Below are 115,343 nucleotides of genomic sequence, written 5' to 3'. Positions count from 1 at the left end.
GGGGCGTTGGTGTGCACGAACGGCAGCGCCACGAACTCGGTGAACCCGCCGGTCCGGTCCTGCACGCCGGCCAGCACCCGGAAGTGCGCAAGCCACTGCCCGGGGTGGTCGACGTGGCCGTACATCATCGTGGAGCTGGACCGGATGCCCAGCTCGTGTGCCGTGCTGACGACGTCGACCCAGGCGGCGGCCGGCAGTTTGCCCTTGGTCAGCACCCAGCGCACGTCGTCGTCGAGGATCTCGGCGGCGGTGCCGGGGATGGTGTCCAGCCCGGCCTCGCGCAGCTGCGTCAACCACTCGCGGACCGGCACGCCCGCCTTCGCGGCGGCGGTGACGATCTCCATGGGTGAGAACGCGTGCACGTGCATCTCGGGCACCCGGGCCTTGATCGCGCGCACGATGTCGGCGTACCCGGTGACCGGCATCTTCGGGTCGATGCCGCCCTGGAGGCACACCTCGCTGGCACCGGCCGCCCAGGCCTCCTCGGCCCGGTCGGCGACCTGGTCGACGGAGAGCCGGTACGCGTCGGCGTCCCGCTCCCGCTGGGCGAACGCGCAGAACCGGCAACCCACGTAGCAGACGTTGCTGAAGTTGATGTTGCGGTTGACCACGTAGGTGACGTCGTCGCCGACCACGTCGCGGCGTACGTCGTCGGCGAGCCGGCACAGCTCGTCCAGCGCCGGCCCGTCCGCCCCGAACAACGCAAGCGCCGCGTCGGTGTGGGAGGGGTCGAGCAGCGCCGCCGGGTCGTCGGCGGCGAGCCGCAGCCCGGCCGCCAGGTCACGGTCCGCGCCGCTGCCGGTCGACTCCGGGGGTACGCCCGCACGCCGCGCCGCCGCCTCGGGAGTGACCTTGCCGGCGACCTCGGACCAGTCGCCGTAGACGCTGTCGAAGTCACCGCGCCGGTCGTCGGTGCGGCCGGTGGTGTCGATGGTGGAGTGCAGGTCGGTACGCCCGCCGAACACCTCCTCCGGCTCCTGCCAGGGACGCCCCTGTGGGAGGGCCGACTCGACGGCCAGGCCGGTGGCCGGGTCGGCGAGGGCGCTGACGTGCGGCAGCAGCCTCGGGTCGAGCCACGGGTCACCCGCGCGCACGTACTCGGGGTAGATCGTCAACCGCTCCCGCAGCGTGAACCCGGCCAGCTCGGTGTGCCGGGCCAACTCGTCGATCTGCGGCCACGGACGTTCCGGGTTGACGTGGTCGGGGGTGAGCGGCGAGACGCCACCCCAGTCGTCGATGCCGGCGCTCAGCAACAGGTCGTACTCGCCGGCGATCAGGTTCGGCGGGGCCTGGATCCGGGCCTTCGGGCCGAGCAGCAGCCGGGCCACCGCCACGGTGGCGGCCAGGTCGTGCAGCTCCGCGTCGGGCATGCCGCGCATCGCGGTGTCCGGCTTGGCGCGGAAGTTCTGCACGATCACCTCCTGGAGGTGGCCGTACTCCCGGTGGGCGCGGCGGATCGCGAACAGCGCGTCCACCCGCTCGGCCGGTGTCTCCCCGATGCCGATCAGGATGCCGGTGGTGAACGGCACCCCCACCCGCCCCGCGTCGTCGAGCACCCGCAGCCGGACCGCGGGCTCCTTGTCCGGTGAGCCGTAGTGCGGGCCGCCTGGCTCGGACCACAGCCGGGTCGCTGTGGTCTCCAGCATCATCCCCATGCTCGGGGCCACCGGCTTGAGCCGTTGCAGCTCCGACCAGGACAGCACGCCAGGGTTGAGGTGCGGCAGCAGCCCGGTCTCCTCAAGCACGGCCACCGCGCAGGCCCGCAGGTAGTCCAGTGTGGAGTCGTAGCCGCGCTCGTCGAGCCAACTCCGGGCCGCCGGCCAGCGCTCCTCGGGACGGTCACCGAGCGTGAAGAGGGCCTCCTTGCAGCCCTGCTCGGCACCGGCCCGCGCGATGGCCAGCACCTCGTCGCGGTCCAGGAACGGCGCCGGCAGCCGGTGCGGCACTGTAGCGAAGGTGCAGTAGTGGCAGCGGTCCCGGCACAGCCGGGTCAACGGGATGAAAACCTTCTTCGAGTACGTGACCACGCCCGGCCGCCCGGCGTCCCGCAGCCCGGCATCGCGGATCCCACCGGCCACCTGGAGCAGCTCGTCGAGCGCGTCACCGCGAGCGGACAGCAGCGCGGCTGCCTCGTCGACATCAAGTGCCCGCCCGGTAGCGGCCCGGCCCAGCGCCCGCCGCACACTAGCGTCACTCGGGCCAGTTTGGGTGCGATCAACCATCCGCTCAGCCTATGCGCAGCGCGAGCCCACCTGACCAGACCCGGGGCCGCACAGTGAAAAATGGCCCACCTGGCTCGCACCGAAGCTGGTGCCCGCCCCGGCGACCTCGCGCCCGGCGCCCCGCTCGTGCGGCCGCACGGTGATCACATCATGATGAGTAGTTGCCAGGTGCGCTGGGGAACTACTCATCATGATGTGATCATGGAGTCACCTCGCCGGCCGACTCAGCGGGGCTGGTCGGGGTGTTCGCCGGGCTTGATGTGCTGGGTGCGGTCGTCGTCTGGGTCGGCGGGGCGAGGGATCGCCTGCGTCGGATCGGCAGCGGCCCGGTCGGCGGGGCGAGGGATCGCCTGCGTCGGATCGGCAGCGGCCCGGTCGACGGGGCGGGGAATCGCCTGCGTCGGATCGGCCGAAGACGGCTGCCCGAACGGTGGCGCGGCCGGGGACGGCGGCGCGGAGTTGACCGGCGGCGCGGACTGCGGGAACGGCGGCGCGGACTGCGGGGCGGACTGGAACGGCGGCGCGGACTGCGGGTGCGGTGGGGCCGACTGCGGGGCCTGGAACGGCGGCGACGGCTGGGCGTACTGGCCGGCGAACTGATCGGGCTGGCCGGGAGCGGCCCACCCGCCCTGCGGCTGACCACCGGGCTGCCCCGGGGTCGGCCAGCCACCCTGCTGTTGCGGCCAGCCTGGCTGCGGCTGACCGTAGACACCGGGCTGAGGCTTGGGTCGTGGCACGTAGTAGTGCGCACGCCAGATGGTGTAGACGACCCAGGCGGCCACCGCGAAGATGACCATCCAGGCGAACCGGGTGAGCACACCGAGGAGCGCGTCGAGCACCTCGCCGTCGGCCAACCTGCCGACCGTCCAGATCAGCAGGGTGAGCGTGCCGAACAGCGCGCTGACCCCGTACTCACCGACGGCCACCTGCGTGATCAGCTTGGCCTTCGGCAGCACCGGCGAGATGTGCGTGGCCAGCAGCACGGCCAGCAGCGGCAGGACCACCGCCGTCACCCCGACGAACGTGTCGAAGGCGGCACCGGCCCGACCGGTGACGGAGTCGTCCGGGCCGATCAGCCGGAGCAGTCCCACGAAGAGAAACACGGCGTTGGCGCCGAGCAACGCGAGCGCGGCGAGTTCGCGTAGTGGCTTGGTCAGCTGGCGGGCCTGCGCCGCGTCGGCGGACGCGGGCTCGGCGGGGCTGGTCACGAGCTCCCCCTCGGGGCTGAACGGACAGGGCGCACGTGAGCCTAGTCTCCAGGGCCACAGGCGGACCGCAGGCGTCACGTGCGCGAGGATGGTCGTCATGCACATCGTGGTTCTGGCCGGCGGCATCGGCGGCGCCCGGTTCCTGCTCGGCGTCCGGGCGTACGCCCGCGAAGTCGGCGCGGAGGTGACCGCCGTGGTCAACGTCGGCGACGACCTGTGGTTGCACGGGTTGAAGATCTGTCCCGACCTGGACAGCGTGATGTACACGCTCGGCGGGGGCGCGGACCCGGAGCGGGGCTGGGGTCGGGTCGGTGAGAGCTGGACGGTCAAGGGCGAGCTGGCCGCGTACGGGGCGCAGCCGGACTGGTTCGGCCTCGGCGACAAGGACATCGCCACCCACCTGGTGCGCACCACCATGCTCAATGGCGGTTACCCGTTGAGCGCGGTCACCGAGGCGCTGTCCACCCGCTGGCAGCCGGGGGTGCGTTTGCTGCCGGCGACCGACGACCGCCTGGAGACCCATGCGGTGGTGGAGGACGAGCAGGGGCAGCGGGCGATCCACTTCCAGGAGTGGTGGGTCCGGCACCGGGCCGACATCCCCACCCACCGCTTCGTCTTCGTCGGTGCGGAGACGGCGAAGCCGGCACCCGGGGTGCTGGACGCGATCGGCTCGGCCGACCTGGTGCTCGTCGCCCCCAGCAACCCGGTGGTGAGCGTCGCGCCGGTGCTGGCCGTACCGGGGCTGAGGGAGGCGGTGGCGGACGGCCCGGCGCCGGTGGTGGGCGTCGCGCCGATCATCGGCGGCGCTCCGGTGCGGGGGATGGCCGACCGCTGTCTCGCCGTGCTGGATGTCGAGTGCAGCGCCGCCGGGGTGGGCCGTCTCTACGGGGGCCGGTCGGACGGTGGCCTGCTGGACGGCTGGTTGGTGGCCGACGAGGACGCTGGCACTGTGGTGCCGGGAGTGACCGTCCGCGCGATGCCGCTGCGGATGACCGACGAGGCGGCGACGGTGGCCATGGTCCGCGCCGCAGTGGAGTTGACGTGAGGCTGGAGATCCTGCCGGTGCTGGGCATCGGCCACGTGACCGAGGGTGACGACCTGGCGGCGATGATCGCCACCGCGGCGCCGTGGCTGCGGAACGGGGACGTGCTCGTGGTGACCAGCAAGATCGTCTCCAAGTCGGAGGGGCGACTTGTCGACGTGCCGGCGGACGGGCCCGAGCGGCTGGCCGCACGGGACGAGGTCCTGGCCGGTGAGACGGCACGGGTGGTCGCCAGCCGGGGGCCGACCCGGATCGTGCAGACCCACCACGGCTTCGTGATGGCCTCCGCCGGTATCGACGCGTCGAACGTGGACAAGACCCAGCTGGTGTTGCTGCCGGTCGACCCGGACGCCTCGGCACGGGCGCTCCGCGACGCGCTGCGCGAACGCTACGAGCTGGACGTGGCCGTGATCGTCAGCGACACCATGGGCCGGCCCTGGCGCAACGGGCTCACCGACGTGGCGCTGGGCGTGGCCGGCATGCCGGCGATCCGCGACCACCGGGGCGAGGTCGACCCGTACGGCAACGAGCTTCAGCTGACCCAGATGGCGGTGGTGGACGAGCTGGCCGCCGCCGGTGAGCTGATCAAGGGCAAGTGTGATCAGGTCCCCGTCGCGGTCGTGCGGGGTTACCTGTCCGCCACCACCCCGGACGACGCCGGTGGCGCGCGGGCGCTGATCCGCGACGGGGCACAGGACCTCTTCGCGCTCGGCACCGCCGAAGCCCGCGCCGCGGGGCTGGCCGACGCCGCCACCCTGGCCGACGGTCCCGGTCCCACGCCGGCCGACCTGACCGCGGTGCGACGGGCGATCGACGCTGTTGCCGAGGTGGTCACCCCCGGCACGGTCTTCACCCTGGTCGACGAGGCCGAGGTACGCGCCGGACTGGTCGCCGAGATGCCCGGCTGGCCGGAGGGGGCAACCCTGCTGCTCGGCTCGCCCCCGACCCCGGTCGACCCGATCGGCCTGGTTCGCTTCGGTGCCGACCTGCACCGACTGCGCGTCGCCCTGGCCGCCCAGGGCGTCGGGTCGACGCTGTTGCCACCGCCGCCCGGCAGCCCGGCCAGCGCCGCGCTCGCGCTCTGAGAGACGGCCGGGCCGTCCGTCCAACCGGCCCGGCCAGCGCCGCGCTTACCGCGGTGAGACACGGCCGAGCGATCCGTCCCACCGGCCGGGCGAGCACGGCGAGAGACGGCCAGGCGATCCGCCCAACCGGCCGGGGCCAGCGCCGCGCTCGCGTGGTGGGAGACGGCCGGGCGATCCGTCCCAGCGGCCCGGCGGACGCCGCGCTCACGCGGTAGGAGACGGCCGGCCCGGTCAGCGCCAACGCTCGCGCGGTGGCCGGGTCAGGCGTCCAGCATGGCCCGGCCGAGCGGGGTCAACGTGTGCAGCACGCTGTTGCGGTCCCGGTGGCTGACCAGCAGACCGGCGTTGCGCAGCACCGTGGCGTGTTGGCTCGCCGCCGCCGGTGAGATGTTGAGCCGGCGGGCAACCTCGCCGGTGGTGCAGCCCTCGTCGCTGGCCTGCAACACCGCCGCCCTGGTGCGGCCGAGCAGCGCGGCAAGTGAGTCGCGTCCGGCAGCGGACCGGGCTGCGCCGGTGCCGTCGGCCGACGCCAGCCCGCCCAGCCGGTCCACCCGGTAGACAAGCACCGGCGGCAGGGCCGGGTCCAGCAGGGCGACAGGCGTGTCCGCACAGAAGAACGACGGGACCAGCAGCAGCCCTCGACCGTCCAGGTGCAGCTCCCGGCTGTGTGGGTAGTTGCGGACCTCAAGCACCCCACCGCCCCAGCGCATGGCCGGCCGGAGGCTGGTGAGCAACCCCTCGACACCACCGTCGAGCAGCGCCCTGGCCCGGTGCGCCCGGTCCGCCGCGACCGCCGACTGAATCCGGCTCCAGTACGGGTTGATCGCCAACGACCGGTACTGGACCATCGAATCGGCGAGGTGGTGCAGCACCGCCACCTCTCCCCGGGCCAGCGCGGCGGCCGAGGGCGGCAACTGGTTCTCGGCCGCGAGCACGCTCAGGTCTCGCTGCAGCATTCCGGTCGGGGTGCTGCGGAGCGCCTCCAGCCCGGCCTCGAAGCCGTCGACGCTTGCGTACGGGGTGAGGAAGTCCGGGAAGTAGCCGCGCGGCGGGCTCAACGCGAAGAGCAACCGGAGTTGTTCGGAGCCGACGTCCTGGCGCAGCCCTTGGGACACGGTGCGCCGCCAGTTCGCCGTCAACGGATCGCGGTTGCGGCTTCGCAGTGCGTGCAGGCTGAGGACCAACTCCCAGACCGGGTCCGCCGCCGGCGCCACCCGGGTCCGGAGGATGTCCTCCCCGGAAAAGTGGATCTTCAGCATGGAGTGCTCCAGTGTCGCCGGCAGGGGGATGCCGGGCGACCGTTCGACTCTACCTGGACGGCACTAATCTCCATCTTTAAGCCTGGGCTGAAAAAGCTCGACGGCGCCGGAGGGGTTCGAGATGCTTCCAGTGCCCGAACACCGTGCCGGTGCGTCCTCGACGCTCCGGGACCAGGGCACCGGGTCTGGGGAGGCCCCGGTGATCGGGCGGCACCACGAGGGTCTGCGGCCCTTGCTCCGCAGAGGTGCCGTCCGGTCATCCAGCCTCACCCCGTCACCCACTCGACTCAACCAACCCAGAGTGCGACCCGGTGATCCTCGTCCGTGACGTAGAACGGTCGCCCGTCCAGCTCGGCCAGTCCCTCCACGTGGTGAAACGGTGCCAGGTCCCGCACCGGCTCCCCGACGAGCCGACACACCTCGGCCGACCCGTCGGCCGGGAGTCGGAAGCGGACGTGCCGGGACGTGACCTCACCGCCGCGCGGATGGTCGTCCAACAGCACCGACCCCTTGCCCAGCGCGTCGATCGAGCCGATCACGGCCGCGTACCCGCCGTCCGGGGTCGGGGTGATCGCCCGGAAGCCGGTCAGCTTCCCCGGCGGGGTCACCCCGGTCACCACGTACGCGCGCAACACCTCGGGCCACGCCGGCTCCGCCGCGAACATGCCCGGCACACCGGCGACCTCCACCAGGATCGGCTCACCGGCAGCCGTGACCGGGAACCGCAGCCCGAGCAGCACCGTCCCGGCCGGAGTGAACGCCGCCGCCTCCACGTTCAACGGCAGGTCGTCCGGGGCCAGCCGACTCACCCAGCGCTTCTCCCGGGCGGTCCCCCGCGCCAGCGTCTCCACGATGAACCGGGCCCGCACCCGCGCCCCGGGTGACAGCAGGGTCAACGGCGACCCGGCGAGGGCATCGTTCACCGCCCGGTGCAGCCGGAACGAGTTGCGCACCACCTGCACCGGCACCGGCCCGGCCGCCGCGTCGTCCTCCCGGAAACGGGCCACGAAGGCACGCCGGGGCCGCAGCGGACCAGCCTTCGAACCGAAGTGGGAGCCGAAGACGTACACCCAGCCGTCGTGCTGGGCGAGCGCCTCGCCATCCTCGGTCCGCCCGTTCTGCACACCGGCGTCCGCCAGCACGTGCCGGGCCGTCCACTCGCCGTCATCCCGCTCCAGCAGCAATGCCAGGCAGCGCTCCACCGGCCCCTCGTCCAGCACCGTCCAGAAGCCCCGCCGGGCCCCGTACGCACGCAGCAACGCCGCCGAGCGCACCGGCAGCAGATCGCTCGCCTCGTTGCCGGCCACCACGAATTCGACGAGTCGCAGGGTCACCGAGTCAGCGTACGGAGGGGCCGCTCGTACAGTGACGGGGTGCCCGACACCCCGATCACCGCCCAGCCGACCGACCCCCAGGTGTACGCGCCGCTGCACGCCGACGCGACCGCGCTGCTCGAAGGCTGGCAGCCGACCAGCCCGGCCGCCGCCACCGCGCGGGACCGGACCCTCGCCCTGCTCGGGGCTGGGCCGATCGCGATGAGCCGGCAGCACCGCCCCGGGCACATCACCGCGAGCGCGCTGGTGCTGGACGCCACCGCCACGCGGGTGCTGCTCTGCCTGCACGTGAAGTTCGGTAGGTGGGTGCAGCTCGGCGGGCACTGTGAGCCGGTCGACCAGACCCTGGTGGCCGCCGCGCTGCGCGAGGCCACCGAGGAGTCCGGGATCGCCGGCCTGCGCATCGACCCGGTGCCGATCGACGTCGACGTGCACGAGGTGCTCTGTCAGGGCGGCTCCCGCCACCACGACGTCCGGTTCGCGGTGGTCGCCCCGCCCGGCGCGGTGGAGCAGATCAGCGACGAGGCCGAGGAGTTGGGCTGGTTTCCGCCGGACCAACTACCCGAGCCGCTGGCCGGCGGGACCGTACAACTGATCGCGCCCGCCCTGGCAGCTTTCAGACGTAGCCCTCTTCGCCGCGCGCCTTGAGCTCGTCGACCAGGGCCTTGACGCCCTGGGCCTGGTCACGCGGGCAGACCAGCACCGCGTCCGGGGTGTCCACCACGATCAGGTCGCGCAGCCCGAGCACCGCCACCAACCGGCCGGACTGCGGCACCACCACCAGGTTGGCGCTGTCCCGCAGGAGCACCCCGGGCTTGGCGTCGGTGCCGAGTACCACGTTGCCCGCGTCGTCGGCCGGCAGCACCTCACCCAGGGTGTGGAAGTCGCCGACGTCGTTCCAACCGAAGTCGCCCGGTACCGTCGCGACCCGTCCCGCGGTGGCCGCGCCCTCCATCACCGCGTAGTCGACGGAGATCTTCGGCAGGGTCGGCCAGATCGCGCCGAGCACCTCGTCCTGCTCGGGGGTGCCCCAGGCGGCGGCGATCGCGGTGACACCAGCGTGCAACGCCGGCTGCTGGCGGGCCAGTTCGGCGAGGAAGACATCCACCCGCCACACGAACATGCTCGCGTTCCACAGGTGCCGGCCGGAACGGACGTACGCCTCGGCGACCTCCGCGCCCGGCTTCTCCTTGAACTCGGCCACCGGCCGCCACGGAACGCCGTCGGTCTCCTCGCCGGTCTCCAGGTAGCCGTAGCCGGTCTCCGGGCGGGTCGGGGTGATCCCGACCGTCATCAGCATCCCCTGCTCGGCCCCCCGGACCGCCTCCTGGACCGTGCGTACCCAACTGCCCGGGTCGCCGATCAGGTGGTCGGCAGCGAAGCTGCCCATCACCGCCTCCGGGTCGCGCACCGCGATCACCGCGGCGGCCAGCGCGATCGCCGCGCACGAATCCCGCGGGGAGGGCTCGACCAGGATGTTCTCCTCCGGCAGACCGGTCAGCTGCCGAGCCACCGCCGCGACGTGCGCGGCGCCGGTGACCACCAGGGTCCGCTCCGGTGTGGTCAGCGGCGCGAGCCGCTCCACCGTCGCCTGGAGCAGCGAGGAACTGGTGCCGGTCAACGGATGGAGGAACTTGGGGTGGCCGGCGCGGGACAACGGCCACAACCTCGTGCCGCTGCCACCTGCCGGAATAACCGCATAAAGCATCCGCACATCATGCCCGACGCAGCCGCCGGCAGTGGCACGGGTCACCACCAGGGCCCCCGGGGATCAGGAACGGGCGCGACTCCAGGCGGCGATGTGCACCTCGGCGCTGGACTCCCAGGTGAACTCCTTGGCCCGGTCGAAGCCCGCCTTCGCCAGCGACAACCGCCGCTGCTCGTCGTCGAGCAGCGCGGCCAGGTCGGTGCCGATCTGCTCCGGGTCCTCGGAGGTGTACGCGACAGCGTCCCCACCCACCTCGGGCAGCGATAGCCGGGGCGTGGTCAGCACCGGGGCGGCGCACGCCATGGCCTCCAGGATCGGCAGCCCGAACCCCTCGCCGTAGGACGGATAGGCGGCCACGAGTGCCCCACCGAGGAAACCGGGCAGGTCGGCGTAGCGCAGGTAGCCCGGGCGCAGCAGGCGTAGGTGCGACGGGACCTCGGCCACCGCCCGGTCGATGTCGTCGTCGTGCCCCTGCCCACCGGCGATCACCAGGGCCGGTGGCTCGGCCCGGTCGGACACCGCACGCGCCCAACCACGGATCAGGTTCGGCACGTTCTTCCGCGGCTCCTTGGCGCCGAGGAAGGCCACGTAGCTGCTGTTGCCCAGCCCCAGCCGGGCGCGGACCCGAGCCTTCTCCTCCTCGGTCGGGGCGTGGAAGGCCGCCTGGTCGACGCCGTGGTAGGCCACGTCGATCCGGGTGGGGTCGGCGTCGAGCAGCCGGATCAGCTCGTCGCGGGTGGCCTTGCTGGGCACGATCACCCGGTTGGCACGCCGCATCGAGGTCTTGATGGCACTGCGGAAGAACGTGCGGCGGGACTTGTCGTAGTGCTCCGGCTCGGTGAAGAACGTCGCGTCGTGCACGGTGACCGTGACCGGGCAACCGGCCCGCAGCGGGCAGGTGTAGAACGGCGAGTGCAGCACGTCGGCGCTCACCTGCTGGGCGAGCAGCGGCAGGCCGGTCTGCTCCCAGGCGAGCCGGGCCGGGCGGTGCGCCACGGCCGCCGGCGCTGGGATGATCTCCGCGCCGGGCAGCATCCGGGTGTAACGCTCCAGGTCGGTGCGGAGGCTGACCACCGCCAACTCCACCCCCGACCCGCACACCTTGCCGAGGGCACCGAGCAGGCCGTCGACGTATCGACCGACGCCACCACGGTCGGCGGGGACACTCGTGGCGTCGATGAGCACGCGGGGCGGGCGACCGGCGGTCACGTGGCGACTCCTTGCACTGGCGGGTCTGTGGGGAAGAACACTCCGGGGGTCAAGCCTACGCCGGAGCGCGGGGCCGACGCTGACTGCGACCCGACGGTACGCCGACTTGTCATCGTCATCGAGTACGGGCGGGAGAGGCGTATCGTTCGCCCCGATGGCCGACAACATTGCCCGGGTGTTCGCCGACGCGATCGCGACCGACCCGACCCGACCGCTGCTCACCTGGTACGACGACTCCACGGGCGACCGCACCGAACTCTCCGGCGCGACAGTGGCGAACTGGGTGGCGAAGACCGCCAACCTTCTCGTCGACGAGGTCGGCCTCGCCCCGGGCACCCCGGCCGGCGTGCTGCTCCCCCCGCACTGGCAGACCGCCGCCGTCCTGCTGGGCTGCTGGTCGGCCAAGGTGACCGTCATCGACACACCGGGCGAGGTCGACGTGCTCTTCGCCGCCGCCGACCGGCTCGACGAGGCACAGTCCTGGTCCGCCGACGAGCGGTACGCCCTGGGCCTCGCCCCGCTCGCCGCCCCGCTGCGGCAGGTGCCGCCCGGCTTCGTCGACTACGTGGTCGAGGTACGCGGGCACGGCGACCACTTCACCCCGCAGCCCGGCCCTGGCCAGGCGGACGCGCATCTGCTGGCCCGCGCCGAGGCGCGCGCCGCGGAGCTGGGCATCGAGCAAGGCGCAAGGGTCCTCGTCGACGCCGACCGCTACCCCGACCCGGTCGACTGGCTGCTGGCGCCGCTGACCCGGGCCGCGACTGTGGTCCTGTGCGCCAACCCGGACCCGACCCGCCTGGCCACCCGGCTGACCAGCGAAAAAGTCACCCACCCCCTCCCCTAACCCCGCACCCCCCTGACCCCCCGGCCCTCCCGCCCCCGCCCGCGTCGATCATGGAGTCATGGTGGGCGAATGGCGGCGAAATGCACCTTTTATGGGGCACCACCACTCCATGATCGACGCCAGGGAGGGTGGGGCGCGGGGGGGGGTTGGGGTTGGGGTTGGGGTTAGGGGCGGGGGCGGGACTGGGCCAGGGCGGCGAACGCGTTGAGCGAATCCGGGTTCACCAGCGCGCCCTTGGCCGCTGCCTGGTCGACCGGGGTGCCGGTGAGGATCTTCTTGACCGGCACCTCGAGCTTCTTCGCCGAGAGGGTGCGGGGCACGGCGCGTACCTGGTGGATCTCGTCGGGCACGTGCCGGGGTGAGAGCGCGGTGCGCAGCTCGCGGCAGATCTTCTTGCGCAGCCCGTCGTCAAGAGTCAGGCCGTCGGCCAGGACCACGAAGAGCAGCAGTTCACCCGCGCCACCCTCGTCGTCCTCCAGGTGCACCACCACCGAGTCGACGACCTCGTCGAGGCCCTCGACCACCGAGTAGAACTCTGCGGTGCCGAGCCGGACCCCGCCACGGTTGAGGGTGGCGTCGGAGCGCCCGGTGATCACGCAGCCGCCCCGGGAGTTGATGGTGATCCAGTCACCGTGCCGCCAGACGCCCGGGTAGACGGAGAAGTACGCCTCGGCGTAACGGGTGCCGTCCGGGTCGTTCCAGAAGCCCACCGGCATGCTCGGCATCGGCTCGGTGATCACCAGCTCGCCCAACTCGCCGAGCACCGGGGTGCCGTCTGCCGAGCGGGCCTCCACCTTGGCGCCCAACGCGCGGCAGGCGATCTCGCCGGCGTACACCGGCAGCAGCGGCACCCCGCCGACGAAGCCCGTGCACACGTCGGTGCCGCCCGAGAGCGACTGGAGCTGCACCTGGTCGCTGACGGTCTCGTACACCCATCCGAAGCCCTCGGCGGGCAGCGGCGCACCTGTGGAACCGACGCCGCGCAGCGCAGACAGGTCGGCGACCTCGCGGGGCACCACGCCGGCCTTGCGGCAGGCCAGCAGGAACGGGGCGGAGGTGCCGAAGTACGTGGTGCCGGTCTCGGCCGCCAGCCGCCACAGCGCGCCGAGGTCGGGCTCGGCCGGCCGGCCGGGCTCCGCCCGGACCCCCGGGTTTCCGTCGAAGAGCACGATGGCCGCGCCCACCGCCGGCCCGGAGACCAGGAAGTTCCACATCATCCAGCCGGTGGTGGTGAACCAGAAGAACCGGTCGGCCGGGCCGAGGTCGTGGTGCAGGGCGAGCATCTTCAGGTGTTCCAGCAGGATGCCGCCGTGGCCGTGCACGATCGGCTTCGGCAGGCCTGTGGTGCCCGAGGAGTAGAGCACGTACAGCGGATGGTCGAACGGCACCGGCGTGAACGTCGACGGCTCGTCGGTGGGCGCGGCCAGCTCCGCCCAGCCCAGCGCGCCCTCGGGCGCGCGGCCCGCCGGGTCGAGGTAGCCGATGCTCACCGTGTGGCGCAGCGACGGCAGGGCCGCCCGGATCGCGGCGACCTCGGCGCGGCGGTCCACCGGCTTGTCGCCGTAGCGGTAGCCGTCCACGGCGACCAGCACTGTCGGTTCGATCTGCTGCCACCGGTCGGTGACGCTGCGGGTGCCGAACTCGGGCGCGCAGGACGAGAAGATGGCCCCCAGGCTGGCGGTGGCCAGCAGCAGGACGTACGTCTCGGGAATGTTGGGCGCGTACGCCGCCACCCGGTCCCCGGCGGTGACGCCGAGCCGGCGCAGACCGGCCGACACCCGGCGGACCTGCTCGCGCAACTCCCCGGCGGTGAGGGTGACCGGCTCCCGGGTCTGACCGTGCGCGATGACCACGGGGTCCTCGTCGGCGCGGCCCGGCATCCGCAGCACGTTCTCGGCGTAGTTGAGGGTGGCGCCCGGGAACCAGCCCGCCCCGGGCATCCCCCGCTCGGTCAGGGTGACGGTCGGCGGGGTGTGCGCGATCACCTCGAAGTGGTCCCAGATCGAGCGCCAGAACGCGTCCAGGTCGGTGACCGACCACCGCCACAGCGCGTCGTAGTCGGCGAAGTCCAGCCCGCGGTGCTCTCGCAGCCAGCGCAGGTAGTCGCCGATCCGGGACCGCTCCAGCACGTCCGCCGGCGGCGCCCACAGCACGTCACCCACTGCTCCACCCTCCCCTGGCCCCGCACGACACTGTGAATGGGCCGTGGCGCCATCTTGCCCTACCCCAAAGCGCCATTCTGCGCACCGGGTACGCCTGTCGACGCGTGCCCGGCCCACACTCCAGCCCACCCAGCCATGTGGTTCAGCCCGCCCGGTGCGCCTGGATGGCCCGCCGACGGGCCAGTCGGTGCGCACGGCGGATCTCCGCCTCCTTGAACCGACGCTCGTCCTCCGGCGTCTCCGGCAGCACCGGACGCACAGTGCGCGGCGCACCGCCGACGTCCACCCCGACGAAGACCAGGTACGCCGTGGCCACCCGTACCGGCGCGTCCTCGGCCGAGTCCCACCGCTCCGCGACCACCCGCACGCCCACCTCCATCGACGTCTGCCCGGTCCAGTTCACCTGGGCGTGCGCGTGCACCAGGTCACCGACCCGGACGGCCTCGGAGAAGACGATCTCGTCGATCGCCGCGGTTACCGCCGTGCCGCCGCTGTGCCGGGCGGCGGCGGCGCCCGCCACGTCGTCGACGAACTTCATCAGGACCCCGCCGTGGACGGTTCCGTAGAGGTTCACGTCCACCGCAGTCATGATCTTGCTGAGGGTGACGCGGGAGTACGACGTCGGCTTGCCGGTCGGAGCGGCGGAGAGGTGCTCGGTCATGCCGGAAACGGTACGGTGCGCGGATGCGACATCTCTGGAGCTTCCTCGCCGGGTTGGTGGTGGCACCCATCACGTGGGCGCTTGTCACACTCGGGCAGGACGGGTCGAGCCGGACGGTCGACCGCTGGGTGGAGATCGGCACCTTCAACACCGCCAACCTGATCGAACCGGCCGTGTACCTCGGCGTCGGCGGTGTCCTGCTCGGGCTTCTCGGCACACTGCGCTTCTCACCGGCCGGCCCGGTGGTGGCCGGGTTACTGCTTGTCACACCGTACGTCGGGATGTTCGTGGCGCCGTTCGAGGTGCGCGACGCGATCCCGCACGACTGGAAGGTGTTCGGTGACCCACTGCCGCTGCGGCTGCCGGTGGAGAACGGCACGCTCTTCCTGATCGGCCTGCTGCTGCTCATGGCGACGTTCAGCGGTCAACGCTGGCGGCAGTGGCCGCAGGCCGCGACCGCGCCGGCCGTGACACCGGCGTCGGCGGACGGCCCGCGCGGCGACGACTTCACCCTCACCGACTGGCCGTCCCCCGCGCCGGCGGAGCGCGACACCGCACCGCTCACTCTCGGTTACCCGGCCGAGCCAACACCTACCGATCCGTTGCCGCGCCGGGTGGGCGGCGAATCGCCGTGGTCCGCCCCGCCGCGCGGCCAGTCCCGCCCCGAGGACACCACCGAAATCCGTTGATCGTCGGGCGGGCCGGGCAACCGGCCCGCCCGACCAGACCCACTGCGCGAGTCGCGCTGGTCACGGTGGCGGCTCAGGAACCGCCAACGAGGAGCAGCGCCCGCCCGTCCACGTTCGCCACCTGCCCGGCTCCGAGCCGGGACAGGGGCTGGTTCCAGTGCACATGGCCACAGACCGTCAGGGCCGGTGGGCGCCGTTCCAGCAGGCGCCGCACCGCAGCGTTCCCCAACTGTCCGGGCTCGTCGCCGGATGGCCCCTCGTGCAGGACGAGGACGTCCACGGGCGGCGTCCCGGTCAACTCGGCGATCGCGGCGAGGAATGCCCGCTCGCTCCGTCGCCCCGGCCGGTCCGGCCCGCCGGTCACCCCGCCGACCCCGCCGAACAGCACTCCGCCCGCGGTGAACCGGTCGCCGTCCAGCAGTCGGACCGCAGGCCCCATGCCGGCCACCTCGGCGGCGTCGATCTCGTCGTGGTTGCCCGCCACCCCGACGACAAAGGGGCACCCGGCGGCGGCGAAGGCGAGCCAGACGTCGGTGACGTCCCCGGAGACCCCCCGGCGGTCCGCGCCCGGCGCCGAGTAGAGGTCACCGGCCAGCAGCACACCGACCTCGGTCGGCGGCGGCAGCAGGCCCACCTCCGCCCACACCGTCAGATAGTCGGCCAGGGCCACCCCGAGCAGCACCGGGTCACCCCCGAAGGGCGGACTGGCGACCCCCTGGAGGTCGCCGGCCACCAGCACCGCACGACAGCCGGCGGGCAGCCGGTCGACGGTGATCCGGTCGACAGGCAGTTGGGCAGCCTCGATCCCCCCGCCCGCCCTGGCCTGGCGGTACGCCACCGAGGTGAGGCGTTCCGGCCGGCTGCTCAGTCCATACACGTCGTACACGCCTGCCATGATGGCCTCCTCCCACTGTGCCGCGTCGGCCAGAACCACACTCGAATGCAGTGCGCCGGCGCATCTCGGAGCGGTGGCGGCAGTGGCCGCGCCCGGGGCCACCGAGCTGGCCACGGCACCGGCGTCCGGGCCGGGCAACCGGCCCGCCCGCCACTTTTCTAGTGCAGGGCGACCGCTAGGTCCGGGTCTACCGCGAGGCCGGCGCGGGGCACGACGAGGAGCATGACGATCAGCGCGGCGGCCATGCCACCCGCGATGACGATCGCCATCGGTACGCTCCCGGTGCCGAACAGGCCCGCCAGTGGTGCCGAGAGCGCGCCGACCCCGAACTGCACTGCGCCGAGCAGCGCCGCGGCGGTGCCAGCGGCCGCACTGTGCCGGCTCATGGCCAGCGCCGGAGCGTTCGGCAGGGCCAGGCCCGCCGCGGCCAGGACCAGCCACAGTGACGCGAGCAGGGTGCCCAGGCCACCGAAGCTGGTCGCCGCGAACATGACAAGCAGCAGCCCGGCCGCCGTTCCCGCGATGAGCGCGCTGACCAGGATCTGCTGCGGGGTGTAGCGGCGCAACAGCCGGACGTTGAACTGGGTGGCCCCGATCAGGCCGACGGCACCGGCCCCGAAGGCCAGACCGAACTGCTGCTCGTCGAGGCCGTACTCCCGTTGCAGCACGAACGACGACCCCGCGACGTACGCGAACAGGGCCGCCATCGCCAGCCCGGCAACCAGCACCAGCCCGACGAACGCCCGGTCGTTGAGCAGCCCCCGGTAGTCGCGCACTGTGGCACCGACCCCGCCGTGCCGCCGACGCGCGACCGGGAGGGTCTCCGGGAGCCGGAGCGCGGCCACGACGATCAGCAACGCGCCCAACACCGCAAGCGCCGCGAAGACGCCCCGCCAGTCGGTCCAGCTCAGCAGGGCGCTGCCCAGGGTGGGCGCGAGAATGGGCGCCAGGCCCATGACGAGCATCAACCGAGAGAAGATCCGGGCGAACGAGGCGCCACTGAACAGGTCGCGCACGACGGCGGTGGCGACCACTGTGGCGGCCGCGACACCCAGCCCCTGGAGGACCCGCAGCACACCGAGCACTTCGATGTTCGGCGCGAAGACGCACAGCACGGATGCCACGATGTGCGCGGCCAGCCCGGCCAGCAGCGGCACCCGCCGTCCGACCACATCGGAGAGCGGGCCGATGAGCAACTGGCCCAGCGCGAGGCCGACGAGGGTGCCGGTCAGTGTCAACTGCACCGCGGTTTCGGTGGTCTGCATCCCTGCCGTGATGGCGGGCAGCGCCGGCAGGTACATGTCGATGGTCAACGGCCCGATGGCGATCAGCGCACCCAGCACGAGGACGAGTTGCACCCGCTGACGGTTGGTCATCAGGTCACCGGGCAGCACCTCCCCGGACGGGCCCGGGCCTGCCGTGCGGGTGCCCGGTCCGGTCTGGTCCACCAACTGCTTCATCATCTCGATCTCTCTGCGGAAGCTCGTGCGTCGTCACGGGGTCGGCGGGGCGTGCCCGGTGCCCGACGTGGGGCAACCAGAGCGTGACGAGGCAGGGGTCGTGGTGAGGGCTGGTCGGGGCGATCACCCGATGGTGATCCTGTCGCTCGCCAACACCCGGAACCCGTAAGTCGTTCCCGCTGTGGGAGGCGTCACGCCGCGCCGGCTCGCTCCGGACGTGGCGGGCGGCCGGCAGCCCGCCCGCCCACGCCCGACGGGCGTACGGCAATGCCGGTGTGCGGGGTGAGCCCCGCCCACGTCTGCTGGGACGAGCACCTGTGACCGGGTCAGCCGGCCCGCTGGTTCTCCAACTCGAGGACGGCGTGCAGGTGACTGCGGCCGGGCACACCGAGCTTGCGGTACGCCTGGGTGAGGTGCTGCTCGACAGTGCTTATCGTCACGAAGAGCTCGTTGGCGATGAGCCGGTTGGTGCGACCGAGTGCCGCGAGCCGCACGACCCGACGCTCGGCGTCGCTGAGCCGCCCGATCGGGTACAGCATGTCGCAGTCCGGGTGCGACTCCGCGGTGCGTTGCTGCGGGATGAGGCCGGCCAGGTTCTCGCCGCCGGGCGCCGCCGGCCCTCGGGCGTCGCCCAGGTCCAGTGCGGCGGCCAGTTCATGGGCCGCCTGGAAGTCGGAGAGCGCCTCCTGCCGGCGCCCGGTGGCCAGGCAGAACCGGCCGCGGGCGGAAAGGTAGCGCCAGCCGAGGGTCGACCGGAGCATCGCCGTCGGCACCGGGATGCCGACGAACTCGGCGGCGTCCTCGGGCCAGCGCGACTCGAGCGCGACGTTGATGAGCGTGGTGAGCGGTGCCCCGATCGCCACGCCCCAGGCGCGCGGTGGCATCAGCACGAGCGCGTTCTGCGCGTGCAGCCGCGCCTCGGCCGGAGCGCCCATCCGGAACGCGACCTCGGCCCGGATCGCGGCGGCCACCGCCCGCCAGGTTGGTGCCTGGATGAGCCAGTCTCCCTTCTCGATCACCTCGTGCACGGCGTCGAGCGGGCCGCTGGAGATGAACAACGCGCCGAGGGCGCCCAGCGTCCGGCCCATCAGGTGGTTGTCGAGGCGTTGGGCGAGCAGGAATTCGCGCAGGCCCGAGATCGTCTCCTCGCCGGCGGGCGAGGAGACCGGGACCGGGTCGATCGTTCCCGAGCCCAGCCGCGCGGCCAGGCTGGGGAAGACGCGCTGAACCGAGCCGGAGAGGTTCTGCAGCGCACGGGCCAGTTGCTCGTCGGAGTTGTCGGCGAGCTGCAGCCCCTCCATCAGGGTGATCGTGTCGTCGGTGCGGCCCTGCCAGAGCAGATGGTCGGCGACCTTGACGCCCTCGCGCCAGCCCAACTGCCCGGCACGGGCGGCGGCCAGCACCTCGTCGAGGTGGCGGGCGGCGACCGCCGGGTTGATCCACCACTCGGTGGACATCAGCGCGAACTGGGTGGTGGCCCGTTGGCCGACGTCGTCGCAGCGGTCGAACGCGAGGTGCAGGTAGTTCTGTGCGAGTTCGAGATCCTCGTCGGCCAGCGCCTGCTCGGCTGCCTCGTGCATGAGTGGGATGGCCCAGGAGTCGTACATCTGGTCGGCCGAGGCGAGGTGGGGTGCGACGACGGCGGCAGCCGCGGAGTGCTGGTGCAGCAGGGTGGCTGCCCTGCTGTGCAGCTCGCAGCGAACCTCCCGGCTCAGGCTGCTGAGCACCGCGGTGCGCGCCTGCGGGTGGCGGAACCGGAGCCGGTGCACGACGCCGGCGTTCTCCAGTGTGCCGAGGGCCCGGCCGACGACGTCGTTGGGGCAGCCGAGCAGTCGGGGCAGGATCGCCTCGCTGTCGGGATTGTCGAGCAGCGCGACCGCGTGGGCCACCTGGATGGTTTCGGCGTCGAGGCGACACAGGCAGCCGAGCACCGCCCGGGCGAACTCGTCGGCGGCGTACAACTCGTACGGCCGGGAGGGGCCGGAACGGCAGTCCTCGATGAGGGCGTTGACCAGCAGCGGGTTGCCTCCGGTAGCGGCCCGCACCGCGCAGGCGAGGCTGGGCGCGACCGGGCCGTCGAGCCGCTCGGCCAACAGTTCGCCCACCTCCAGCAGGGAGAGCATCTGAATGACGATCCGCTCGCCACTGCCGCGAAGCACGTCGGCATGGATGAGCGGGTGCAGGGGCTGCAGGCCGCGACAGTTGGTCATCACCAGCAGGATCTGGGCGGCGGTGAGCCGGCGTGTGAGGTAGGCCAGGCAGCGCAGCGAGGCGAAGTCCGCATGGTGGACATCGTCGATGAGGATGACGACCGGCTTGCTCTCGGCGGTCCGGAACAGGACGCGGCCGACGCCTTCGATGGCGGCGCCCACCCGGGCGTCGGAGACGAGCCGGTCGTCCGGCCCGTCGGGCCGGGCAGCGCCGGCCAGACCGGCCTCATCAAGCAGACGCGCGAACTCGGCCCGCCGCCGTGGCACCCGCAGAACGTCCGCGAGCTGGCGGAACACTCCCAGTGGCACACCCCCCTGGGCCCGGGAGGCGACCGCTCGCAGCACTGTCGCGCCACGGTCGCGGGCATGCGCAGCGAGAGCGTCGAGGAGTGCCGTCTTACCGCTGCCGACGTCCCCCTCGACGACGACCGCCGCTCCGGCCTCCCTGGTGCCGTCATACACCGCGATCAGCTTTTCCAGACACGCAACATTGACTTTCACATCACTCAACTGTTCGCCCCCGTACGGACTGATGTGGGTCTTCTGTTATACGAGTTTATGGAGTTGTGTCTCCATTCAATTCAAGCAATGCTGATAGTCGCGACGTAATTACTCTCCGCATTAACGGCACCACCATACCACGGGGGCAGATCCAAGACAAGCCGCTTGCCACAGCTGCGCGAACGAGTGAAATGCCTGGTGAGGAAAGGCCAACTAACGTACTAAATTCGCCCCAATCAATTCCGAAATTTGTGGTTAGTTCCCGCTACGGGCCGGGCCGGGGACGGATATCAGACAAGTTTTCTTCCAGAATGTGGAAGTCCCTGCGGTACCAGACCAGCGGCTTCCCAGGACCGGACATACGCACCTCGGTCGGCGTACCGACCAGCAGGTCGTGGTCACCCACCGGCACCAGATGGGTGGGCCGGCAGCGCAGCAGAAGGTGGGCGTCGGCCAGGCACGGCAGCATCGAGCCGGGCCAGCGGACGAAGCCGCCCTCGGCGAACCGGTCCAGGCCCCGGGCGGCGAAACGGGTGGCCACCGCCCGGTGCCGATCGGAGAGCACGTTGACGACGAACTCCGGCGCCACCGCGAGGGCGCGGTAGCAACTGGAGGCGTGCGCGACACCGACCGTGATCAATGGGGGATCGAGAGAGACGGACGTCACAGAACTGGCGGTGAAGCCCCAGCGGCGGCCGGTGTGGTCGCTGAAGGTAACGACCGTGATCGGGGCGGCCAGCAGGGCCATCGCGTCGCGGAACGTCTGGCCGTCCACAGACGGTGCGACCAACTGCTCCGCGACGCCCTCGGCTGACATGAGTGCTCCCTTCAGCTGACCGGCGCGGCCTTGGCGGCCTCGCGCCCCTGGGCGGAAAAGTCGTCCCGGTTGGTAGCCAACCACTGCTGGGAGGCCTGCAGACCGCTCAGCGCACCGGTGAAGTGCGGCGCCACGTAGCGGGCGAACAGGTCGAAGCTGTGCAGCACCTGCTCCCGTGACGCCCAGTCGTGGGTGTTGATCAACAGCGTGCCGAAGCCACCGGTCTCCGCGTAGAGATGGTGGATGCCCTCGATGACGTCGTCGACCGAGCCGATGATGACGGTCTTCTGATCCTGACACTCGTCGACCTCGCAGCCCATGGTGAGCACGGCCGGAGCGCCGATCGTCTCCCGCACGTACTCCTGGTACCAGCGGGTCATGCCCGGACGAACCTGGTTCAGCGCCTCCTCCCGGGTCTCCGCGACGTGCACGCAGATGGCAACCCGCCAGTTGGCGCGGTCCACTGTCTTGTTGTACTTGGTCGCCTCGTCCTCGGTGGCCAGCCAGAGGCCGTCGAGCGGGGCGTCCGGCACCCCGGGGCGGCCGGCGAAGGTGAGCGCGCCGACGCCGTAGCGACCGGCCAGCCGCATCCCCCGCTCTGAACCCGGGCTGGCCACGGCGATGTCCAGAGCCGGCCGGCGGTACGGGCGGAGCTGGATGGCCGCGTCGCGCAGCTCGAACCAGTCGGTCTTGCAGTTGACCGGCTCGGTGCCCTCGAGCAGTTGGACGACGGCCTGCAACGACTCGGCCATCATCCGCCGCTGGTCCCCCGCGGCGATGCCCATCATGTACGCGTCGGCCGGGTTGATGCCGGCGCCCACCCCGAGCATCGCCCGACCCCGGCTCAGGTGGTCCAGCAGCATGATCCGCTCGGCAACCATCAGCGGGTGGTGGTAGGGCAGGCTCACCACGCCGGTGCCGAGCTTGATCTGGCGGGTCCGGGCCGCCGCGTTGGCCAGGAAGAGCTCGGGCGACGAGATCGGCGACCAGCCCCCGGAGTGGTGCTCGCCCACCCAGATCTCTTCGTAGCCCAGGGTGTCGAGCCACTCCACGAGTTCCATGTCGCGGCTCAGTGCGCCGGTCGGGTCCTCACCGAGCCGGTGGAAGGGTGCCATGAACGCGCCGAACTTGAGTTGCATGAGAGTTCCTCTCGTTGTGGCGGTTGACGGACTGGTCAACCGCGCGTCAGGGCCGGGCACAGGTGGGTAGCGAGAACCTCAAGGTGAGGTGTCTGCATCACGGAGTAGTGGTCGCCCGGGAGATCCGTGAGCGTGGAACCGGGCGAACAGAGGTCGAGCCACCGGCCGGCGGTCTCGACCGTCGCGCCGCCGGCCGCCCGCAGGAACAACACCGGGCCGTCGTACGGACGGGGTGAGTGCTCGATCAGCGCCCGCGAGTTGCGCCGGAACCGATCGGCGATCTGGCCGAGCGCGTCGCGGTCGACGTCGTCCTCCAGCACGCCCGCCGCCCGTCCGGCGGTGAGCAGCGTGCCCAGCGGGTCGGCGGTTTCGAAGAGGTCGGCGTCGGGCGTCCAGTCGGTGCCGGCGAGCCCGGCCAGATCGCGGGCGAGCCAGGCGTACAGGTCGGCCTCGGCCACCGTCTCGGCGGCGGGACCGGGCGGCTCGATCAGGTCGATGACCGCGACCAGGCCGACCGTACGTCCGGCCTCCCGCAGCAGGGCCGCCACCTCGAGCGCGAGCACGCCGCCCATCGACCACCCTCCGATATGGACGGGACCCTCGGGAACCGCCTGCCGGACCACGTCGGCGTAGTGCGCGGCAAGCGCGGGCACCGACGACAGCGGTGACGGCACGTCCGGGACCTGCAGCCCGAACAACGGCTGGTCGTCCGGGAGCAGCCGGGCCAGGTCGGCGTAGCAGAGCACGTCGCCGCCCACCGGGTGGATCAGGAACAGGGGTGTACGCGCCCCGCCCTGCCGGATCGGCACCAACGCGATCCGCTCCGCGTCCCCCTCCGTCTCGCGCAGCACCCGGGCCAGGTCACGGATCGTCGGGTGCGCGAACAGGGCCGAAAGCGGCAACCGCCGGCCGAGTCGGCTGCGCACCTGGGCCATCATCCGGACCGCGAGCAGCGAGTTGCCGCCCAGGTCGAAGAAGCCGGCCAGGACGCTGATCTCGGGCACGTCGAAGAACCCGCGCCAGATCTCCGCCAGGCACGCCTCCAGGTCGTCGGCCGGCGCCACGACCTGGCCCTCGAACCCGGCCTCGTCCGGTGCCGGCAACGCGGACCGGTCGACCTTGCCGTTGGCGCTCAACGGCAGGTCGTCCAGGACGAGGATGCGTGGCGGCACCATGTACCCGGGCAGGCTCTCCCGCAGCACCGCTTGCAGATGCTCCTCGTCGAGCCCGGCACCGGCTGGCACCACGTACCCGATCAGTCGCTTGTTCTCCCGCTCGCCGGCGGCGGTGACCGCCGCCGCGGCGACCTCCGGCAGCCGCAGCAACGCCGCCTCGATCTCGCCGAGCTCGATCCGGTAGCCCTGCACCTTTACCTGGAAGTCCTCCCGGCCGAGGAATTCGATGTCGCCGCTCGGCAGGTAGCGGCCCAGGTCACCGGTGCGGTACAGCCGCTCGCCGGTGGCCGGGTGCCGGCGGAAGCTCGCCCGGGTCTTCGACTCGTCGTTCAGGTAGCCGCGGGCCAGGCCGGCGCCGGCGATGTAGAGCTGCCCGGCGACAAGTGTCGGGCACGGCTGCATCGCCTCGTTCAGCACGTGGAAGCGCTGGTTGCGCATCGGCTTGCCGTACGGGACCGACGTCCAGGACGGGTCGACCTCGTCGATCGGATAGAGGATCGACCAGATCGCCGCCTCGGTCGCCCCGCCCAGGCTCCACACCTGCGCCTCGGGCAGCAGCTCGCGGATCCGCTCCGGCAGGGTCACCGGGATCCAGTCACCACTCATCATCACCACCCGCAGCGGCCAGTCGGCCCCGCTGCCGGCGGCGAACTCGGTGAACATCTGCATGAGGGTGGGCACGCTGTTCCAGATGGTCACCCGGTGCGTGGTCACCAACTCGGCCCACCGCGCCGGCTCCCGGTGCGCCGACGGCTCCGGCAGCACTATCGCGCCACCGACCGCCAGCAGGCCGAAGATGTCGTAGACGGAGAGGTCGAAGTTGAGCGCGGACAACGCGAGAACCCGGTCGTCGCCGGTCACCGCATACCGCTCGTTGATGTCCGCGATGGTGTTCAGCGCGGCGGCGTGCTCGATCATCACGCCCTTGGGCAGGCCGGTCGAGCCCGAGGTGAAGATGACGTAGGCGAGATCGTCGGGAGCGGTCGCCGGCGACGGTGCCTCGGCCGGGAAGTCGGCCACCCGGGCACCGTCCACCGCCAGCACCGTGACCCCGTCCGGCCACCGCGCCTCGGCCTCGACCCAGGACTGGGTCAGCACGCAGTCGATGCCGGCCGACTCGATGAGCAGCCGCAGCCGCTCCGCCGGGACACCCGCGTCGATCGGCACGTAGGCGGCCCCCGCCTGCAACGTGCCGAGCACCGCCGCGACCTGTTCCCAGCCCTTCTCCATGACGACGCCGACCAGGCGACCCGCGCCGGCGCCGGCGCCCTGCGCACGCAGCCAGTTCGCCAGACGGTTCGCCAGCTCACCCAGCTCGCCGTAGGTGAACTCACGTCCGGCGGTGATGACCGCGGTGCGTCCGGGCGCGGTGCGCACCTGCTCGAGGAAACCGTCCTGGAGGAGACCGACCGGCCGCGGTCCGGCGGTGTCGTTCGCCAGCCGCTGCACCTCCAGGTCCGTCTCCGGCGTCAGCACGGCCGCCGGGCGACGCCAGGCGACGTCGTCCGCAGCCAGCTCGCGCACCAGTCCGAGGTACGCGGCGAACATCGCGTCGATCAGGCCGGGTGGGAAGAGCGCGTCGACCGAGTCCCAGTTGAGGACCACACCGCCGGCTTCCTCGATGACCTGGTGGTCGAGCCAGACCTGTGGGGTACGCACCGACGTCCAGCGCTCGACGCCGTCCTCGCCCATCTGCATGATCGGGTGGGTGAGGCCGGTGGCCGCCCCCGGATTCTCCCGCGCACCGAAGTTGACGGTGCTGGCGAAGACGACAGGGAAGGTCACCGGGTGTGCGCCACCACGGGCGCGGTGGAGTTCCCGCAGGACCCGGACGCCGCTCACGTGGCTGTGCTCGAGGTCGCTCCAGAGCTGCTTCTGCAACCTGTCGACCCGCGCCTCGAAACTGTCGGTCGCTGTCGCGTCGACTTCGAGCAGCGTCGTCGAGGTGAAGTTGCCGACCACCTTGGACACGTCCGGGTGCAACGGAACCCGGTTGAAGAAGAGCACGTTGAGGGTGAACCGGCTGGACTTGCTCCACCCGGCGAGGACCTGGGCGTACGCGTTGCACAGGGCGGCGGAGGGGGTGACGCCCGCCGCCGCGGCGTACTCCTTGAAACGCGCCCATTCCGCGGCGGTGAGGCCACCGGAGCGGTGGGTGAACTCGGGCCGTTCGATGGCGTCGGGTGCGACGGCGAGCGGCAGCTCCGGAGCCGGTGGCAGGGTCGGCACCCGGTCCAGCCAGTAGTCGAGCGAGTCACGGAACTGCGGGCCGTCCTCCAGGGCCCGTGCCGCCAGGACGTAGTCGCGGAATCGCACGCCGATCGGCGGCAGCGCCTCGACCCCGTCCCGGTACGCGGTCGCCCACTCGGAGAACACCACCGAGGTGCTCCAGGCGTCCGCGATCAGTGCGTCCATCCCCAGGTGCAGGCGGATCCGGTCGGGGGCGAGCACTGTCGCCCGGATGTCGAACATGGGCCAGGTCCCGGCGTCGAGCACCTGGTACTTCATCGCGTCGTGCACCTCGGCCAGGTGGGCCGTGCGCGTCCGCTCGTCGGCGCCGGCCAGGTCGGTGATCGCGATCCGGTAGGTCGGGACATCGGCCAGCACCCGCTGCCAGCCCTCCGGCGTGACGACCGCGCGGAGCATGTCGTGCCGCGCGATCATCGCGTTCCAGGCGTCCTCGATCCGGGCCAGGTCGGTGCCGGTCAGGTCGACCTCCAGGTAGAAGTACGTGGAGATCCGCCCCAGCGCGAAGGCGTCGGAGCGACCGACCAGGTACGCCTGTTGCAGGTCGGTGAGCGGAAACGCGTCGTACCGGGCCTCGTCGTCGGCGACCAGCGCGGGCAGTTGGGCCGACGGCGCGGGCTGGTCCGTGGTCGTGACCGGCTCGCCGAGCATGGGCAGCACGAGGTCGCCCAGCTTGGCGATGCTGCTGCCGTCGAGGAACGCGACGAGCGGAAGGGCGAGGCCCAGCTCCGCCGAGAGCGACTCCTTGACCTCCAGCGCCATCAGCGAGTCGAGGCCCAGCTGGGACAGCGGCTCGTGGACGTCGAGATCGTCGGGGACGGCGCGCAGGGCACCGGCCACGGACCGGCGCAGGATCGACAGCAGCACGGCCGGCCGGTCCGCCGGGGCGGCGGTCGCGAACTCGGCGGCGCCGGTGCGGGCCGGCACGGGAGCCGCGCGGTGCGGCTCGGCCGCCGGACGATGAGCCCCCTCGCGCAGCATGGCACCACGCCCGGCTCGCTTGGCCAGTACGCCGCTCGCGTCGACAACTATCCGCCCGGCCGCGTCCTCCAGTCGGACCCGGGCCACCAGTGTCGACTCGGGGTCCGTCTCCGGCAGCAGGGTGGCGCGACAGTAGAGCGGCCCGGCGGCCCCGCCGTGGAATTCGAACCGGTCGATGCCGACCAGGGCGTACGCCGCGTCGGCCGGCGCCTCCGCCGGCAGGCAGGCGAACAGCACCTGGAACATGGCGTCGACCAGACCCGGGTGCAGCAGGTAGGCATCCGCCTCGCCGTCCCGGGGGGCGCGCATCTGGGCGATGGCCTCGGATCCGCCGTGCCAGATCCGCTCGATCCAGCGGGCGGACGGGCCGAGGTAGAGCTTGCGTCGCCACAGCCGCTGGTAGAAGTCGTCGCCGGACAGTTCGCCGCCGAGCCCCGACCGTACGTCCTCCCGGTACGCCTCGCCGTCGGCCGGGCTCGCCAGGGTCTCGTCGGCACGGACCCGCCCCTGCGCGTGCAGCACCCACGACGAGCCGTCAGCGGCGTAGTAGCGGTACCCGCCGTCGCGCTCCAGCAGCAGTTGGGTGGCGGTCGGGGTGTCGTGATCGAGGACGAGGCCCTGCAGGACGAGCGTTCCCTCCGCGACAAGCGCCCCGGCACCCCCGCCGGTCTGCCGGACGGCGGCGAAGGCGCTCTCCAGGTAGACGCCGATGTTGACCACCGGGAGGCCGTCCATCACGCAGTCGCCGAGGCAGCTGTGGTCGGCGATGGCGAGCCGCCCGGCGAACTGGGCGACGTCCAGCGGCGACGGCACGCGCGGCCCCAGCAGCCCGGTGCCGGGCTGACCGCTGCCCAGCGGTGGAGTCCCGGCGGGTGTCGCACTGCGCGAGAACCAGTAGCGGGTCCGCTGGAACGGATAGGTCGGCAGGGTGACCTTGCGGCGCCCCCGCCCGGCGTCGAAGGACGCCCAGTCGATGTCGCAACCCGCGACGAAGAGGCCGGCCAGGCTCTCGGTAAGCACCGCCCAGTCGTCGTGGCGCGGACGCAGTGACGGCAGCAGCCGGACCTGTCGATCCATCGTCATCCGGCGGGTGAGCCCGAGCAGCGTCGGTGCCGGGCCGATCTCGACGAAGGTGTCGTAGCCGTCGTCGAGCAGTGCGGTGATCCCCGCGGCGAACTCCACCGGGCGACGGATGTGGTCACGCCAGTAGGCCGCGTCGATCTGCTCCACCGGCCGACCGGTCACGTTGGAGACCAGTGTCAACCGGGGGTGGGCGTACCCGACAGTGGCCGCCTCCTCCTCGAACCGGTCGAGGACCGGGTCCATCAGCGGCGAGTGGAAGGCCCGACCGGTGTTCAGCGGCCGGGTCCGTACGCCCTGCTCGGCGAGCGCGGTGAGCAGCTCAGCAAGCGCCGGCCCACTGCCGGAGACCACGAAGTTCTCCGGACCGTTCACCGCTGCCACGCAGAGTCGGTCGGCGTACGGCGCGAGGGCGGCGTCGACGACCTCGCGCGCGGCGAAGACCGCGGCCATCGCGCCGGGCTCGGTCAGCTCCGCCATGAAGGCACCCCGACGCACCGCCAGCCGCAGGCCGTCGGCAAGCGGCAGAACCCCTGCCACACAGGCCGCTACCAGCTCACCCAGGCTGTGCCCGAGCACCGCCGAGGGACGTACACCCCAGGACGTCCAGAGCTGGGCGAGGCCGTACTCGACGGCGAACAGCAGCGGCTGGGCGTACTCGGTCTGGTGCACCAACTCCTCGTCGGCAAGCAGTTCGTCGAGCGGCCGGCCGAGCAGCGGACGCAGAATCTCGTCGCACTCGTCGAGGCTGGCCCGGAAGACCGGCTCGGTGCGGGACAGCTCAGCGGCCATCGCCGCGTACTGGGAGCCCTGGCCGGTGAAGAGGAACGCGACACGTGGGCGGGTGCCGGACGGGACGTGCCCGTCGACGCGGCGGGGGTCGCGCAGCCGCCGGCTGATCTCGCCCGGCGTGCTGCCGCTGACCGCGGCCCGGTACGGCAGCCGGGCACGTCCGTTCGCCGCCGTGTGGCAGAGGTCGGCCAGTTCCTGCGGTGCGGCGTCGGCCAGCCGGGCGGTGTACGCCTCGGTCAGCTCGGCCAGGGCCGCCGGCGTCTTGGCCGAGAGCACGAGCACGTGCGAGCCGCGGTCCGGCCCGGCCGGCTCGACTGTCACCGGTGGCGCCTCCTCGATGACGACGTGCGCGTTGGTGCCGCTGGCGCCGAAGGAACTGACACCGCCGACCCGGGGACGCGGCCCGGCCGGCCACGCGGTCACCTCGGTCGGGATGGTCACGCCCAGCTCGTCGAGGTCGATCTCCGGGTTGACCTCGGACAGGTTCAGGTGCGGCGGGATCTCGGCGTGGCGCAGCGCGAGCACCACCTTCATCAGGCCGGCGATGCCCGCGGCCGGCTCCAGGTGACCGATGTTGGTCTTGAGGGAGCCGACCTGCAGCGGACCGGCCGCGCCCCGATCGCCGAGCACTGCGGAGAGCGCGCGCAGCTCGATCGGGTCGCCGAGCGGAGTGCCGGTGCCGTGCGCCTCGACATAGCCGATCTGGCTCGGCTCGACACCGGCCGACCGCACGGCCCGCCGGATGACGTCCTGCTGCGCCTTCGGGTTGGGCACCGTCGGGCCGCTGCTACGGCCGTCCTGGTTGACCGCTGAGCCACGGATCACAGCCTTGATCGGGTCGCCGGCGGCGAGCGCGTCGCTCAGCCGCTTCAGCACGATGACGCCGCAGCCCTCGCCGCGCGCGTACCCGTTGGCCTTCTTGTCGAAGGTCTTGCACACCCCGTCCGGCGCGAGCGCGCCGGTCTTGCTGAGCACCACGAAAACCTCTGGTGACAGCAGCACGTTGACGCCGCCGGCCAGCGCCATCGAGCACTCCCCCGACCGCAGCGCCTGCACGGCCAGGTGCACGCCGACGAGCGAGGAGGAGCACGAGGTGTCGACCGACAGGCTCGGCCCGTTCAACCCGAGCCAGTACGAGATCCGCCCGGCCGCGAACGTCGAGGCGTTGCTCGTCGCGTAGTGCGCCTCCAGCTCGGCCGGCGCGACCTGCTGCATCTCGACCTGACAGTAGTCGTAGTTGGTGATGCCCAGGTAGACGCCGGTCTCCGTGCCGGCGAGCCGGTCCGGAGCCTGGCCGGCGTCCTCGAAAGCGGACCAGCTGACCTCCAGGAGCAGGCGCTGCTGCGGGTCGAGCCACGGCGCCTCGCGCGGGGAGACCCCGAAGAACGCGGCGTCGAAGGACGCGACGTCGTCCAGGAAGGCGCCGCGCCGGGTGTAGCTGGTCCCCGGGCGCCGACCGGTCGGGTCGTGGAAGGCGTCGACGTCCCACCGGTCGTCCGGCACGTCTCTGACGCCGTCGCCGCCGCTGCGCAGGAACTGCCAGAACTGCTCCGGATCGCGCACGTCGGACGGCATCCGGCAGGCCATCCCGATGATGGCGATCGGCTCGGTGGCGGCCTGCCGGGCGGACTCCAGCTCGGCCCGCAGTCGGCGGATCTCCCGTACCGAGCGGCCCAGAACCTGGTGCCGTTCGTCGGTCACATCGGTCATCACTCGCTCCCTCTGGCCTGCTGCGCGGTGCGGATCTCGTCACCGAGGAGCTCGATGAGCTCACGCTCGGTCATCTCGTCGATGGCCTGCTCGCTGGCGTCGTCCGGCGGCGACACGTGCACGGGGGCGCCGACGGTCGGTTCGCCGAGCAGGCCGGTGAGGTGGTCGGTGAGGGCATCGACTGTGGGGTGCTCGAACATCACCGGGGTCCCGAGGCGCAGCCGGAAGCGCGCCTCCAACTGCCGTCGCACCTTGATCGCCATCAGCGAGTCCATGCCGAGCTGGAAGAACCCGGCCTCGCCGTCGATGCGCCCCGGGTCGAACGCCAGGACCTCGGCGACCGCCTCGACCACCGCCCGCCGGACGACCTCGTGGCGCTCGAACGGATCGGTGGGCAGGTCCGCCGCCGGCTGGTGGTCCGGCTCCGGCTTCGACGGCCCCGCTTCGACAACGGCGGCGCCGTCCTCGACGGGACCGGTGAAGAACATCGCTGTCACGTCGCGCAGTGGGAACCGTTCACGCTGCCAGGCGTACGCCGGCAGCGGCACCGACCGCGCGTCGGGTGCGACAGGCAGCGCGATCGACGAACCCCGGGCGAACATCGTGGCCAGGCCGAGCGGCACGGACTCCGCCTCGGGCACCTCGCGGTGCATCGAGGCGATGCCGGACCCCACCCGCCCGGCCTCCTCGAATGCCTGCTCGACAGCGTTCAGCAGCATCGGGTGCGGGCTGATCTCGACGACCGTGTCGTGCCCGGCGGCGACCAGACCGTTCAGGGCGTCCCAGAAGAGCACCGGCTCGCGCAGGTTGCGGTACCAGTAGTCGACGTCGAGGTCGGTGCCGTCGCCGACCTTGCCGGTGACAGTGGAGTAGATCGGGATCCGGGCCGCCCGGGGCCGCACCCCGGCGAGCCGCTCCAGGAATTCGGCACGCAGCGGCTCGACCCGGGGGCCGTGACCGGCGACCGAGTTGGGCATCGCCCGGCAGAAGACGTTGCGGGCGCGCAGCTCGTCGGCGATCTGCTCGAGCACCGGCGTCTCGCCGGACAGCACCGTCGAGCGCGGACTGTTGCTGACGGCCACGCCGACCCGGTCGCGGCGCCCGTCCAGCAGTGCGTCCGCCTCGTCGATCGACAGGCCGACGACAAGCAGCGAACCAGCCCCGCGCAGCCGGTCGAGCAGTTCGGCCCGGACGCAGATGATCCGGGCCGCGTCGGTGAGCGACAGGGCACCGGCGACGTACGCCGCGGTGATCTCCCCGGTGCTGTGTCCGAGCATCACCCCCGGTTCGACGCCGTGGGCCCTCCACCGCGCGGCCAGGGCGACGCCGAGGGCGAACAACGCCGGCTGGATCACTGTGACGTCGTCGGGCAGCTCCCGGAGGTCGGGGCGGTGGACCTCGGCGAGCACCGACCTGCCGAGCATCGACGCGAGCACCTCGTCGCACTCGGTGGCGGCGGCCCGGAAGTCCGGGCAGTCGCGCATCAGGTCGCGACCCATGCCGGGCCGCTGCGTGCCGTGACCGGCGAACGCGAACACCGGTCCGAGTGGAGCCTGGGCACTGGCCCGGCCGGTCACCACACCCGGGGCCTGCCCGGCGTCGAGCCACTCCGTCAGCCGGTCGGCGGCCTGCTCACGGCTCCCCGCCACCACCGCGAGCCGGTGCGGGTGCCGGGTCCGCCGGGTGGCCGCGGTGTACGCCACGTCACCGAACCGCCGGTCATCCGTCCACGGCGCGGTCAGCGCGTCCCGGTAGGCGGTGGTGAGCGCGGTGAGCGCCTCGGGGGTGTGCGCGGAGATCGGCAGCACCATCGGCCGTTCCTCGGGTGCCCGCGCCGGCCGGGACTCGGCGGGCGGCACCGGCCCGAGGATGACGTGGGCGTTGGTGCCACCCGCGCCGAACGCGCTGACCGCGGCGTACCTGTGGTCGTCGGCGACCTCCCAAGGCTGCGGCTCGGTCGGGATGAAGAACCGACTGCCGTTCAGGTCGATGTGGGGATTGAGGACCTGCAGGTGCAGGTTCGGCGCGACTGCCCGGCCGTGGATGCTCAGCACCGCCTTGAGCACACCGGCCAGGCCGGCCCCGGCCTCCACGTGGCCGATGTTCGACTTGATCGAGCCCAGTGCGCACGGCGGCCCGTCCCGGTCGCCGTACACCTCGCGCAGCGCCTCGGTCTCGATCGGGTCGCCGAGCGCCGTGCCGGTGCCGTGCGCCTCGATCAACGTCACCCGGGCCGGGTCGAGCCGGGCGTTACGCAACGCCTGCGTGATGACCTCACGCTGACTCTTACCGTTCGGCGCGGTGATCCCGTTGGTGAGGCCGTCCTGGTTGACAGCGCTGCCCCGCAGCACCGCCCAGATCCGGTCGCCCGCCGCGAGCGCGTCGGACACCCGCTTGACCACCAGGACTGTCACGCCCTCGCTGCGCACGTACCCGTCGGCGCGGGAGTCGAAGGTCTTGCACCGGCCGTCCTGGGCGAGCGCGCCGAGTTTGGCGAAGCCGAGCGTGGTGGTCGGCGAGAACATCAGGTTCAGACCGCCGACCACTGCGGAGTCACACTCCCCGGCCCGCAGCGACTGGGCCGCCAGATGCAACGCGACCAGGGCCGACGAGCAGGCGGTGTCCACCGTCATGCTGGGTCCGCGCAGGTCGTACAGGTAGGAGAGCCGGTTCGGGATGAGCGAGTTGGCGCCGCCGGCCGAGGTGTAGGTGCTGATCTGCGCCGGGTCCCGCAGCTGGAGCTGGAGGAAGTCGCCGGCGTTGGCCCCGACGAACACGCCGGTCGGGCTGCCCCGGAGCTGGTCGCGGGTGATGCCGGCGTCTTCGATTGCCTCCCAGGCGACCTCGAGGAAGAGCCGCTGCTGCGGATCCATGTCCTGCACCTCGCGGGGCGAGATGCCGAAGAAGTACGGGTCGAACTCGTCCACCCGGGACAGGAAGCCGCCGTGTCGTGCGGTCATCCGCCCCGGCGTCTTCGGGTCCGGGTCGTAGAACGCGTCGGTGCTCCAGCGCGAGGCGGGCACCTCGGTGACCGCGTCCACCTTCGAGTTGAGCAGGTGCCAGAGGGCTTCCGGCGAGTCGACGTCCCCGGGCAGCCGGCAGGACATGCCGACAATGGCGATCTCCTCACGCCGGGACCGCTCCAGGTCGTCGATCTTCCGGCGCAGGTCGCGCAACGTGGTCAGGGCGGCCTTGAGTTGCTCGTCGGAGCTCATCTCAGATGTTCTCCATTCGCTCGGTCAGCTCGGCGATCTCGCGAGCGAGCTGCCCAGCCGGGTCGTCGTCGACGTCGACGTACAGCTCGTCGAGGGTCACGGTGGGCGCGACGGGCGGTTCCGGCTCGGCGGACAGCCCGAGCTTGGACGCCAGGAACGGCGCCATCTCGCGGATCGTCGGGTGGTTCCAGATCAACGTGGCGGACAGTTGGATGCCGAACTCCCGCTCAAGGCGGGTGCGTAGCTCCAGGGACATCACCGAGTCGATGCCGAGGCTGCGAAGCGGCTGATCGTTCTCGATCCGCTCGGTGGTCAGCTTGACGACCCGGGCCACGTTCTCCCGGATGATCCCCTCGATCGCGGCGATCTGGGCGTCCGGTCCGTCCAGAGCACGCAGCCGGGCGGACACCCCGTCGGACTCGGGGGCCGCAGCGGCCACGGCGTTCGGGAGCCGGACCACTGCCATGTCCCGTATCTCGATGAGCACCGTGCCGTCCGGCGAGACCACAGTGATGTCGGCGAGGAAACGGTCGGCGACAGCGCCGGCCGGCCGCACCACGGCGTGGGACCAGCACTCCGTACCGAGCCGGCCGGCGATGCGGACCGACCCGATCGCGGCGGTCAGGAAGGCGTGCGACGCGACGCGTCCCCAGTCCGGGCCGAGCAGCGGCACCACCGCCGCCTGCAACGCGGCGTCGAGCTGTGCGGGATCGACGCGGTGAGCCGGGCGGGCGGCCGGCAGACGCAGCCGGGCCAACGCCTCGTCGCCCCTTCGCCAGACCCGCTCGACACCCTGGTAGGCGGGGCCGTAGCCGATGCCGACCGCCGCCAGACGCTGGTAGAAGTCACCGCCGGCCAGTTCCTCGGCCATCCGGTCGCGCACCGCGTCCAGGTCGAACGGCGCGGACGGCCCGGCTGCCGGGACCGGGCGTACGACGCCCTCGGCCACCAACGCCGGTGCCTGGCCGTCCGGCGCGTACACCCGCATCCGGTACCCGTCACCGGCCCGCGACACCTCGGTCTGCACCGACCGCGACTCGTCGTCCGGGATCCGCAGCGCCTCGGGGAAGGTGAGGTCGAGCAGCTCGTGGTCCGGGTCGGCGCCCAGCTCGTCGGCGACGGTTCGCGCCATGTCGACGTAGGCGGCGGCCGGCACGAGCGCGTGGCCGCCGATCCGGTGCTCGCGGACGGTGGCGGTCGCACCGTCGAAATCGCGCTGCCAGTAGTGCGTACCCGGCGCGGAGACCGGGTCGAACCGGTTGCCGAGCAACGTCGCCCCCGCCGTACGGACCGGCCGGCCGTCGGTCGACGGCCAGAACCGTTCGCGCTGCCACGGGTAGTGCGGCAGTTTCAGGGTGCCGCGCGGACCGGCCAGGGCGGGGCTCTGCGCCACCGGCACGCCGAGGGTGAAGAGACGGCCGAGGGACCGCAGCAGCGCGGCGCGCTCGGGCTCGTGGCGGCGCAGCGAGGGCAGCGCCTCCGCCGGCGTGCCGTCCGGCCCGGTGATCTGCTCGACCGCGGGCAGCAGCACGGGGTGCGGGCTCATCTCGACGAAGACCCGCACGCCGTCGGCGAGCAGCCGCGCCACCTGGTCGGCGAAGAGCACCGGACGGCGCAGGTTGTCCACCCAGTACGCCGCGGTCAGCTCGGGTCCTTCGAGCGTCGTCTCGGTGACCGTCGACCAGAACGCGACATTTGCCGGGCCGGGCGTGACGCCGTCGAGGGCGGCGAGGAGGTCGTCGCGCAGCGGGTCCACCTGCGGGCTGTGCGAGGCCACGTCCACCTTGACCCAGCGGCAGAACACCCCGTCGCCGTCGAGCTGGTCCCGGAGCCCGGCCAGGACGTCCTTGTCGCCGGAGAGCACGGTTGAGCGTGGGCTGTTGCTGACCGCCACCGACACCGCGTCCTCGTGCCCGACGATCAGGCGCTCGGCGTCGGCCAACGACAACTCCACGTTGAGCATCGCGCCCTGGCCGCTGACGCGGCGCAGCAGCACGCTGCGACGGCAGATTGTCCGCATCGCGTCGCGCAGCGGCAGTGCGCCGGCGACGTACGCGGCGGCGATCTCCCCCATGCTGTGCCCGATCACGGCGTCCGGGTGTACGCCCCACGAGCGCCAGAGCGCCGCGAGCGCGATCTCGACGGTGCAGAGGACGGGTTGCACGACGTCGATCCGGTCCAGCCGCGAGTCCTCCGCGCCGGCCGCCAGCTCGTCGGCGACCGACCAGTCCTTGAATTCGGCGGCAGCCGCGTCGCAGGCCCGCACGGCCTCGGCGAAGACCGGCTCGGTCGCCATCAGCTCCTGGGCCATGCCGAGCCACTGGGAGCCCTGGCCGGGGAAGACGAAGGCGATCCTCGGAGCGGCCTCGGCGTACCCCCGGGCGGCGTCGCCGTCGTCGTCGGCGAGGGCGGCGCGGAGCTGCTCCATCGAGTCACCGGTGACGGCCAGGCGGTGGTTGAACTCGCCCCGGCGCACGGCCGCGGCGACCAGATCGGCGGGCGTGAGCGAGTCGCCGGCCTCGTCGATCTGTCGGACCACCCGGGCGGCCGTGTCGCGAAGCGCACCCGCGCTCTTCGCGGAGAGCGTGAGCAGGTACGCGGGCTTCGCGGCGGGGACCGGGCGTGGCACCGGCGGGGGGCCTTCGAGGACCAGATGCACGTTGGTGCCGCCCCAGCCGAACGCGCTGACGCCGGCCAGCAGGGGCCGGTCGGCCGGCCAGGACTCACGCTCACGCGGCACCCGCAGCCGGAGCCCGTCGAAGTCGATGTGCGGGCTCGGCACGTCGAAGTGCAGGCTGGCCGGGATCTCCTTGTCGCGCAGCACCAGCACCGTCTTGAGCAGGCCGGCGATGCCGGCCGCGGCTTCGAGATGACCGATGTTGGACTTGACCGACCCGATGACCAACGGACTCGCGTCGGCTGCCCGTCCCCTGGTCAGGACCGCGCCGAGGGAGGACGCCTCGATCGGGTCGCCCAGTGCGGTGCCAGTGCCGTGCGCCTCGACGTAGTGCACGTCACCGGGGTCGACCCCGGCCCGCCGGTACGCCTCCCGCAGCACGTCCTCCTGGGCCTCCGAACTCGGGGCGGTCAACCCGTTGCTGAGCCCGTCGTTGTTCGCCGCCGAACCGCGGATGACGCACCAGACGTCGTCCCCGTCGGCGAGCGCCCGGGAGAGCGGCTTGAGCACCACCACCCCGCAGCCCTCACCGCGCCCGAATCCATCGGCCCGAGCGTCGAAGGACTTGCAGCGGCCGTCCGGTGCCAGGCCGCCGAACTTGGTGAGAGCGACCATGCTCTCCGGGTTGAGCAGCAGGTTCACTCCGCCGGCGATCGCCACCTCGGACTCCCCCGACCAGAGGCTCTGACAGGCGAGGTGCACGGCGAGCAGGGACGACGAGCAGGCGCTGTCGACCACCATGCTCGGACCGCGCAGGCCGAGCACGTACGAGAGCCGGTTGGCAACCATGTTGAGGGCGCCGCCGGTCGCCGAGTGTGCCGTCTGCGGGCCGGTCCGTCCGGTGGTGAGTTCGGCGAAGTCGTGCCAGATGGCGCTGGCGAAGACCCCGGTCCGGCTCCCGGCCAGCCGGTCGTTGGCGAGCCCGGAGTCCTCCAGCGCCTCCCAGGCGACCTCGAGGAACAGCCGCTGCTGCGGATCCATCTCGATCGCCTCACGCGGCGAGATACCGAAGAACAGCGGGTCGAACTCGTCGATCGCGCCGGTCAGGAAGCCGGCCTCGACCGGGACGGTCAGCTCCGGGTCGGCGTACGCCGCCGCGTCCCAGCGTGACGCCGGCACCGGCCGGACCCCGTCCTGGCCCTCGCGCAGCAGGCGGCGTAGTCCGTCCACGTCGTCGGCCGAGGGCAGCCGGCAGGCGATGCCGATGACGGCAAGTGGCTCGCGCGCCGCCGCCGAGGCAATCGGCACCGGTGCGACGCGCGCCGTGCTGGCATCGTCGGTCTGTCCGACCTCGCCGGTCTCACTGGCTCCGTTGGTCTCGCTGGTCTCGCTGGTCTCGCTGGTCTCGCTGGTCTCGCTGGTCTCGCCGACCAGCAGGGTACGGAGTTTGCGGGCCAGCGCGTTCGGTGTCGGGTCGTCGAAGAGCAGCGTGATGGGCAGGCGCAGGCCGGTCGCCGCGCCGAGCCGGTTACGTAGCTCCACAGTGGCCAGTGAGTCGAATCCGAGGTCCTTGAACGCCTGCGTGGCACCGATGGCCTGCGCGTCGCCCTGGCGCAGGACCACCCCCGCGTGTGAGCGGATCAGCTCCAGCAGCGTCCGCAGTTGCTCGGCGCCGGAGAGGCGGCTGAGCTGCTCGGCGAGCGACTCGGATGCGGCCGGTCCGGTGTCGGCCGCGGTGACCGGCACCCGGACCAGGTGGCGCAGCATCGGTGGCGTGGACTGGGACGGGCTGAGGTCGAGGCGGGCCGGTACGAGCACCGCGCGCGGCCGGTCCAGCGCCGCGCTGAAGAGCGCGAGCGCCTCGTCGGTCTCCAGCGGAAGGCTGCCGCCCCGGGCGAAGCGGGCGATGTCCGCCTTACTCAGATGCGCGGTCATCGCGCTGCGCGCGGCCCAGATGCCCCAGGCGAGGCTTGTCGCGGGGCGCCCGGTCGCCTGCCGGTGCTGGGCCAGCGCGTCGAGGAAGGCGTTCGCCGCTGCGTAGTTCGCCTGCCCCTGCGTGCCGAGTACGCCGACCACCGAGGAGAACATCACGAACGCGCTGAGGTCGTGCCCCTCGGTGAGCTGGTGCAGGTGCCACGCCGCGTCAGCCTTGGGACGCAACACCCGTTCGAGGTGGCGCGGGGTCAGCGAGGTGACGGTGGCGTCGTCGAGCGTGCCCGCCAGGTGCATGACCGCGGTGAGGGGGTGCCCGGCCGGGATCCCGGCCAGCAGGTCGGCCAGCTCGTCCCGGTCGGCGGCGTCACAGGCGGCGACTGTCACCTCGGCTCCCGCGGCGACCAGCTCGTCGCGCAGCGACCCGGCGTCGGGCGAGGCCGGGCCCTGGCGGCTGGTGAGCAGCAGGTGCCGCACATTGTGCACGGCGACGAGGTGACGGGCCAGGGCCGCGCCGAGCACACCGGTGCCGCCCGTGATCAGCACTGTGCCCTCGGGGTCCAGCGGCGTCGGGACGGTCAGCACCACCTTGCCGATCTGTTGGGCCTGGCTGACGAAGCGCAGCGCCTGCGGGGCGGTGCGCACGTCCCAGGTGCGTACCGGCAGCGGCCGCAACGCACACTGCTCGAACAGGACGAGCAGCTCGGCGAACATCGCCGCGATCCGCTCCGGGCCCAGGGTCAGCAGGTCGAAGCTCCGGTACGTGACGCCGGGGTGGTCGGCGCCGACGAGTTGGGGGTCGCGGATGTCGGTCTTGCCCATGTCGACGAACCGGCCGCCCTCGCCGAGCAGCCGCAGCGACGCGTCGGTGAACTCACGGGCGAGCGAATGGAGCACCACGTCCAGATCGGCCCCACCGGTGGTCGTCCGGAACGCGGCCTCGAAGCCGAGGTCGCGGGAGGACGCGATGTGGTCGGCCGGGATGCCCTGCGCGGCCAGGACCGGCCACTTCCCGGCGCTCGCCGTCGCGAAGACCTCGGCGCCGCGGTGTCGGGCGAGTTGAAGTGCGGCCAGACCGACGCCACCGGTGGCGGTGTGCACCAGCAGCCGCTCGCCGGCTCGCAGGCCGGCCAGCTCGACCAGCCCGTGGTACGCGGTCAGGAACACCACAGGCACTCCCGCGGCCTGGGCGAACGACCAGCTCTGCGGGATCCGGGAAAGGTAGCGACCGTCGGTCGTGGCAACGGATCCGATGCCGTCGATGAACAGGCCCATCACCCGGTCGCCGGCCGTGAGCCCGGTGACCTCCGGACCCACCTCGAGCACCACGCCGGCGCCCTCGGCACCGAGGTTGGCCGCGCCGGGATACATCTTGAGCGCGACCATCACGTCGCGGAAGTTCACGCCGATGGCGCGGATCGCCACGCGGACCTGGTGACCGGTCAGCGGCTGCCGGTCGGGTGCCTCGGCGAGGACGAGATTGTCGATGCTGCCGCGTTCGGTCAGCTCCAGACGCCAGTCCCGCCCACCGGCCGGCGTGCTCAGCTCACCGGCACCGCGGTAGCGCTCGAGCCGGGCCGCCAGCAGCTGGTCACCGCGCACCGCGACCTGCGGCTCCCCGGCCGCCAGTGCCGCAGTGAGTCGGGCTGCCCCCTGGTCGCCGAGGTCGACCAGCCCGATCCGGTCGGGCACCTCGGACTGGGCGCTGCGCAGCAGACCCCACAGCGCCGCCCCGGGCAGGTCGGTCACGTCTTCGCCGGGCAGGCAGGACACCGCACCTCGGGTCACCAGGACGAGCCGGCAGGCCGAGAGCACCTCGTCGGCGAGCCAGTCCTGCACGGTCTCGAGCAACTCGGCGGTGACGTCGTGGATCACCTCGCTGACGTCCGAGCCGGCGCGGCGGGTGGAGTGGTGCAGCACCACGGCGTCCGGGGTGGCCGCCCCCTTGGCGATCGCCACCCGCAGCGCGGCGAGGGTGCGGTAGGACGTCAGCCCGAGGGAGCCGGACGGACCGACGACCACCGCGCCGGGGCTCCCGTCCGGCGTTGCCGGCTCCGGCACGGGCTCCCAGTCCACCTCGAACAGCCGATCGCGGCGGGTCGACGACGCGGCGGCCAGGCCGTCCCGCCGTTCCCGCAGAGTCAGCGCGGTGATCGAGGCGATCGGCGTACCGGCCGGATCGGCCAGCTCGACGGCGTACGTGTCGTCGCCGGTGGCTCGGATCCGCACCCGCAGCCGGCTCGCGCCCACCGCCCGCAGCCGGATACCCGAGAAGGAGAACGGCAGCCGGATGCCGGAGCCGCTCGGGGCGTCCAGGACCACCGGGTGTAGCACCGCGTCGAACAGGGCGGGGTGCAGCACGTACCCGGTGCCGGTGAGATTCTCGTCGAGTGCGACCTCGGCGAGGATGTCGTCGCCCGCACGCCACAGCGTGCGCAGGTTGCGGAACGCCGGACCGTACTCGTAGCCGAGCGCGTACAGCCGTCCGTACGCCTCATCGATGTCCATGGCGGCCGCACCGGCCGGTGGCCAGGCCGCGGCCCAGGCGGCCGGTGCGGGGCCGGCCGAGCCGGCGGCCACAGTGCCGTTCGCGTGCTGGACCCACTCGTGGTCGTCGCCGGGCCGCGCGTGCAGTGTCACCCGCCGGCGCCCGTCCGTCCCGGCCGCGCCGAGCACGATCTGCACCTGGGTGGTGCCGTGGCCGTCGAGCACCAGTGGCGCTACGACGAGCAGTTCCTCAAGCACGTCGCAGCCGGCCGTGGCGGCCGCGTGCAGCACAAGGTCGGCGAAGCCGGTAGCGGGCAGCAGCGTCGTGCCCCGCACGACGTGGTCGGCGAGCCAGGGATGGATACGCGTGGAGAGCCGGCCGGTGAGCACCCGGCCGCCGTCGGCCAGCTCGACCACCGCGCCGAGCAGCGGGTGTCCGGCATCCGCCAGACCCGCCTCGGCCAGACCTGTGGAACGCTCGTCGGGCCGGGTCCAGTAGCGCCCGTGCTGGAACGGGTAGGTGGGCAGGTCGAGGACCCGCGGGGTCGGCGGGACCGGCCAGTCGACAGTGCCGCCGCGTACGTGCAGCTCGGCCACCGAGGTCAGGAAGCGGGCCGGCCCGGGCACGTTACGGCGAAGCGTGCCGACCGCTACCTCGTCGGTGAGCATCTCCTCGATGCCCTGTAGCAGCACCGGGTGCGGGCTCACCTCGACGAAGGTGTCGTGCCCGTCAGCCTTCAGGGCCTCGACGGCGTCCGCGAAGCGGACGGTCTCACGAAGGCTGCGGAACCAGTACTCGGCGGTCAGCTCGGCGGTGTCGGCGAGCAGGGCGCCGTGGAGAGTGGAGTAGAACGGCAGTGAGTCGGACGACGGTGCCGTGTCGGCGAGCAGGTCCAGCAGTTCGTCTCGCAGTGACTCCACATACTCCGAGTGCGAGGCGTAGTCCACAGGTATCTGCTTGGCGCGGACACCCTCGCGTTCGCAGACGGCGAGCAGCTCGGCCACCGCGTCGGGGTCACCGGACACCACGGTGATCATCGGGCCGTTGACAGTGGCGACGCTGATCCGGCCCCCGATGTCGGCGAGTCGCGCACGGACCTTGTCCTCGGGCTCCGACACCGAGGCCATGGCGCCGGTGCCAGCCAGCCGGATCAGGCTGCGGCTGCGCAGCGCGACCACCCGGGCGCCGTCGAGCAGCGAGAGCGCCCCGGACACCGTCGCCGCGGCGATCTCGCCCTGGCTGTGCCCGACCACCGCGTCCGGCCGTACGCCGCGAGCCCGCCAGGACTCGGCGAGCGAGACCATTACCGCCCAGAGCGCGGGCTGCACCACGTCGACCCGGTCCAGCGCGGGCGCGCCCTCCACCTGGCGCAGCACGTCCAGCAGCGACCAGTCGACGAAGGATGAGAGGGCCTCGGCGCACTCACCGAGCCGGGTGGCGAACGCCGGGTCGTGGGCGATCAGGTCGACCGCCATGCTGGCCCACTGCGAGCCCTGTCCGGGGAAGACGAAGACGGTACGGCCACGAGGAGCGGCCACGCCTGTGACGACAGTCGCCGACTCCTCGCCGGTGGCCAGGGCTGCCAGGTCGCTGAGCAGCCCTTGGCGGTCCTCGGCCACCACGACGGCACGGTCCGGGTGCGCGGTGCGGCCGGTGAGCAGCGCCTGACTGAGTTCGGCCGGCGTCAGGTCGGGCCGGGTGGCGAGGTGGCCGCGCAACCTGTCGGCGGCGGCGCGCAGCGCCGGTAGGCCGCGGGCAGACAGCAGGATCGGGTACGGACCTTCGGTGGCGGGGACCGCTGCCGGTTCGGTCTCCTCCGGGGCCTGTTCGAGGATCACGTGGGCGTTGGTGCCGCTGATGCCGAACGACGAGACCGCCGCCCGGCGCGGGCGGTCCACGGTGGGCCAGGGCCGGGGCTCGGTCAGCAGGGCCACCGCGCCGGCCGACCAGTCCACGACAGTGGACGGCGTGTCGACGTGCAGCGTGCGAGGCAGCGCGCCCGCCCGCATCGCCATCACCATCTTGATCACGCCGCCGACTCCGGCGGCGGCCTGGCTGTGCCCGATGTTCGACTTCAACGAACCCAGCCAGAGTGGCGTCGACCGGTCCTGGCCGTACGTGGCCAGCACGGCCTGGGCCTCGATCGGGTCACCCAGTCGGGTGCCGGTGCCGTGGGCCTCGACCACGTCGACGTCCACGGCGGACAGTCGCGCGTCAGCGAGCGCCTCGCGGATCACCCGCTGCTGGGCGAGGCCGCTCGGCGCGGTCAGCCCGTTGGAAGCGCCGTCCTGGTTCACCGCGGAGCCGCGCAGCACGGCCAGCACCCGGCGCCCGTCGCGGACCGCGTCAGCGAGTCGCTGCACCACGAGCACACCCACGCCCTCGGCCCAGGCCGTGCCGTCGGCGGCCTCGGCGAAGGCCTTGCAGCGGCCGTCCGGGGCCAGCCCACGCTGCCGGCTGAACTCCACGAACATGCCCGGGTTGGCCATCACCGTGACGCCGCCGGCCAACGCGATCGAACAGCGGCTGTCGCGCAGCGCCTCGGCGGCCAGGTGCAGCGCCACAAGCGAGGAGGAACAGGCCGTGTCCACTGTCAGCGCCGCCCCCTCCAGCCCGAGCGTGTAGGCGATGCGGCCGGAGGCGACACTTGTCGTGGTGCCGGTGAGCGCGTACCCGTCGCCGTCACCGGTCGGCTCGTGCAGCCGGGGGCCGTAGTCCTGGGCCATGGCGCCGACGAAGACGCCGGTCCGGCTACCGCGCAGCGTGGCCGGGTCGATGCCGGCCCGTTCAAGCGCCTCCCAGGAGACCTCCAGGAGTTGCCGCTGTTGCGGATCCATCGCCTGCGCCTCGCGCGGCGAGATGCCGAAGAAGGCCGGGTCGAACATCGGCGCGTCGTGCAGGAAGCCACCCGCACCGACGTATGAGGTCCCGGCCCGCTCGCCGGCCGGGTCGACCACGTCGTCCACCGGCCAGCCCCGGTCGAGGGGGAACTCCGTGATGGCGTCCACCCCGTCGTCGACAAGCCGCCACAGGTCCTCCGGTGAGGCGACACCACCCGGGTAGCGACAGGCCATCCCGATGATCGCGATCGGCTCGGTGTCCCGCACCCCGGCGGGCGCCGGATCGGCCGCCGACTGCGCGGTCACCCCGTCGGTGTCGGATCCATCGAGGTACGCGGTGAGCGCCGCCACTGTCGGGTGGTCGTAGAGCACCGTGGTGGGCCACGAGACGCCGGTCGCCATGGTGAGCCGGTTGCGCAGCTCGACGAGCATTACCGAGTCGAAGCCGAGATCCTTGAACGTGTGCCGGTGCTGTTCGGCGGTGAGCGCGGCACGCCCCGACACGGCGGCGACGTACCCGCTTACCAACTCCCGATGATCGGCACCGGTGGCCGGCTCGTCGACCGGCACGGGCACCGGCGTCGGAGTCGGAGTCGGAGTCGACGTCGGGGCGGGCCCGGCGCCCGGGGCGATCTCCGGCAACCAGTAGGACTGCCGCTGGAACGAGTACGTCGGCAGGACGACCCGGTGCCGCACGACGCCGGAGACGGGCGCGGTCCAGTCCACCGACACACCGCGCACGTACGCCTCGGCCAGCGCCGTGGCGAATCGGATCGGGCCGCCCTGGTCGCGGCGCAGCGTCGCCAACGCCACCGCGTCGACGCCCTCCTGCTCGAACGTCCCCTGCGCGCCGACGGTGAGGACGGGGTGCGGCCCGATCTCGAGGAAGATCCGATATCCGTCGGCCGCCATCGTCCGCACCGCGCCGGCGAAGTCGACAGGCTCCCGCGCGTTGCCGTACCAGTAGTCGAGGTCGAGCCCGGCTCCGTCGGCCGGCCGGCCGGTCACCGTCGAGTAGAACGGCACGTCGGTGGCTGCCGGCACCGGCGGGTCGACCCGCTCGTAGAAGGCGTCGCGGATGTCGTCGACGTCGGGGCAGTGCAGCGCGACCGTCGACGGCACGACCCGGGCGGCGATGCCGTCGGCCACCAGCGAGTCGATGAACTCGGCCAAGGCGTCCGCCGCCCCGGCCACTGTTGTCGCCTGCGGACCGTTGTATCCGGCGACCGCCAGCCGGTCGCGCCACCGACCCAGGCGCTCTTCCACCTGCTCGCGGGGCAGCGCCACCGAGGCGATGTGCCCCCTGCCCGCCATCTGCTCGCCGAGTAGCGCGCTGCGCTGCACGACCAGCCGACATGCTTCGGCCAGGGACAGCGCTCCACTCACGTAGGCCGCCGCGAACTCACCCTGGGAGGCGCCGACGACGGCGGCCGGCTCGACCCCGCAGGCCCGCCACAGCCGGGCCAGGGACACCATCACCGCGAAGAGCACCGGCTGGAGGACCTCGATCCGGGCGAGGAACTCGGCACCCTCCGGGTTCCGGGAGGCACGCAGCACGTCGGCGGTGGTCCAGCCGGCCAACTCGACGATGTGCTCGTCACACTCGGCGAGCGCGGCCGCGAAGACCGGCGAGGCGTCCAGCAGGTCCACAGCCATTCCGGCCCACTGGGTGCCCTGGCCGGGGAAGACGAAGACGACCCGGTCGGCGCCGGCCGTCACGCTGCCCGCCACGACAGTGGCCGCCGGTGCCCCGTCGGCCACCGCCGACGTGCCGGCCAGCAGTGACGCGCGGTCGGTGCCGAGGATCACGGCGCGACGGGCGAAGGTTTCGCGGGTACGGGTGAGGGCCGCACCGATCTCGGCGGGTGACGCCACCGTCTCGGTCTCGGCGAACTCCGCGAGCCGGCGGGCCTGCCCCCGCAGTGCCGCCTCGGAGCGACCGGACACCGGCCAGGCGACGATGCCGTCGCCGAGCACCGCGGGCCCGGGTGACGGGTCGGGCTCCGCGCCGCGGTGGGCCGCGAGGACCACGTGACAGTTGGTGCCACCGACGCCGAACGAGCTGACCCCGGCCACCACACCGGCCTCACCCGCCGGCAGCGACCGGGCGGTGGTGTTCACGCGCAGCCGCCACCCGTCGAGGTCGATCTCCGGGTTCGGGGTGGCGTAGTTGAGACTCGGCGGCAGCACGCCTCGGTGGATCGCGAGGACCGTCTTGATCACACCCGCGATGCCGGCCGCGCCCTCGAGGTGGCCGATGTTGGTCTTGACCGAGCCGACGAGCAGCGGATCGTCGTCGGCACGTCCGGCGGCGAAGACAGCGCCCAACGCCGCCGCCTCGATCGGGTCGCCCACCCGGGTGCCGGTGCCGTGCAACTCCACGTATCCCACCCGGGTCGGGTCGACGCCCGCCGTCGCGTACGCCTCCCGCAGCACGGCCTCCTGGGCCTCCCGGTGCGGCACGCTCAGCGCTCGGCCGCCGCCGTCGTTGTTGAGCGCGCTGCCCCGCAGCACGCAGTAGACGACGTCGCCGTCGGCCAACGCCGCGCGCAACGGCTTGAGCACGACGACGCCGCCGCCCTCGCCCCGGACGTAGCCGTTGGCCCGGGCGTCGAAGGTGTGACAGCGACCGTCGGGTGAGAGCCCGCCGAACTCCTGGGACACCGAGAGCGGGCCCCCCGCGAGGTTGAGCTGCACGCCGGAGACGATCGCCAGGTCGGACTCACCGGCCAGCAGGCTCAGCCGGGCCAGGTGCAGCGCCGCCAGCGAGGACGACTGTCCGGTGTCGACTGTCATGCTCGGGCCGCGCAGACCCAGGGTGTAGGACAACCGGTTCGCGATCAGGCTGCGGTGCAGGCCGGTGAGGGAGTGCGGGGTGGCGGTGCCGGCCGCGGTCACCAGCTCGGCGTAGTCGCCGGCGATCGCGCCGACGAACACGCCGGTGCGGCTTCCGCGCAGCGCAGAGGCACGGATCCCGGCGTGCTCGAGCGCCTCCCAGCCAAGCTCGAGCATCAGGCGCTGCTGCGGGTCCATCGCCGCGGCCTCGCGGGGCGAGATGCCGAAGAACTCGGGATCGAACAGATCCACCCCGTCCACGAAGCCACCGCGGGTCATCCCGGCGCCACGCCCCTGCGGCGCGGTGTCCGAGATCGCCGAACGTCCACCGGCCAGCAGGTCCCAGAATTCGTCCAGGCCGGCTGCGGCAGGAAATCGACAGGACATCCCGACGATCGCTATCGCACTGTCTTGAGTGGATGCGTCAATGTCGTCGGGGGATAACGGCGGAACGTGCGTGGAAGCAGAAGAACGCATCGGATTCCCTTCGGTCATCGAAAACGACGATACGAATGGGAAGACAACCCGATAACCCCTATCACGATCCGGCATTGTCGGACGCGCGACGGGCCACCCCTACGAGACCCCTATCTTGCCCGGCTCCCGGTGTCGCGGCCCGAACGCGCCGTGCAACGCTCGGCTCACTGTCTGAGCCCAACGGCCCGCGAACCGACGTGGGCAGCGCTCCGGGGTGACCTCTACCGCCCGCCGAAGGGGACGACCGAGATGGATGAACTCTCCGCCGCCGTGGTCGCCGGCGCCGCGCCCGACCAGCTCGCGGCGCTTCCGGTACCAGCCACGTACGTGGCCGCCCACACGCGTGTCGAGGATGTCGGGATGTTCAACGGGACCGCCGACAAGGACGTCCGCAAGTCCCTGCGGGTCGGGCCGGTGGACATGCCCCGGATCGCGCCCGACGAGGTTCTGGTCGCCGTGATGGCGAGCTGCGTCAACTACAACACCGTGTGGTCGGCGACCTTCGAGCCACTGCCCACCTTCGACTTCCTGCGGAACCTGGCGAAGCAGGGCGGGTGGGAGCGCCGACACGACCAGCCGTTCCACGCGCTCGGCTCGGACGGCGCCGGCGTCATCGTGCGCGTCGGCGAGGCGGTACGGCGGTGGAAGGTCGGCGACCGCGTGGTGCTCAGCCCGGTGCAGGCCGACGACCAGGAACCGGCGACGCACGCGGACGGCATGCTCGGGGTGGAGCAGCGCGCTTGGGGTTATGAGACCAACTTCGGTGGCCTCGCACACTACGCCGTCGTACGGGCCACCCAGCTGATCCCCAAGCCCACGCACCTGACCTGGGAGGAGGCGGCAAGCATCCCGGCGTGCGCGGGCACCGCGTACCGGATGTTGATCAGTGACCGCGGCGCCCGGATGAAGCAGGGCGACGTGGTGTTGATCTGGGGTGCCACCGGCGGTCTCGGGGTCCACGCGGTCCAACTCGTCCGCAGCGGCGGCGGCATCGCGGTCGGTGTGGTCGGCTCCGAGGAGAAGGCCGAGGTGCTGCGCCGACTCGGCTGCGACGTCGTGATCAACCGAAACGAGCTGGGGATCGGCCGCGACCTGGACGACCCGGCGACGGTGGTGCAGGCGGGCAAGCGCCTTGGCGCGATCATCCGTCGCGAGACCGGCGAGGACCCGCACATCGTCTTCGAGTACGTGGGCCGGGCCACGTTCGGCATCTCGATGTTCGTCACCCGCCGAGGCGGCACGGTGGTCACCTGCGGTTCCAGTTCGGGCTACCGGCACCAGTACGACAACCGCTACCTGTGGATGAAGCTGAAGCGCATCGTCGGCAGTCACGGCGCCAACATCCAGGAGATGTGGGAGACCAACCGGCTGGTCAACCTGGGCCGGATCAAGCCCGTGCTCTCCGCCCTGCACCCCTTGACCGAGGTGGCCGAGGCGACTCGCACGGTGCAGACCAACAGCCACTTCGGCAAGGTGGGCGTGCTGTGCCTGGCACCGGAAGCCGGCCTCGGAATCACCGATCCCGCGCTCCGGGACGAGTTGGGTACGGGGCGCGCCAACCCGTTTGGAGCAGGGATTTGAGTTCTCTCAGAAACGGCACCGGAATTCTTGGGACCGGCTCCTACCTGCCCCGCAAGGAATTGACGAACGACGAGATCGCGGAACGGTTCGACGTCACCGAGGAATGGATCCTCCGCAAGACCCGGATTCGGTCCCGACGGTACGCCTCGCCCAGCGAGGCGGTCTCCGACCTGGCGGTCAAGGCGGGGCGGCAGGCGCTGCGGGCGGCCGGGATCACCGCCGACCAGATCGACTATCTGATCGTGACCACCGGCACCGGCGACCACCCCTTCCCGCCCACCTCCTGCCTGGTACAGGCGATGCTCGGCGCCGAGCGGGCCGCCTGCTTCGACGTGAACATCGGGTGCAGCGGCTTCGTCTACGGTGTCGCCATCGCCCGCGGCCTGAGCACGTTCAAGCCGGACGCGTACTCGCTTGTCATATCGGCCGACCTCTACTCCCGGTTCGTCGACCCGGACGATCTCGGCGTGGTGGTGCTGCTCGCCGACGGTGCGGGCGCGGCAGTACTCGGCCCCGTCGCCGAATCGGCCGGCATCCTCGACGTCGAGCTGCGGGGCCGTGGCGACCGGAGTGAGTTGTTGAAGATCGAGGCCGGTGGCAGCCGCCGTCCGGCGTCGCTGAGCACGCTCGCGGAGGGCGGCCACTACCTGCGGATGATGGGCCGTGAGGTGACCTCGTTCGTGATGGAGACCGTGCCCGGCTCGGTGAGCGTCCTGCTCGACCGGGCCGGCGTCGACCCGTCCGACGTCGACCATTTCGTGCCCCACCAGGCCAACGGCGTCATCCTCGAACGGCTCGCCGACCTCCTCGAGCTGAAGAAGGCCCAGATCCACCGCACCATCGAGCGCTACGGCAACATGGGCAGCGCGTCGTTGGCGGTGACCCTGGACGAGGCCAACCGGGCCGGCCACCTGCACGACGGCGACCTGGTGATGCTCTCCGGGTTCGGCGGCGGGATGGCGCTCGGCAACTGTCTGCTGCGTTGGGCCGCCTGATGCCGGTCGAGGAGATCGCGAAGGTCGGCGTGGTGGGCTGCGGTGTCATGGGCGCTGGCCTGGTCGAGCTGTGCGCGCGGGCCGGTCTTCCGGTACGCGTCGCCGCGTCCAGCCGGCAGTCGGCCGAACGCGGACGGCGACGGCTGGCGTCCTGCTACACGGCGGCTGTCGAACGTGGCCGGATGTCGCTTGCCGAACGCGCCCGGGCCGAGGAACTGACGTCGTTCTCGGCCGACCTGGCCGACCTCGCCGACTGCGATCTGGTGATCGAGTCGGTCACCGAGGTCGAGGAACTGAAGGTCACGATCTTCAAAGGTCTGAGCACAGTCGTACCCTCCGGCACGGTGCTCGCGTCGAACACCTCGTCGATCCCACTTGACGCCCTGGTCGCTGCGGCCGGCGGGGTTCCGGTGCTGGGTCTGCACTTCTTCAACCCCGTACCGGTGATGCCGCTGGTGGAGCTTGCCCGGCCGGCGTCGACCGACGAGTCGGTGGCGAAGCGGGTGAGCGTCTTTCTCGCCGAGCGGCTCGGCAAGGAGGTGATCCGGTCCGCCAACCGGCCGGGCCTGATCGTCAACGCCCTGCTCGTGCCCTACCTGCTCGACGCGATCCGGATGGTCGAATCGGGCCACGCCACCGCCGACGACATCGACCGTGGGATGGTCGCCGGGTGCGGCTATCCGATGGGGCCGCTACGCCTCGCCGACATGGTCGGGCTGGACACGCTCGTCGAGGTGGCGGAGCGGCTCTTCCTGGAGCTCGCGAACCCCTCCTACAAGGCGCCCGCACTGTTGTTCGCGATGGTCGCCGAGGGGCGGCTGGGCCGCAAGTCCGGGCACGGCTTCTACCGGTACTGATCGCACGCCGCGACGGCCCGCCCGGCTTCCGGGCGGGCCGTCGCGTGTCGGTCGGGAACTCCGCTCACCAGAGGGGCCGCAGCGGCGGGATCACGTCACCCGCGCAGTTGCGGATCAGCCGGGCCAGCTGCGTCTGGAGCATCGCGAGCCGGTCCGGGCCGAGCTGGTGGGCGATCTGGCTCTCCAACTCGTGCAGGGTGCGGCCGGCGATCGCCAGGTGCGTCATCGCCTTGTCGGTCATCACGATGAGCCGCCGGCGGCCGCCCTGCGGGTGCGGTTTACGGGTCACATAGCCGCGTTCGGCCAGGAAGTCGACGATCTGGCCGATGGCCTGCTTGGTGACCCCCAGCTTCTCGGCTAGCTCGGTGCTGGTCGCGCCCTGCAGCCCGAGGGACTGGAAGAGCATGCCGTGCACCGGCCGCAGCTCGTGGTAGCCGAGGTCGTTCATCCGCAGCACGAATTCGCCGTGCACCAGCTGGAACGCCATGCCCAGCAGGAAGGTCAGCTCGGCATTGGCCAGCGGATCGGTGGAATTCGTGTCGGGCTGCACAGGTGCCGCACCAGCTGTGGCATCCGGAGTGGACAGTGCCCGAAGCCCTGCTGGATCCGTGTTGTCGGTCACGTGACGTCCCTCCTTCCACCGCCGTAGGCGGGTGCTGATCGTGTCGCCGCCGAGCCTTGATCGACCCGGGGTAAGCCTTGGCTCAGTTTAGCTTTGTCGCAGGTGAGACCCGACGGGAGCGCCCCTTACCGTCAAGTCTGGGGTTCCGGTAGGGGGTCGCACCGGGTTCTCCCGAGGAGATGCCGAACCTAGGCTGGCACCCACCGGGAAGGGAGCCCCCACATGTCCATCGGCACCGAACGATCGGGCGGCGCGGCGCCCCGGGCTGCCGATTCTTGGCTGCGTACCTTCCAGCCGGCACCGCAGGCCACCGTCCGGTTGATCTGCTTCCCGCACGCCGGCGGCTCGGCCACCTACTACCTGGCGACCGCCCGGGCACTCGCGCCCGAGATCGAGGTGGTGGCCGTGCAGTATCCCGGCCGCCAGGACCGGCTCGCCGAGCCGTGCATCGAAGCGATGCCCGACCTTGCCGAAGCGATCTTCGACGCGATCGGTGCCGTTTCCGGGCCGATCGCGCTCTTCGGCCACAGCATGGGTGCCACGCTGGCCTTCGAGGTGGCGCACCGCCTGGAAGCGGCCGGCCGCATCCCGGTCTGTCTGATCGCATCGGGCCGCCGTGCCCCGTCGCGGCACACCAACAGCGGGTTGCACCTGCTCGACGACGACGCGCTGCTCGCCGACCTGCGCCGGCTGAGCGGGACCAGCGCCGGCATCCTCGCGGACGCCGAGCTGATCCGGCTCTACCTGCCCGTCATCCGCTCCGACTACCGGGCCATCGAAACCTGCCCGCCCCGCGCTGACGTGAAGCTGCGCTGCCCGATCGTCGCCATCGGCGGCGACCGCGACCCACAGGCAAGCATCGACGACGTCCGCGCCTGGGCCGACCACGCCGGCGGGGGCTTCTCGTTCCGCGCCTTCAGCGGTGGTCACTTCTTCCTCGACAACCACGCTTCCGCCATCCTTGATCTGGTCCGGGCCGCCGTGCGGCGGTCTGCTCGACCGGTCGGCCCGGAGGCGTCGGCGCTCGGGGATTGAGCGTCCGGGGACCGAGCAGCGACTGGCTGAGGCGCGGCTCAGGTCTTCGGACTCACTCGGGGTCGGGTGGCGGCTGAGAAACCGCCACCCGGCCCCGAGATCCTGTCGGCAACACCGCCTTGACCCAGGGATTACGGCCGTCGGTCGGGACGGGCGGTGAGGGATCATCGACTGCTCAGGCTCCCGGGGCCGACCCTGGCCGGCCGGCGGGCTCCGGCTCGGCCGGGACGGCCGGCGAGACCGGGGCCGCGGCGACGGGCGGGGCCGGGGGCCGGCCGGGGAGGCGCAGGGCGACCAGCACCGCGAGCAGGGCGAACCCGGCGCAGATCAGCAGCCCCACCTGCATACCGGAGTGGTAGGCGTCGAAGACCTGGCCCCGCAGGCCGCCGACATCGCCGTCTCCGAGCACGTTCAGCGCACCGCCGATCGAGCCGGTTGCCTCGTCGCGCGAGCCGGCGGGCAACACGTCGGCCGCGTTGCCGAGCGAGTCGCGGTAGACAACGCCCAGGATGCTGCCGATCACCGCGACACCGAGTGCGCCAGCGACCTGCCGCACGGTGTTGGCCACGGCCTGACCCGCGCCGGCCTTGGCCATCGGGACCACTGACATCAGCGCCGCGGTTGCCGGCGCCAACACCACACCCCAGCCGAGGCCGAGCAGCACCTGCGCGGCGACGAGGACCACCGTGGGGGTGTCCCGCACGGCCAAGCTGAAGATCACCAGCGACGCGGTCATGCCGAGGGTGCCGGCGGCCACGACGCCACGGATACCGAAGCGCTTGATCAGCCGGGGGATCACGAACGAGACAGCGAATGCCGCAGCACCCATGGGGAGCATGAGCAGACCTGCCTGAGCCGGCTCGAGTCCGCGGACCGCCTGGAAGTAGACAGCGGTGACGAAGATGCCGCCGAGCAGGGCGAAGAATGCCAACGCGATGACGCTGGTGCCGGCCGCGAACCGCGTGTTGCCAAGCAGTACGACGTCGAGGGCGGGCGTCGCCATCCGGCGCTCGGTAAGCACCAGCACGAGGAGCAGGACGAGCCCGGCGGCAATCGGGCCGATCGAGTCGCCCGCCAGCCAGTCGTTGTCCTCGCCGCCGCGGACGATGCCGAAGGTCAACGAGCCGACGCCGAGCAGCGACAGCAGCACGCCGAGCGGGTCGAACTTCGCGTACTGCGGGTTGCGGGACTCCGGCACCAACCAGATGATCATAACCAGGCTGACCAGGATCAGGGGCACGTTGATCATGAAGATCGAGCCCCACCAGAACTTTTCGAGAAGTAGACCGCCGACGACCGGCCCGAAGGCGGTGCCGATGCCCGCCGCGCCGGCCCAGCCGGCGATCGCCTTGGGCCGCTCGGCCGGCGGGAAGACGTTGATCAGAATTGCCAGCGTGACGGTGGGCAGCGCGGCCGCACCAACACCCATCAACGCCCGCCAGACGATCAGCTGGTCGATCGAGCCGGACTGCGCCGCGAACAGCGACGTGATGCCGAAGATCAGCAGGCAGGCGATGAGCACTCTCTTGCGACCAAACCGGTCGGCGAGGACGCCCATGGTGAAGATGAAGGCCGCGAAGGTGATCAGGTACGAGTCGAGAGACCACTGAAGGTCGGCGTTGGACGCGTCGAGCTCGCGCTGGATCGTGGTCAGCGCGACGTTGAGGATCGTCAGATCCATAATCACGACCAGGACCGTCAACGCGAGCACCCACAAGATCAAGGGGCGCTTGCGCGCGTCGACTTCAGGAGTTTCCATCGTTAATCCTTCGATGTCGTGACACCGGGCTCCACACCGCGGTCGGGAAACTAAGTAAACTCGCTTTCCTCATGTGGGTCAAGCAGCTTTCCTTACCACCCCTACCGGGTATCGTCTGGGGTTGACAATGTCAAAGTCAAGAAGGTTTACTCGCCCAGTACCTCAAGTCTCAGCCCAGGAGTTGCCATGCCTGTCATCAGCGAAACCGAAGACCGCATCACCAGGAACCCCGCCGGCCTCGCGGCGGCACTCGCCGGCCCGAGCCAGGGCAGCAACCAGGTCAGCACGTGGCGGGTCGAGATGGCCGCCGGCACCGACGCCCCGGTCCACATGATCACCAAGGACCAGGTGTGGATGCCGATCAGCGGCGCTTTCGAGTTCGTCGTGGACGACGAGACCCTGCTGGTTCAGTCCGGCCAGGCCATCGTCATCCCGGCAGATGTCAAGCGCACGTTCCACGCCGTGGACGGCAAGGCCGAGGCGCTGGTTGCCATGGCCGTCGGAGGCGAGGCCTACGTGCCGGGCAGTGACGCCCGTCAGCAGCTGCCCTGGGCCAACTGAGGCCAGCGACATCATCGGTCCGTTCGGGAGGCACCTCGCACCCGAAACGGACCAGCTCGTCGGCAACAGCTAGGAGATGTGACCGCCCGCCCGGATCGCCGGCATGGGCAGGGCGGTCACATCTTCCTTCATTGCACCGGTCATCAACGGGAGGAAAATCATGACCGAAGCACAGGTCAAGGTGAGTTTTCCGATGGAAAGGAAATGCCCTTTCCAGCCGCCGGCGGAGTATGCCGAACTGCGCGAGAGCGAGCCGATCGCACTTGTCGACCGCGCGGCCGGCGGCACGACCTGGGTCGCCACCAAGCATGAGTACGTCCGTAAGCTCCTCGCCGATCCGCGGGTCAGCTCCGACCGCTCCCGGCCCAACAACCCCAGCCTGGTGCCGATCCCCCCGCAGTTCCTCCAACCCATCAACCGGCCATTGGTCATCCTCGACCCTCCCGAGCACACCCGGCACCGTCGTCTGATCATCAACGAGTTCACGATGAAGCGGGTGCAGAACCTGCGCCCCAACATCCAGCGCATCGTTGACACCTGCATCGACGACATCCTCGCCGGCGAGAATCCGACCGACCTGGTGGAAAATCTGGCTCGGCCGGTGCCCACCCTGGTGATCTGCGAGCTGCTCGGCATCTCGTACGAGGAGCGCAAGATCTTCTGGGATGCCAGCTCCCGGGTCTTCCGCGAGACAAGCACCCCGCAGGAGATCGGCGCGGCCTTCCAGGAGCTACGCGGCTTCCTCGACGCCCAGATCGCGGCGAAGGAGGCCAACCCGGGCGACGACCTGCTCAGCCGCCTGGTGGTCCGCTACCAGGAGGAGGGCATCTACGAGCGGGCGCGCATCATCAGCACGGCGCTCGGCCTGCTGGTGGCGGGTCACGAGACCACGGCAAACATGATCGGGTTGGGTGCCGCGGCGCTGCTGAGCCACCCAGATCAGCTCGCCGAGTTCCGGGCCGACCCCGCGCTTGCCGCACAGACGGTCGAGGAGCTGTTGCGCTACTGCAGCATCACCGACGTGATCACCGCCCGGACGGTCACCGAGGACATCGAGATCGGCGGGGTGACGCTGCAGGCCGGCGACGGCGTGGTGGCGCTCGGCGGTGCGGCCAACCGCGACCCCGAGGTCTTCCCCGAACCGGACACGTTCGACATCCACCGCACCAGCCGTCAGCACGTCGCCTTCGGCTACGGCCCGCACCAGTGCCTCGGTGCCAACCTGGCCCGGGTCGAGCTTGAGATCGTCTACACCACGCTCTTCAAGCGCATCCCCACGCTGCGCCTGACCGTGCCGCTCGAAGAACTCCCGTTCAAGAACCTGGCCCCTGTCTACGGCCTGCGTTCCCTGCCGGCAGCCTGGTGAGGGCGCCGGCCATGGCCCGAGTGACAATCGAGCGCGGCCGTTGCACAGGGGCGGCGACCTGCGTGTCCATGAGCCCGGACATCTTCGACCAGGACCAGGACGACGGCATGGTGCTGTTGCTCATCGACGAGGTCGGCCCGGACCGCGTCGAGGAACTCCGCGACGTGGTGGCCGCCTGCCCCACCCGCACCATCACCCTCCACGGGGCCTGACCGCCGATCGAGGCGGACTGGTCCACGGGCACGACGGCGAACCGCCCAGGCACCCGCCACCGACTGCCGCAGCGTCCACAAGTTCGGCGTTCGGCAGCTCGGGGCGGGCGCATGTCGCACCTGACCCGGGCACACCGCGAGGTGTACCCGGAGCACGCCGCCGTGCGCCAGAGCGTGCGGCCGGGAAGCGCACCCCGCCACCCCCGAGGGGCGTGCACCCCGGCCGCACGCGGGGCCAGCATCCTGAGCGGTAAACAATGTTGGCGAATCGCCCGGTTGGAATGATCCGTCAAGTAACCGACGCAGTGGGCACCTATTAGTCGATGGTATTGGCGCGAGCGGACCGCCGGCCGCACCGACGAGCCCCTGGCCCGGAATTGATCAGGAGCCTACCGATGATTGTGGGCAATGGGTCGAAAAGTACTGTCTCGCCCATTCGGCTCGAATCAATCGACTTAGACGATCACCAGTGCGCAGGAGACGGCCCCGTCCACTCCCATCGACGTCACCAGAGCTGGTCTGCCCAATTTTCGATCACCGTGAGCGGCGGCGAGCAGGGTCGCCACCTGGAATGCACCCAATGCGCTAAAACTGTTACCGATCTTCCGGCTGGGGGTCAACAGCAGCGGACGAGCCGACCCGAGCGCCCGCTCCACGGCGAGGCTCTCCGCGCGGTCCGCGTCGCCGTCCCCACTCTGCCCGAGGCTGACCGCCCAGAGGTCGGCCGGGTCGACGCCGGCTCGGCGCAGCAGGGTGCCGATCGCCTCGGCGAGCGCCTGCGCACCGTCGGCGAGCGGTGCCGTGCCGGCCTCGAAACCGGCGAGCCGGGCCACCGGAGGCGCGGTCTGGGAGCCCTCCGCGCGGGCACGTTCGACGAGGAACAGAACGCAGCCCTCACCCATCGGCACCCGCTCGCCAGCGGGCCCGGCCGCGCTCCGCATGTGGTGCGCCGCCCAGGCGATCGGGGGCGAGAGCTCCTCGACGGCACCGACCAGCAACCGCTCGGCGTACCCACGGCGGATCATCCGGCTGGCGTACCGCAGAGCGGCGATTCCGGTGCTGTGACCTGCGGAAATGGTGCTGTTCAGCCCGCGCAGGCTATGCCAGATGGCGGTACGACCGGCGGCCCCGTTCATCACCGTGTTGGGGAAGTGCGCGGGGTTGACGAAGTACGGCTTGTCCTGGACGAAGGTGTCGCGCAGGAAGGTGGTGATGCTGTCGATGCTGCCGGCGCTGGTGCCGAGGACCAGGCCGGTGTCGGGCACCGCGGCCGCTGGTTGCTCGTCCAACAGCATGGTGCTCGTGGCGAGGACCATCATCGTCATCCGGTCCAACGTGCGGGTGCCCTTGCCACGCACCAGACCGGCCAGGTTGTCGGCGTCGATCAGATAACCGGGCGGCGGACCACCGTCGCCAACCACCGGCCCCGAGCGCCCCGGACGATCGGAGCGGAAGCCCTCCAGGAAGGACTCGCGGCCGACGCCCCAGGGCGAGAGAGTAGACCATCCGACGATGCACGGCGCCGTCGTAAACACCACACCTCCCCGTTTACCGCCTGATTCGGACCGAATTTTGAACGGTGACAAGCGGCTTTTCAAACACTACACTCACTCACGAAGCTTTTGAAGCCACGGGGGGCCTGAGAGCGGGCGTCCGATCGCGTGGTTATCGCACAAGATCATGTGAGGTCGACGCATGTCTGTATTGAGCGAAACGAATCGGAAGCGCATCACCGACATCGTTTCCGAAATCCTCGAGATCGACCCCGACGAAATGTCCGAAACGAGTCTCTTCAAAGAAGATCACGACGCCGACTCACTGCGCGCCATCGAGATTTTGGCGGCCCTGGAGCGTGAGTTCAAGGTTGAGATCGACCAGGCCGAGCTGGCCCGGATGGTCAACCTGGCCGGCATCTACCAGGTGGTCGACGAGGCCGCCTCGGCCAAGGGCTGAGCGCTGATGCCGATGGTGGCCACTCCCGACGCGGAGCGGGTGGTGGTGACCGGGCTCGGCCCGGTCACCAGCATCGGCGTGGGGCTCGACGCCTTCGCCGCCGGGCTGGCCGCCGGGCGCAGCGGTGTGCGGCCGATCTCGGTCTTCGACACCGCCGGGTTCGGCCACGCCAACGGGTGCGAGGTGACCGACTTCAAGCCCGACTTCGACAACGTGCCGGCCGAGCGGCTCGGTCGAGCGTCCCGGTTCTCGGTCGCCGCCGCCGGGCTGGCGCTCCGCGACGCCGGGGTCCGGCCGGCCGACCTGGCCGGCAGGCCCGGCCTGGTCACCGTCGGCACGACCGACGGCGAGTCCGCCGACATCGACGCGCTCACCGAGCTCGCCGTTCGCAGCGGTCCCGAACATCTGCCCGCGGACGTGGTCGGGCGGGTCGCGGCCAGTTGGCTGTCCACCTCGGTGGCCCGGGAGTACGACCTGCGCGGCGCGGAGACGGCCACCCTGGCCACCGCCTGCGCGGCCGGTAACTACGCAATCGGGTACGCGTACGACACCCTGCGTCTCGGTGAGGCGGAGTACGCCCTGTGCGGGGGCGCGGACGCGATGTGCCGCAAGACCTTCGCCGGCTTCTACCGGCTGGGCACTATCGCGCCGACGGTGTGCCAGCCGTTCGACGCCGACCGCTCCGGCATCCTGACCGGCGAGGGCTCCGGCATGCTCTTCCTGGAGACGCTGGCGAGCGCGAAACGCCGCGGCGCCCGGGTCCACGCCGAGATCCTGGGGTACGGCATGACCTGCGACGCCAGCCATCCGGTCGCGCCCGACGGCGTCAGCATCGCGGCCTGCATCAGCAACGCGCACCGCAACGCGGGCATCGAACCGGGGCAGGTCGATCTGATCTCGGCGCACGGCACCGGCACCAGGGCCAACGACCTCACCGAGGCGGCCGCGATCCGCGCGGTGTTCGGCGAGACACCGCCGCCGACAGTGTCGATGAAGTCGATGATCGGCCACACCATGGGCGCGGCGAGCGCACTGGCCGCGATCGGCTGTGCGATCGCCATCGAGCGGGGGTTCATCCCGCCCACCATCAACCACCGGCGCACCGACCCGCAGATCGGTCTCGACTGTGTGCCGAACGAGGCGCGTCCCGCCGAGCTGCGCGTGGTACAGAACAACGGGTTCGCGTTCGGCGGCAACAACGCGATCCTGGTGCTGGCCCGGCCCGGCGGTGCGCGATGAACCTCGTCATCACTGGCCTGGGCATGGTCAGCGCGCTGGGCGGGGACGTGCGCTCGTCGTTCGACGCCTTCGTCGCCGGGCACACCGCCCGACGCCCGCTGCAGCAGTTCGACCCGACGCTGTACCGGGTGCGCCACGCATACCAGATCGACGGGCCCGACGAGCCCGGCCGGCCCGGCCGATGGCTCGCCGCCGCCGTCGAGGAGGCGCTGAGCCAGGCCGGCCTGCCCGCCGGCGTCCAACCGCCGGCCCTGGTCGGCACCGGTTTGGCCGAGCAACGCTCGATGGAGCTCTGGCACACCGCCGGCGCCACCGTGACCCTGGACGACCTGCACTTCGCCGGGGCGCTCGCCAACTCGACCGGCCTGTCGAGCGTTGTCACCTTCGTCAACGCGTGCGCGGCCAGCCTCAGCGCACTGGCCGCCGCGTCCGACCTCCTGGCGCTCGGCGAGGCCGAGGCGGTGGTGGTCGCCGGCACCGACGGGCTTTCCGAGAGCATGTTCGGCCTGCTGGACCGGGTGAACCCGAGGCCACCGGCCGAGGTCCGACCGTTCGACGCCGGCCGGGTGGGCGTCATCCTCGGCGAGGGCGCGGCAGCCGTGGTGCTCGAGCGTGCCGACCGCGCCGCCGCCCGGGGGGCCGTCGCCCTCGCGACCCTACGGGGCGTGGCCGCCACCTGCGACGCCTACCACGTGACAGCCCCGCTGCGCAGCGGGATCGGGCGCGCGTTCACCGACGCGTACCAGCGGGCAGGTGTGCGGCCCGAGGACGTCGACCTGGTGTTCGCGCACGGCACGGGCACGGTGCTCAACGATGCGACCGAGGCCGAGGCGCTCGGCGACGCGTACGCCGCAGCCCCCAGCCGCCCGGCGGTGACCGCACTGAAGTCCCTGATCGGGCACACGAGCGGCGCCTCTGGTCTGATGAGCCTGATCACCGCGGTGTGCGCGATGGCCGACGGCCAGGTGCCGCCGACCCGTAACCACACCGACCCGATCGAGCCGATCCGGCCGTTCCCGGTGGTGACCGGCGCGGCCCGGCACGCCGCGGTCGGGACGGCCCAGGTCGACGCGTTCGGTTTCGGCGGGGTGAACGCGGTGGCCGTGCTGGAACGCCCGTCCCCGACACCGCCGACGGGCGCAGGTCCGGCCGCGGCTGATGTGGTGATCACCGGGACCGGCGTCGAGGTGCGCGGCATCGCCAACGCCGCCGGGCTGTCCGGAGCGACGCCGTCCGGAGCCGACTTCGACCCCGTGCCGCTGTTGGGCCGCCGCGGTCTGCGCTACAAGGACCGGGCCACTCTTCTCGCCCTCTGCGCCGCGACGAAAGCGCTGACAGCAGCCGGGCTGAGCCGCCCGGCCGGACCGGCGCGACACTCCACCGACCCGCCCGACGACCAGTTCGGCGTGGTGGTCAGCACCGACCTCGCTCTGCTCGACACGGTCTGTCGCGTGGTCGACGAGTTGCACGCCGGCGGGGTTGTCGGCACCAGCCCGATGGACCTGCCCAACGTCTCCGGCAACGTGGCCGCCTCGCAGTTGGCGATCTGGTTCGGGCTCGGCGGGGTCAACCTGACCGTCTCGGCGGGTGCCACCTCGGGGCTGGAAGCGCTACGGCACGCTGCGGCCGCCATCCGTGCCGGCCGGGTACGCCGGATGCTCGTCGTCGGGGTGGAGCCGGACGGCCCGGCCGTGCGACGGCTGCTCGCCGACACGGCGAAGCGGCACGGCGGCCCGGTGCCGGCCGCGTTCGACGGCGCGGCCGCGGTGGTGCTCGAGGCCGCCGACCCGGAGCGCCGGCCGATGGCCACCCTGCGCGGGTACGACCGGTCCGGCGCGCCGACAGCGCCCGGCAGCGGGTTGTGGGGCCCGCCCTGCGCGGCACACGGCTCCCCCCGTCCTCCGGCCGGTGTCGACACGCTCGACCTGAGTGGGCTCGGCGAGGCGCGCGGGGCGTACGGGGTGTTGCAGGTCGCCGCCGCGGCGGACCTGCTCGCGGCTGGCTCGGCTACGCACTCGCTGCTCACCGCGGGCGGCTGTTGGGGCGCACCGTACGCGTCACTGACGTTGAAGGGCCCACGATGCTGAACGAGGTCGTGAGCGCTCGGCTGGTGCGTCCCGCGACCAGCACCCCGTCGACGATCACCGGGCTTCTGCACGGGCTGGGTTCGGGCACGAGTGTCTGGGAGGGGCTGCTTCCGCTGCTTCCACCTCAGCTCGAGGTGTGGGCCTACCAACTGCCGTGGGACACCGCCGGCGGCAGCGGCTGGGCCGAGCACCGGGACAGCCGGGTGTGGCTGGAGCGGGCGTTCGACAGCGCACCGGTGCGACCCGAACTCGTCGTGGCGCACTCGTTCGGAGCCAACGTCCTGCTCGACGCCATCTGTGCCGGTGCGGCGAGGCTGGGACGCGGCCTGGTCCTGATCTCGCCCTTCTATCGGCCGGCGCCACGGGCCTTCGACTGGGCCGCGATGAGCCACTACATGAACGACTTCGACGAGCTGATCCGCTCCGGCATCAAGGCCCGGCGCGGGCCGCGACTGGGCACCGCGTTCACCTCGGCCGGCGAGGACGACCTGCTGGAGGCCATGGTGGCGAAGGTCCGCGAGCGCATCGGACCGTACGGCTGGCTGCGGTTCTTCGACCTGTTCACCCAGACACCGTTCCTCGACCTGTCCGCCGTCGACGTGCCGTGCCTGGTCTTGGGCGGCGGTCGGGACACCGCCGCCTACCCGGCCGACGTACGCAGCCTCGGCGGCGCGTTGCCGGACGCCCAAACGCACATCCTGCCGGATTCCGGCCACTTCTCGATGATCGACGACACCGCTGGAGTCGCCGCGCTTGCCGGGCCATTCCTCGGTGGGCTGAGCACCGGCGTCATGAACCGCCAAGAGGGGAGCAGGACCTGATGGCCACCACGATGCCGGCGGCGCGCACCGAAGTGTTCGGTCGCCCGCGCTTCGAGGGATCGAACATCTGCACCTGGATCGGCTTCAAACACGTCATGTACCTGATCGAGGAGGCGGTGCTGGGCCACCTCCGGGAGGTCGGTTCGGTGCCCCGCCAGCTCTACGAGGAGCAGGGTCTGGGCGTGGAGATCGTGGAGAGCGACGCCCGGATCGCTTCGGCGTTGCACATGGACGACGAGGTCCGCACCGAGGTGACGGCCGGGGCACCGGAAGCCGACGGGACGCTTCTGCTCCGTACCCGATCGTTCGTCGACCGTCCCAAGGGCACCGTTCGCGCGGTGACCGCAACGGTTCGGGTCGCCATCCGTGAGCCTGGTCCGGCGGTGGCGTTGCCACCGGCACCGGCGAATCTTTTCGGACGCGGCAGCCTGGCCCCGGACCCGGACGTGGCGAAGCTGATCGAGGGAACCAACGCGGTGGCCTGGCGTTGGCGGATCCCCTACTTCTACTGCCACTTCTCCCGGCACATCCAACACTCCGGCTACCTACGGGTGATGGAAGAGGTCGTCGACCTGTTCCTGGCCGAGCGGGGCATCTCCATCCGGTCCTACCTGGACGGGCGGGCGTGGATCCCGGTGGTGCCGCGCGCCTCGGTGCGCATCCTCGAAGACGCGCTCATGGAAGAGGAGCTGCACACCGTCTACTCGGTCGAGGAGATCTACAAGGACTTCACCTACACATCCCGGATGGACTGCTACGTCAAGCGCGACGGGCGCCTGATCCCCACCGCGACCGGTCGCATCACCCACGGCTACGCGAAGGTGCTCAACCGCGCCGACTGGGAGCTGGTCCCCTTCGACGCGCGGACGTTGACCGCGCTGAGCGGGGGTGCGCGATGACCGGCACCACGCTCAACCTGCAGGCGGCCAAGCTCGCGATCGAGCTGTTCCACTCCGGCAAGGTCGAGCTGATGCGACAGATGCTCGCCGAGGATGTCGTGTGGAAGGTTCCGCACGTCAACCCGCTGGCCGCCGACATCATCGGGGTCGACGAGGTTCTCGAGTTCTTCCGGCGGGTGCAGACCGAAACCGCTGGCACGTTCGGTGCCGAGGTCCTGGAGATCGCTGCCAACCAGAACGCCGTCTTCTGCCTGATGCGGGTCCATGGCAAGCGCAACGGCAAGACCCTCGACCAGAAAGTCATAAACGTCTGGAAGCTCCGCGAATCGGACGGCAAGGTGACCGAACGCGAGCTGTTCATGGAGGACCAGCCTGCCTCAGACGAGTTCTGGGCCTACTGAAAATTGTCTGTTCAACCACGGAAGGGACACATCACATGACCGCGGGCACCACTGAGAAGACGGCGGCGGACAACCGCTTCATCCGGCTCCTGACCATCGGGCACGCCCGGTTCTACACGGCCCACCTCGAGCGCCTCAGCGAGGGGATCGACGAGAACGTCGTGTGGTACACGCCCGGCAACCACCCGCTGTCCGGGCGTATCGACGGGCTTCCCGGTGTGCTGGAGTGGCTGCGCAAGAGCGCGGAGGTCACCAACGGGACGTTCCGCGCCGAGACTCACAAGATCGTCGCCGACGGCGACACCGCCGTCGTGATCGCGACCTGGCGGGGCGAACGCAAGGGCCTGACCCTCGAGATGCCCGGCGTGCACGTTTTCAAGATCAACCCGGAGACCGAGAAGGTCGTCGAGGCACGCATCTGGGTCTACGACGACGTCTTCGTCAACAAGTTCTGGTCCGCCTAGGAGGCGACGTGAGAGTGCGGCTGCCCGCATCGCTGAGCCAGAGCGGCAAGGCCGGCATGGTTGACGTCGACGTACCGGCGGTCACCACGCTACGTGCCGTGCTGGCCGAGATCGAGCGAAAGATCCCCGGGGCCACCCGCAGGATCATGGACGAGGAGGGCAAGCTCTACCGCTTCGTCAACCTGTACGTCAACGGCGACGACATCCGGAACAGCGACGGCATCGACACCACGGTCCACAGCACCGACGAGGTGCTGATCCTGCCCGCGGTTAGCGGCGGATGAGCATCGTGCAACCAGCTGCAGCGAGCCGGGCGCCCGACTACGACGTGATCGTGGTGGGCGCCCGGACGGCCGGGTCGCCGACAGCGATGCTGCTGGCCCGCCGTGGATGGCGAGTGTTGCTCGTCGATCGGATGACCTTTCCGAGCGACATGATGTCGTCACACTTCATCCATGCCTACGGGGTGGCCCGCCTGGCCCGGTGGGGCCTGCTGGACCGCCTGCTCAAGACGGGTTGCCCGCCGGTCGACCGGTTGGCCTCCGACTGGGGGCCGATCCAGCTGACCGGCACTCCCCCGCCCTACGAGGGGTACCGGTTCGGGGTCTGCCCGCGCCGCATCGTGCTCGACCACCTGCTGCTCCAGGCGGCACAGGAGGCCGGCGTCGAGGTCGAGCAGGCCGCCGGGGTGACCGGCCTGCTCGGTGACGCCGACCGGGTCACCGGTGTCCGGCTGCGCCGGCAGGGCCGGGCCCCGGTCGACGTCACCGCGCGCTACGTGGTCGGGGCGGACGGAATGCGCTCCTTCGTCGCCCGCACTGTCAACGCCGAGGAATACCACACGATCCCGTCGCTGACCACGACGTACCTGACGTACTGGGAGAACCTCCCGATGGACCGGCTGCTGATCCACTGGCGGCCGGGCCGGTGCGTGCCCGCGATCCCCACCCACGACGGGCTCACAGTGGTCCTCTCCGGCTGGTCGCACGACGAATGGCGGCGCTACCGCAGCGACGTCGAGGGCAACTACCTGGAGACCGTGCGCACCCAGACCAGCCCGGAGTTCGCGGAGCGGTTCCAGGACGCGCGGCGGGTGCACAAGTTCGTCGGCACACATGACGTGCCGAACTTCTTCCGGAGGCCGTACGGGCCGGGCTGGGCGCTTGTCGGCGACGCCGGCTATCACAAGGATCCGGTGACCGCTCTCGGCATCTCCGACGCCTTCCGGGACGTGGAGCTGGTCAGCGACGCGCTGCACCAGAGCCTGGCCGGCGAGCGCACCGAGGAGGAGGCGTTCGGGCACTACCAGCGGCGACGCGACGAGTTGGCCGAGCCGATCTTCCGCTACACCATCGAGCAGGCCCGCTATCTGCCGCTGACCAACATGCAGATGCTGGTGCTGCGGGCCCTCGAGATCGACGACAACGCGCGGGACCGGTTCTTCGGGGTGCTCGCGGGCAGCGTGCACCCCGACGAGTTCGGCTCACTGTCCAGTGTGGCGACATTGCTGATGCGGACCGGTCTGATGCCCGGAGGGGCCAAATGACCTCGTCAGACGGTCAGGAACTCACCACCGTCGACGCCGATCACATTGCCGGTGATCCAGGACGATCGCGCCCGCGACAGCAGCACTACCGCCTCGGCCACGTCCTCTGGCGTGGTCAGACGACCGTGCGGGTTACCCAGACTGGCCCGCTCGCTCAGAGCGTCGCTGCCGGGGATGCGCCGGAACGACTCGGTGAGCGTGATGCCGGCCCGCAACGCGTTCACGCTGATCCCGTGCGGTGCCGCTTCCACGGCGAGCTGGCGCACGTGGCTCTCCAGAGCCGCCTTGGCCGCCGAGACCGGCCCGTAGTGGCTGGTGAAGCGTGCCGTGCCGGCACTGGTCATGGCGAAGACCTTCGAGCCGTCGACGAGCAGTCCCGCGGCGAACAGATCCTGGAACCAGTAGATCAGGCTGTTGGCCATCACGTTGAACGTCATGTCGATCTGCCTCGCGGTGGCGCCGGGCTGCTCGGGCAAGGGCAGCAGCGGCACCAGCGACCCGAAGGCCAGCGAGTGCATAAGCACCCGCACACCCGCCCCGTCGGTCAGCTTGCCCAGCTTGGCAACCACCTCGGCGCGGACGGAGGCGCTCGCCGCGTTGGCGTTGAAGAATTCGACGCGTACGCCGAAGGCACGCAACTCCTCGACCAACTGATCGACCTCGTGTTGCCGGCCCGACGTGTCGAGATGTACCCCGGCGATGTTGCAGCCGGCCGCCGCCAGACCGAGCGCGGTGCTCCGTCCCATTCCGGCCGAGACCCCGAGGATCAAGCTCCACTGGCCGTTCAACACGTCGTCCATCCGGTCCTCCTCGTTCCGTGCCGCTCAGCGGTCGCTCAACGTCAGTGCTGCCAGGTTGCCGTGCGGACTCGACGCGACCACGGTGGCCCGGCCGTGCACAGCCAGCAGGTCGAGCGCGGCGAGCAGGGGTGCGAGGGTCAGGTATGGCGCGTCGGCGGGGACGATCACCCAGGGCGTCCCGTCATCCTCCGGAGGCCGACCGTGGAAGCGACTGAAGCCGCCCGCCACTGTGGCCAACGGGGTGGCGCCCCGCTCGATCGCCGTCTGCCGCGACTCGAGCACCAGACAACACGCCCCTTCCCCGGCCATACCGCCCCCAGGTCGGTAGGCGGTGGGCCTTTCCTCGGTCGCACCGGCGAGGCCGAGTCGGGCCCGACCCCGTCGGATCGCCCCGGCCATCGTCAGGACCGCGTCGATGCCGGCGACCATCGGATTGGTCAGGGTCAGATTGAAGGCGCGCATCGCCCATCTCATCGACACGTGGCTGGCCGCCAGGTTCACCGAGAAGTTGGGCGCCTCGGCGGGGCTGAGCCAGTGCGCGCCCTCGGTGCGTACCGTCTGGTCGAGCCGACCGACGACCGGATCCGCGGCGAAGTTGGTGCCGACGGCCACACCCATCGACTCGGGTGCCATGGTCGCCGGGTCCAGCTTCGCGTCGGCCATCGCGAGCTGGGCGGTGGCGAGCAGAAACCGGGTTGCCGGCGTGAGGTACTTCCAGCCGCGGGCCCCGAGGTGCTCGGCCGGGTCGAACCAGCCGGCGGCACCGTCCGACGGGGCCGTTTCCGGTGAGACGAGAGAGGCCGATCCGGTCAACACCACGTCGCCGCTCATGCCACGCTCCCCAGCAGCACCGAGATGTTGTTGCCGCCGAACGCGTAGGCGTTGACCAGGGCGTGCCGTGCCCGGGTCGTGGACGCCACCTCCGGGAGGCGGATCGGGCAGGCGGGATCGGGATCGGCGAGCGGCACGTTGGGCGGGATCTCCCGACGCGCGACGATCAGCGCGGCGGTCAACAGGGCGAAGGCGCCGGCGGCTCCGCCGGTGTGGCCGAGCATCGCCTTCAGGCTGTACGCCGGCAGGGCGTCACCGGCCCCGAAGACCGCACCGAGGGCGCGGGCTTCGACCTCGTCGTTGAGCGGAGTGCCGGTTCCGTGCGGGACGACACAGTCGACCTCGTCTGGGCTGGCACCTGCCTCGGCCAGGGCGTCGCGCATCGCACGGACGATCTGCTGGGCGCCCCGGTCCGGCGCGGTCGGGTGGTGCCCGTCGCAGCTCCAGCCGGCTCCGGCCACCGTCGCGTAGCCGCGACGGCCGCGACGGCGGGCGCTCGACTCGGACTCGACCACCATCATCGCGGCGCCCTCACCGAAGATCGTGCCGCGGCGACCGGCGTCGAACGGCCGGCACACCACCGGGTCGAGCGCACCCATCCGGTTGAAGCAGGCCACCCCGACCCGCGTGTATCCGTCGGCACCGCCGGCGAGCACGATGTCCGCCGCGCCGTCACGGATCAGGTCGGCGGCCAAACTGACGCTGTACGCCGAGGCGGAGCACGCGGTGCTCACGCTGGTGACCGGACCGCCGAGACCGAGGCCGCTCGCGAGCGTCGCGGCGACCTTGAACGGGAACGCTGTGACGCCCTCCGGCCCGGGACCGTCGTCCGGTGCCCACTCGAAGAGGCTGACGTCGCCCACGCCGGTGCCCACGCTCACGCCGACCTCGGCGAGGTCGCCACCGGCCAGGCCCGCGTCGGCGAGCGCCTCCCGGGCCGCGGCGAGCGCGAAGGTCGACGTACGCCCCGGAGTGCCGGCACCGGAGTCGGATTCGACGGGCATCGGCGGCACCGCGTAGAGCAGCCGATTGTCCATGTCGGCCCGGGGATCGTCGACGGGTGCGGGAACGCTGCGCGCACTGGCGAGCCCGGCCCAATAGGCGTCCACCCCGTTTCCGACGCAAGAGGTGACGCCCAGGCCGGTAATGAGTATCCGCTCCAACTGTGCCCCCCGCGCCGCGAATTTCGACAACCGCTTCGAGTATAGGTATGCAACGCTGTGAACAACAGTCTCTGAGGGAGCCGCAGACGTGGAGCACGAAGTCGTTACCTACAACCCGATGTCGCCCGGATATTTCGCTGATCCCTATCCGCACTATTCGCAACTTCGGGCCGAGAACCCGGTTCACCTGACCAAATTCGGATTTTTTATCGTCACTCGATACGAGGATGTGCTGGCCGCGTACGAAAATCCGCTGCTCTCCCGCGACACGCGTGGCTGGAACGGATTCCGCGATTGGCGGCGCAGCCCCGACGACGGGCCGCTGGAGAAGATGATGAGCAACTGGCTCGTCATGATCGATCCGCCTCGACACACGCCACTGCGGGAGATCCACGAACGCGCGCTCAGCCCCGCCGTGCTGGCCGGCTGCCGTCCCGCGGTCGCCGCTCTGGTGCACGAACTGCTCGCGCCGGGGCTCGCGGCCGGCGGGCTGGACCTGGTCGGCGACTTCGCCAACCCGCTCCCGGTCTACGTGATCAACCATCTGCTCGGCCTACCTCGGGCCGACTGGGAGCAGTTCGTGGCCTGGTCCCGGGCCATCTCGCTGACGTCGGAGCCAATGCTGACCCGCAAGGTGCTCCAGGCCGGGCAGGACGCGTTGACCGCCATGTACGAGTACTTCGGATCACTCGTCGACAGGCGCACCGCACACCCCGGCGACGATGTCCTGAGCCTGCTCGCCCAGGGCACGACGAACGCCCGGATGACCCGGGAGGAGTTGCTGGACAGCCTCGTGTTCCTCTACCAGGCGAGTCACCCGACCGGCACCCAGATGCTCGCGCTGGGGCTGTTGTCGCTGGTCAACCACCCCGACCAACTGGCCGCACTGCGCGCCGACCCGGGCCTGCTGCCGACCGCGATCGAGGAACTCCAGCGTTTTGACGGCCCGGTGCAGATGAACGACCGAGTCGCGAGCGTCGATCTCGACCTCTTCGGCCAGCACATTGAGGCGGGCCAGCTGGTGCGACTCTGCCTCGCCTCGGCCAACCGCGACCCGGACGCGCTACCCGGCGCCGAGGAACTGGACATCACCCGCGAGAAGCCCCGCCACTTCGGGTACGGGCACGGTCTGCACTACTGCGTTGCCGCGGCGCTCGGGCGGATACAGACCCAGGAGAGCTTCGCCGCGCTGCTGGCCGGAGCACCTGACCTGCGAATCCCCGACGTCAAGCTGCGTTTCCTGCCGTCGGCGAGCAACCGGGGTCTGGCCGCCCTGCCGGTGTTGTTCTGACGGTCCGGTCCGAGCCGGGGCGGCAATTCCGCCCCGGCCACCGGGCCGTCCACGCGCGATCGCGCCCACCAGGGATCGCGCGGCCAGGCCCTCGGGCGCGCCGCGCGTCCCAGCCGTCGAGCGCGCCCCGCGTCCTGGCCATCAGGGCGTGCCGTGCGTCCCGGCCATCGGGCGCCCCGCGCGTCCCGGCCGCCGTGATGGCGCACCCGGTGCCTGCGCCGCCCGGGTGCGACGTCGCCCTGGCCGATGTCGACGTGCCGGGCACCCAGGTCGACAAGCACTTGTAGGCGTGTCGGGCTGCGGTCGGGGCCGCGCCCGCGGAGCCTCCCCGGACATGGCGACGCGGCCGCAACGCTGCGGCCGCGTGGCACATGGGGCTGGTCAGGCTGCCGCCAGCTTCTCCTCGACCATCTCGCGCACCTCTCCGAACGAGGTCATGTCGCGCACCTCGTCCTCCGAGATCTTGATCTCGTATTTGCGCTCGAGCGCGACCAGCACCTCCAAGGCCTTCAGCGAGTCGACGCCAAGCTCGGCGACGAAATTCGCATCGTCGGTCACGCTTTCCGGATCGAGGTCGAGCACGTCGGCAACGAAACGGCGCAGCTCTTCCGGATCGAGTGTTCTAACGCTCGAGGACATCCGTCGACTCCTATTCAATCGCATCAGGACGCGACCCCCCGATGAGGACGCAAAAGCCGAATTCAGGTTACCCTGGAAGGGCAGTCGGACAACAGGGCTTGAGTGGTTCATATCAAAGGAACAAGATGCGCTCCGCAATGATCAACAGCTTGGTTATTTCATGATCCTCGGATACCCCTAGTCCCGGCAACAATCGCTTGTCCGACATTCCGATCCGATCCAGCGCGCTAGCCGACACCAGCACTCGCGCGTCATCGTCGAGCAGTCGCCGGATGGCCGCCCGGTAGTCGGGATAGACACCCCAACCGGCGCCGCCCAGCTCGATCGGCCCCGGCGGTGCGGTGTCGATCGCATACATCGCGGCGAGCCCGCGCAGCAGCACCACCATCGGGGACTGTCGGTGCAGGCCGTGCGCCAGCCACAACTCGTGCGCGTACTGCTCCTCGATCGCGCCGCGGTGGGCCCGCTCCAGAATCGCCACTGTCGTCATTTGGTCCCCAGCACCAGGCTCACGTCGGCTGCCCGGGAGCGCTCGACGAACTCGTACGGCGGACGGATGCGCACCGCCGGGATCTGCGCCGACGCCCCCCGCTCCTCGGCGCAGTAGCGGCAGACCAGCCACGCCAGCCGACCGGCGGACCAGTCGATCAGGTGTGTGGCGAGCGCAGCGGACGACGGGTAGTCGCGGTCCCACTCGGTCAGGTTGCGTGGCTTGGTCGGGGCCAGGCCGGTAACCGTCAGCGCGGTCGAGTAACCGCAGGTCCAGAGAGTCGTCTGATGGCCCTGCCGGACCGCCTCCTCGGCCATACGGACCGCCGTGGTAAAGAGATCCGACTCGTACGGCGCTCCGATCAACCCCAGAAACAGGGACCGGCCATCGGCAGGGGCAGCCATCTCAGTGCCACACCGGGACGCAGCCCGCCGCCATGAGCATGCTTACCAGATTGGGCATTCCGCCCAGGCGAACGCCCTCGGGGTAGTCCTCGGGGAGAAGACCACGGGTGCGCACCGAACTCTCGTCCGCCCAGACCTCGACGCCGGCGTCGACCAGGCTCGTCACCGCCGGGGCACGTGCGCCGATCACGGCGTTCTGGATGAGGAAGACGGTCACCGGATGACCGGCGCGGCGCAACCCGGTGCCGAGCTCGAAGAACCGCGGCACGTCCGGGCTCTCCTGCTCGGCGCGGCTCTCCACCAGGAGGTACGACCGCACGACACTCACCCCGCCGGCCGCTGGAACGTGTCGCTGAGCAACGCCAGCACGCGCTTGTCGTACTCGTCGGTGGCGATCAGGCGCGCAGTCGTGTGGCTGGCACCGGGAACCCACCACACCTCGGCCTCCGGATAGTGCTTCAGCTGCGCACGGATGTCCTCCGGCCGGGCAACCGGGTCGGCCTCCCCCGCGATGAACAGCAGCCGGACGGAGTGATCGGATAGTTCCTGCGGCCAGGGCGCGGGCTTGAGGAAGAAGAGCGATGCCCGGGTGAAGAAGAAACGGGAGGCGGCCCGCATCGCCGGGCCGGCCAGGAAGCGCGGCAGCTTCGTCATCGTGGCGTCGAAGGTCCGCTTGATGGTGCCCTCGATGTCCAGAGTCGGCCCGCTGTCGCAGACCACCGCGCGGACCAGGCCCGGCTCGAGTCGGGCGCACTCCAGCGAGGTCCAGGCTGACATCGAGAAGCCGACGCAGGCGACCCGGAAGTCCCCAAGGTCGGACCGCGACCGCAACGAGGTCACGACGTTGTGGTGGTCGATCGCGTAGCGCGGGGACTGGCCTCGGAACAGTCGGTCGTCGGCGCTGTCGCCGTGGTTGCGCATGTCGAAGGTGAGGACGTGGTAACCCGCCTCGTGCAGGGTCTTGGCCAACGGCATGAGCATGCCGCTGTTGCGGCCCATGCCGTGGCCGAGGACGACGACGACCTGCTGTTGCCCGGCTTCCTCGGCGGTCTGCGCCACGGTGTCGCCGCCCGCCTCCGGAGCTGGGATGAACCAGCAGGCCAGGGCGACGCCGTCGGCACCGGCAACGGTGATTCGCTCGGCCGGCAGGTCGAACGACGCCGGTGTCTGCCGAACCGCTCGGCGCTTGGGGTGATAGACGCTCCAGGCTGCGCGGGTCATGACCCAGGCCGCCACGCCCAACGGGACGATCGTCACCACGCTCGCCAGGTCGACCAACCGGGACGGCTTAGCCGGCAAGTGCCTCACCCCCATTTTCCCATTGCATCCACTCTACATTTAGGGGTACCCCGAAAGACCACCCCTATCTTCAACTTCGGGGTGATCAACGATGGTGCACAGTGCTCAATGTCGGATACATCTCCGGTAGGCTCGTGGCCTCACGAGGGAAGGGGAAGTGTTGATCTCCAGAGCCACGCCTCTCTCACACTCGCCGCAGGTCGTGAGCCGCCACCCCGGCGGGCTCGTGTGCACAATGGATATTGATCCAGCCGAGCCGGTGCTCGCCGGCCACTTCCCCGGCTTTCCGATCTTCCCTGGCGTCTGCCTGGTCGAATGCGCTCTGCAGGCCGCCTACCAGCACCGACCGGCCGCCCAGTTGACAAGTGTCCACCGGGTCAGGTTCATCAAACCGGTGTTCCCGGGTGATCGGTTGACCATCAACATCGACTTTCCGGCTGATGCTTGCTCGGCCCAGATCTCGACCGGCCGACCTGACGGTTTGGTCAGCGAGGCGGCCTTGATCGTCCTACGTTTCGCGGAGGGCGGGGAGAATGGACACCGCTGAGATCAAGCGGATACTGCCGCACCGATTCCCGATGCTGTTGATTGATCGCGTCGACTCCATGATTCCGGGCGATTCGCTGATTGCGACAAAGGCCGTCGCTGCGAATGAACCGTGCTATGCCGGCCTGCCCGACGAAGCGGCCGACTATTCCTATCCGGTCACCCTGCTCGTCGAGTCGTGGTGCCAGGCGGCCGGGGTCCTCGCCGTCCACGGCACGCCCAACCCCGACGTGCTCGCCGGTCGGGTGACGCTGTTCGGGGCGATCAACCGCATCGAGGTGCTCGCGCCGGTCCACCCGGGTGACCAGGTGACCCATCACGTGCGGGCACTCAAGCTGCTCTCCGACGCGGCGGTGTTCACCGGCGAGTCCACTGTGGCCGACGTTCCGGTGTTGCGGGTCGGTCAAGTGATCATCGCGCTACGCGAGGCTGCCGAGCTGCGCAGCCCCGCGTGACCCCGCACGACTCGAGCTCGGGAGGTTGAGATGGACGAACGACGGCCGACCGCGGTGGTCACCGGCGGGTCACGCGGGATCGGGGCCGCGATCGTGCGACGCCTCGCCGCCGACGGCTTCGACGTGAGTTTCTGCTACCACGCCAGTCCCGTCGCGGCCGAACAGGTGCGCGAGGCGGCGTCCGCCGGTGGCACCCGGATCCGCGCCCACCAGGTGGACGTCCGCGACTACGCCGCGGTGAAGAAGTTCGTGGACGCCGCGGAGGAGGATCTCGGCCCGGTCGACGTGATGGTCACCAGCGCTGGCATCGTGCGTGACAACCCGATGGTGATGATGCGCCCGGAGGACTGGCGCGAGGTCGTCGACGTGAACCTCGACGGCACCTATAACGCCTGCCGGGCCACGATCTTCTCGATGATGAAGCGCCGCTCGGGCTGCCTCGTCACGCTCTCCTCCGTGGTCGGCCTGCGGGGCAACGCCACCCAGACCAACTACTCGGCCAGCAAGGCGGGCATCATCGGGTTGACCCAGTCGCTGGCCAAGGAGGTCGCCCAGTTCGGTATCCGGGCGAACGTGGTGGCCCCCGGCATGATCGAGACGGAGATGACGGCGGCGCTCACCGGACGGATCCGCGAGCGGGCGCTCAAACAGATCCCCATGGGTCGGATGGGCACGGCCGACGAGGTCGCCGACCTCGTCTCGTTCCTCGCCTCGGACCGGGCGCGGTACATCACCGGCCAGGTCTTCGCGGTGGACGGTGGGATCGTGCTGTGAAGGCCGCACGCTTCTACTTCTCGCTACGCAGCCCGTACTCGTGGCTTGCCTACCGCGATCTCGTGAGCGTCCACACCGACGTCGCCGACGTCATCGAGTGGCGGCCCTTCTGGGAGCCCGACGAGGAGTCGCGGGCAGCGCTCACCGACAGCGGCGGCGCATTTCCCTATGTGGACATGTCCCGCGCCAAGGCGCTCTACATCCTGCAGGACGTGCGCCGGCTCGCCCAGCGCCGCGGTCTCGCCATCACGTGGCCGGTCGACCGCGCCCCGCATTGGGAGGTGGCCCACCTGGCCTACCTCGCCGCCGAACGCCTCGGCCGGGGCCGCGCCTTCATCGATGTCGTCTACCGCGCGCGCTGGGAGGAGGGCCGCGACATCAGCGACCCCGCCACGATGGCCGCTATCGCCATCGAACTGCAGCTGAGCCCGGAAGAATTAAGCACTGCGGTATCCGACCCGCAGTTGCGCGCCGACGGGCTCGTCGCCCTCCGCCGCATCGACAAGGACGGCGTCTTCGGCGTTCCGTTCTTCGTGCACGGCCGCGAGAAGTTCTGGGGGCTGGACCGCCTCCCCGACTTCGTCGCCGCGGTTCGCGCCGACCGGCGGTCGGAGAGCGAATCGGCGAAGCTGGTCGCGGCGACCGCCCCGACCAGCACGGACGACCAGGTATCCGTCACCGTGAGCCCGGGAGGCGATCAGGGCCACGCCGGTGGTTGCGGATAAGCGACACCCACAACCGCGGCCGGGTCAGACAGTCGTTTTCGAGACCGGCCGGGCCGGGGCGGGTTGGGGACGGCTCGGCGTGACGAGGAAGACACCGACCACACCGGCCAGAACCGCGAGAAGTGCGCAGAAGCCGAAGACCTCACGGTAGGCCGTCAGGCGAGCGGCGTCCTGCCCGGCGAGGACCGCAGCCAGGACGGCGACGCCGAGGGCTCCGCCGATCTGCCGAGCGGTCTGGTTGAGGCCGGTGGCGGCGGCGAAGCGCTGGGGCTGCACGGAGAGGGCGGCCGCCGTGGAGACGCCGGTGGTGATCACGCCGATGCCCACGGCGCCGAGCGCCGCGGCCGGGAGGAAGAAGGACGCGAAGTGGGGTGTGTCGGGTGCCCACAGCGCGAAGAGCCCGGCGCCCGCGGCCATGACGAAGGCGCCGAGGAGCACGGCGGCGCGCAGACCGAGCCGGTGGATGAAGCGGCCGGTCAGGACCGCGACCACTGCGGTCAGCACAGCGGTGGGACTCATCGCCAGGCCCGCCCGCAACTCGCGGTAGTGCCAGATCTCGGTCAGATACAACACCGAGCAGAGCATCCAGGCGAAGAGGGCCCCGCCGTACAGCAGGGAGGCGAGGTTGGCCACGGCGAACCCGCGGTTGCGCCAGAGCGCGATCTCGATCGTCGGCACCGGATGGCGCAGCGACCGCCACACCGTGAGCGCTCCGGCCGCGACAGCTCCGGCCAGGCAGGCGATCGTCCGGAGGTCGCCCCAGCCCCAGTCACCGCCCTCGGTGACGCCGAGGACGGCCAGGCCGACCGCGCCCGCGAGCAGTGTCGTGCCGATCAGGTCGGGCAGACGGCCGCCCGCGCTCCGGCCGGCCGGCAGCACCACGGCCCCGAGCACGATGAGCACCCCGAGCGGCAGGTTGATCACGAAGACGGAGCGCCAGCCGAACGCGTCGACCAGGATGCCGCCGAGCGCCGGGCCGAGCGCCGCGGCGAGGGCACCCGCCGCGCTCCACGCCCCGATCGCGGCCCCGCGCCGGGCCGCCGAGGTGTCGTGCAGGACGATGGCGAGCGACGCCGGGATCATGGCGGCGGCACCGACCGCTTGGAGGCCCCGGCCGACCAGCAGTACGGCCAGGTTGGGCGCGAGCGCGTCGAGCAGCGACATCGCGGTGAAGATGCCGACGCCGGTCATGAAGAGAGCCCGCCGGCCGATCACGTCCGCGATGCGGCCCGCCGGCGCCAGCAGCGCGGCGAAAACCGTGGCGTAAATGGTGATGACCCAGGAGGCGTCGGCAACCGTCACGCCCGGGTACGACGTGATCAGATCGGGAATCGCCAGATTGACTACTGTGACATCGAGAAGAGCGAGAAATGCCGCTCCGCAGGACAACAGGAGAGGGAGCGAGGCTGATTTACCGACGACTGGAGCTTCATCCGGCACAATCCCGCCCCCGTCCGAGTCAACGCGGTTTACACTAGGTCGCGGCCGGAGCGGCGTCAAGACCCAGCGCTGTCCGCACCAACACTCATCGTGATCTCGCTGACCGCGACCATCCCGTCCCGCCAGCGGGTGAGCATCGCCCCCGGTGTGCCGTCATCCCACCTGAGCTGCACATGCGCGGTGTCCGGGCTCTCGATGCGCACCCCGTCGAGCACCATCGTCTGCTGCGGCGGACGCCGCCGGTAGGCCGCGGCGAGCGCGTCCCGCCCGACGATCGGTGGCACCGGAAGATCAGTGAATGTCACTCGCGCATCCTCGGTGAATGTCTGCGCGAACGCCTGCCAGTCGCCCGACCGCACGCATTCGTTGAACAATGCCGTGTGCGCCTCGACGGCTTGTCGCAAATCCTCGGCCATGCCGGCAGCTTACCGCCGCAATCGCGCCGCACCACCCCCGACGCGGGCCGATTCGCCATATCCGACGGCTGGTCCAATGATCCAGCAGACCCAACGAAGAGACGGCCACCTCGGACGTGTCCGAGGTGGCCGTCTGATCGCGAACCGCGCGTCAGCCCTTCAGGAGCTGCCGCGCCATCACGATGCGCTGCACCTGGTTGGTGCCCTCGTAGATCTGGGTGATCTTGGCGTCACGCATCATCCGCTCGACGGGGTAGTCCCGCGTGTAGCCGTAACCGCCGAGCAACTGCACCGCATCGGTGGTGATCTCCATGGCCGCGTCCGAGGCGAAGCACTTGGCCGCCGCGCCGAAGTAGGTGAGGTCCGCGTCGCCCCGCTCGGATCTGCCGGCGGCCGCGTACGTGAGCTGCCGGGCCGCCTCCAGCTTCATGCCCATGTCGGCGAGCATGAACTGGATGCCCTGGAACTCCGCGACCGCCTTGCCGAACTGTCGACGCTCGGCCACGTACCCCTTGGCGTAGTCGAGCGCGCCCTGCGCGATCCCGACGGCCTGCGCGGCGATGGTGACCCGGGTGTGGTCCAGGGTCGTCATCGCGGTGGCGAAGCCGGTGCCCTCCGCGCCGATCATCCGGTCGGCGGGAATCCGCACGTTGTCGAGGTAGACCTCGCGGGTGGGCGAGCCCTTGACGCCGAGCTTCTTCTCCGGTGCGCCGAAGCTCACACCGGCGTCGGACTTCTCCACCACGAAGGCCGAGATGCCCCGGGAACGGGCCGCCGGGTCGGTGACGGCGAAGACGGTGTAGAAATCGGAGACGCCCGCGTTGGTGATCCACCGCTTCACGCCGTTGAGCACCCAGTGATCCCCGTCACGCGCCGCCCGGGTCGTCATCGAGGCGGCGTCGCTGCCCGCCTCCGGCTCGGAGAGGCAGTACGAGAACATCGCCTCCCCGGCCGCGACCGGAGTCAGGTAGCGGCGCTTGAGCTCCTCGGAACCGGACAACAACAGCGGCATGGTGCCGAGCTTGTTCACCGCAGGGATCAGCGAGGAGGACGCACAGGCGGCGGCCACCTCCTCGATCACGATGGCCGTGGCCAGCGCGTCAGCGCCCGCGCCGCCGTACTCCTCGGGGATGTGCGGGGCGTGGAAGTCGGCCGCCCGCAGCGCGTCGTAGGACGCCTTGGGAAACTCCCCGGTCTCGTCGGCCTCGGCGGCGTGCGGGGCGACCTTCGCCGCGCAGACCTCACGAACCGCCTCGCGGATGGCCTGGTGCTCCTCGGGCAACCGGTAGACGTCGAACAACTCGCCTGCGGCCATGTTGGGCCCCTCCCCTTCACCGCTATCATGCGCAGTCTGTGACGACTCCTGACCGCCGACCGCGCAGACTGAAGACTACCGACTGCAGTTCAGGTGATGTTACCGGCGCGTAGGTATGGGCATGGGGGTGCACCCACGCCGCTGGGCGATGATGGAAGACAACAGTGAGCCACCCCTCCGGTGCCCGGCCAGGCGCCGCAGCAGAATGCGACGCGACGACGCGCCGCCAGTGCGAGCGGAGAAGACAGGCGTGACGATCCCCTACCCCACCATCCAGCCGACCCCCGCCATCGCCGCGGTCGCACCGCCCTCGGGCGCGCCTCGACCGCGGGTGACGTTCCTGGGGACCGGCTACCTCGGTGCGACGTACGCCATCTGCTACGCCGAGCTGGGCTACGACGTGCTCGGGTTCGACGTCGACGCCGACAAGATCGCGATGCTGAACGCCGGACAGGTGCCGATCCACGAGCCCGGCCTGGACGAGCTGCTGCGGCGCAACCTCGCCGCCGGTCGCCTCCGGTTCAGCACCGACATCGCCGAGACCGCCGACTTCGGTGACGTGCACTTCATCTGCGTGGGCACCCCACAGCGGGCCGACGGGATGGGCGCCGACCTGTCGTACGTCGAGGCGTCGGTGACCAGCCTCGCGCAGCACCTCACCCGCAAGGCGCTCATCGTCGGCAAGTCCACCGTGCCGGTCGGCACCGCCGACTGGGTGGAGCAACTGGTCGGCAAGCACACCCCCCACGACCTGGGCGTCGAGGTGGCGTGGAGCCCCGAGTTCCTGCAGGAGGGCTTCGCCGTCGACGACGTCCTGCGCCCCAACCGGATCGTGGTCGGCGTGAAGAGCGAGTGGGCCAACGGCATGCTCTACGCCGCGCACAAGGGCGTGTTCGACCTGGCCGCCACCGAGGACCGCGAGGTGCCGCTGGTGGTCACCGACTTCGCCACCGCCGAGCTGGTCAAGGTCGCCGCGAACGCCTTCCTGGCCACCAAGATCTCCTTCATCAACGCGATGGCCGAGGTGTGCGAGGCCTCCGGTGGCGATGTCAGCCAGCTCGCCCGCGCGATCGGCTACGACCCACGGATCGGCAACCGGTTCCTCCAGGCCGGCCTCGGCTTCGGCGGCGCCTGCCTGCCCAAGGACATCCGGGCCTTCCAGGCCCGCGCCCAGGAGCTGGGTGCCGGCGAGGCGCTGCGCTTCCTGCACGAGGTCGACCTGATCAACCTGCGCCGTCGTACCCGGGTGTTGCAACTCGCCTCGGATCTGCTCGGCCGCCGCTCCGGTCCGGCCGGTCCGGACTTCTCCGGCACCCGGATCGCCGTGCTCGGTGCGACCTTCAAGCCCAACACCGACGACGTCCGCGACGCTCCGGCGCTCGCCGTCGCCGCGCTGTTGCACAAGGCCGGCGCCGAGGTGCACGTGTACGACCCGCAGGGCACCGAGAACGCCCGCCGCGCGGTGCCCGAGCTGACCTACGAGACCGGCATCAACGAGGCGGTCACCGGGGCGGACCTGGTCTGCGTCCTCACCGAGTGGGCCGACTTCCGCAACGCCGACCCGGTCGCCCTCGGCGAGTTGGTGAACGGTCGCAAGGTGGTCGACGGTCGAAACTGCCTCGACTCGGCGCTCTGGACCCAGGCCGGTTGGGAATACCGGGGCATGGGCCGCCCCTGATCGGAGCACTCCCGCCGGCCGGCCACCGAACCTCTCGGTGGCCGGCCGGTGTCGTTGTTTGCCCCGGACCCGCCGACAACAGTCGAAATCCGGGCCAGCTTTGGGCATGCTGCGACAGTGGAAGTCCACAGTGCGGGTGGAGGGGTGTCGTGGCGAACTTTCAATGCTCCTCGTGCGGCCGGGAGATCAAGCCGGCCGTCCACTGCCCACACTGCGGGGCTGACCAGCCGCAATGGGTAGAACACCTGGCGGACATCGAGCGTTCCATAGCGGAGATGAAGGCGCGCGACGCCGCCATCGCCCGCGAGCAGCGGCAGATCGCCGCGAAGATGCAGGCCGCGCTCTTCCAGCGGGACATCCTCGCGCACGCCGGTGAGGAGCGGCTCAAGCAGGCCACCCGGCCCCGCCGGGTGCTCCGCCGCCGCCCCGGCCGGCGGCCACCGACCGCCGGCACGTCGGCGCCACCCCGGGTGCCCCGCCAGGGCACCCCGGCCGCCCCCGCGGACCCGCCCCCGCCGGGGCCGAGCTGGCTGGACGCTGACGATCCGGCGCACCCGCCGGAGGCCTCGTCGCGCGAGGTGCAGAACATCCCCCTCGGGCTCGGCGCGTTGCTGCTCGCGGTGGCCGCGGTGGTCTTCGCCGCGGTCGCCACCAGCTCGATGGACGCGCTGGCCCGGCTCGGCATCCTGGTCCTGGCCACGGTGCTGATGTTGCTCGCCCCACCGGCGCTGGCCCGGCGCGGGCTCACCTCCACCGCCGAGACCATCGCCGCGGTGGGCCTGCTGCTGGTGCCGCTCGCCGGCAACGCCCTCTGGGCCGTGGACCGGATCGGCGCCGGCGGCGCCTCCGGCACTGTCTTCGCCGGGGTGCTCTTCGCGGTCACCGCCGCCGTCGCCCTCGGGTACGCCGGCTGGACCGGTCTGCGCGCACCCCGGTTCGCCACAGTGCTCGCCGCGCAGCCGGTGCTGCCGCTGTTGGCGTACGACCAGGTCACCGGTCCGGGCGGCTGGGCTCTGGTGCTGGCCCTGGTCGCCCTCATCGACCTCTGGCTGGCCCGTTCCGGGGTGACCCTGGAACGCCCCGTCCGGCAGGACGTGCCATCGACGGGCACCACCTCGGCGCCCCGCCCGCGCAGCGCCGAGACCCGGCCGGAGGGCGACCCGGAGGAGGCCGGCGAGCTGATCGACGCCGGCGCGGGTTCCGCCGACACCCGGCCGACCCGCCCCGTCCCCGGGCTGGGCGAGCTGACCTGGGTGCTGCACGCGGTGGCGGTCGCGGTCGCGCTGGCGTACGCGGTCACCGCCCTGCTCCGGGCGCAGACCGTGCCGACCGCCACCGGGGCCGGGGTGGTGCTGCTGCTGGCCGCCACGATCGGGCTGGCCGGCGCGCTGGTGCTGCGTCGCCCGCCGCTGCCCGACGTCGCGGCAGGCATCGTCACGCTTGCCGTGATCGGGGCGCTGAGCCGGATCGCCTCGGTGGCCGTCCCGGGCCGGGCACTGCTGCTGATCGCCGCTGTCATCACGGTGACCGGGCTGGCCGTGCGTGCGGTCCCCGAGGCGGCCCGACGTGGCCCGCAGCTCGCCTCGGCGGTGGCGCTTACCGTCAGCGGGCTGGTGGTCGCCGGTGGCGCGCTGCGCGCCGGGGTGGCGCCGGTGCGGGCGGCACTGCCCGCCTGGGATGCCGACCTCGACAGTTATCCGGCCGAGTTGGCCGCCGCGGTCGGGCCGACCACGTGGCAGCTCGCGGCTGCCGCCTTCCTGCTCACCATCGCGGCGGTGCTGGCCCTGCCCACGGAGATCCGCCGGGAATTCGCGGTGGCCGGCGCGGCGCTCACCGCGTTGGCCGTGCCGGCCTCGCTCGGTCTCGGTTGGGCCACGGCACCCTGGCCGATGGTGATCACCGCGATCGGCATCGGCGTGATCGGGCTCTCCGCCCGCACCGACCGGGCGGCGACGGCACACGCCATCGGGGCGGCCGTGGCGGGCCTGCTCGGCGCGGGTGCCAGCCTGTCACGCCCCACCCTCACCGCAGCGGTCCTGCTCACTCTGTTCGTGGCCGGCACGCTTGTCACGCTGGCACCCCGGATCCGGATCGCCTCGGCCGCCTCCGACACGGTCACCGCCTGGGCCGCCGGTGGCGCGGCGTTCGCGCTGCCCGGGGCGGTGGCCGCGTTCGTGGCCGCCAACGTCCCCACCGACCCGACCCCCACCCCGGCCAGCCTCCGGGAGGCGACGGTTCCGGTCCTGGCGGCAAGCTTCCTGGCGGTCTGCGCGACCCTCGGCTACGCCGCCGTCGTGCAGGTCTCCCAGCGGCGCATCCCCGCACCGCTCTCGGTGGGCACCGGGCTTGGCGCGTTGCTCGTGACCGCCGCCGCGTTCGGGGCGCCCGGCGCGACCGTCGCCGACGCCTGGGTGGGCGCGCTGCTGCTGGTCGCCGCGGTGCTGCTGTTCCTGGCCCCATCCATCGACGCCGGCCGGCGCGCCGACCTCACCCTCGACGGCTCGGACCTGGCCGCCGCAGCGGTCACCACCGCCCTGATCGCCACGCTGGTGCGGATCGGGGCGGTGCTCGCCCCGGGCGGGCAGTTGGCGATGGCCGCCGCACTGGTCCTGGTGGTCGCCGTGGGCGCACGCACCATGCCGGAGGAGTGGCGACGCGGACCGATCCTCGGTCTCGCCGCCGGCGGGCTGCTGATCGGCGTACTCGCCGGTTGGTCGGCGGTGCGCGGTGGGGTCGGCGTGCTGGCCACCCCCGGCCCGATCTGGCGGGGCGACCTGAGCGGCTGGCCGGCCTCGCCCGTCGGTGGGGCCACCTGGCAGGCACCGGTCGCGGTGGCACTGTTGGCCCTCGCCGCCGGCATCCTGCTCCCGCCGCCCTGGCGGTGGGACGTGTCCGGCGGGGCCGTGGTGCTCGCCACGATCGGCGCCCCGGCCGCGTTCGATCTGGCCTGGTGGTCGCCGGTCCTGGTCGGCGGGATGGTCGCCACCGTGTACGGGATGGCCGCGGTGGCCACCGAGGAGCCACGCGCCGCGCTGTCCCGGGCCACAGTGGCCGGGGTGGTCGCGCTGCACGCCGCCGGAGCCGGCCTGGTCCGGCCCTGGACGACGGCGCTGGCCCTGGGCAGCATCGCGCTCATCGGGGTGGTGGTGGCGACGCTGGCCCGCGTGCTGGCCGGCCCACAGGTGACCGACATCGACACCGAGGGGATGCCACCGCACCTGGTGCAGATCGGTGGCGCGGCGATCGGTGCCGCGCTGCTGGCCCTCCCCGGAGCGGTGGCGGCGCTTGCCGCCGAATTCGACAACTCGGCGCAGGTGGTGCTGACCGCCGCGCTTGCCGCGTCCAGCCTCGGTCTGGCCGCCGTGGCCGCGGTCCGCCGGCAGGTGCCGCAATACCTGCCCTGGGTCAGCGTCGCGGTGGTCGGCGGGGCCAGCATCAGCGCTCTCGCCGCCATCCCCACCGGCCTCCCGGCGGGCGTCTACGCGGCCGCCGCCGCCCTGCTCGGCGTGTTGGCCGAGCTGATCCGAGCGGCCACCGTGCCGCCCACCGGCTCCGCCCAGCCGGTCCGACGCTGGGCGGTACGACTCGACGGGGCACTGCGGCGACTGCCGGACGATCCGCAGCGGCGTCGGTGGCGGGTCAACCCGGCTGCGGGCGCACTTGCGGCGGCGGCCCTGCCGACCGCCCTGGCCCTCGCCTCGATCGCACCGGCGCTGGTCGTCGCACTGGTCGAGCCCCACCGCACCCTGACCCGGATCTGGCAGGGCCCGCCGCCGGAGTTGCTCACCCCGCCGGCCGATGTGGTCAACCCGACGCACGTGCTGACGGCGCTGCTGCTCACCGCAACCGCGGCGCTGGCCGCCACCGGGTTCAGCGGCGGTCGGCGTTCCCGGGCCGTGCCGGTGGTGCTGCCCGGGGCGGCCGTCACCCTGCTCATCGCACCCATCGCGTTGGGCCTGGGCTGGCCCGCCAGCACCGTCGCCGCGCTCTCCGTCTTCACCATCGCGATGCTCGGTCTCGCGCTTACCCCGCCGCCGCCGCTCGCCGAACGGGCCCGTTCGCTACGGCTGGCCCGGGTGCTGGTGTTCGTCATCGGTCTGGCCGGCGGCAGCGCCGGGCTGGCCGGCAGCCTGGCCGACCGGCAGCTGACCCTGTTCACCCTGGGCAGCGGTGTCGGGGTGGGCGCGGTCGGGGCGCTGTTCGGCACCACCCAGCGGGCGCGCATCCTCGGCTGGCTCTTCGCCTCCCTCATGGCGCAGCTCTTCGTCCTCACCGCCGGTCTGGTCGCCGGGCTGGCCGCGGTCTGGTCCGCGTTCGGGGTGCTCGCGGTCGGGGCGGTCCTGCAGGTGCTCGCCGCGACCCTGCCCCGGCTGCGCCGCCCCGAGGCGCAGCGGGAAGCATCCACTGTGGAGTGGACTGGTTACGCTGCCGCGCTGATCGCGTTGGCCCTGGCCTTCGACTCGCCGCGACACATCGCCGCCCTGCTCGCCGCCTGGGGTGCGGTCCTCGGTGTCGCGGCGACCCGGCCCGGCCGCCGCCCGGTGGAACGCCGGATCCTGTTCTGGGCCGTGGTGGTCTGCGAGATCACCGCGTGGTGGATCCTGATGCGGGTCGCCAACGTGGCGCTGCCCGAGGCGTACACGCTGCCGTTCGCCGCGTTGGCCCTGCTCGTCGGGGTCCTGGAGCTGCGCCACCGAGCGGACCTGAGCAGTTGGGTCGCGTACGGGCCGGCACTTGTCGCCGCGTTTGTCCCGACGCTGGCCATCGTGCTGGCCACCGAGTCCAGCACAGTGCGGCAGATGCTGCTGCTACTCGGCGCGGTCGCGGTGTTGATCTTCGGATCGTCCAGCCGGCAACAGGCACCGGTGATCGTCGGCGCCTCGGTCACCGCGATCGCCGCGATCCACGCACTCGTCAGCCTCGGCCCGTGGCTGGCGCTCATCCCGGTGGGCATCCTGCTACTCGTGCTCGGTGCGAGCAACGAGCGCCGCCGCCGGGCACAGGAACGCCTCCAGACCGCGCTCCGCGGCATGAGATGAACCGGAGGGCCACGGCGGGGTGGGTGCCGACGCAGGGTGAGTGGGCGCGGCTCAGGGCCCGGTTGGGTAGGGTCCGCCGAGTGATCTTTGCGGGCGCTGCTGACCGACGCGACCTACCGTGACCTCGATATCGCGGTGGCCGCTGCGCACGCCGGCGGCGGCGGTCGGGCTGCTGGCACTCGCCCTCACGCTCAGCGCCGCGACTATCTGCTACGACCTGACGAACTACGACGCGCTGTTCTACGTGCGCCCCGATGAGGCCGCCAACCGGAACGGCGCGGTGGATCTCGGCATCCAGGTCGTCATCCAGGTGACCTTGGCGGTGTGCGCGCTGAGCGTGGCTGGCTTGCTGCTGTGCATGGTGGGCCTCCTGCGCGGCCGCAGGTGGGCCCATGTGACGACCTGCATCCTGGCCACTCCGTACGCGCTCTGCGGCGGCCTGACTGTCGTCAACGATCCGGGCTCCTTCAGCAGCCAGCCGCAGCACGCATCGGCGCCGGCCTGGGTTCGCGTTGGCGACGCGCTGGCGCCGCCTCTGGTAGTAGCTGCGGCGATCGTCACGCTGATTCTGCTGTTCGTCCCGGTGGTGCACCGGCGCTTCCACCCACCGCAGATACCGGTGCGGCGCAGCTAGACGGGGCATGTGCCCGACTGTCTCCGCCGGCCACAGCCCTCGAGCCGGGGTGAGCGCCGGACCGGTGCGTTACCTGAGGCTCGCCTGGAGGGCGGCTTCCTTCTCCGCGACAAGCTTCTCCAGGTCCTGCTGGTAGGCCGCCATCCTGGCGCGCAACCCCTCGTCGGAGGCACCGAGGATTCGCACGGCGAGCAGGCCGGCGTTGCGGGCGTTGCCGATCGACACGGTGGCGACCGGGATCCCGGCCGGCATCTGCACGATGGACAGCAGCGAGTCCATGCCGTCGAGGTGCTTCAGGGGCACCGGCACGCCGATCACCGGCAGCGGCGTCACCGAGGCGACCATGCCCGGCAGCGCGGCAGCGCCCCCAGCCCCAGCGATAATCACCTGAAGGCCCCGGTCCGCGGCGGCCCGACCGTACTCGATCATTGCGACCGGAGTGCGGTGCGCCGAGATCACCCGCACCTCGTACGCCACGCCGAAATCGTCAAGCACCTCGGCGGCGGCCCGCATGGTTGGCCAGTCCGAGTCGCTGCCCATGATCAACCCGACAGTGGTCACCGTGGTCTCCTTCTCCACCGGGGCAGTCACTCCCGCCCCTCGCGCAGCCAGCGGGCGGCCCGCGCGGCGCGCGCCCGTACGTCGTCCAGGTCGTCGCCGAGCACCGTGACGTGCCCGATCTTCCGGCCGGGCCGTACCTGCTTGCCGTAGAGATGCACCTTGGCGCCGGGCTCGGCGGCGAAGAGGTGGTGCAACCGCTCGTCGATCGAGATGCCGCCCGGCTCGCCGCCGAGCACGTTCGCCATCACCACCACCGGCGCGGTGAGCCCGGTGTCGCCCATCGGGTAGTCCAGCACCGCCCGCAGGTGTTGCTCGAACTGCGAGGTCCGGGCGCCCTCGATGGTCCAGTGCCCGGAGTTGTGCGGGCGCATCGCCAGCTCGTTCACCACGATCGCGGGGCGACCGGCCTCGTCGCGCACCTCGAACAGCTCCACGGCCAGCAGGCCGATCACGCCGAGCGCGGTGGCCAGGTCGATGGCGAGTTGCTGGGCGGCGAGCGCCAACTCCTCGTCCAGGCCGGGCGCCGGGGCCAGCACCTCCACGTTGATGCCGTCGGACTGCACCGTCTCCACCACCGGGTACGCGGCCACCTGACCGAACGGCGACCGGGCGACCTGCACTGCCAACTCCCGGCGCAACGGCACCCGCTCCTCGACGATCAGCCGGGTGCCGCCGGCCAGCAGCGTGGCCGCCAGCTCGGTGGCCTGGGTGGCGTCGTCGACCATCCAGACGCCCCGGCCGTCGTAGCCGCCGCGCGCCGCCTTGAGCACCACCGGCCAGCCGACCTGCTCGCCGAAACCGACAAGGTCCGCGGGCTCACCAACCGGCCGCCACGCCGGGTTGGGCGCGCCCAGCTCGGTCAGGCGTTCCCGCATCACCTGCTTGTCCTGGGCGTGCAGCAGCGCGTCCGCCGGCGGGTAGAGGGTCACCCCTTCCGCCGCCAGCGTCCGGATGTGCTCCGAGGGCACGTGCTCGTGATCGAAGGTGACGACGTCGCAGCCCTTGGCGAAGGTGCGCAGCGCGGCCAGGTCGGTGTGGGCACCGAGCTGGACGTCGGCGGCGACAAGCGCCGCGCCGTCGTCGGGGGCGCTGGCGAGCACACGCAGTGACTGGCCGAGGGCGATCGCGGCCTGGTGGGTCATCCGGGCCAACTGGCCGCCACCCACCATGCCGACAACAGGCAGACCGGTACGGGAATCCATAGCGCGGCCAGCCTATCCGGGCCGCCGACCGGCCTACCCGGAGGGCCGGCGACCACGTCGTCGACCGGCCTGGCCACGCCGGTGCCCGGCGCGCGAGCAACTACCGGCAGTGGCCATGCGCTCAGCCCAGCTCGGCGACCAACTCCTCGACGGAAGTGACAGGCCGCTGGCAGACGAACCCCCGGCAGACGTACGCGGCGGACCGCGCGTCGACAAACGGGCGGTCCGCGAGCAGCGGCACCCCCGGCTGGTCCGGTTGCCCGGCGACGACCACCGCACCGGGCGGGGCGTGCCGGCGGGCCGCGGCCACCAGGGGGTCCCCCGCCGGGTCGTCGGTCACCACCGCGATCTCGTACGGCCCGGAGAGCAGCGCCTCGCCGACCATTGCCGCGTACCCGGTGAACCGGGGGTGCTGCCCGACGATCGGCGCGACAGTGGCGAGCGCCGCCTCGGCGGCCTCCCGGTAGCGGGTCTCACCGGTCAGCGCCGAGTACGCCACCAGAGCGGCGATCAACGCCGACCGGCCGGACGGGGTGGCGTTGTCGGTCGGGTCGGCGGGCCGGGCCACCAGCCGTTCGGCGTCGTCGGCGGTGTCGTGGAAGGTGCCACCGGGGGCGGCGAAGTGCGCCAACGCGGTGTCCAGCAGCTCGCCGGCGAGCGTGAGCCAGCGTCCCTCGCCGGTGAGCTGGTGCAGCGCGCAGAACGCCTCGGCCACACAGCCGTAGTCCTCCAGGACGCCGGCCGGCTCGCCGACCTTGCCGTCCCGGGAGACCCGGCGCAGCCGGCCGTCCACCAGGTGCACGGTGGCCAGGTGCTCGGCGGCGTCCCGCATCGCCCCGTCGGCGACGATCGTCACGCCCTCCATCAGGTTGAAGTCCTCGTCCTGCGGAGCCGCGTACAACGCGGCCACCTGGAGGAACTCGACGATGGCGGTGATCGCCAGGCCGTTCCAGGCAGCCACCACCTTGTCGTCGCGGGCCGGCTGGGGGCGGGTGTCGCGGACCGTGAGCAGCTGTCCGACCACCTGCTGCCAGCGGGCCCGGACCTCGGGGGCGGCGTCGTCGACGTCCCGGGCCAGCCTGAGCACGCTCATGCCGTGGTCGACGCCCTCTTTTCCGTCCGGAGTGCCGCCTTGCCGCCCGGAGAGGGAATGGAGGGCGAAGGTGCCCTCGTCGGTCACCGTGAACAGGTCGGCGGCGAACCGGCCGTCCTCCTCGCCCAGCGCCTCCACCAGCTGTGCGGGTGTCCAGGCGTAGGTGAGCCCCTCGACGCCCTCGGTGTCGGCGTCCAACGCGGACGCGAAACCCTCCCCCGGCCGGTGCAGCTCGTCGGCGAGGAACCGGGCGGTGTCCCGGGCCACCCGGCGGGCCAGCGGATCACCGGTGAGCCGCCACAGCTGGGTGTAGAGCCGCAGCAGCAGCGCGTTGTCGTAGAGCATCTTCTCGAAGTGCGGCACCGTCCAGTGCGCGTCCACCGAGTAGCGAGCGAAGCCGCCGGCGAGCTGGTCGTAGATGCCACCACGGGCCATCGCCTCGGCGGTGTGGCGGGTGATCTCCAGGCTGCGTGGGTCGCCGGTGCGCTGGTGGTGGCGCAGCAGGAAGAGCAGGTTCATGTGTGGTGGGAACTTCGGGGCGCCGCCGAAGCCGCCGTTCGTCGCGTCGTACTCGACGGCCAGCCGGCCGGCCGCGGCATCGAGCAGCGGCGCGTCAAGCGGGGCGGTGGGGCCACCCACTGCCTGCGCGCCGCCGATCGCCTCGACCACCGCGGCGCCCTGGCGCAGCACCTCCTCGCGCTGCTCCCGCCAGGCGGTGGTGACCGACTGGAGCAACTGGACGAAGTTCGGTCGCGGAAAGTAGGTGCCGCAGAAGAATGGGGTGCCGTCGGGGGCGGCGAAGACGGTCATCGGCCAGCCGCCCTGGCCGGTCATCGCCTGGGTCGCGGTCATGTAGACCGCGTCCACGTCCGGGCGCTCCTCGCGATCCACCTTGATCGATACGAAGTTGTCGTTCAGCAGGGCTGCGACCTGCTCGTTCTCGAACGACTCGTGGGCCATCACGTGACACCAGTGACAACTCGAATACCCAACCGAGATGAGCACCGGAACGTCGCGCCGCTTCGCCTCGGCGAACGCCTCCTCCGACCAGGGCCACCAGTCGACCGGGTTGTCGGCGTGCTGAAGCAGGTACGGGCTGGTGGCGTCGACGAGTCGGTTCACGTCACGACCATAACCAGCCCCGGCGCGCACCGCGCGGGCTCCACCGGACGTCCGCTACCCGGTGGCCCACGGCAGGGGCCGGACCGGCAACGGTCAGGAGGCGCCGTCGGCGCGCAGCCGGAAAACGTTCGACTCGGCCGAGTCGCGCAGCGACCCGAGCACCGCACCGATCTTGTCGGCTGGCATCGGCTTGAAGAAGTGGTAGCCCTGCGCGGAGGTGCAACCAAGCTCGGCCAGGGCCAGCCGCTGCTCGGCGGTCTCCACCCCTTCGGCGACCACCCGCAGCCCCAGCTCGTGGGCGAGCCCCACTGTCGTCCGGACGATCGCGGCGGCCTCCGGTGAGTCCGCCATCCGGATCACGAACGAGCGATCCACCTTCAGCTCGTCCACAGTGATCCGGGTGAGGAAGGTGAGCGACGAGAAGCCGGTGCCGAAATCGTCGACGGCGAGCTGCACACCCATCGACCGGAGCGTGGCCAGCACCTCGTCGATGATCTCCAGCTCGCTCATCACCACCGTCTCGGTGATCTCCAGAACCAGCCGGCGCGGTGGCACCTGATGGCGGCGCAACGCCTCGGCGATCTCCGCCGGTAACCGGGGGTCGAGCAGGCTGCGCGCCGACAGGTTGACCGAGATCGGGACGTCGAGGCCCTCCCGGGCCCAGCCGGCGGCCACGCCGAGGGCCTTGTCCAGCACGTAGCGGGTGAAGGTGCCGAGCTGCTCGCTGTTTTCCACAGGGCGGATGAAATCGGCCGGGTTCAGCCATCCGCGCCGCGGATGATGCCAGCGGATCAGCGCCTCCACCCCGGTGGGTGCGCCGGTGGCCAGGTCGACAGCCGGTTGCAACGCCAGCACCAGTTGGTCGTCGACCTTCAACGCCTCGCGTAGCTCGGCAAGCAGGGCCAGCTGATCGGTGCTGGCCGCGTCGCGGGTGCCGTCGTACGCGGCGACGTTGCCGCCGCCCTCCTTGGCCTGGTACATGGCGATGTCGGCCCGGCGCAGCAGCTCGGTCAGGTCTGCGGTGCCGGCGTCGGCCACCACCACCCCGACGGAGACCTCGATCGACATCCGGACGCCGGCCACCTCGGTCGGCGCGGCAAGTCGTTCGGCGATCTCGCGGGCCTGACGCAGGGCGTGGGCCATCGGGGCGGCCCGGTCGCCGAGCACCGGCACCGCGGTGAGCAGCAGCGCGAACTCGTCGCCGCCGAGGCGGCCGAGCAGGTCGCCGGGGCGGGCCAGCGCGTTGAGCCGGTTGGCGGTCAGTCGCAGCAGTTGGTCGCCGGCGGCGTGACCGAGGGTGTCGTTCACTTCCTTGAACTGGTTGATGTCCAGCAGCAGCAGCGCCACCGGGTGATCGTGCGCGAGTTGCCGCAGCGACTGATCGCCCTTGCCGAGCATCGCCGCCCGGTTCGCCAGCCCGGTGAGCGGGTCGTGCACCGCCTCGTACGACGAACGGGCGGTGACCAGCCGCAGCTCCCGGTGGGTAGCGGCGTCGTGCAGCGCGGCGGCGAGCGCGTCACCGAACGCGGCCACCGCGTCGCGTTCCCGGGCGTTGGGCGGGGCGGAGCGGGGGAACCGGACCCGCAGCCGACCGACCGGAGCGGCACCCACCGACAGTTCCCGGCTCAGCTCGTGTTCGTCCGGCTCGGCCCGGTCTGGTGGGTCCGTCTCCCGGTCGACGAACTGGCCGGTGGCGTCTCCCCGGTACCGGTGCCAGCGGCCGTCGGTCCGCGCCACGTCGACGTCCACGAGCTCGGCGTTGAACAGCGTCAGCGCCCCGGTGACCGCGGCACTTGCCACACCCCGTTCGTCGAGCTGGTTGAGGGCCGCGGTGGCCTCGGCGAACGCCCGCCAGGTGCGGTGCTCCTGATCGGAGCGCAGCCGGTAGCGGTAGGTCTGCTGCAGCAGCCACAACAGCGGCGGCAGCAACAGCAACCACCGTGGGTCGATTTCCAGCAGGGCGACGACCACGAGGCCGACCGCGACGTTGCCGACGAACATCAGCAGCTTGCCGCGCAGCGCGGCGAGCAACGGCGGCCCGATCGGCAGCCCGTGCCGCAGGCCCAGCGTCACCCCGCCCAGCCAGGCGGTCACCAGGAGGTAGGTCACCGACCCGGCGATCACCGCCAACGCCAGCATCGGGGTGGGCGCGGCGAGCAACGGTCGCCCGAGCGCGGTGGTCACCGAGACGGCCAGTGCCGTCGCGGCGGCCAGCGACGCGGCGATCCGGACGATCTCCAGGACCGGACGGCGGTCGGTGTGCAGCGAGAGCATCGTCCAGGCCAGGCCGGTGCCGAGTAGCGTGGCGGACGGCAGCCAGCCGGCCGGCGTCAGGTGCAGGCAGACGATCAACGCCGCCTCGCCCCAGGTGATGCTGACCATGCCCGCGGCCGAGCGGAACCGTAGCCGAGCGAGTTGGGCGAGGGCGACAACGGCGACCGCGATGCCGAAGCGGGCCGGCCCGCCGAGCGGGTCGTCGGCCGGCAGCCGGGCGGGAAGGGCCAACCCGACCGCGGCGGCGACAAGGGCGGTCAGTGTGACGGCGGCGGTGAGCACGAGCAGGCGGCCCGGTGTGCCCCGCACCCCGAGCCGGTCGAACGGGTCGCCGGCCGGACCGGAGGTCATCGACCTCCCCCGTCAGTCGACCGACCGACGATACGGCGGGCGGCCGGTGCTGTGCTGGTCATCGACGCCCCCTCCCGCACACGGCTCGGGGACTTTTGGTCCCCCGGCGGAAGGCTAAGCCAAACCGGGTGGTCGCAACAGGGGGCGACCACCCGGTTCGGCGTGATTCACGCGCTGGCTACCCGTTCCGGTGCTGCTGGTGCCCATTGGGACCGGCAGTGGATGAATCACGCCCTCCGGTCCCGTCTGTCGGATCGACGACTGAAGCGTCGGCCCTGGTCGGATCGGCCGGCCTCGCCTGCTGCGGGAACCGGTCCGGCAGGCGGCGCAGCCGAGAGTTCATGTTGCGGATCAGCAGGATGGTCGCGGCGGCCAGCAGCAGGATGAGGAAGAGGCCCATCGGCCCGGCCAGACCACCCGTGCGGGTGTCTCCGAAGTTGTTCTCCGCGAGCACCTGGGCAGCGGTCAGCATGGCGTTCCTCCGATGTGCGGTTGGTAATCAGGGTAGCTCCGCCGGAATCAGCGTGCGTGCGCCGTCTCCCGCACCCCCGCGAAGAGGTCGGACTCGGGCAGCGGGCTGTCGACCATCGATCGAGCCAGCTCGAAGTCCTCGGTTGGCCAGGCGCGGCGCTGCAACTCCATCGGCACGTGGAACCAGAAGCCGTCCGGGTCGACCTGGGTGGCGTGGGCGCGCAGCGCGTCGTCGCGGACGGGGAAGAACTCGGCGCACTCCACCCGCGTGGTGATCCGCGGCCCCTTGTCGGGCCGGTCCTCCCAGCGCTTGATCCACTCTTCGTAGGGCGACTCCTTGCCCGCGGCCAGCATGCCCTCGTGCAGCGCCATGATCTTGGCCTTGGAGAAGCCGATGTCGTAGTAGAGCTTCAGCGGCTGCCAGGGCGTGCCCAGCTCCGGGTAGCGCTCCGGGTCACCGGCGGCCTCGAATGCGGCAACGCTCACCTTGTGGCACATGATGTGGTCCGGGTGCGGGTAGCCACCCTCCTCGTCGTACGTGGTCACCACGTGCGGACGGAACTCGCGCATCAGCCGCACCAGTGGGCCGGCGGCCACCTCGACGTCCTGCAGGGCGAAACAGCCCTCGGGCAGCGGCGGCAGCGGGTCACCCTCGGGCAGCCCGGAGTCGACGAAGCCGAGCCAGGCCTGCTCGACGCCGAGGATCGTCCGGGCGGCGTCCATCTCCGCGCGGCGGATCTCGCCGATGTTGGCCCAGACGTCGGGACGGTCGAGCTTGGGGTTGAGCACGCTGCCGCGCTCTCCGCCGGTGCACGTCACGACCAGGACGTCCACGCCCTCGGCGACGTACTTGGCCATGGTCGCCGCACCCTTGCTCGACTCGTCGTCGGGGTGCGCGTGCACGGCCATGAGTCGCAGCTGCTCTGCCAACGTTGGCGCTCCTCGTCTGTGCCAGCCGGTGGACCCGACCGGGCTCGACCGGCTGACCTGCCGGGATCCTCGCCCACCGCACCCTGTCGCCGGCCTGCACCGCAGGGCATGACCTGCCATTCCTGCCGCTGGACGGGGTGGGAGGATGGACTCTGTCATTCTTGCCGATGCCGCCGACAACAACGCCAGGAGATACCCGCCGGTGACTGAGACGCCCGCCACAATTTCATCCGGCGCTCCGGTTTTTCCCGCCGGACGCTACGGCCACCGCCGGGCACCTGGCGGCGAGCGTCGTCGCAACGTGCTCACCGCGCTGGTGCTGCTGGCGCTCGTGGCGGCGCTCACCCTGATCTCGGTGCGGCTCTACCGTCAGTACGGCGATCCGGTCTACGACGCCCACGTGATCACTTACACCGACATCACGGACAACCAGGTGTTTGTCGACTTTCGGGTAACCGTGCCGAAGGGCGGTTCGGCGGTCTGCGTGCTGCGCGCCCGGGACCGCGCGGGTGCCGAGGTGGCCCGTGACGAGATCACCGTCACCGCCCAGCCCGGCGACCGGCACGTCACCACCCGGCACCGCCTGACCACCACGGCGCGTCCGTTCATCGGCGAGGTCCTGCGCTGTCGGCAACCGGTCTGAGCTGCTACGACAGCCGCCGCGACGAGCCTCGGCGGGCGCTTACCAGGGGTGTCGGATCCGGGCACCGGCGGTGATGGCCGACACGCTGTGTCGTACCGCACTGGTAACTTGGTAGTTCACCTGTCAGCCAGCCACGCACAACTGAGGAGAACGCCTGTGTCCACTGGCAACGAGGCGCCCGCCACCTGGCTGTCGCAGGACGCGCACGACCGCCTCCAGGCCGAGCTCGACGAGCACATCGCCAACCGTCCGGCGATCGCCGCCGAGATCAACGCCCGGCGCGAGGAGGGCGACCTGCGGGAGAACGGTGGCTACCACGCCGCCCGCGAGGAGCAGGGCAAGGCTGAGGGACGCATCCGCTACCTGCAGGAGTTGCTGCGCACCGCGAAGGTCGGCACGGCGCCGACCGCGGACGCGGTGTCGCCCGGCATGGTCGTGACGATCTACTTCGACGACGACACCGACGACACCGAGACCTTCCTGCTCGGCTCGCGGGAGATCGCGGCCACCACCGACCTGACCGTCTACAGCCCCGAGTCGGCGCTCGGCAAGGCGATCCTGGGCGGGCGCCCCGGGCAGACCTGCACCTACACGGCACCCAGCGGGGCCGACATCAAGGTGACAGTGGTCAGCTTCGAGCCCTTCTCCGGCTGACGTCGCCGGCTCCACCGCAGGCCCAGACGCACCGCCCCGAGGCGTGGCACCCACCGGTGTCACGCCTCGGCGGCGAAGACCACCTGGTAGCCGCTGGCCCGCAGGGCGCTGATCAAGGTGTCCGAGTGCTCCACACCCCGGGTCTCCACCGACAGCGCCACCTCCACCTCGCCGAGGCTGAGGTGCGGGTTGGCGCGCTGGTGCTCCACGTCCACCACGTTGGCCCGGTGCTCGGCGATCTGACTGAGCAGCGACGCCAGCTGCCCCGGCCGGTCCGAGCAGCGCACCGTCACCCGCAGGTAGCGACCCGCGGCGGCCAGCCCGTGCTCGATCACCCGGAGCATCAGCAGCGGGTCGATGTTGCCGCCGGAGAGCACCGCGACCACCGGCGTCTCCACCTCTACCGCGCCGGCCAGCAGCGCGGCGACGGCGACCGCCCCGGCCGGTTCGACCACCTGCTTACCGCGCTCCAGCAACATCAACAGCGCCCGGGAGATGTCCTCCTCGGAGACCGTGACGATCTCGTCGACCAGTTTGCGCACGTGGTTGAAGGTGATCTCGCCCGGCCGACCGACAGCGATGCCGTCGGCGATCGTGAAGAACGCCGGCAGCCGGACCGGCTCCCCGGCCACCAGCGAGGGAGGGAACGCCGCCGCACCGGCCGCCTGGACGCCGATGATCCGGACGTCCGGTCGCAACGCCTTCGCGGCGACCGCCATGCCTGAGATGAGGCCGCCGCCGCCGACCCCCGTGATGATCGTCTTCACCTCCGGGCACTGTTCGAGGATCTCCAGTGCCACGGTGCCCTGACCGGCGATCACGTCCGGGTGGTCGAACGGGTGGATCAGCACCGCTCCGGTGCGCTCGGCGTAGGTGTGCGCGGCGACAAGTGACTCGTCGACGGTGTTACCGGCGAACTCGACCTGCGCGCCGTACCCCTTGGTGGCGGCCACCTTCGGCAGCGGCGCGTTGACCGGCATGAAGACTGTGGCGTGCGTACCGACCAGGCCCGCCGCGAGGGCCACGCCCTGCGCGTGGTTGCCCGCGCTGGCCGCGACCACGCCGCGCTCCCGCTCCGCCGCCGACAGCCGGGAGATCCGCACGTACGCGCCGCGCACCTTGTACGAGCCGGCCCGCTGCACGTTCTCGCACTTGAGCCAGGTCGGCCCGCCAAGTGCCGCGCTGAGCGGACGGGAGGGCTCCAGCGGGGTGGTCCGGATGACCCCGGCCAGCAGTTCCCGTGCCGCCCGCACGTCGTCGAGACCGACCAGTTCCGTCATGCCCCGATCGTGCCACCCGGCCCCGGAGCCCTCTGCGGCGACACCGGCGTGGACGACGTTGATCCGCTCGACGTCGCTGCGACCGGGCCTCGACAGCGCGTTTCGCGGCCCGGGGTGGAGCGGACCGGAGTGGATCAGCCCTGGGACTGGACCTCCGGGGCCCCGAGACCGACCCGGGGGTAGCCGGGGGCGTGCCGCGCCCACGGTGCGGCCATCTCGAACTGGCCGGCCACACCGAGCAGCAGCAGCTCCGATCCCGGCGGACCGACGAGCTGCACGGCGACCGGCAGACCGTCCGGGCGACGCCCGACCGGCACCACGATCGCCGGCAGACCGGCGATGTTCCACGGAGCGGCGTACGGGGCGTACCTGATGTTGGTCGTCATGTTCGTCCGCCAGGACCGGTCGGACCAGCGGGCCGCCTCTGGCGGTGCAGTGGCCAGCGCCGGGGTGAGCAGCAGGTCGACCGAGTGGTCGGTGAAGAAGTCGACAGACCGTTGCCGCCACGCGGCCCGGTCCGCCTCCCGCACGTAGCCGCGACGCTGCGCCCACTCGCCCAACGCGACGTGCCGCCGGGTACGTCGTTGCAGACCCCGGCGGTCCAACCCGGCGGCCCGCACGTCGGTGGCGGCGGCGGCGAGCCAGGTGGCGATGCCCTGCAAGCCCAGCGCGGTGGGGTAGACCGGATCGGCCGGCACGGTGTCGTGCCCGGCTGCGGCCAGCAACCGACCTGCGGCGGCGACCGCATCGCGGTTGGGTGCGTCCGGCGCGACACCCCGCACCGGGGAACGCAGCGAGACACCCACCCGCAGCCGCTGCGGCGGGACCAGCTTCTCGGGACGCCGGCCGGCGAGCACCGAGAAGCCCACCGCCGCGTCGGCGACAGTGCTGGTCAGCATGCCGTGCTCGGTGAGGCCGAACCAGTCGTCGGCGCCGAGCTGGCAGGGGATCACGCCCCGACCCGGTTTGAGCCCGACCAGCCCACAACAGGCCGCCGGGATCCGGATCGAGCCGAGACCGTCGTTGCCGTGCGCGATCGGCACCAGCCCGGCGGCCACCGCGGCGGCCGCGCCACCGGAGGACCCACCGGGGGTACGCGTGCTGTCCCAGGGATTGCGGGTCACCGCGTTGTCGTCGTCGGTGACCGCCCACAGCCCCAACTCCGGCATCCGGGTCACCCCGAGGATCACCGCACCGGCACCGCGTAACCGGCGTACCACCTCGTGGTCGGCCTCCGCGACGTCGCCACGGGCCGCCGCAGACCCGTTCCAGGTGGGCAGGCCGGCGACCGGAGTGTTCTCCTTGACCGCCACCGGCACCCCGGCCAGCGGCAGGTTTGCCAGGTCCTCCTGCTCGTCGACCTTCTCCGCCTCGGTGATCGCCTCGCCGCCGCGGACGGCCCGGAACGCGGCCAGCTCACCGTCGGCGCGGGAGATGTACTCGAGGTGGTCGGCCACCACCTGGGTGGCCGACACGTCACCTCGGCGTACGCCCCGGGCGATCTGTTTGGCGGTCGCCCCGACCCAGGTCGCCATGATGTCCTGCACGGCCATCCTCCCCAGCGGTCAGCCCAGCGCCTGCTCCAGATCGGCGAGTAGGTCGTCGACCGTCTCGATGCCGACAGACAGTCGCACGAGATCGCCGGGAACTTCAAGCGGCGAGCCGGCAGCACTTGCGTGTGTCATCCGACCCGGGTGTTCGATCAGGGATTCCACGCCCCCCAGCGACTCGGCGAGCACGAAGAGCCTGGTGCGGTTGCAGATGTCCACTGCGTGCTCCTCACCACCGGCGGCACGGAACGAGATCATGCCGCCGAACCTGCGCATCTGCTTGGCGGCGACCTCGTGACCGGGGTGCGACGGCAGCCCGGGATAGAGCACCTGCGCCACCTCGGCGTGCCCGTCGAGGTACGCGGCGAGCCGTTCGGCGTTGTCGCAGTGCCGGTCCATGCGTACCCCGAGGGTCTTGATGCCACGCAGGGTGAGCCAGGCGTCGAACGGACCGTTGATCGCGCCCATCGCGTTCTGGTGGTACCGCAGTTCTTCCCCGAGCGCGGCGTCCGCGACGACGAGCGCACCACCCACCACGTCGGAGTGCCCGCCGATGTACTTGGTGGTGGAGTGCACCACGACGTCCGCGCCGAGCGCGATCGGCTGTTGCAGGTACGGCGAGGCGAAGGTGTTGTCCACCACCAGCAGCGCGCCCGCGTCGTGCGCCACGGCGGCCAGGGCGGCGATGTCGGCGATGCCCAGTAGCGGGTTGGTCGGCGTCTCCAGCCAGACGATCTTCGTGCGACCGGGCCGCACCGCCGCCCGGATCGCCGCCGGGTCCGAGACCTTCGCCGGGGTGAACTCCAGACCCCAGCGCTGGGCGACCCGGGCGAAGAGCCGGTACGTGCCGCCGTAGGCGTCGTCCGGGATCACCACGTGGTCGCCCGGCTGGCAGACGGTGCGCAGCAGGGCGTCCTCCGCCGCCAGACCACTGGCGAAGGCGAGCCCCACCGGCCCACCCTCAAGCGCTGCCAGGCACTCCTGGAGCGCATCCCGGGTCGGGTTGCCGGAGCGGCTGTACTCGTAGCCGAGCCGGGGCGCCCCGACGGCGTCCTGGGCGTACGTGCTGGTCTGGTAGATGGGTGGGATCACGGCGCCGGTCCGCGCCTCGGGGTCCTGACCGGCGTGGATCGCGAGTGTGTCGAAGCCGTGGGTCATTCTGGTGAGGCTAGTGCCCCGGCGGAGACGGCTGGAACGGAACCCGCGCTCCTGGGCGGGGCCGGACCCGCAGGCCCGGCCCCGCGCCCGCCGACCATCCGTCGGCGGGCCGGTCAGCCGGCCGGAACGGGCAGGACGTGCAGGGTGACCGGGCGGGTGCCGGTCCAGTCGTAGGAGACCGCGTAGACCCGGGTGCCGTTGGGCGCCCAGGCCAGCGCACCCGGGCTGAGCTCGTCGCCCAGCTCGAAGTGGGCCAGCTCGGTGCCGTCGGCCTGGAAGACGAAGACGTCCGGGTCATAGGAGGCGTCCGCTCCGCCGGCGATCCTGGTGCCGTCGCGGGACACCTCGACCGCATTCGGGTACGCGCCGGTGGGATAGGTCGCCGATGGGGTGCTGATGTCGGCGAACGGGAACGCCTGCACCTCGTACGGGGCACCGGAGGCGGTGAACACCGTGGTGCCGGTGGGGTCGAGCGCGACGTCGCGCAGGTTGCTGCCGACCGCCATGAAGGCGTTGGTCCGGGGTGCGCTCAGTGTGCCGCCGGTGCCGATCTCGTAGGCGTACACCGACGCGGGGCTCAATCCGGGCTGCCCGGCCAGCAGCACCGCGCGGTTCTGGCTCGCGGCGGTCAGCAGCGGGGCGTCGTAGAAGTCCTGGCCGGTGGCCACGCCGGTGGTGACCCGGGCCGGTTGGCGGCCGAGGTCGATCCGGCCGATGTTGCCGCCCCACTGGTCGCAGCCGTAGCCGAACCACAGATACCGCCCGGTCAACGCGAGCGACGACGGGCACTCCCCCGCGCCGGTGTCGTACCGGGCCGACTCGACAAGCGATCCGGTGTCGAAGGCGGCGATGGCGTTGGCGCTGGGCAGCGCCACGTAGAGGGTCTGCCGGTCGGCGCTGAGCAGCAGATCGGTGGGGCCGGGCAGCCCGGACAGGGCGCCGACCACAGTGCCCGTCGCGCTTGTCACCAGGACGTCGGTCGAGGAGCGGCCACCGCTGACGAAGACCCGGTCACCGGCCGACACCACATCGGCCGCCCCCGGCAGCGACAGCGGGGTGGCCGTCTGCGCGGGGGCCGCCTGGGCGGGGGCGGGGATCACTGCGGTCAGCAGCCCGACGGTCAGGGCGGCCAGCGCCACGGTCGGGCCTCTTCTGATGCGCAAGGTGCGTCCTTTCGGAGTGTCGACGGGCGACCCCGACGGCCGGGATCGCCGGGTCGCAGCGAGGTGTCTGGTCGGCGTGCGGGCGGCAGCGCGCCTCGGCCGGGCGGCACCGGCCGCGACAGCACGTCTCCCCCGTTTACTTATCCAGACCCGTCTATGACTATCACAGTCGGCGCGCGCCTGGGGGGCACCGCTACCGGTCCGCCCGCCGGGCATAGCCTGGGCCGATGAGTGGGTGCGTGTTCTGCGGAATCGTGGCGGGTGAGGTGCCGGCGTTCCGGGTCGCCGACACCCCGGACGGGGTGGCGTTCCTGGACACCCGGCCAGTGTTCATGGGGCATGTGCTCGTGGTGCCGCGCGTCCACCTGGTGACGCTTGCCGAGTTGCCGGCGGACCTACTGCCCGGCTACTTCGCGCTGGTCCAGCGCGTGGCAGTGGCAGTGGAGACCGGCCTGGGGGCCGGTGGGACGTTTGTGGCGATGAACAACAAGGTGTCCCAGTCGGTGCCCCACCTGCACACCCACGTCGTGCCACGGACCAAGGGCGACGGACTGCGTGGCTTCTTCTGGCCGCGCACCCGCTACCAGGACGACGCCGAGGCCCAGAGCCACGCGGACCGGGTGGCCGCCGCACTTCCGGGCGGGGCCTGACTCACACGGGCACGGGTAAGGAAGGTGGACCCACCGGTGTTACACGCTGGGAGAGGTACGAGAGGAGATCCCCACGTGTTTTTGCGCCGTATGAACGCTGAGATGGTTTCGCCCGACCAGGCCCTGCCGGGCCGGCCGATCGCCATGCCGGTCGCGGACCGCCACGAGGTGCTGGGCACCCCGCTGAAGGGCCCGTTCCCGGAGGGCCTGCAGGTAGCGGTCTTCGGCATGGGCTGTTTCTGGGGCGCCGAGCGGCTGTTCTGGACGCTTCCGGGTGTCTACACCACCTCCGCCGGCTATGCGGGTGGCATCACCAAGAACCCGACGTACGAGGAGACGTGTTCCGGCCGGACCGGGCACGCCGAGGTCGTCCAGGTGGTGTACGACCCCAGCAAGATCAATTACGAGGATCTGCTGAAGGTCTTCTGGGAGAACCACGACCCGACCCAGGGCATGCGCCAGGGCAACGACGTGGGCACCCAGTACCGGTCGGCGATCTACACGACCACCGACGAGCAGCGGACCATCGCGGAGTCGTCCCGCGACGCGTTCCAGCCGATCGTGAAGCGGGCCGGCAAGGGTGAGATCACCACCGAGATCGCTCCACTCGGCAGCTACTACTTCGCAGAGGACTACCACCAGCAGTACCTGGCACCGACCAAGAACCCGAACGGGTACTGCAACCACGGCCCGAACGGGCTGAGCTGCCCCGTCGGCGTGGCCCGCGTCGCCGGCTGACCACCACACCCGCACCCGCGTACTGCCCGGTCACCGGTGAGGTGGCCGGGCATTCCCGTTCGGCCCTGTGATCGAAATCCGTTGCCGAGCCCGACGAGAACTCGATAACGTGGCCGTACACGTGAAAGGAGGTGGTCCAGACTTGTATAGCAATCGGACTCGTGAGGTGGCTGTCAGCTAGCCGCTGTCCTCGACAGTGATCGGTCCGCCGCGAGGCGGGCACCAGCACCATCGTCGAGACCGTGTGGCAGCGGTGCGGCGAATCCACGACAGCCACCCGACCCCCGGGGTGCCGGCCAAGTCCAGCCGGCCCGCGCACCAGCGCGGAGCGCCCCGGGGGTCGCTCCATATCCGGAGGACCGGCGATGTCCATGCGCGAACTGGTGGTGCTGGGCACGGCCAGCCAGGCGCCGACCCGTCAACGCAACCACAACGGGTACGTGCTGCGCTGGGACGACGAGGTGATCCTCTTCGACCCGGGTGAGGGCAGCCAGCGCCAACTCCTGCACACCACGGTCACGGCCAGCGACCTGACCCGCATCTGTGTCACCCACTTCCACGGCGACCACTGCCTCGGCCTGCCCGGCACCATCCAGCGGCTCTCCCTGGACCGGGTCCCGCACCCGGTCGCCGTGCACTTCCCGGCGGGCGGCGCCGAGTACTTCGCCCGACTGCGGCATGCCACCTCCTTTTACGAGACCGCCGAGTTGCAGGTCACCCCGATCGAGGAGGACGGGCAGCGGATCGCGCTGAGCTGCGGCACCCTGGAGGCACGCCGGCTGCGGCATCCCATCGAGACGTACGGCTATCGCCTGGTCGAACCGGACGGCCACCGGATGCTGCCGGAGAAGCTTGCCGCGTACGGCATCGCCGGGCCGGCCGTCGGCGAGCTGATCCGCGTCGGGCACCTGGACCTCGACGGGCGGCGCGTCACCCGCGACGAGGTGAGCGAGCCCCGGCACGGGCAGCGGTTCGCGTTCGTGATGGACACCGGCCTCTGCGACGGGGTGTACGCCCTCGCCGAGCACGCCGACCTGCTGGTCATCGAGTCGACCTTCCTGGAGTCGGAGGCCGCGCTCGCCGCCGAGGTCGGCCACCTGACCGCGGCGCAGGCCGCCCGGGTGGCCACCGAGTCCGGGGTACGCCGGCTCGTGCTCACCCATTTCTCCCAGCGCTACGCCGACCCGCGCCGGTTCCACGACGAGGCTCGCGCGCACTTCGACGGCGACCTGATCATTGCCGAGGACCTGACCACGGTGCAGCTCCCACCCCGCCGGGTAGCCTCGGCCGGGTGACCGTCACGCTTCGCTCCGCGACCGGCGACGACCTGATGGCGGTGGGTGCCCTGCACCAGCGCTCCCGGGTCGCCGCATACTCCGCCTTCCTCCCGGTCGAAGCCCTGGCCGACCCGACACCGGAGGCGATGGGGCGGTACTGGATCGAGCGGTGGCGCTGGGAGCGGGACAACCACCGGATGACAGTGGCCGAGCGGGCCGGGACAGTTGTCGGGTTCAGTTACCTGGGTCCGGACGACGAGGACGACCCGGGCACCGGGCTGCTCAACGCCATTCATCTCGACCCGCGCGAACAGGGCCGGGGCATCGGTCGGGCGCTGATGGTGGACGCCCTGGACGCCATGCGCGCCCGGGATTGGCGTCGCGCGGTGCTCTGGGTGCTCCGGGAGAACGCCCACGCCCGCGCCTTCTACGAGCGCGGCGGCTGGACGTCGACGGGCGTGGAGCGCGAAGAGCACATCGGCACCGCCCTAACCCCCCAAATCCGCTACACCCGCCCCCTGTAACCCCCCAGCCTCCCCGCCCCCGCCCCCGCCCCCGGCCCCTGCCCTGCCCCGCACCCCAACTCCGGCGTCGATCATGGAGTTGTGGTGGGCGATTCAGGTGCTTATGCCGCTTCTGCGCGGCACCACAACTCCATGATCGACCGGGCGAGGGTGGACGAGGTTGGGGTTGGGGTTGGGGTTGGGGTTGGGGTTGGGGTTGGGGTTGGGGCGGGGCGGCGGGGTTAGTGGGCGCCTAGGTGGGCTAGGAGGTCCTGGCGGGTTAGGACGCCCTTGGGCTTGCCGTCGACCAGGACCAGGGCGGCGTCGGACTTCTCCAGCAGGCCGACGGCCTCGCTCACCGGCTGACCACCGCCGATCATCGGCAGCGGGTCGCCCATGTGCCGCTCGATGGTGTCGTGCAGGTGCGCCTGGCCGGTGAAGAGCGCGTCGAGGAGGTCCCGCTCGGCGATCGAGCCGGCCACCTCGCCGGTCACCACGGGCGGCTCCGCCTTGAGCACCGGCAGCTGCGAGACGCCGTACTCGCGCATGTAGTCGATCGCGTCGCGGACCGTCTCGGTCGGGTGCACGTGCACCAGCTCGGGCAGGCCACCCGGCTTGCTGGCCAGGGCGTCGGCCACCGTCGGCTCGGCGCCGGAGTTGTCGAGGAAGCCGTACCGGGCCATCCACGAGTCGTTGAAGATCTTGGAAAGGTAACCCCGGCCGCCGTCCGGAAGCAGCACCACCACCACGTCGGCCGGGCCGGCCCGGCGGGCGACCTCCAGCGCGGCGACCACCGCCATCCCGCAGGAGCCGCCGACCAGCAGCCCTTCCTCGCGGGCCAACCGCCGGGTCATCTCGAAGGACGCCTTGTCGGAGACCTCGACGATCTCGTCCGCGATGGCCCGGTCGTACGTCTCCGGCCAGAAGTCCTCGCCGACGCCCTCCACCAGGTACGGCCGGCCGGTGCCGCCGGAGTAGACCGAACCCTCCGGGTCGGCCCCGACGATGCGCACCCGACCCTCGGAGGCCTCCTTCAGGTACCGCCCGATGCCGGAGATGGTGCCGCCGGTGCCCACGCCGGTCACGAAGTGGGTGAGCCCGCCCTCGGTCTGCTTCCACAGCTCCGGGCCGGTGGTCTCGTAGTGCGAGCGCGGGTTGGCCGGGTTGCTGTACTGGTTGGGCTTCCAGGCGCCGGGGATCTCGCGGGTCAGCCGGTCGGACACGTTGTAGTACGAGCGCGGATCCTCCGGGGCGACAGCGGTCGGGCAGACCACCACCTCGGCGCCGTACGCCCGGAGCACGTCCTGCTTGTCCTGGCTGACCTTGTCGGGGCAGACGAACACGCACTTGTAGCCCTTGAGCTGGGCCACCAGGGCCAGCCCGACACCTGTGTTGCCGCTGGTCGGCTCGACGATGGTGCCGCCGGGCTTGAGCAGGCCGGCGGCCTCGGCGTCCTCCACCATCCGCAGCGCGATCCGGTCCTTCACCGAGCCGCCCGGGTTGACGTACTCCACCTTGGCCAGCACGGTGGCCTGGATGCCCGCTGTGACGTTACGCAGACGCACCAGCGGGGTGTTGCCGATCATGTCGACGACGTTGTCGTAGAACTGCACGGTGTGCCCTTCGTTGCGGCGCCGGCAACGACGGCCGGGCAGACGTTTCCTCGCCGCCCAGCGTACGTGCCGTCAGGGCACCAGGCCCCCGGGGATGACCGAGCTGCGGACGGCCTCCCACTTGAGGAAGCGCTCGGTCTCGGCGAGCACGCTGCCGGCCAACCACGTGATCATGACGGCGTCGTCGGCCAGCCCGAAGATCGCCAGCGGGATCTCCGGGAGCAGGTCGATCGGGGAGACGATGTACGCCGTCGCCGCGGTCATCAGGGCCAGCCGAAGGCCGCCGTCGTACTCCCCCTTGGTGGTGGCCCGGATCATCCGGGGTAGGGCGGCCAGCCGGGTGCCCAGCGACGGCCCGCCGCGTGCCCCTGCCGTCAGTGCCCGCGCCAGTGCCGTGAAGGCCGCGCTGCGCTTCAGTGTCTTACCCATCGTCGCGCTCCTCTCCGCCGAATCAGCGTGGCGGGTCGGCGCAAGTCGGCCGGCCTCTGCCCTACCGATACCCCGCCGCGTCGGTTTCCAGGCACCCCGGGTGGCAGCACGACGACAGCGGCATGTCGGGGCGGCGCGATAATGTCGCGGTATGGGGGTGGCTGATTCCGTCGTACCCGATGAACGCTGGCGGCAGACCCTGCGGTTCGCCCGCCTGGCGGCGATCGGGACGCTCGCCACCGCGGCGGCCGCGGTGGCGACCGGCGGAGTGCTGCTCGGCCAGGCCCGACAGGCCCGACGCACCATCCCGATGGCCGAGGCACCACCACCGCGCTGCGACGGGGTCTACGGCGCGAAGTTCCCCGGCCCAACCCTCACCATGGTCGTGCTCGGTGACTCGTCGGCCGCAGGCTACGGGGTGCACCGCCGTCGGGAGACGCCCGGCGCGCTGCTCGCCACCGGCCTGTCCCGCCGACTGCACCGGCCGGTGCGGCTGCACCGCTTCGCGGTGGTCGGTGCCATCTCGGCGGCGCTCCGTCACCAGGTGGAGGCGGCACTGGAGTGCCAACCCGACATCGCGGTGATCCTCATCGGCGGCAACGACATCACCAACCGGACCCCGCGTGGGCTGGCGGTGCGTTACCTCGTCGAGGCGGTGCACACGCTGCGGGACGCCGGCTGCGAGGTGGTCGTCGGCACCTGCCCCGACCTGGGTGCGATCCGCCCGATCCAACCCCCGCTGCGGTGGCTGGCGCACCGGTGGAGCCGGCAGCTGGCCGCCGCCCAGACGGTCGCGGTGGTGGAGGCGGGCGGTTGGACGGTCTCCCTCGGTGATCTCCTCGGCCCCCGGTTCGCGGCCGAGCCGACCCGGATGTTCGCGTGGGACCGGTTCCATCCCTCCGCCGTGGGGTACGCGATGGCCGCCGCCGCGCTCCTGCCGACGGTGCTGTCCGCGCTCGGCGCAGGGCAGGAACGACGGGCCACACCGACGTGGGCAGAGGGCGTACGGTCGCTGCCAGAGGCCGCACAGGAGGCGGCCCGGCACGCCGGCACCGAGGTCAGCGGCGTCCAGGTCCGGGGCCGCGACCGGGGGCCGGCCGGCCGGTGGGCGCAGTTGCGCCGCAGGGCCTTCTTCGGCGTCGGCGCGGTGCCGCAGCACGGGACCGCCCCGGACACCTCGACAGTGGAGGAGCTGGCATGAACGAGCGCAGCGAGCGGGGCGCAGCCGCCGGCCTCGCCGGCCGACTGGGTCGGGCGGCGGCGTTCTCGCTGCTCGCCGGCACCGTGGGCGGCGCTGCCGTCCTGGCGGGTGAGGCGTTCGTCGCCCGGCACCGGCGCTATGCCCAACCGGAGCTGGGGCTGGCCCTGCGGGCCACTGTCGGCCGGGCGGGCGCTCCGCCGCTGCGGCTGGTGTTGCTCGGCGACTCGTCGGCGCTCGGCGTGGGCGTCGACCGGCTGGAGGACACCATCGGCGGGCAGTTGGCCAACCTGCTCGCCGAGGGCCCGGCCGGCCGACGCGTCCACCTGTCAAGCGTCGGCGTCTCGGGTTCCCGCTCGACGGACCTGGCCACCCAGGTCGCCCGAGCCCTACTCGGTGAACGGCCCGACGTGGCGCTGATCCTGATCGGCGCGAACGACGCCACCGGGTTGCGCCGCCCCTCCGACGCGGCGGCCTATCTCGCCGCCGCGGTGCACCGGCTGCGGGAGGCGCGGGTCGAGGTGGTGGTGGGCACCTGCCCCGACCTCGGCGCGGTGCGTGCCATCGCGCCGCCGCTGCGCCAGGTGGTCGGCTGGTCCGGGCGTCGGATGGCCCGCGCGCAGACCGCCGCCGTGCTTGACGCGGGTGGCTCGGTGGTCGATCTCGCCACCGAGACCGGGCCGGTTTTCCGGGCCGACGCGGGGACGCTCTGCCACGACGGCTTCCACCCCTCCGCCGACGGCTACCGGGTGTGGGCGCACGCGCTGCTGCCCGCCATCGTCGCCGCGGCAACTGTCGCGACCCGGCGCTAGATCGTTCCGGCCAGGGTGACATTTCCCGCCGCGCCGGCTCCTTCCGCGCCATGTTACTGACGGGTTAACGTTGGCTCATGCCGATTGAGTCGTCCCGCGACGCCGTCATCGTCGCCACCGCCCGCTCCCCCATCGGCCGGGCGCACAAGGGGTCCCTGCGCGACGTCCGCTCCGACGACCTCGCCGCGACAATCGTCCAGGCGGCTCTGGACAAGATCCCCGCGCTCGATCCGACCACCATCGACGACCTCTACCTCGGGTGCGGCCTGCCCGGCGGCGAGCAGGGCTTCAACATGGCCCGGGTGGTGTCCACCCTGCTCGGTCTGGACACTGTGCCCGGTGCCACGCTCACCCGCTACTGCGCCTCGTCGTTGCAGACCACCCGGATGGCGATGCACGCGATCCGGGCCGGCGAGGGCGACGTGTTCGTCTCCGCCGGTGTGGAGATGGTTTCCCGTTACGCCCGGGGCAGCTCGGACGGGCTACCCCCGGAGGCGCAGGCGCTCGTCGGCGGCGGTTGGGAAAATCCCCGCTTCGGAGCGGCCGGCGAGCGCTCGAAGCGCCGCGCGCAGGCCGGCGCCGAGGTCTGGACCGACCCACGTGACAGCGGCGAGCTGCCCGACATCTACCTGACCATGGGGCAGACCGCGGAGAACCTGGCCCAGGTGTACGACGTGACCCGCGACGACATGGACGAGTTCGGCGTACGCAGCCAGAACCTCGCCGAGAAGGCCATCGCCGACGGCTTCTGGGCCCGGGAGATCACCCCGGTCAGCACGCCGGACGGCACAGTGGTGAGCACCGACGACGGCCCCCGGGCGGGCGTCACCCTGGACGCGGTCGCCGGTCTGAAGCCGGTGTTCCGTCCGGACGGCCGGATCACCGCGGGCAACTGCTGCCCGCTCAACGACGGCGCCGCCGCCGTGGTGGTGATGAGCGCCCAGCGGGCCGAGGAGTTGGGGCTGACCCCGTTGGCCCGGATCGTCTCCACCGGCGTGACCGCCCTGTCACCGGAGATCATGGGCCTCGGGCCGGTCGAGGCGTCCCGGCAGGCGCTGCGCCGGGCCGGCATGACAATCGACGACGTCGACCTCGTCGAGATCAACGAGGCGTTCGCGGCCCAGGTCATTCCCTCCTACCGCGAGCTGGGCATCCCGGAGGAGAAGCTGAACGTGATGGGCGGCGCGATCGCCGTCGGTCACCCGTTCGGCATGACCGGCGCCCGGATCACCGGCACCCTGCTCAACGCCCTTGAGTGGCACGACAAGACCATCGGTCTGGAGACCATGTGTGTGGGCGGTGGCCAGGGCATGGCCATGGTGCTCGAACGGCTCAGCTGAGCTGACGCCGGCCCGCCCCGCAGCTGGCGGGGTGGACCTCATAGCGCGCTGCGGGTCGCCGTCACCTCGGCGGCGGCCCGCGCCAGCACCTCGTCGCTGGCGCCGGTAGCCCGCAGGTCGGCCGTCACCACCCGCAACTGATCGGGCAACGCCAGGTCGTTGTCGAGCCGGGGTACGGCCCGACGCGGTTCGCCCTCGGCGTCGGCGGCCAGGTTGGCGATTTCCTGCACCAACCGGTGCACCAGGTCGGCGCGGGGCACGTTGCCGGTGGCCGCGACCGCCGCCCAGCGCGGCTGCTCCCAGTGCCCGACCTGACGGACCAGCAACTGCACTGCCTGATCCAACTCCGCTGCGCTCATCGCCATCGAGTCTACGGCCGGCCGGCGCCGCGCCCGAGATCGACTCGGCCTCCGGGAAACCGGGGTATCACCGCGCCCAGGACACCCCGCATCGAAGAAAACCGAGTCGATCACGCCGGTCGGGCCGAAGGACAGGCCGCCGGGAGAAAGGCCGTCGTGGGTAGGGCCGGTCGGCCGGAGGGCGGGTCGCCGGGGGCCGCTCGGCCGGAGGGCGGGTCGCCGGGGGCAGTGCGGTCGCGGGGGCGGCGGTCACCGGCGCAGGTAGCTGAGCAGCCGCAGTAGCTGCCAGTAGAGGAAGACCAGGCCGGTGAGCAGGCCGAACGCGCTCAGCCACGCGTACCGGCGGGGTCGACCGTCGCGCACCGACCGTTCAACGAGGTCGAAGTCCAGGATGAAACTGAACGCCCCGGCGATGATCGCCACCACCGAGAAGGCGTACGGCAGCCAGCCCACCTGCCCACTGACGCTGTAGACGGCCAGGCCCGGCCGGCCGGAGATCAGGTACGACACCAGGTTGACCACGCTGAGCACGGCGATCCCGAGCAACGTCCCGATCACCAGGCGGGCCAGCCGGGGCGTCGCCCGGATCACCCGGGCCCGGTAGAGCGCCGCCATGCCGAGGAAGACGCCGAACGTGCCGGCCACCGCCTGCACCACGATGCCCGGGTAGACCTGCTCGAAGGTGCGACTCGCCACCCCGAGCAGCAGGCCCTGAAGTACTGCGTACCCGACGATCGGCACCGGGTTGGTGATGCCCCGCAACGAGATGACCAGCACCAGCGCGATCGAGGCGAGCGCGCTGCCGGCCAGCGCGGCGCCGAGCCAGACCGCGTCCGGGATCACCAGCCACGACACCGTCGCCGCCACCCCGGTGACCAGCAACAACCCGACGGTACGGATCACCACGTCGTCGACAGTCATCGGCTCGACGTCGCGGGCACCGAGCACCCGGGCCTCCACCCGGCCGGTCTCGTCCAGCCGGTTGAGCACCGGGTTGTCGCTGCGCACCGCTGCCTCCTCCGCCCGCGTACCCCAGGGGTGTGTGCCCTTGCAGTCACTCTGCCCCGGGCGGACCGGCGGCGGCGGGGAAACGGCGTTGACGACGGCGCCCGCCCCCGCCGAAGCGGGAGCGGGCGCCGGTCGGCAGTGCGGACGAGGTCAGTCGTCGCCCTGGAAGTAGCTCAGCAGGCGCAGGATCTCGATGTAGAGCCAGACCAGGCTGACCAGGATGCCGAACGCGGCCACCCAGGAGTAGCGCTGCGGCAGGCCCATCCGGACGCCGTCCTCGATCTCCTTGAAGCTGAGCACGAAGCTCAGCGAGGCGACCACGATGCAGACCAGGCTGAAGCCGATGGCCAGCGGGCTGCCGTCACGCAGGCCGGTGTTGACGCCGAACAGCGCCAGCACCAGGTTGATCAACATGACCGCGAAGAGGCCGGTCATCACCGCGATCATGCCCTTGACGAACGCCGGGGTGGCCCGGATGACCTTCGCCCGGTAGAGCATCGCCATCAGGAAGAAGATGCCGAAGCTGGCCGCTGCGGCCTGGAGCACGATGCCGTCGTACGCCGTCTCGAAGGCCTTGCTGACCATGCCGACGAAGACACCCTCGACGACCGCGTACGCGATGACGAGCGCCGGGTTGGCCATCCGGGAGAACGAGATGATCATGCCGAGGACCAGGCCGACCACCGCCGCGCCGATCCAGGCGGTGCCGACGAGCGCGTCGGGCACGAGCACCCAGGCTGCCGCGGCGGTGATGCCGAGGATGCCGAGCAGAGCGACGGTCTTGACGACGACGTCGTCAACTGTCATCGGCGCCACGGTGGGCGGCGCGGCCGGGTAACCGGCCTGGGACGGGTACTGCTGGGGAATGCCGGGCTGTCCGTACGGCCCGGCCGGGGCGTACCCGGCGGAGCGCTCCCGCTCGGCCGCCTGGCCGAGCCGGGCGAGCACCGGGTTCGAGGTCTTCACTGTCTGGCCTCCCTCAGGGGGTCGTTTGCACGTGAACGTGCCCTCCAAGAGTAGACGGCGCGGCCAAGCCCGGGTGATCACGAATGAGAATGTGTCGAGCTGGAAGGTGCCCGGGGCGGGGGTCGAACCCGCACGCCTTGCGGCAGCCGCTTTTAAGGCGGCCGTGTCTGCCGTTCCACCACCCGGGCGGGTGGCACCGGCGCGTCGACACGCGCGGTGCAGTGTCACCGTAACCGGTTAGCGGCGACCCGACGTACCCAGCAGGGCATGCCACATTAGGGTCGGTGCCGTGAGCAGCGCAGCCCCGACGGCCCCCGACGCCGCCCCTGAGCAGGCCCTGCGCCTCGCCCGACGGGTCGACCGCCGGCCGCGGGCCGCCCGGCTGCTGGCCGCCGTGCACCGACACCGGGCGGATCTGCTCGTCGGTCTGGCCTGGGTGGCGCTGGCCGGCTGGCTCACCCACGGGCTGTGGCCCGATCCGGCCGGCCGCACCCTGGCGCTCAACCCAGAAGACCAGACCCTCTACGAATGGTTCCTGGCGGTCGACGCCCGTGCGCTGCTCGGGGACTTCGACCTGCTCACCGACCGGCTCAACGCGCCCGACGGCGTCAACCTGATGGCCAACACCACGGTGATCGCGCTCGGTGTCGTCGTCGCGCCGGTCACCCTGCTGCTTGGCGCACCGGTCAGCTTCGCGCTGCTCGCCGCCGCCAACCTCGCCGGCACCGCCGTCGCCTGGTACCTGCTGTTGCACCGGATGCTGCGTGCCCGCCGGCTGGCTGCCGCGCTCGGCGCGGGCCTGTGCGGCTTCGGCCCCGGCATGGTCTCGCAGACAAACAGCCACCTGCACATGACCGCCCAGTGGCTGGTGCCGGTGATCGTCTGGCTGGTGGTCCGGCTGCTGCGGGCGGCCGACCCCGGGCCGGTGACACCCGACCAGAGCGGGCCGGTCCGACCCGAGAGCCCGGATCGCCGCCGGATGGTCACCTCGGCGGTCGGGCTGGCCGGCGCGGTGAGCACGCAGGTCTTCATCGGCGAGGAGGTGCTCTTCCTGGCCGCCCTCACCCTGCTGGTGATGGCGATCGGCTACGCCGTGGCGGACCGGGACCTGGCCCGGCGGGCACTGCCCGGCTTCGCCGGTGGGCTGGCCATCGCCGCCGGGCTCGCCCTGCTGGTGCTCGGCTATCCGCTGTGGTTCCAGTTCGCCGGGCCGCAGGGGGTCGCCGACGGCATGTTCACCCCTGCCTACTTCTCCGCCGACCTGAGCAGCTGGTGGGCGGTGTCCCCGCTGTCGGTGGCCGGTAGCGACGAGGCGGCCCGGCTGACCACCGGTCCGGCCGAGTACAACACCTTCCTCGGCTGGCCCCTCCTGCTTGTCACGGTGGCCTGCGCGATCTGGGCCGGGCGACGCCGACTCGTCTTCGCCTGCGTCGTGGCCGGCCTCGTGATGGGTGCGCTCTCGCTCGGCCCCGAGGTGGTGCTCGGTGGCACCAAGACCGCGCTCCCCGGCCCGTACGCGCTTGTCGGCGGGCTACCGGTGGTGGACGGCGCGTTGCCGATGCGGTTCGCGCTGGCGTTGCTGCCGATCGTCGCGACGCTGCTCGTGCTCGCCGTCGACCGGGCTCTGCGCAGCACCGGTCGAGCCCGGCGGCTGGTGCCACTGGCCGTCGGCGCGGCGCTGCTGCCGATCTTCCCCACTCCGCTGCCGACCGCCGACCGACCCGCAGTGCCGGAGTTCGTCACCGGCGGCCACTGGCGGCAGTGCGTACCACCCGGTGGAGTGTTGGTTCCGGTGCCGCTGCCCACGCCCAAGGAACCCGGGCCGATGCGCTGGGCCACCGCCGCCGACGCCGCCTTCAGCCTGCCCGAAGGGTTCTTCATCGGCCCGTACGGGCGGGGCGGCACCGCGGCGATGGGCACCTTCAAGCAGCCCACGTCCGCGCTGCTGGCGGACGTCGCCCGGCGCGGTGACCAACCGGCCATCGGTGACGAGCAGCGCCGGCAGGCCGCCCGGGACGCGGACTTCTGGGGCGCCTCCTGCGTGGCGCTGGCCGACGACGCCCCACACGCGGAGAGTCTGCGGGCGACCCTGGAACAGCTCTACGGCCCGGCCACCCGGATCGCCGACGCCTGGACCTGGCGGGTCTGACGGTCTGTCCAGGCGTACGGAAGGACCCCTTCCAGATCGGAAGGGGCCCTTCGCTACAGCTGGGTCAGACGCGCGGGGCGCCGACCGGCTGGGATGCCTCGGAGAACTCCTCGCGCGGGTCGTGCAGCTGCCCGAGGGCTACCACCTCACGCTTGAGGACGAACGCCAGCGTCCAGTCCACCACCACGCGGACCTTGCGGTTGAACGACGGGATCCGGCTCATGTGGTACGTCCGGTGCATGACCCACGCCGGCCAGCCGGTCATCTTGATCCCGTACACCTGGGCGACGCCCTTGTGCAGACCGAGGCTCGCGACGCTACCGACGTGCTTGTGCTTGTAGTTGACCGGCTCACGGCCCCGGACCACGGCCACGATGTTGTCGGCCATCCGGGCGGCCTGGCGCACCGCGTGCTGCGCGCTCGGCGAGCAGAAGTTGCCCGGCTCCTTGGTGAGGTCCGGCACCGCGGCGCAGTCACCGGCGCTCCACGCGCCCTCGACCACCTGGTCGCCGTCGACCACCTGGAGAGTTGGCAGGCAGGTGATCCGCCGACGGTCGTCGCGCGGGAAGTCGGTCGCGTCGAGCATCGGCGACGGCTTCACGCCGGCCGTCCACACGATGGTGTCGGACCGGAAGCTGTCCCCGTCGGAGAGCTTGACCACCCCGTCGACGCAGGACTCGAGCCGGGTGTCCAGCCGGATGTCCATGTTGCGCTTCATCAGCTGCTGCACCGTGTAGGCGCCCATGTCCCGGTCGACCTCGGGCAGCACCCGCTGGGTCGCCTCGACGAGCACCCAGCGCACCTCGTCCTGGTTCAGCTCCGGGTAGTAGCGCAGGGCGTCGCGAGCCATGTCCTCCATCTCGGCGAGCGCCTCGATGCCGGCGTACCCACCACCGACGAAGGTGAAGGTGAGCGCCGAACGGCGAACGTCCGCATCCGCCGTGGCGGCCGCGACGTCGAGCCGGTCCAGGACGTGGTTGCGCAGGTAGATCGCCTCGCCGATGGTCTTGAACCCGATGCCCTGCTCGTGCAGGCCGGGGATCGGCAGGGTGCGGGACACCGACCCCGGGGCCACGACCACGTGGTCGTACGTGATCTCCCGGGCCGGGCCGCTGATCGGCTGGACGGTGGCCACCTTGCGGTCGTGCTCGATCCGCGTGACAGTGCCGGCCACCATCTTGCACCGCCGCAACTCCCGCCGCAGCGGCACCACGGAGTGCCGTGGGGAGATGTTGCCCGCCGCCGCCTCGGGCAGGAACGGCTGATAGGTCATGTGCGGCTGGGGGTCCACCACCATGACCTCAGCCTCACGGGAGCTGAGCTTCTTCGACAGGCGCAGCGCCGCGTACAGACCGACGTGCCCGGCACCCACCACAAGGATCCGCTTCGGATTCACGTTGTCTATCTTTCCCCGGCCGGCTCAGGTAATGCCGCTCGCGGCCCCCATCTGTGACGGAGCACAACCCATGTGACCTGCGTAACCCTCAGGTCGCAGCGGTCACCGCCGTCGCAACAGCCAGCCCAGCAACGCCGCCGTCGCCACGGCCAGCACCAGCCCCAGCACCGTCACCCACTGGTATCCGGCCTCCCCACCCATCCCCGCGGCCTGCAACAACAGCACAGCGAGCACCGCGGTGCCCAGCAGGACGCCGCCCGCCCGCAGCAACCACCGGCTGACCAGCGCCGGGTCCACCACCGCGTCGTAGGGCAGCAGGGCGGCAAGCGCGCAGAGGGTGTGCGCCAGGTAGAGCAGGGCGGCGACGGCGAGCAGCCGCCAGAGGGCGACCGGGCGGCCGTACCCGTCGGTGGCGAGCAGCCAACCGCCAACCGTGACCAACGCCGTGAAGACCGCCCAGAGCCGGCGCGGACCGAATGCGGGCAACAGCGCGGCGAACGCCAGGAAGAGGAGCGGCCGGCCGGAAAGCGCCTCGGCGGGGAAGGCCAGGGCGAAACCGGCAAACACGATGACGAAGATCCCGGCCCGGACCAGCAGCGGGGCGAGGCTGATGCGGGCCACCGCGTTCTGGGCGGCCCGCACCCGCCCGGTTACCGCCTCGATCATCTGCCACCAACCCTCGGAGCCGTCGCCAACCGGGCCACGTCCCGCAGCACCTGATCCAGACTGCCGGCGCCGGCCCAGCGCACCACAGGTACGCCGTGCTCCCGGAGCTGCCCGATCATGACGTCCCGGTCCAGGCGCCACAGCCGGTACGCCACCTCGGCCCAGCCCTGGTTCTTCGGCGACGCCAGGTCGGTCGGCAGGGTGTCGACTGCCACCACGAACCGTCCGGCGCGGGCCAGCCGGGCGAGCATCTGCGCCGACCGTTCGTCAAGCAGCGGGGTCAACACCACCACAAGCGCGTCCGAGGAGAGCAGTTGCGGGCCGAAGACCTGGTCGTACGGCTCGTGCGAGGAGGGTTGGACCTGCACGTCGAGCAGCCACTCCAGCACTGTCAGGTACTGCCGACGCCCGGCCGCCGGACGCAACCGGCGAGCTGCCGGCCCGTACTCCAACAGCGAGACCCGGTCGCCACGGTGCAGGTAGTGCTCGGCGATCGCGGCGGTGGCCCGGACCGTGGTGTCGAGCACCGAGGCGGCGCCACTCACCCCGCCGGAGCGGCCGGCCTCGGCGAGCACGTCGAGCAGCACCACCACCTCCGCGTCGCGGTCGGAGAGCG

86 protein-coding genes, 1 tRNA gene and 1 pseudogene (2 of these 88 only partly in view) are annotated in these 115,343 nt (G+C 71.6%); 39 read left to right on the top strand and 49 right to left on the bottom strand.

Annotated features, from left to right (window positions below; translation table 11 throughout):
* Both AB0B86_RS14620 and AB0B86_RS14615 read right to left on the bottom strand, forming a co-directional pair.
* Nucleotides 1-2,222: the 5' portion of a bifunctional FO biosynthesis protein CofGH gene (locus AB0B86_RS14620; protein WP_357418109.1), read on the bottom strand. Its footprint begins 322 nt before the window's first position; only the first 2,222 of its 2,544 coding nucleotides appear in the window; it begins with the start codon at nt 2,220-2,222; its stop codon lies beyond the left edge, outside the window.
* A gap of 224 nt (nt 2,223-2,446) precedes the next feature.
* Nucleotides 2,447-3,430, bottom strand: coding sequence for a hypothetical protein (locus AB0B86_RS14615; RefSeq protein ID WP_357403363.1), 984 nt, complete (start codon nt 3,428-3,430; stop codon nt 2,447-2,449).
* A gap of 97 nt (nt 3,431-3,527) precedes the next feature.
* Here AB0B86_RS14615 and cofD point away from each other — a divergent pair, with 97 nt between their 5' ends.
* Both cofD and AB0B86_RS14605 read left to right on the top strand, forming a co-directional pair.
* Nucleotides 3,528-4,475, top strand: a complete 948-nt coding sequence (cofD, locus tag AB0B86_RS14610) for a 2-phospho-L-lactate transferase (RefSeq protein ID WP_357403365.1) — start codon at nt 3,528-3,530, stop codon at nt 4,473-4,475.
* Entirely contained in the window at nt 4,472-5,557 is a 1,086-nt protein-coding gene (locus AB0B86_RS14605) for a coenzyme F420-0:L-glutamate ligase (RefSeq protein ID WP_357403367.1), read from the top strand. The genes cofD and AB0B86_RS14605 overlap by 4 nt, the downstream gene beginning before the upstream one ends.
* A gap of 260 nt (nt 5,558-5,817) precedes the next feature.
* Here the strand turns inward: AB0B86_RS14605 and AB0B86_RS14600 are convergent, their stop codons facing one another.
* Nucleotides 5,818-6,816 (bottom strand): winged helix-turn-helix domain-containing protein, encoded by a 999-nt coding sequence (locus tag AB0B86_RS14600; protein ID WP_357403369.1) that lies wholly within the window; start codon nt 6,814-6,816, stop codon nt 5,818-5,820.
* Nucleotides 6,817-7,103: 287 nt separating this feature from the next.
* Nucleotides 7,104-8,150, bottom strand: a complete 1,047-nt coding sequence (locus AB0B86_RS14595) for a hypothetical protein (protein ID WP_357403371.1) — start codon at nt 8,148-8,150, stop codon at nt 7,104-7,106.
* Between the two features lie 39 nt (nt 8,151-8,189).
* On the opposite strand from AB0B86_RS14595, the gene AB0B86_RS14590 reads away from it, so the two are divergent.
* Nucleotides 8,190-8,798 (top strand): NUDIX hydrolase, encoded by a 609-nt coding sequence (locus AB0B86_RS14590; protein WP_357403373.1) that lies wholly within the window; start codon nt 8,190-8,192, stop codon nt 8,796-8,798.
* Here the strand turns inward: AB0B86_RS14590 and AB0B86_RS14585 are convergent.
* Together AB0B86_RS14585 and AB0B86_RS14580 are read right to left on the bottom strand one after the other, a co-directional pair.
* Nucleotides 8,767-9,858 (bottom strand): sugar phosphate nucleotidyltransferase, encoded by a 1,092-nt coding sequence (locus tag AB0B86_RS14585; RefSeq protein WP_357403375.1) that lies wholly within the window; start codon nt 9,856-9,858, stop codon nt 8,767-8,769. The two genes, AB0B86_RS14590 and AB0B86_RS14585, sit on opposite strands and share 32 nt — an antisense overlap.
* 63 nt (nt 9,859-9,921) lie before the next feature.
* Nucleotides 9,922-11,067 carry a glycosyltransferase family 1 protein gene (locus AB0B86_RS14580; protein WP_357403377.1) on the bottom strand — a complete coding sequence of 382 codons (1,146 nt, stop codon included), beginning with the start codon at nt 11,065-11,067 and terminating at the stop codon, nt 9,922-9,924.
* Between the two features lie 154 nt (nt 11,068-11,221).
* Here AB0B86_RS14580 and AB0B86_RS14575 point away from each other — a divergent pair, with 154 nt between their 5' ends.
* Entirely contained in the window at nt 11,222-11,911 is a 690-nt protein-coding gene (locus AB0B86_RS14575; protein ID WP_357403379.1) for a TIGR03089 family protein, read from the top strand.
* 164 nt (nt 11,912-12,075) lie between these two features.
* Here AB0B86_RS14575 and AB0B86_RS14570 read toward each other — a convergent pair whose 3' ends face one another.
* Nucleotides 12,076-14,073, bottom strand: coding sequence for an acetoacetate--CoA ligase (locus AB0B86_RS14570; protein WP_357418106.1), 1,998 nt, complete (start codon nt 14,071-14,073; stop codon nt 12,076-12,078).
* Between the two features lie 142 nt (nt 14,074-14,215).
* On the bottom strand, nt 14,216-14,734 hold the full coding sequence (locus AB0B86_RS14565; protein ID WP_234584049.1) for a hotdog domain-containing protein: 519 nt from the start codon (nt 14,732-14,734) through the stop codon (nt 14,216-14,218).
* 23 nt (nt 14,735-14,757) lie between these two features.
* Here AB0B86_RS14565 and AB0B86_RS14560 point away from each other — a divergent pair, with 23 nt between their 5' ends.
* Nucleotides 14,758-15,423 (top strand): hypothetical protein, encoded by a 666-nt coding sequence (locus tag AB0B86_RS14560; protein ID WP_357403383.1) that lies wholly within the window; start codon nt 14,758-14,760, stop codon nt 15,421-15,423.
* A 73-nt stretch (nt 15,424-15,496) separates the two neighbouring features.
* Here the strand turns inward: AB0B86_RS14560 and AB0B86_RS14555 are convergent, their stop codons facing one another.
* The 8 genes from AB0B86_RS14555 to AB0B86_RS14520 form a co-directional block, all read right to left on the bottom strand.
* On the bottom strand, nt 15,497-16,318 hold the full coding sequence (locus tag AB0B86_RS14555; RefSeq protein ID WP_357403385.1) for a metallophosphoesterase: 822 nt from the start codon (nt 16,316-16,318) through the stop codon (nt 15,497-15,499).
* Nucleotides 16,319-16,476: 158 nt separating this feature from the next.
* On the bottom strand, nt 16,477-17,694 hold the full coding sequence (locus AB0B86_RS14550) for a multidrug effflux MFS transporter (RefSeq protein WP_357403747.1): 1,218 nt from the start codon (nt 17,692-17,694) through the stop codon (nt 16,477-16,479).
* Nucleotides 17,695-18,104: 410 nt separating this feature from the next.
* Nucleotides 18,105-20,489 (bottom strand): AAA family ATPase, encoded by a 2,385-nt coding sequence (locus AB0B86_RS14545; protein ID WP_357403387.1) that lies wholly within the window; start codon nt 20,487-20,489, stop codon nt 18,105-18,107.
* A gap of 265 nt (nt 20,490-20,754) precedes the next feature.
* On the bottom strand, nt 20,755-21,306 hold the full coding sequence (locus AB0B86_RS14540; protein ID WP_357403388.1) for a flavin reductase family protein: 552 nt from the start codon (nt 21,304-21,306) through the stop codon (nt 20,755-20,757).
* 11 nt (nt 21,307-21,317) lie between these two features.
* Nucleotides 21,318-22,445, bottom strand: a complete 1,128-nt coding sequence (locus AB0B86_RS14535) for an LLM class flavin-dependent oxidoreductase (protein WP_357403390.1) — start codon at nt 22,443-22,445, stop codon at nt 21,318-21,320.
* A gap of 35 nt (nt 22,446-22,480) precedes the next feature.
* Nucleotides 22,481-30,430 (bottom strand): amino acid adenylation domain-containing protein, encoded by a 7,950-nt coding sequence (locus tag AB0B86_RS14530; RefSeq protein ID WP_357418103.1) that lies wholly within the window; start codon nt 30,428-30,430, stop codon nt 22,481-22,483.
* Nucleotides 30,430-33,645 carry a beta-ketoacyl synthase N-terminal-like domain-containing protein gene (locus AB0B86_RS14525; RefSeq protein ID WP_357403395.1) on the bottom strand — a complete coding sequence of 1,072 codons (3,216 nt, stop codon included), beginning with the start codon at nt 33,643-33,645 and terminating at the stop codon, nt 30,430-30,432. Before AB0B86_RS14525 ends, AB0B86_RS14530 begins: the two co-directional genes overlap by 1 nt.
* A gap of 1 nt (nt 33,646) precedes the next feature.
* Complete coding sequence (locus AB0B86_RS14520; protein WP_357418101.1) at nt 33,647-46,834, bottom strand: SDR family NAD(P)-dependent oxidoreductase; 13,188 nt, start codon at nt 46,832-46,834, stop codon at nt 33,647-33,649.
* Nucleotides 46,835-47,083: 249 nt separating this feature from the next.
* Here AB0B86_RS14520 and ccrA point away from each other — a divergent pair, with 249 nt between their 5' ends.
* The 3 genes from ccrA to AB0B86_RS14505 are packed head-to-tail and all read left to right on the top strand — an operon-like array spanning nt 47,084 to nt 50,267.
* The gene (gene ccrA / locus AB0B86_RS14515) at nt 47,084-48,415 is read left to right on the top strand and encodes a crotonyl-CoA carboxylase/reductase (protein ID WP_357403400.1); all 1,332 of its coding nucleotides are present in this window, start codon (nt 47,084-47,086) and stop codon (nt 48,413-48,415) included.
* Nucleotides 48,412-49,410 (top strand): ketoacyl-ACP synthase III, encoded by a 999-nt coding sequence (locus AB0B86_RS14510; RefSeq protein ID WP_357403402.1) that lies wholly within the window; start codon nt 48,412-48,414, stop codon nt 49,408-49,410. Before ccrA ends, AB0B86_RS14510 begins: the two co-directional genes overlap by 4 nt.
* The gene (locus tag AB0B86_RS14505; RefSeq protein ID WP_357418099.1) at nt 49,410-50,267 is read left to right on the top strand and encodes a 3-hydroxybutyryl-CoA dehydrogenase; all 858 of its coding nucleotides are present in this window, start codon (nt 49,410-49,412) and stop codon (nt 50,265-50,267) included. The genes AB0B86_RS14510 and AB0B86_RS14505 overlap by 1 nt, the downstream gene beginning before the upstream one ends.
* A 64-nt stretch (nt 50,268-50,331) precedes the next feature.
* Here the strand turns inward: AB0B86_RS14505 and AB0B86_RS14500 are convergent, their stop codons facing one another.
* The gene (locus AB0B86_RS14500; RefSeq protein ID WP_357403406.1) at nt 50,332-50,889 is read right to left on the bottom strand and encodes a MarR family transcriptional regulator; all 558 of its coding nucleotides are present in this window, start codon (nt 50,887-50,889) and stop codon (nt 50,332-50,334) included.
* 222 nt (nt 50,890-51,111) lie between these two features.
* On the opposite strand from AB0B86_RS14500, the gene AB0B86_RS14495 reads away from it, so the two are divergent.
* Nucleotides 51,112-51,924, top strand: a complete 813-nt coding sequence (locus AB0B86_RS14495; RefSeq protein WP_357403408.1) for an alpha/beta fold hydrolase — start codon at nt 51,112-51,114, stop codon at nt 51,922-51,924.
* Between the two features lie 175 nt (nt 51,925-52,099).
* On the opposite strand, the gene AB0B86_RS14490 is transcribed toward AB0B86_RS14495, so the two are convergent.
* Complete coding sequence (locus tag AB0B86_RS14490) at nt 52,100-53,683, bottom strand: MFS transporter (protein ID WP_357403410.1); 1,584 nt, start codon at nt 53,681-53,683, stop codon at nt 52,100-52,102.
* Between the two features lie 186 nt (nt 53,684-53,869).
* Here AB0B86_RS14490 and AB0B86_RS14485 point away from each other — a divergent pair, with 186 nt between their 5' ends.
* From AB0B86_RS14485 to AB0B86_RS14475, 3 genes are all read left to right on the top strand, one after another.
* On the top strand, nt 53,870-54,244 hold the full coding sequence (locus AB0B86_RS14485; RefSeq protein WP_357403412.1) for a cupin domain-containing protein: 375 nt from the start codon (nt 53,870-53,872) through the stop codon (nt 54,242-54,244).
* 160 nt (nt 54,245-54,404) lie between these two features.
* The gene (locus AB0B86_RS14480) at nt 54,405-55,610 is read left to right on the top strand and encodes a cytochrome P450 (protein ID WP_357403414.1); all 1,206 of its coding nucleotides are present in this window, start codon (nt 54,405-54,407) and stop codon (nt 55,608-55,610) included.
* An 11-nt stretch (nt 55,611-55,621) separates the two neighbouring features.
* Nucleotides 55,622-55,822 carry a ferredoxin gene (locus tag AB0B86_RS14475; RefSeq protein ID WP_357403416.1) on the top strand — a complete coding sequence of 67 codons (201 nt, stop codon included), beginning with the start codon at nt 55,622-55,624 and terminating at the stop codon, nt 55,820-55,822.
* Nucleotides 55,823-56,277: 455 nt separating this feature from the next.
* On the opposite strand, the gene AB0B86_RS14470 is transcribed toward AB0B86_RS14475, so the two are convergent.
* Complete coding sequence (locus AB0B86_RS14470) at nt 56,278-57,357, bottom strand: beta-ketoacyl synthase N-terminal-like domain-containing protein (RefSeq protein ID WP_357418097.1); 1,080 nt, start codon at nt 57,355-57,357, stop codon at nt 56,278-56,280.
* Nucleotides 57,358-57,517: 160 nt separating this feature from the next.
* Between AB0B86_RS14470 and AB0B86_RS14465 the strand changes: the two genes are divergently transcribed.
* From AB0B86_RS14465 to AB0B86_RS14425, 9 genes are read left to right on the top strand one after another with little or no spacing between them, the layout of a single operon-like run.
* Nucleotides 57,518-57,775, top strand: coding sequence for an acyl carrier protein (locus tag AB0B86_RS14465; protein ID WP_357403420.1), 258 nt, complete (start codon nt 57,518-57,520; stop codon nt 57,773-57,775).
* A 6-nt stretch (nt 57,776-57,781) separates the two neighbouring features.
* On the top strand, nt 57,782-59,014 hold the full coding sequence (locus AB0B86_RS14460; protein WP_357403422.1) for a beta-ketoacyl-[acyl-carrier-protein] synthase family protein: 1,233 nt from the start codon (nt 57,782-57,784) through the stop codon (nt 59,012-59,014).
* Nucleotides 59,011-61,101 (top strand): beta-ketoacyl synthase N-terminal-like domain-containing protein, encoded by a 2,091-nt coding sequence (locus AB0B86_RS14455; protein ID WP_357418095.1) that lies wholly within the window; start codon nt 59,011-59,013, stop codon nt 61,099-61,101. The genes AB0B86_RS14460 and AB0B86_RS14455 overlap by 4 nt, the downstream gene beginning before the upstream one ends.
* On the top strand, nt 61,095-61,922 hold the full coding sequence (locus tag AB0B86_RS14450; RefSeq protein WP_357403426.1) for an alpha/beta hydrolase: 828 nt from the start codon (nt 61,095-61,097) through the stop codon (nt 61,920-61,922). The genes AB0B86_RS14455 and AB0B86_RS14450 overlap by 7 nt, the downstream gene beginning before the upstream one ends.
* Nucleotides 61,922-62,821, top strand: coding sequence for a thioesterase family protein (locus tag AB0B86_RS14445; protein WP_357403428.1), 900 nt, complete (start codon nt 61,922-61,924; stop codon nt 62,819-62,821). Before AB0B86_RS14450 ends, AB0B86_RS14445 begins: the two co-directional genes overlap by 1 nt.
* On the top strand, nt 62,818-63,222 hold the full coding sequence (locus AB0B86_RS14440) for a nuclear transport factor 2 family protein (protein WP_357403430.1): 405 nt from the start codon (nt 62,818-62,820) through the stop codon (nt 63,220-63,222). The genes AB0B86_RS14445 and AB0B86_RS14440 overlap by 4 nt, the downstream gene beginning before the upstream one ends.
* 35 nt (nt 63,223-63,257) lie before the next feature.
* Nucleotides 63,258-63,686 carry a nuclear transport factor 2 family protein gene (locus AB0B86_RS14435; RefSeq protein ID WP_357403432.1) on the top strand — a complete coding sequence of 143 codons (429 nt, stop codon included), beginning with the start codon at nt 63,258-63,260 and terminating at the stop codon, nt 63,684-63,686.
* An 8-nt stretch (nt 63,687-63,694) separates the two neighbouring features.
* Nucleotides 63,695-63,970 carry a ubiquitin-like small modifier protein 1 gene (locus tag AB0B86_RS14430; protein WP_357403435.1) on the top strand — a complete coding sequence of 92 codons (276 nt, stop codon included), beginning with the start codon at nt 63,695-63,697 and terminating at the stop codon, nt 63,968-63,970.
* Nucleotides 63,967-65,232 carry an NAD(P)/FAD-dependent oxidoreductase gene (locus AB0B86_RS14425; RefSeq protein WP_357418092.1) on the top strand — a complete coding sequence of 422 codons (1,266 nt, stop codon included), beginning with the start codon at nt 63,967-63,969 and terminating at the stop codon, nt 65,230-65,232. The genes AB0B86_RS14430 and AB0B86_RS14425 overlap by 4 nt, the downstream gene beginning before the upstream one ends.
* Nucleotides 65,233-65,237: 5 nt before the next feature.
* Here AB0B86_RS14425 and AB0B86_RS14420 read toward each other — a convergent pair whose 3' ends face one another.
* The 3 genes from AB0B86_RS14420 to AB0B86_RS14410 are packed head-to-tail and all read right to left on the bottom strand — an operon-like array spanning nt 65,238 to nt 68,056.
* A complete protein-coding gene (locus AB0B86_RS14420; protein WP_357403439.1) occupies nt 65,238-66,032 on the bottom strand; it encodes an SDR family oxidoreductase in 795 nt (264 codons plus the stop codon).
* Nucleotides 66,033-66,056: 24 nt separating this feature from the next.
* A complete protein-coding gene (locus AB0B86_RS14415) occupies nt 66,057-66,863 on the bottom strand; it encodes a beta-ketoacyl synthase N-terminal-like domain-containing protein (RefSeq protein WP_357403441.1) in 807 nt (268 codons plus the stop codon).
* Nucleotides 66,860-68,056, bottom strand: a complete 1,197-nt coding sequence (locus AB0B86_RS14410; RefSeq protein WP_357403443.1) for a beta-ketoacyl synthase N-terminal-like domain-containing protein — start codon at nt 68,054-68,056, stop codon at nt 66,860-66,862. Before AB0B86_RS14410 ends, AB0B86_RS14415 begins: the two co-directional genes overlap by 4 nt.
* A gap of 58 nt (nt 68,057-68,114) precedes the next feature.
* Between AB0B86_RS14410 and AB0B86_RS14405 the strand changes: the two genes are divergently transcribed.
* Nucleotides 68,115-69,317, top strand: coding sequence for a cytochrome P450 (locus AB0B86_RS14405; protein WP_357418090.1), 1,203 nt, complete (start codon nt 68,115-68,117; stop codon nt 69,315-69,317).
* 381 nt (nt 69,318-69,698) lie between these two features.
* Here the strand turns inward: AB0B86_RS14405 and AB0B86_RS14400 are convergent, their stop codons facing one another.
* The 5 genes from AB0B86_RS14400 to AB0B86_RS14380 all read right to left on the bottom strand — a co-directional run bounded on the left by AB0B86_RS14400 (nt 69,699) and on the right by AB0B86_RS14380 (nt 72,149).
* Nucleotides 69,699-69,956, bottom strand: a complete 258-nt coding sequence (locus AB0B86_RS14400) for an acyl carrier protein (protein WP_357403447.1) — start codon at nt 69,954-69,956, stop codon at nt 69,699-69,701.
* Between the two features lie 112 nt (nt 69,957-70,068).
* Nucleotides 70,069-70,437 (bottom strand): hypothetical protein, encoded by a 369-nt coding sequence (locus AB0B86_RS14395; RefSeq protein WP_357418087.1) that lies wholly within the window; start codon nt 70,435-70,437, stop codon nt 70,069-70,071.
* A gap of 5 nt (nt 70,438-70,442) precedes the next feature.
* Nucleotides 70,443-70,763 carry a hypothetical protein gene (locus AB0B86_RS14390; protein ID WP_357418085.1) on the bottom strand — a complete coding sequence of 107 codons (321 nt, stop codon included), beginning with the start codon at nt 70,761-70,763 and terminating at the stop codon, nt 70,443-70,445.
* Nucleotides 70,764-70,851: 88 nt separating this feature from the next.
* Nucleotides 70,852-71,169: a hypothetical protein gene (locus AB0B86_RS14385; RefSeq protein WP_357403453.1), complete on the bottom strand. Its 318-nt coding sequence runs from the start codon at nt 71,167-71,169 to the stop codon at nt 70,852-70,854.
* Nucleotides 71,170-71,174: 5 nt separating this feature from the next.
* Complete coding sequence (locus AB0B86_RS14380; RefSeq protein WP_357418083.1) at nt 71,175-72,149, bottom strand: alpha/beta fold hydrolase; 975 nt, start codon at nt 72,147-72,149, stop codon at nt 71,175-71,177.
* 157 nt (nt 72,150-72,306) lie between these two features.
* On the opposite strand from AB0B86_RS14380, the gene AB0B86_RS14375 reads away from it, so the two are divergent.
* The 4 genes from AB0B86_RS14375 to AB0B86_RS14360 are packed head-to-tail and all read left to right on the top strand — an operon-like array spanning nt 72,307 to nt 74,649.
* A complete protein-coding gene (locus AB0B86_RS14375) occupies nt 72,307-72,696 on the top strand; it encodes a FabA/FabZ family ACP-dehydratase (RefSeq protein WP_357403457.1) in 390 nt (129 codons plus the stop codon).
* Nucleotides 72,683-73,150: a beta-hydroxyacyl-ACP dehydratase gene (locus AB0B86_RS14370; RefSeq protein WP_357418081.1), complete on the top strand. Its 468-nt coding sequence runs from the start codon at nt 72,683-72,685 to the stop codon at nt 73,148-73,150. The genes AB0B86_RS14375 and AB0B86_RS14370 overlap by 14 nt, the downstream gene beginning before the upstream one ends.
* 30 nt (nt 73,151-73,180) lie before the next feature.
* A complete protein-coding gene (gene fabG / locus AB0B86_RS14365; protein WP_357403461.1) occupies nt 73,181-73,924 on the top strand; it encodes a 3-oxoacyl-[acyl-carrier-protein] reductase in 744 nt (247 codons plus the stop codon).
* Nucleotides 73,921-74,649 (top strand): DsbA family protein, encoded by a 729-nt coding sequence (locus tag AB0B86_RS14360; protein ID WP_357418079.1) that lies wholly within the window; start codon nt 73,921-73,923, stop codon nt 74,647-74,649. The genes fabG and AB0B86_RS14360 overlap by 4 nt, the downstream gene beginning before the upstream one ends.
* 24 nt (nt 74,650-74,673) lie before the next feature.
* Here AB0B86_RS14360 and AB0B86_RS14355 read toward each other — a convergent pair whose 3' ends face one another.
* The 3 genes from AB0B86_RS14355 to AB0B86_RS14345 form a co-directional block, all read right to left on the bottom strand.
* Complete coding sequence (locus AB0B86_RS14355; RefSeq protein ID WP_357418077.1) at nt 74,674-76,089, bottom strand: DHA2 family efflux MFS transporter permease subunit; 1,416 nt, start codon at nt 76,087-76,089, stop codon at nt 74,674-74,676.
* A gap of 56 nt (nt 76,090-76,145) precedes the next feature.
* On the bottom strand, nt 76,146-76,505 hold the full coding sequence (locus tag AB0B86_RS14350) for a nuclear transport factor 2 family protein (protein ID WP_357403468.1): 360 nt from the start codon (nt 76,503-76,505) through the stop codon (nt 76,146-76,148).
* Between the two features lie 151 nt (nt 76,506-76,656).
* Nucleotides 76,657-77,820 (bottom strand): acyl-CoA dehydrogenase family protein, encoded by a 1,164-nt coding sequence (locus AB0B86_RS14345; RefSeq protein WP_357403470.1) that lies wholly within the window; start codon nt 77,818-77,820, stop codon nt 76,657-76,659.
* A gap of 250 nt (nt 77,821-78,070) precedes the next feature.
* Here AB0B86_RS14345 and AB0B86_RS14340 point away from each other — a divergent pair, with 250 nt between their 5' ends.
* From AB0B86_RS14340 to AB0B86_RS14330, 3 genes are all read left to right on the top strand, one after another.
* Nucleotides 78,071-79,498: a UDP-glucose/GDP-mannose dehydrogenase family protein gene (locus tag AB0B86_RS14340; protein WP_357403472.1), complete on the top strand. Its 1,428-nt coding sequence runs from the start codon at nt 78,071-78,073 to the stop codon at nt 79,496-79,498.
* A 149-nt stretch (nt 79,499-79,647) separates the two neighbouring features.
* Nucleotides 79,648-84,537, top strand: coding sequence for a permease (locus AB0B86_RS14335; protein ID WP_357418074.1), 4,890 nt, complete (start codon nt 79,648-79,650; stop codon nt 84,535-84,537).
* A 118-nt stretch (nt 84,538-84,655) separates the two neighbouring features.
* On the top strand, nt 84,656-85,171 hold the full coding sequence (locus AB0B86_RS14330) for a hypothetical protein (protein WP_357418072.1): 516 nt from the start codon (nt 84,656-84,658) through the stop codon (nt 85,169-85,171).
* 69 nt (nt 85,172-85,240) lie between these two features.
* On the opposite strand, the gene purE is transcribed toward AB0B86_RS14330, so the two are convergent.
* The 6 genes from purE to mca all read right to left on the bottom strand — a co-directional run bounded on the left by purE (nt 85,241) and on the right by mca (nt 93,175).
* A complete protein-coding gene (purE, locus tag AB0B86_RS14325; protein ID WP_357403749.1) occupies nt 85,241-85,732 on the bottom strand; it encodes a 5-(carboxyamino)imidazole ribonucleotide mutase in 492 nt (163 codons plus the stop codon).
* Nucleotides 85,733-85,758: 26 nt separating this feature from the next.
* Entirely contained in the window at nt 85,759-86,934 is a 1,176-nt protein-coding gene (locus AB0B86_RS14320) for a 5-(carboxyamino)imidazole ribonucleotide synthase (RefSeq protein WP_357403478.1), read from the bottom strand.
* Between the two features lie 121 nt (nt 86,935-87,055).
* Nucleotides 87,056-89,149 (bottom strand): thioredoxin domain-containing protein, encoded by a 2,094-nt coding sequence (locus tag AB0B86_RS14315; protein ID WP_357418070.1) that lies wholly within the window; start codon nt 89,147-89,149, stop codon nt 87,056-87,058.
* A gap of 93 nt (nt 89,150-89,242) precedes the next feature.
* Entirely contained in the window at nt 89,243-91,774 is a 2,532-nt protein-coding gene (locus AB0B86_RS14310; protein WP_357403483.1) for a bifunctional diguanylate cyclase/phosphodiesterase, read from the bottom strand.
* Between the two features lie 178 nt (nt 91,775-91,952).
* Nucleotides 91,953-92,246 carry a hypothetical protein gene (locus AB0B86_RS14305; protein WP_357403486.1) on the bottom strand — a complete coding sequence of 98 codons (294 nt, stop codon included), beginning with the start codon at nt 92,244-92,246 and terminating at the stop codon, nt 91,953-91,955.
* A gap of 47 nt (nt 92,247-92,293) precedes the next feature.
* A complete protein-coding gene (mca, locus tag AB0B86_RS14300) occupies nt 92,294-93,175 on the bottom strand; it encodes a mycothiol conjugate amidase Mca (protein WP_357403488.1) in 882 nt (293 codons plus the stop codon).
* 202 nt (nt 93,176-93,377) lie between these two features.
* On the opposite strand from mca, the gene AB0B86_RS14295 reads away from it, so the two are divergent.
* Entirely contained in the window at nt 93,378-93,818 is a 441-nt protein-coding gene (locus tag AB0B86_RS14295) for a DUF4307 domain-containing protein (RefSeq protein WP_357403751.1), read from the top strand.
* A 156-nt stretch (nt 93,819-93,974) separates the two neighbouring features.
* Nucleotides 93,975-94,472 carry a transcription elongation factor GreA gene (greA, locus tag AB0B86_RS14290; RefSeq protein ID WP_357403490.1) on the top strand — a complete coding sequence of 166 codons (498 nt, stop codon included), beginning with the start codon at nt 93,975-93,977 and terminating at the stop codon, nt 94,470-94,472.
* 59 nt (nt 94,473-94,531) lie between these two features.
* Here greA and ilvA read toward each other — a convergent pair whose 3' ends face one another.
* The 4 genes from ilvA to AB0B86_RS14270 form a co-directional block, all read right to left on the bottom strand.
* On the bottom strand, nt 94,532-95,752 hold the full coding sequence (gene ilvA / locus AB0B86_RS14285; protein WP_357403491.1) for a threonine ammonia-lyase: 1,221 nt from the start codon (nt 95,750-95,752) through the stop codon (nt 94,532-94,534).
* Nucleotides 95,753-95,886: 134 nt separating this feature from the next.
* Entirely contained in the window at nt 95,887-97,305 is a 1,419-nt protein-coding gene (locus AB0B86_RS14280) for an amidase (RefSeq protein WP_357403492.1), read from the bottom strand.
* A 12-nt stretch (nt 97,306-97,317) separates the two neighbouring features.
* Entirely contained in the window at nt 97,318-98,460 is a 1,143-nt protein-coding gene (locus AB0B86_RS14275; protein WP_357403494.1) for a cystathionine gamma-synthase, read from the bottom strand.
* A gap of 113 nt (nt 98,461-98,573) precedes the next feature.
* A complete protein-coding gene (locus AB0B86_RS14270; protein WP_357403496.1) occupies nt 98,574-99,623 on the bottom strand; it encodes a hypothetical protein in 1,050 nt (349 codons plus the stop codon).
* A 227-nt stretch (nt 99,624-99,850) separates the two neighbouring features.
* Between AB0B86_RS14270 and AB0B86_RS14265 the strand changes: the two genes are divergently transcribed.
* The 4 genes from AB0B86_RS14265 (at nt 99,851) to AB0B86_RS14250 (ending at nt 102,812) form a co-directional block, all read left to right on the top strand.
* The gene (locus AB0B86_RS14265; RefSeq protein ID WP_357403499.1) at nt 99,851-100,273 is read left to right on the top strand and encodes an HIT family protein; all 423 of its coding nucleotides are present in this window, start codon (nt 99,851-99,853) and stop codon (nt 100,271-100,273) included.
* A 75-nt stretch (nt 100,274-100,348) separates the two neighbouring features.
* Nucleotides 100,349-101,011 (top strand): peptide-methionine (S)-S-oxide reductase MsrA, encoded by a 663-nt coding sequence (msrA, locus tag AB0B86_RS14260; protein WP_357403502.1) that lies wholly within the window; start codon nt 100,349-100,351, stop codon nt 101,009-101,011.
* A gap of 365 nt (nt 101,012-101,376) precedes the next feature.
* A complete protein-coding gene (locus AB0B86_RS14255; protein WP_357403504.1) occupies nt 101,377-102,306 on the top strand; it encodes a ribonuclease Z in 930 nt (309 codons plus the stop codon).
* Entirely contained in the window at nt 102,303-102,812 is a 510-nt protein-coding gene (locus tag AB0B86_RS14250) for a GNAT family N-acetyltransferase (RefSeq protein ID WP_357403506.1), read from the top strand. The genes AB0B86_RS14255 and AB0B86_RS14250 overlap by 4 nt, the downstream gene beginning before the upstream one ends.
* 221 nt (nt 102,813-103,033) lie before the next feature.
* On the opposite strand, the gene AB0B86_RS14245 is transcribed toward AB0B86_RS14250, so the two are convergent.
* Complete coding sequence (locus tag AB0B86_RS14245; protein WP_357418067.1) at nt 103,034-104,404, bottom strand: cystathionine beta-synthase; 1,371 nt, start codon at nt 104,402-104,404, stop codon at nt 103,034-103,036.
* A gap of 72 nt (nt 104,405-104,476) precedes the next feature.
* The gene (locus tag AB0B86_RS14240; RefSeq protein WP_357403510.1) at nt 104,477-104,833 is read right to left on the bottom strand and encodes a YkvA family protein; all 357 of its coding nucleotides are present in this window, start codon (nt 104,831-104,833) and stop codon (nt 104,477-104,479) included.
* 151 nt (nt 104,834-104,984) lie between these two features.
* Here AB0B86_RS14240 and AB0B86_RS14235 point away from each other — a divergent pair.
* From AB0B86_RS14235 to AB0B86_RS14225, 3 genes and pseudogenes are all read left to right on the top strand, one after another.
* Nucleotides 104,985-106,063: pseudogene (locus AB0B86_RS14235) on the top strand (SGNH/GDSL hydrolase family protein); the annotation flags it as partial.
* Nucleotides 106,064-106,078: 15 nt separating this feature from the next.
* Nucleotides 106,079-106,843, top strand: a complete 765-nt coding sequence (locus AB0B86_RS14230) for an SGNH/GDSL hydrolase family protein (protein ID WP_357418123.1) — start codon at nt 106,079-106,081, stop codon at nt 106,841-106,843.
* Nucleotides 106,844-106,920: 77 nt separating this feature from the next.
* Complete coding sequence (locus AB0B86_RS14225) at nt 106,921-108,183, top strand: acetyl-CoA C-acetyltransferase (protein ID WP_357403513.1); 1,263 nt, start codon at nt 106,921-106,923, stop codon at nt 108,181-108,183.
* 38 nt (nt 108,184-108,221) lie between these two features.
* On the opposite strand, the gene AB0B86_RS14220 is transcribed toward AB0B86_RS14225, so the two are convergent.
* The 4 genes from AB0B86_RS14220 to AB0B86_RS14205 all read right to left on the bottom strand — a co-directional run bounded on the left by AB0B86_RS14220 (nt 108,222) and on the right by AB0B86_RS14205 (nt 110,704).
* Nucleotides 108,222-108,542: a hypothetical protein gene (locus AB0B86_RS14220; RefSeq protein ID WP_357403515.1), complete on the bottom strand. Its 321-nt coding sequence runs from the start codon at nt 108,540-108,542 to the stop codon at nt 108,222-108,224.
* A 249-nt stretch (nt 108,543-108,791) separates the two neighbouring features.
* Nucleotides 108,792-109,550, bottom strand: a complete 759-nt coding sequence (locus AB0B86_RS14215) for a Bax inhibitor-1/YccA family protein (protein ID WP_357403517.1) — start codon at nt 109,548-109,550, stop codon at nt 108,792-108,794.
* A gap of 150 nt (nt 109,551-109,700) precedes the next feature.
* Entirely contained in the window at nt 109,701-110,516 is an 816-nt protein-coding gene (locus tag AB0B86_RS14210) for a Bax inhibitor-1/YccA family protein (RefSeq protein ID WP_357403519.1), read from the bottom strand.
* Nucleotides 110,517-110,623: 107 nt separating this feature from the next.
* A tRNA-Leu gene (locus AB0B86_RS14205) sits at nt 110,624-110,704 on the bottom strand.
* A gap of 101 nt (nt 110,705-110,805) precedes the next feature.
* Between AB0B86_RS14205 and AB0B86_RS14200 the strand changes: the two genes are divergently transcribed.
* Nucleotides 110,806-112,665 carry a hypothetical protein gene (locus AB0B86_RS14200; protein WP_357418065.1) on the top strand — a complete coding sequence of 620 codons (1,860 nt, stop codon included), beginning with the start codon at nt 110,806-110,808 and terminating at the stop codon, nt 112,663-112,665.
* A 64-nt stretch (nt 112,666-112,729) separates the two neighbouring features.
* Here the strand turns inward: AB0B86_RS14200 and AB0B86_RS14195 are convergent, their stop codons facing one another.
* The 3 genes from AB0B86_RS14195 to AB0B86_RS14185 form a co-directional block, all read right to left on the bottom strand.
* The gene (locus AB0B86_RS14195; RefSeq protein WP_357403523.1) at nt 112,730-114,061 is read right to left on the bottom strand and encodes an NAD(P)/FAD-dependent oxidoreductase; all 1,332 of its coding nucleotides are present in this window, start codon (nt 114,059-114,061) and stop codon (nt 112,730-112,732) included.
* 102 nt (nt 114,062-114,163) lie between these two features.
* The gene (locus AB0B86_RS14190; protein WP_357403525.1) at nt 114,164-114,727 is read right to left on the bottom strand and encodes a hypothetical protein; all 564 of its coding nucleotides are present in this window, start codon (nt 114,725-114,727) and stop codon (nt 114,164-114,166) included.
* Nucleotides 114,724-115,343: the end of a DUF58 domain-containing protein gene (locus AB0B86_RS14185; protein WP_357403527.1), read on the bottom strand. It continues 820 nt past the right edge of the window; 620 of the gene's 1,440 nt are visible here — the last part of the coding sequence; the start codon falls outside the window, past its right edge — the gene reads right to left on this strand; its stop codon occupies nt 114,724-114,726. Before AB0B86_RS14185 ends, AB0B86_RS14190 begins: the two co-directional genes overlap by 4 nt.

The organism is Micromonospora sp. NPDC049047, assembly GCF_040649135.1.
In the GTDB taxonomy this organism is placed as follows: domain Bacteria; phylum Actinomycetota; class Actinomycetes; order Mycobacteriales; family Micromonosporaceae; genus Micromonospora.
This window is presented reverse-complemented; position numbering and strand designations above follow the sequence as displayed.

Excerpts from the sequence above, each read along its gene's own strand:
- cofD (WP_357403365.1), top strand. The coding sequence starts at position 3,528 with ATGCACATCGTGGTTCTGGCCGGCGGCATCGGCGGCGCCCGGTTCCTG.
- AB0B86_RS14600 (WP_357403369.1), bottom strand. The coding sequence starts at position 6,816 with ATGCTGAAGATCCACTTTTCCGGGGAGGACATCCTCCGGACCCGGGTG.
- AB0B86_RS14585 (WP_357403375.1), bottom strand. The coding sequence starts at position 9,858 with ATGCTTTATGCGGTTATTCCGGCAGGTGGCAGCGGCACGAGGTTGTGG.
- AB0B86_RS14575 (WP_357403379.1), top strand. The coding sequence starts at position 11,222 with ATGGCCGACAACATTGCCCGGGTGTTCGCCGACGCGATCGCGACCGAC.
- AB0B86_RS14565 (WP_234584049.1), bottom strand. The coding sequence starts at position 14,734 with ATGACCGAGCACCTCTCCGCCGCTCCGACCGGCAAGCCGACGTCGTAC.
- AB0B86_RS14560 (WP_357403383.1), top strand. The coding sequence starts at position 14,758 with ATGCGACATCTCTGGAGCTTCCTCGCCGGGTTGGTGGTGGCACCCATC.
- AB0B86_RS14555 (WP_357403385.1), bottom strand. The coding sequence starts at position 16,318 with ATGGCAGGCGTGTACGACGTGTATGGACTGAGCAGCCGGCCGGAACGC.
- AB0B86_RS14550 (WP_357403747.1), bottom strand. The coding sequence starts at position 17,694 with ATGACCAACCGTCAGCGGGTGCAACTCGTCCTCGTGCTGGGTGCGCTG.
- AB0B86_RS14540 (WP_357403388.1), bottom strand. The coding sequence starts at position 21,306 with ATGTCAGCCGAGGGCGTCGCGGAGCAGTTGGTCGCACCGTCTGTGGAC.
- AB0B86_RS14535 (WP_357403390.1), bottom strand. The coding sequence starts at position 22,445 with ATGCAACTCAAGTTCGGCGCGTTCATGGCACCCTTCCACCGGCTCGGT.
- AB0B86_RS14530 (WP_357418103.1), bottom strand. The coding sequence starts at position 30,430 with ATGACCGATGTGACCGACGAACGGCACCAGGTTCTGGGCCGCTCGGTA.
- AB0B86_RS14525 (WP_357403395.1), bottom strand. The coding sequence starts at position 33,645 with ATGAGCTCCGACGAGCAACTCAAGGCCGCCCTGACCACGTTGCGCGAC.
- AB0B86_RS14520 (WP_357418101.1), bottom strand. The coding sequence starts at position 46,834 with ATGCGTTCTTCTGCTTCCACGCACGTTCCGCCGTTATCCCCCGACGAC.
- ccrA (WP_357403400.1), top strand. The coding sequence starts at position 47,084 with ATGGATGAACTCTCCGCCGCCGTGGTCGCCGGCGCCGCGCCCGACCAG.
- AB0B86_RS14505 (WP_357418099.1), top strand. The coding sequence starts at position 49,410 with ATGCCGGTCGAGGAGATCGCGAAGGTCGGCGTGGTGGGCTGCGGTGTC.
- AB0B86_RS14495 (WP_357403408.1), top strand. The coding sequence starts at position 51,112 with ATGTCCATCGGCACCGAACGATCGGGCGGCGCGGCGCCCCGGGCTGCC.
- AB0B86_RS14490 (WP_357403410.1), bottom strand. The coding sequence starts at position 53,683 with ATGGAAACTCCTGAAGTCGACGCGCGCAAGCGCCCCTTGATCTTGTGG.
- AB0B86_RS14485 (WP_357403412.1), top strand. The coding sequence starts at position 53,870 with ATGCCTGTCATCAGCGAAACCGAAGACCGCATCACCAGGAACCCCGCC.
- AB0B86_RS14480 (WP_357403414.1), top strand. The coding sequence starts at position 54,405 with ATGACCGAAGCACAGGTCAAGGTGAGTTTTCCGATGGAAAGGAAATGC.
- AB0B86_RS14475 (WP_357403416.1), top strand. The coding sequence starts at position 55,622 with ATGGCCCGAGTGACAATCGAGCGCGGCCGTTGCACAGGGGCGGCGACC.
- AB0B86_RS14465 (WP_357403420.1), top strand. The coding sequence starts at position 57,518 with ATGTCTGTATTGAGCGAAACGAATCGGAAGCGCATCACCGACATCGTT.
- AB0B86_RS14460 (WP_357403422.1), top strand. The coding sequence starts at position 57,782 with ATGCCGATGGTGGCCACTCCCGACGCGGAGCGGGTGGTGGTGACCGGG.
- AB0B86_RS14455 (WP_357418095.1), top strand. The coding sequence starts at position 59,011 with ATGAACCTCGTCATCACTGGCCTGGGCATGGTCAGCGCGCTGGGCGGG.
- AB0B86_RS14450 (WP_357403426.1), top strand. The coding sequence starts at position 61,095 with ATGCTGAACGAGGTCGTGAGCGCTCGGCTGGTGCGTCCCGCGACCAGC.
- AB0B86_RS14445 (WP_357403428.1), top strand. The coding sequence starts at position 61,922 with ATGGCCACCACGATGCCGGCGGCGCGCACCGAAGTGTTCGGTCGCCCG.
- AB0B86_RS14440 (WP_357403430.1), top strand. The coding sequence starts at position 62,818 with ATGACCGGCACCACGCTCAACCTGCAGGCGGCCAAGCTCGCGATCGAG.
- AB0B86_RS14435 (WP_357403432.1), top strand. The coding sequence starts at position 63,258 with ATGACCGCGGGCACCACTGAGAAGACGGCGGCGGACAACCGCTTCATC.
- AB0B86_RS14425 (WP_357418092.1), top strand. The coding sequence starts at position 63,967 with ATGAGCATCGTGCAACCAGCTGCAGCGAGCCGGGCGCCCGACTACGAC.
- AB0B86_RS14420 (WP_357403439.1), bottom strand. The coding sequence starts at position 66,032 with ATGGACGACGTGTTGAACGGCCAGTGGAGCTTGATCCTCGGGGTCTCG.
- AB0B86_RS14415 (WP_357403441.1), bottom strand. The coding sequence starts at position 66,863 with ATGAGCGGCGACGTGGTGTTGACCGGATCGGCCTCTCTCGTCTCACCG.
- AB0B86_RS14400 (WP_357403447.1), bottom strand. The coding sequence starts at position 69,956 with ATGTCCTCGAGCGTTAGAACACTCGATCCGGAAGAGCTGCGCCGTTTC.
- AB0B86_RS14390 (WP_357418085.1), bottom strand. The coding sequence starts at position 70,763 with ATGGCCGAGGAGGCGGTCCGGCAGGGCCATCAGACGACTCTCTGGACC.
- AB0B86_RS14370 (WP_357418081.1), top strand. The coding sequence starts at position 72,683 with ATGGACACCGCTGAGATCAAGCGGATACTGCCGCACCGATTCCCGATG.
- fabG (WP_357403461.1), top strand. The coding sequence starts at position 73,181 with ATGGACGAACGACGGCCGACCGCGGTGGTCACCGGCGGGTCACGCGGG.
- AB0B86_RS14350 (WP_357403468.1), bottom strand. The coding sequence starts at position 76,505 with ATGGCCGAGGATTTGCGACAAGCCGTCGAGGCGCACACGGCATTGTTC.
- AB0B86_RS14345 (WP_357403470.1), bottom strand. The coding sequence starts at position 77,820 with ATGGCCGCAGGCGAGTTGTTCGACGTCTACCGGTTGCCCGAGGAGCAC.
- AB0B86_RS14320 (WP_357403478.1), bottom strand. The coding sequence starts at position 86,934 with ATGGATTCCCGTACCGGTCTGCCTGTTGTCGGCATGGTGGGTGGCGGC.
- AB0B86_RS14310 (WP_357403483.1), bottom strand. The coding sequence starts at position 91,774 with ATGACCTCCGGTCCGGCCGGCGACCCGTTCGACCGGCTCGGGGTGCGG.
- AB0B86_RS14305 (WP_357403486.1), bottom strand. The coding sequence starts at position 92,246 with ATGCTGACCGCTGCCCAGGTGCTCGCGGAGAACAACTTCGGAGACACC.
- ilvA (WP_357403491.1), bottom strand. The coding sequence starts at position 95,752 with ATGACGGAACTGGTCGGTCTCGACGACGTGCGGGCGGCACGGGAACTG.
- AB0B86_RS14280 (WP_357403492.1), bottom strand. The coding sequence starts at position 97,305 with ATGGCCGTGCAGGACATCATGGCGACCTGGGTCGGGGCGACCGCCAAA.
- AB0B86_RS14275 (WP_357403494.1), bottom strand. The coding sequence starts at position 98,460 with ATGACCCACGGCTTCGACACACTCGCGATCCACGCCGGTCAGGACCCC.
- AB0B86_RS14265 (WP_357403499.1), top strand. The coding sequence starts at position 99,851 with ATGAGTGGGTGCGTGTTCTGCGGAATCGTGGCGGGTGAGGTGCCGGCG.
- AB0B86_RS14255 (WP_357403504.1), top strand. The coding sequence starts at position 101,377 with ATGTCCATGCGCGAACTGGTGGTGCTGGGCACGGCCAGCCAGGCGCCG.
- AB0B86_RS14240 (WP_357403510.1), bottom strand. The coding sequence starts at position 104,833 with ATGGGTAAGACACTGAAGCGCAGCGCGGCCTTCACGGCACTGGCGCGG.
- AB0B86_RS14225 (WP_357403513.1), top strand. The coding sequence starts at position 106,921 with ATGCCGATTGAGTCGTCCCGCGACGCCGTCATCGTCGCCACCGCCCGC.
- AB0B86_RS14220 (WP_357403515.1), bottom strand. The coding sequence starts at position 108,542 with ATGAGCGCAGCGGAGTTGGATCAGGCAGTGCAGTTGCTGGTCCGTCAG.
- AB0B86_RS14190 (WP_357403525.1), bottom strand. The coding sequence starts at position 114,727 with ATGATCGAGGCGGTAACCGGGCGGGTGCGGGCCGCCCAGAACGCGGTG.